General features: G+C 60.0%; 101 protein-coding genes and 1 riboswitch (1 of these 102 only partly in view). Of the genes, 53 read left to right on the forward strand and 48 right to left on the reverse strand.

Going from position 1 to position 115,343, the window contains the following annotated elements; translation table 11 throughout:
- Both ACIQWP_RS16305 and ACIQWP_RS16310 read right to left on the reverse strand, forming a co-directional pair.
- On the reverse strand, window positions 1-1,307 hold the 5' portion of the coding sequence (locus ACIQWP_RS16305) for a GGDEF domain-containing protein (RefSeq protein WP_402788958.1). Its footprint begins 493 nt before the window's first position; only the first 1,307 of its 1,800 coding nucleotides appear in the window; the start codon lies at window positions 1,305-1,307; the stop codon falls past the left edge of the window.
- Window positions 1,308-1,693: 386 nt separating this feature from the next.
- Window positions 1,694-1,999 carry a hypothetical protein gene (locus ACIQWP_RS16310; protein ID WP_402788960.1) on the reverse strand — a complete coding sequence of 102 codons (306 nt, stop codon included), beginning with the start codon at window positions 1,997-1,999 and terminating at the stop codon, window positions 1,694-1,696.
- A 542-nt stretch (window positions 2,000-2,541) separates the two neighbouring features.
- Between ACIQWP_RS16310 and ACIQWP_RS16315 the strand changes: the two genes are divergently transcribed.
- The 3 genes from ACIQWP_RS16315 (at window position 2,542) to ACIQWP_RS16325 (ending at window position 4,865) form a co-directional block, all read left to right on the forward strand.
- Window positions 2,542-3,108 (forward strand): GNAT family N-acetyltransferase, encoded by a 567-nt coding sequence (locus ACIQWP_RS16315; RefSeq protein ID WP_402788962.1) that lies wholly within the window; start codon window positions 2,542-2,544, stop codon window positions 3,106-3,108.
- 72 nt (window positions 3,109-3,180) lie between these two features.
- Window positions 3,181-4,140: an acetylxylan esterase gene (locus ACIQWP_RS16320; RefSeq protein WP_402788964.1), complete on the forward strand. Its 960-nt coding sequence runs from the start codon at window positions 3,181-3,183 to the stop codon at window positions 4,138-4,140.
- Window positions 4,137-4,865, forward strand: a complete 729-nt coding sequence (locus tag ACIQWP_RS16325) for an esterase family protein (protein ID WP_402788966.1) — start codon at window positions 4,137-4,139, stop codon at window positions 4,863-4,865. Before ACIQWP_RS16320 ends, ACIQWP_RS16325 begins: the two co-directional genes overlap by 4 nt.
- A 75-nt stretch (window positions 4,866-4,940) precedes the next feature.
- Here ACIQWP_RS16325 and ACIQWP_RS16330 read toward each other — a convergent pair whose 3' ends face one another.
- Complete coding sequence (locus ACIQWP_RS16330; RefSeq protein WP_402788968.1) at window positions 4,941-5,129, reverse strand: hypothetical protein; 189 nt, start codon at window positions 5,127-5,129, stop codon at window positions 4,941-4,943.
- Window positions 5,130-5,483: 354 nt separating this feature from the next.
- Here ACIQWP_RS16330 and ACIQWP_RS16335 point away from each other — a divergent pair, with 354 nt between their 5' ends.
- Entirely contained in the window at window positions 5,484-7,820 is a 2,337-nt protein-coding gene (locus ACIQWP_RS16335) for a glucose/quinate/shikimate family membrane-bound PQQ-dependent dehydrogenase (protein WP_402788970.1), read from the forward strand.
- 44 nt (window positions 7,821-7,864) lie between these two features.
- Here ACIQWP_RS16335 and ACIQWP_RS16340 read toward each other — a convergent pair whose 3' ends face one another.
- On the reverse strand, window positions 7,865-9,151 hold the full coding sequence (locus ACIQWP_RS16340) for a DUF763 domain-containing protein (RefSeq protein WP_402788972.1): 1,287 nt from the start codon (window positions 9,149-9,151) through the stop codon (window positions 7,865-7,867).
- A gap of 104 nt (window positions 9,152-9,255) precedes the next feature.
- A complete protein-coding gene (locus ACIQWP_RS16345) occupies window positions 9,256-10,392 on the reverse strand; it encodes an aminotransferase class I/II-fold pyridoxal phosphate-dependent enzyme (protein WP_402788974.1) in 1,137 nt (378 codons plus the stop codon).
- A 127-nt stretch (window positions 10,393-10,519) separates the two neighbouring features.
- Here ACIQWP_RS16345 and ACIQWP_RS16350 point away from each other — a divergent pair, with 127 nt between their 5' ends.
- Window positions 10,520-11,215: a transcriptional regulator gene (locus ACIQWP_RS16350; RefSeq protein ID WP_402788976.1), complete on the forward strand. Its 696-nt coding sequence runs from the start codon at window positions 10,520-10,522 to the stop codon at window positions 11,213-11,215.
- Between the two features lie 4 nt (window positions 11,216-11,219).
- Here the strand turns inward: ACIQWP_RS16350 and ACIQWP_RS16355 are convergent, their stop codons facing one another.
- From ACIQWP_RS16355 to ACIQWP_RS16375, 5 genes are all read right to left on the reverse strand, one after another.
- Window positions 11,220-11,963 (reverse strand): aspartate/glutamate racemase family protein, encoded by a 744-nt coding sequence (locus tag ACIQWP_RS16355; RefSeq protein ID WP_402788978.1) that lies wholly within the window; start codon window positions 11,961-11,963, stop codon window positions 11,220-11,222.
- 4 nt (window positions 11,964-11,967) lie between these two features.
- Window positions 11,968-12,789 carry an ABC transporter permease gene (locus tag ACIQWP_RS16360; protein WP_402788980.1) on the reverse strand — a complete coding sequence of 274 codons (822 nt, stop codon included), beginning with the start codon at window positions 12,787-12,789 and terminating at the stop codon, window positions 11,968-11,970.
- Between the two features lies 1 nt (window position 12,790).
- The gene (locus ACIQWP_RS16365; protein ID WP_402788982.1) at window positions 12,791-13,702 is read right to left on the reverse strand and encodes an ABC transporter permease; all 912 of its coding nucleotides are present in this window, start codon (window positions 13,700-13,702) and stop codon (window positions 12,791-12,793) included.
- Window positions 13,703-13,770: 68 nt separating this feature from the next.
- The gene (locus tag ACIQWP_RS16370) at window positions 13,771-15,069 is read right to left on the reverse strand and encodes a PotD/PotF family extracellular solute-binding protein (RefSeq protein WP_402788984.1); all 1,299 of its coding nucleotides are present in this window, start codon (window positions 15,067-15,069) and stop codon (window positions 13,771-13,773) included.
- 31 nt (window positions 15,070-15,100) lie between these two features.
- On the reverse strand, window positions 15,101-16,189 hold the full coding sequence (locus ACIQWP_RS16375) for an ABC transporter ATP-binding protein (RefSeq protein ID WP_402788986.1): 1,089 nt from the start codon (window positions 16,187-16,189) through the stop codon (window positions 15,101-15,103).
- Between the two features lie 267 nt (window positions 16,190-16,456).
- Between ACIQWP_RS16375 and ACIQWP_RS16380 the strand changes: the two genes are divergently transcribed.
- Together ACIQWP_RS16380 and ACIQWP_RS16385 are read left to right on the forward strand one after the other, a co-directional pair.
- Window positions 16,457-17,170 (forward strand): GntR family transcriptional regulator, encoded by a 714-nt coding sequence (locus ACIQWP_RS16380; protein ID WP_402788988.1) that lies wholly within the window; start codon window positions 16,457-16,459, stop codon window positions 17,168-17,170.
- Window positions 17,171-17,228: 58 nt separating this feature from the next.
- Entirely contained in the window at window positions 17,229-18,437 is a 1,209-nt protein-coding gene (locus ACIQWP_RS16385; RefSeq protein ID WP_402788990.1) for an amidohydrolase family protein, read from the forward strand.
- Between the two features lie 95 nt (window positions 18,438-18,532).
- Here ACIQWP_RS16385 and ACIQWP_RS16390 read toward each other — a convergent pair whose 3' ends face one another.
- The 3 genes from ACIQWP_RS16390 to ACIQWP_RS16400 form a co-directional block, all read right to left on the reverse strand.
- A complete protein-coding gene (locus ACIQWP_RS16390; protein WP_402788992.1) occupies window positions 18,533-19,435 on the reverse strand; it encodes a heparin lyase I family protein in 903 nt (300 codons plus the stop codon).
- A gap of 285 nt (window positions 19,436-19,720) precedes the next feature.
- Window positions 19,721-19,861, reverse strand: a complete 141-nt coding sequence (locus tag ACIQWP_RS16395; RefSeq protein ID WP_402788994.1) for a hypothetical protein — start codon at window positions 19,859-19,861, stop codon at window positions 19,721-19,723.
- Between the two features lie 373 nt (window positions 19,862-20,234).
- Window positions 20,235-20,489, reverse strand: coding sequence for a hypothetical protein (locus tag ACIQWP_RS16400; RefSeq protein ID WP_402788996.1), 255 nt, complete (start codon window positions 20,487-20,489; stop codon window positions 20,235-20,237).
- Between the two features lie 193 nt (window positions 20,490-20,682).
- On the opposite strand from ACIQWP_RS16400, the gene ACIQWP_RS16405 reads away from it, so the two are divergent.
- The 6 genes from ACIQWP_RS16405 (at window position 20,683) to ACIQWP_RS16430 (ending at window position 26,765) form a co-directional block, all read left to right on the forward strand.
- Complete coding sequence (locus ACIQWP_RS16405) at window positions 20,683-21,378, forward strand: FadR/GntR family transcriptional regulator (protein WP_402788998.1); 696 nt, start codon at window positions 20,683-20,685, stop codon at window positions 21,376-21,378.
- Window positions 21,375-22,541, forward strand: a complete 1,167-nt coding sequence (locus ACIQWP_RS16410) for a PLP-dependent transferase (protein ID WP_402789000.1) — start codon at window positions 21,375-21,377, stop codon at window positions 22,539-22,541. The genes ACIQWP_RS16405 and ACIQWP_RS16410 overlap by 4 nt, the downstream gene beginning before the upstream one ends.
- Window positions 22,542-22,582: 41 nt before the next feature.
- A complete protein-coding gene (locus ACIQWP_RS16415) occupies window positions 22,583-23,842 on the forward strand; it encodes an ABC transporter substrate-binding protein (protein ID WP_402789002.1) in 1,260 nt (419 codons plus the stop codon).
- A gap of 90 nt (window positions 23,843-23,932) precedes the next feature.
- A complete protein-coding gene (locus ACIQWP_RS16420; protein WP_402789004.1) occupies window positions 23,933-24,868 on the forward strand; it encodes a carbohydrate ABC transporter permease in 936 nt (311 codons plus the stop codon).
- A gap of 3 nt (window positions 24,869-24,871) precedes the next feature.
- Window positions 24,872-25,702, forward strand: a complete 831-nt coding sequence (locus tag ACIQWP_RS16425) for a carbohydrate ABC transporter permease (protein WP_402789006.1) — start codon at window positions 24,872-24,874, stop codon at window positions 25,700-25,702.
- Between the two features lie 4 nt (window positions 25,703-25,706).
- Window positions 25,707-26,765 (forward strand): ABC transporter ATP-binding protein, encoded by a 1,059-nt coding sequence (locus ACIQWP_RS16430; RefSeq protein ID WP_402789008.1) that lies wholly within the window; start codon window positions 25,707-25,709, stop codon window positions 26,763-26,765.
- A 21-nt stretch (window positions 26,766-26,786) separates the two neighbouring features.
- Here ACIQWP_RS16430 and ACIQWP_RS16435 read toward each other — a convergent pair whose 3' ends face one another.
- A complete protein-coding gene (locus tag ACIQWP_RS16435; protein ID WP_402789010.1) occupies window positions 26,787-27,932 on the reverse strand; it encodes a M24 family metallopeptidase in 1,146 nt (381 codons plus the stop codon).
- Window positions 27,933-28,160: 228 nt separating this feature from the next.
- On the opposite strand from ACIQWP_RS16435, the gene ACIQWP_RS16440 reads away from it, so the two are divergent.
- The 5 genes from ACIQWP_RS16440 (at window position 28,161) to ACIQWP_RS16460 (ending at window position 32,171) form a co-directional block, all read left to right on the forward strand.
- On the forward strand, window positions 28,161-28,388 hold the full coding sequence (locus tag ACIQWP_RS16440; protein ID WP_402789012.1) for a DUF1127 domain-containing protein: 228 nt from the start codon (window positions 28,161-28,163) through the stop codon (window positions 28,386-28,388).
- Between the two features lie 69 nt (window positions 28,389-28,457).
- Window positions 28,458-29,309 carry a helix-turn-helix domain-containing protein gene (locus tag ACIQWP_RS16445; RefSeq protein WP_402789014.1) on the forward strand — a complete coding sequence of 284 codons (852 nt, stop codon included), beginning with the start codon at window positions 28,458-28,460 and terminating at the stop codon, window positions 29,307-29,309.
- Window positions 29,310-29,391: 82 nt separating this feature from the next.
- Window positions 29,392-29,553 carry a hypothetical protein gene (locus ACIQWP_RS16450; RefSeq protein ID WP_402789016.1) on the forward strand — a complete coding sequence of 54 codons (162 nt, stop codon included), beginning with the start codon at window positions 29,392-29,394 and terminating at the stop codon, window positions 29,551-29,553.
- Between the two features lie 233 nt (window positions 29,554-29,786).
- Window positions 29,787-30,437, forward strand: coding sequence for a hypothetical protein (locus tag ACIQWP_RS16455; protein ID WP_402789018.1), 651 nt, complete (start codon window positions 29,787-29,789; stop codon window positions 30,435-30,437).
- A gap of 255 nt (window positions 30,438-30,692) precedes the next feature.
- Entirely contained in the window at window positions 30,693-32,171 is a 1,479-nt protein-coding gene (locus ACIQWP_RS16460; protein WP_402789877.1) for an efflux transporter outer membrane subunit, read from the forward strand.
- A 621-nt stretch (window positions 32,172-32,792) separates the two neighbouring features.
- Here the strand turns inward: ACIQWP_RS16460 and ACIQWP_RS16465 are convergent.
- From ACIQWP_RS16465 to ACIQWP_RS16505, 9 genes are all read right to left on the reverse strand, one after another.
- Complete coding sequence (locus ACIQWP_RS16465) at window positions 32,793-34,058, reverse strand: ATP-binding protein (RefSeq protein ID WP_402789020.1); 1,266 nt, start codon at window positions 34,056-34,058, stop codon at window positions 32,793-32,795.
- Window positions 34,055-34,786 (reverse strand): response regulator, encoded by a 732-nt coding sequence (locus tag ACIQWP_RS16470; protein WP_402789880.1) that lies wholly within the window; start codon window positions 34,784-34,786, stop codon window positions 34,055-34,057. Before ACIQWP_RS16470 ends, ACIQWP_RS16465 begins: the two co-directional genes overlap by 4 nt.
- A 240-nt stretch (window positions 34,787-35,026) precedes the next feature.
- The gene (locus ACIQWP_RS16475; RefSeq protein WP_402789022.1) at window positions 35,027-36,082 is read right to left on the reverse strand and encodes a hypothetical protein; all 1,056 of its coding nucleotides are present in this window, start codon (window positions 36,080-36,082) and stop codon (window positions 35,027-35,029) included.
- Between the two features lie 15 nt (window positions 36,083-36,097).
- A complete protein-coding gene (locus ACIQWP_RS16480) occupies window positions 36,098-37,429 on the reverse strand; it encodes a glycosyltransferase family 4 protein (protein ID WP_402789024.1) in 1,332 nt (443 codons plus the stop codon).
- Window positions 37,430-37,463: 34 nt separating this feature from the next.
- The gene (locus tag ACIQWP_RS16485; protein ID WP_402789026.1) at window positions 37,464-38,327 is read right to left on the reverse strand and encodes an FkbM family methyltransferase; all 864 of its coding nucleotides are present in this window, start codon (window positions 38,325-38,327) and stop codon (window positions 37,464-37,466) included.
- Window positions 38,328-38,455: 128 nt separating this feature from the next.
- Window positions 38,456-39,628: a polysaccharide biosynthesis/export family protein gene (locus ACIQWP_RS16490; RefSeq protein ID WP_402789028.1), complete on the reverse strand. Its 1,173-nt coding sequence runs from the start codon at window positions 39,626-39,628 to the stop codon at window positions 38,456-38,458.
- A 57-nt stretch (window positions 39,629-39,685) separates the two neighbouring features.
- Complete coding sequence (locus tag ACIQWP_RS16495) at window positions 39,686-40,693, reverse strand: helix-turn-helix transcriptional regulator (protein WP_402789030.1); 1,008 nt, start codon at window positions 40,691-40,693, stop codon at window positions 39,686-39,688.
- A 661-nt stretch (window positions 40,694-41,354) separates the two neighbouring features.
- Window positions 41,355-42,089: an ABC transporter ATP-binding protein gene (locus ACIQWP_RS16500; protein WP_402789032.1), complete on the reverse strand. Its 735-nt coding sequence runs from the start codon at window positions 42,087-42,089 to the stop codon at window positions 41,355-41,357.
- Window positions 42,086-43,291: a capsule biosynthesis protein gene (locus ACIQWP_RS16505; RefSeq protein ID WP_402789034.1), complete on the reverse strand. Its 1,206-nt coding sequence runs from the start codon at window positions 43,289-43,291 to the stop codon at window positions 42,086-42,088. The genes ACIQWP_RS16500 and ACIQWP_RS16505 overlap by 4 nt, the downstream gene beginning before the upstream one ends.
- A gap of 666 nt (window positions 43,292-43,957) precedes the next feature.
- Here ACIQWP_RS16505 and ACIQWP_RS16510 point away from each other — a divergent pair.
- The 4 genes from ACIQWP_RS16510 (at window position 43,958) to ACIQWP_RS16525 (ending at window position 49,744) form a co-directional block, all read left to right on the forward strand.
- Window positions 43,958-46,078, forward strand: a complete 2,121-nt coding sequence (locus tag ACIQWP_RS16510; protein WP_402789036.1) for a capsular polysaccharide biosynthesis protein — start codon at window positions 43,958-43,960, stop codon at window positions 46,076-46,078.
- Window positions 46,075-47,442, forward strand: coding sequence for a glycosyltransferase (locus tag ACIQWP_RS16515; RefSeq protein ID WP_402789038.1), 1,368 nt, complete (start codon window positions 46,075-46,077; stop codon window positions 47,440-47,442). Before ACIQWP_RS16510 ends, ACIQWP_RS16515 begins: the two co-directional genes overlap by 4 nt.
- A gap of 71 nt (window positions 47,443-47,513) precedes the next feature.
- The gene (locus tag ACIQWP_RS16520; protein ID WP_402789040.1) at window positions 47,514-48,569 is read left to right on the forward strand and encodes an FkbM family methyltransferase; all 1,056 of its coding nucleotides are present in this window, start codon (window positions 47,514-47,516) and stop codon (window positions 48,567-48,569) included.
- Between the two features lie 80 nt (window positions 48,570-48,649).
- Window positions 48,650-49,744 carry a DUF6270 domain-containing protein gene (locus ACIQWP_RS16525; RefSeq protein ID WP_402789042.1) on the forward strand — a complete coding sequence of 365 codons (1,095 nt, stop codon included), beginning with the start codon at window positions 48,650-48,652 and terminating at the stop codon, window positions 49,742-49,744.
- Window positions 49,745-49,760: 16 nt separating this feature from the next.
- On the opposite strand, the gene ACIQWP_RS16530 is transcribed toward ACIQWP_RS16525, so the two are convergent.
- A complete protein-coding gene (locus ACIQWP_RS16530) occupies window positions 49,761-50,570 on the reverse strand; it encodes an ABC transporter permease (RefSeq protein WP_402789044.1) in 810 nt (269 codons plus the stop codon).
- 164 nt (window positions 50,571-50,734) lie between these two features.
- Between ACIQWP_RS16530 and ACIQWP_RS16535 the strand changes: the two genes are divergently transcribed.
- The gene (locus ACIQWP_RS16535) at window positions 50,735-51,946 is read left to right on the forward strand and encodes a capsule biosynthesis protein (protein ID WP_402789046.1); all 1,212 of its coding nucleotides are present in this window, start codon (window positions 50,735-50,737) and stop codon (window positions 51,944-51,946) included.
- 44 nt (window positions 51,947-51,990) lie between these two features.
- On the opposite strand, the gene ACIQWP_RS16540 is transcribed toward ACIQWP_RS16535, so the two are convergent.
- The 9 genes from ACIQWP_RS16540 to ACIQWP_RS16580 all read right to left on the reverse strand — a co-directional run bounded on the left by ACIQWP_RS16540 (window position 51,991) and on the right by ACIQWP_RS16580 (window position 62,938).
- Window positions 51,991-52,833 carry a tetratricopeptide repeat protein gene (locus ACIQWP_RS16540; protein WP_402789048.1) on the reverse strand — a complete coding sequence of 281 codons (843 nt, stop codon included), beginning with the start codon at window positions 52,831-52,833 and terminating at the stop codon, window positions 51,991-51,993.
- Window positions 52,830-53,807, reverse strand: a complete 978-nt coding sequence (locus ACIQWP_RS16545) for a hypothetical protein (protein ID WP_402789050.1) — start codon at window positions 53,805-53,807, stop codon at window positions 52,830-52,832. Before ACIQWP_RS16545 ends, ACIQWP_RS16540 begins: the two co-directional genes overlap by 4 nt.
- The gene (locus ACIQWP_RS16550) at window positions 53,785-56,103 is read right to left on the reverse strand and encodes a glycosyltransferase family 4 protein (RefSeq protein ID WP_402789052.1); all 2,319 of its coding nucleotides are present in this window, start codon (window positions 56,101-56,103) and stop codon (window positions 53,785-53,787) included. The genes ACIQWP_RS16545 and ACIQWP_RS16550 overlap by 23 nt, the downstream gene beginning before the upstream one ends.
- A gap of 159 nt (window positions 56,104-56,262) precedes the next feature.
- Window positions 56,263-57,459 (reverse strand): Hint domain-containing protein, encoded by a 1,197-nt coding sequence (locus tag ACIQWP_RS16555; protein ID WP_402789054.1) that lies wholly within the window; start codon window positions 57,457-57,459, stop codon window positions 56,263-56,265.
- Window positions 57,460-57,513: 54 nt separating this feature from the next.
- Window positions 57,514-58,206, reverse strand: coding sequence for an outer membrane protein (locus tag ACIQWP_RS16560; RefSeq protein WP_402789056.1), 693 nt, complete (start codon window positions 58,204-58,206; stop codon window positions 57,514-57,516).
- Between the two features lie 927 nt (window positions 58,207-59,133).
- The gene (locus ACIQWP_RS16565; RefSeq protein WP_402789058.1) at window positions 59,134-59,688 is read right to left on the reverse strand and encodes a DUF982 domain-containing protein; all 555 of its coding nucleotides are present in this window, start codon (window positions 59,686-59,688) and stop codon (window positions 59,134-59,136) included.
- A 532-nt stretch (window positions 59,689-60,220) separates the two neighbouring features.
- Entirely contained in the window at window positions 60,221-60,466 is a 246-nt protein-coding gene (locus ACIQWP_RS16570; protein ID WP_402789060.1) for a helix-turn-helix domain-containing protein, read from the reverse strand.
- A gap of 313 nt (window positions 60,467-60,779) precedes the next feature.
- Complete coding sequence (locus ACIQWP_RS16575) at window positions 60,780-61,313, reverse strand: NUDIX hydrolase (RefSeq protein ID WP_402789062.1); 534 nt, start codon at window positions 61,311-61,313, stop codon at window positions 60,780-60,782.
- Between the two features lie 296 nt (window positions 61,314-61,609).
- A complete protein-coding gene (locus tag ACIQWP_RS16580; RefSeq protein WP_402789064.1) occupies window positions 61,610-62,938 on the reverse strand; it encodes a dicarboxylate/amino acid:cation symporter in 1,329 nt (442 codons plus the stop codon).
- Window positions 62,939-63,156: 218 nt separating this feature from the next.
- Between ACIQWP_RS16580 and ACIQWP_RS16585 the strand changes: the two genes are divergently transcribed.
- Window positions 63,157-65,034, forward strand: coding sequence for an ATP-binding protein (locus ACIQWP_RS16585; RefSeq protein ID WP_402789066.1), 1,878 nt, complete (start codon window positions 63,157-63,159; stop codon window positions 65,032-65,034).
- Window positions 65,031-66,407 (forward strand): sigma-54-dependent transcriptional regulator, encoded by a 1,377-nt coding sequence (locus ACIQWP_RS16590; RefSeq protein ID WP_402789068.1) that lies wholly within the window; start codon window positions 65,031-65,033, stop codon window positions 66,405-66,407. Before ACIQWP_RS16585 ends, ACIQWP_RS16590 begins: the two co-directional genes overlap by 4 nt.
- 61 nt (window positions 66,408-66,468) lie before the next feature.
- Here ACIQWP_RS16590 and ACIQWP_RS16595 read toward each other — a convergent pair whose 3' ends face one another.
- From ACIQWP_RS16595 to ACIQWP_RS16605, 3 genes are all read right to left on the reverse strand, one after another.
- Window positions 66,469-68,079, reverse strand: a complete 1,611-nt coding sequence (locus tag ACIQWP_RS16595) for a hypothetical protein (RefSeq protein WP_402789070.1) — start codon at window positions 68,077-68,079, stop codon at window positions 66,469-66,471.
- Window positions 68,080-68,290: 211 nt separating this feature from the next.
- Window positions 68,291-69,166, reverse strand: a complete 876-nt coding sequence (yghU, locus tag ACIQWP_RS16600; protein ID WP_402789072.1) for a glutathione-dependent disulfide-bond oxidoreductase — start codon at window positions 69,164-69,166, stop codon at window positions 68,291-68,293.
- Window positions 69,167-69,735: 569 nt separating this feature from the next.
- Window positions 69,736-69,882, reverse strand: coding sequence for a DUF1127 domain-containing protein (locus tag ACIQWP_RS16605; RefSeq protein WP_015342994.1), 147 nt, complete (start codon window positions 69,880-69,882; stop codon window positions 69,736-69,738).
- A gap of 235 nt (window positions 69,883-70,117) precedes the next feature.
- Window positions 70,118-70,214: riboswitch (TPP riboswitch) on the forward strand.
- Between the two features lie 48 nt (window positions 70,215-70,262).
- Between ACIQWP_RS16605 and thiM the strand changes: the two genes are divergently transcribed.
- The 4 genes from thiM to ACIQWP_RS16625 are packed head-to-tail and all read left to right on the forward strand — an operon-like array spanning window position 70,263 to window position 73,277.
- Entirely contained in the window at window positions 70,263-71,066 is an 804-nt protein-coding gene (gene thiM, locus ACIQWP_RS16610; protein ID WP_402789081.1) for a hydroxyethylthiazole kinase, read from the forward strand.
- Window positions 71,063-71,698, forward strand: a complete 636-nt coding sequence (gene thiE / locus ACIQWP_RS16615) for a thiamine phosphate synthase (RefSeq protein ID WP_402789083.1) — start codon at window positions 71,063-71,065, stop codon at window positions 71,696-71,698. Before thiM ends, thiE begins: the two co-directional genes overlap by 4 nt.
- Entirely contained in the window at window positions 71,695-72,516 is an 822-nt protein-coding gene (gene thiD / locus ACIQWP_RS16620; protein ID WP_402789085.1) for a bifunctional hydroxymethylpyrimidine kinase/phosphomethylpyrimidine kinase, read from the forward strand. Before thiE ends, thiD begins: the two co-directional genes overlap by 4 nt.
- Window positions 72,513-73,277, forward strand: a complete 765-nt coding sequence (locus tag ACIQWP_RS16625; RefSeq protein ID WP_402789087.1) for a 3-oxoacyl-ACP reductase — start codon at window positions 72,513-72,515, stop codon at window positions 73,275-73,277. Before thiD ends, ACIQWP_RS16625 begins: the two co-directional genes overlap by 4 nt.
- A gap of 78 nt (window positions 73,278-73,355) precedes the next feature.
- Here ACIQWP_RS16625 and ACIQWP_RS16630 read toward each other — a convergent pair whose 3' ends face one another.
- From ACIQWP_RS16630 to ACIQWP_RS16640, 3 genes are all read right to left on the reverse strand, one after another.
- Window positions 73,356-74,228, reverse strand: coding sequence for an undecaprenyl-diphosphate phosphatase (locus tag ACIQWP_RS16630; protein WP_402789089.1), 873 nt, complete (start codon window positions 74,226-74,228; stop codon window positions 73,356-73,358).
- A gap of 200 nt (window positions 74,229-74,428) precedes the next feature.
- Window positions 74,429-74,641 carry a hypothetical protein gene (locus ACIQWP_RS16635; protein WP_402789091.1) on the reverse strand — a complete coding sequence of 71 codons (213 nt, stop codon included), beginning with the start codon at window positions 74,639-74,641 and terminating at the stop codon, window positions 74,429-74,431.
- Between the two features lie 104 nt (window positions 74,642-74,745).
- Complete coding sequence (locus tag ACIQWP_RS16640; RefSeq protein ID WP_402789093.1) at window positions 74,746-75,450, reverse strand: transcriptional regulator NanR; 705 nt, start codon at window positions 75,448-75,450, stop codon at window positions 74,746-74,748.
- A 186-nt stretch (window positions 75,451-75,636) separates the two neighbouring features.
- Here ACIQWP_RS16640 and oiaX point away from each other — a divergent pair, with 186 nt between their 5' ends.
- The 12 genes from oiaX (at window position 75,637) to ACIQWP_RS16700 (ending at window position 89,840) form a co-directional block, all read left to right on the forward strand.
- Window positions 75,637-76,896, forward strand: coding sequence for a 3-oxo-isoapionate-4-phosphate decarboxylase OiaX (gene oiaX / locus ACIQWP_RS16645; protein WP_402789095.1), 1,260 nt, complete (start codon window positions 75,637-75,639; stop codon window positions 76,894-76,896).
- A 5-nt stretch (window positions 76,897-76,901) separates the two neighbouring features.
- A complete protein-coding gene (locus ACIQWP_RS16650; protein WP_402789096.1) occupies window positions 76,902-78,236 on the forward strand; it encodes a four-carbon acid sugar kinase family protein in 1,335 nt (444 codons plus the stop codon).
- A 92-nt stretch (window positions 78,237-78,328) separates the two neighbouring features.
- Window positions 78,329-79,156, forward strand: coding sequence for a phosphogluconate dehydrogenase C-terminal domain-containing protein (locus tag ACIQWP_RS16655; RefSeq protein WP_402789098.1), 828 nt, complete (start codon window positions 78,329-78,331; stop codon window positions 79,154-79,156).
- A gap of 203 nt (window positions 79,157-79,359) precedes the next feature.
- Window positions 79,360-80,394 carry a Gfo/Idh/MocA family protein gene (locus tag ACIQWP_RS16660; RefSeq protein ID WP_402789100.1) on the forward strand — a complete coding sequence of 345 codons (1,035 nt, stop codon included), beginning with the start codon at window positions 79,360-79,362 and terminating at the stop codon, window positions 80,392-80,394.
- The gene (locus tag ACIQWP_RS16665; RefSeq protein ID WP_402789102.1) at window positions 80,391-82,271 is read left to right on the forward strand and encodes a hypothetical protein; all 1,881 of its coding nucleotides are present in this window, start codon (window positions 80,391-80,393) and stop codon (window positions 82,269-82,271) included. Before ACIQWP_RS16660 ends, ACIQWP_RS16665 begins: the two co-directional genes overlap by 4 nt.
- 58 nt (window positions 82,272-82,329) lie before the next feature.
- Window positions 82,330-83,346 carry a dihydroxyacetone kinase subunit DhaK gene (locus ACIQWP_RS16670; protein WP_402789104.1) on the forward strand — a complete coding sequence of 339 codons (1,017 nt, stop codon included), beginning with the start codon at window positions 82,330-82,332 and terminating at the stop codon, window positions 83,344-83,346.
- Window positions 83,346-83,987 (forward strand): dihydroxyacetone kinase subunit DhaL, encoded by a 642-nt coding sequence (dhaL, locus tag ACIQWP_RS16675; protein ID WP_402789106.1) that lies wholly within the window; start codon window positions 83,346-83,348, stop codon window positions 83,985-83,987. Before ACIQWP_RS16670 ends, dhaL begins: the two co-directional genes overlap by 1 nt.
- A gap of 84 nt (window positions 83,988-84,071) precedes the next feature.
- Entirely contained in the window at window positions 84,072-85,325 is a 1,254-nt protein-coding gene (locus ACIQWP_RS16680; protein ID WP_402789108.1) for an extracellular solute-binding protein, read from the forward strand.
- Between the two features lie 96 nt (window positions 85,326-85,421).
- Window positions 85,422-86,321, forward strand: coding sequence for a carbohydrate ABC transporter permease (locus ACIQWP_RS16685; RefSeq protein ID WP_402789110.1), 900 nt, complete (start codon window positions 85,422-85,424; stop codon window positions 86,319-86,321).
- Complete coding sequence (locus ACIQWP_RS16690; protein ID WP_402789112.1) at window positions 86,318-87,205, forward strand: carbohydrate ABC transporter permease; 888 nt, start codon at window positions 86,318-86,320, stop codon at window positions 87,203-87,205. The genes ACIQWP_RS16685 and ACIQWP_RS16690 overlap by 4 nt, the downstream gene beginning before the upstream one ends.
- A gap of 38 nt (window positions 87,206-87,243) precedes the next feature.
- Window positions 87,244-88,758, forward strand: coding sequence for a DUF5060 domain-containing protein (locus ACIQWP_RS16695; protein ID WP_402789114.1), 1,515 nt, complete (start codon window positions 87,244-87,246; stop codon window positions 88,756-88,758).
- Between the two features lie 17 nt (window positions 88,759-88,775).
- Window positions 88,776-89,840 carry an ABC transporter ATP-binding protein gene (locus ACIQWP_RS16700; RefSeq protein WP_402789117.1) on the forward strand — a complete coding sequence of 355 codons (1,065 nt, stop codon included), beginning with the start codon at window positions 88,776-88,778 and terminating at the stop codon, window positions 89,838-89,840.
- 29 nt (window positions 89,841-89,869) lie between these two features.
- Here ACIQWP_RS16700 and ACIQWP_RS16705 read toward each other — a convergent pair whose 3' ends face one another.
- From ACIQWP_RS16705 to ACIQWP_RS16715, 3 genes are all read right to left on the reverse strand, one after another.
- The gene (locus tag ACIQWP_RS16705) at window positions 89,870-90,232 is read right to left on the reverse strand and encodes a hypothetical protein (protein WP_402789120.1); all 363 of its coding nucleotides are present in this window, start codon (window positions 90,230-90,232) and stop codon (window positions 89,870-89,872) included.
- Window positions 90,233-90,411: 179 nt separating this feature from the next.
- A complete protein-coding gene (locus tag ACIQWP_RS16710) occupies window positions 90,412-92,454 on the reverse strand; it encodes an FAD-dependent oxidoreductase (RefSeq protein ID WP_402789122.1) in 2,043 nt (680 codons plus the stop codon).
- A 67-nt stretch (window positions 92,455-92,521) separates the two neighbouring features.
- Window positions 92,522-93,439, reverse strand: coding sequence for a DMT family transporter (locus ACIQWP_RS16715; protein ID WP_402789124.1), 918 nt, complete (start codon window positions 93,437-93,439; stop codon window positions 92,522-92,524).
- A gap of 113 nt (window positions 93,440-93,552) precedes the next feature.
- On the opposite strand from ACIQWP_RS16715, the gene ACIQWP_RS16720 reads away from it, so the two are divergent.
- The gene (locus ACIQWP_RS16720; protein WP_402789127.1) at window positions 93,553-94,428 is read left to right on the forward strand and encodes a LysR substrate-binding domain-containing protein; all 876 of its coding nucleotides are present in this window, start codon (window positions 93,553-93,555) and stop codon (window positions 94,426-94,428) included.
- Here the strand turns inward: ACIQWP_RS16720 and ACIQWP_RS16725 are convergent.
- On the reverse strand, window positions 94,403-95,395 hold the full coding sequence (locus tag ACIQWP_RS16725; protein WP_402789130.1) for a GlxA family transcriptional regulator: 993 nt from the start codon (window positions 95,393-95,395) through the stop codon (window positions 94,403-94,405). The two genes, ACIQWP_RS16720 and ACIQWP_RS16725, sit on opposite strands and share 26 nt — an antisense overlap.
- Window positions 95,396-95,501: 106 nt before the next feature.
- Between ACIQWP_RS16725 and ACIQWP_RS16730 the strand changes: the two genes are divergently transcribed.
- The 9 genes from ACIQWP_RS16730 to ACIQWP_RS16770 all read left to right on the forward strand — a co-directional run bounded on the left by ACIQWP_RS16730 (window position 95,502) and on the right by ACIQWP_RS16770 (window position 107,197).
- On the forward strand, window positions 95,502-96,404 hold the full coding sequence (locus ACIQWP_RS16730; RefSeq protein ID WP_402789133.1) for a 3-keto-5-aminohexanoate cleavage protein: 903 nt from the start codon (window positions 95,502-95,504) through the stop codon (window positions 96,402-96,404).
- A gap of 7 nt (window positions 96,405-96,411) precedes the next feature.
- Complete coding sequence (locus ACIQWP_RS16735; protein ID WP_402789136.1) at window positions 96,412-97,902, forward strand: carnitine 3-dehydrogenase; 1,491 nt, start codon at window positions 96,412-96,414, stop codon at window positions 97,900-97,902.
- A 12-nt stretch (window positions 97,903-97,914) separates the two neighbouring features.
- Window positions 97,915-99,075, forward strand: a complete 1,161-nt coding sequence (locus ACIQWP_RS16740) for an acyl-CoA dehydrogenase family protein (protein WP_402789139.1) — start codon at window positions 97,915-97,917, stop codon at window positions 99,073-99,075.
- A gap of 4 nt (window positions 99,076-99,079) precedes the next feature.
- Window positions 99,080-101,137 carry an acetate--CoA ligase family protein gene (locus tag ACIQWP_RS16745; RefSeq protein ID WP_402789141.1) on the forward strand — a complete coding sequence of 686 codons (2,058 nt, stop codon included), beginning with the start codon at window positions 99,080-99,082 and terminating at the stop codon, window positions 101,135-101,137.
- 6 nt (window positions 101,138-101,143) lie between these two features.
- Entirely contained in the window at window positions 101,144-101,926 is a 783-nt protein-coding gene (locus ACIQWP_RS16750) for a carnitinyl-CoA dehydratase (protein ID WP_402789143.1), read from the forward strand.
- 128 nt (window positions 101,927-102,054) lie between these two features.
- A complete protein-coding gene (locus ACIQWP_RS16755; protein WP_402789146.1) occupies window positions 102,055-103,644 on the forward strand; it encodes an ABC transporter substrate-binding protein in 1,590 nt (529 codons plus the stop codon).
- Window positions 103,645-103,741: 97 nt separating this feature from the next.
- Entirely contained in the window at window positions 103,742-104,749 is a 1,008-nt protein-coding gene (locus ACIQWP_RS16760) for an ABC transporter permease (RefSeq protein WP_402789149.1), read from the forward strand.
- The gene (locus ACIQWP_RS16765; protein WP_402789152.1) at window positions 104,746-105,573 is read left to right on the forward strand and encodes an ABC transporter permease; all 828 of its coding nucleotides are present in this window, start codon (window positions 104,746-104,748) and stop codon (window positions 105,571-105,573) included. Before ACIQWP_RS16760 ends, ACIQWP_RS16765 begins: the two co-directional genes overlap by 4 nt.
- Window positions 105,566-107,197 (forward strand): ABC transporter ATP-binding protein, encoded by a 1,632-nt coding sequence (locus tag ACIQWP_RS16770; RefSeq protein WP_402789155.1) that lies wholly within the window; start codon window positions 105,566-105,568, stop codon window positions 107,195-107,197. The genes ACIQWP_RS16765 and ACIQWP_RS16770 overlap by 8 nt, the downstream gene beginning before the upstream one ends.
- A 4-nt stretch (window positions 107,198-107,201) precedes the next feature.
- Here the strand turns inward: ACIQWP_RS16770 and ACIQWP_RS16775 are convergent, their stop codons facing one another.
- Both ACIQWP_RS16775 and ACIQWP_RS16780 read right to left on the reverse strand, forming a co-directional pair.
- Window positions 107,202-108,314 (reverse strand): thioesterase domain-containing protein, encoded by a 1,113-nt coding sequence (locus ACIQWP_RS16775; RefSeq protein ID WP_402789158.1) that lies wholly within the window; start codon window positions 108,312-108,314, stop codon window positions 107,202-107,204.
- A gap of 117 nt (window positions 108,315-108,431) precedes the next feature.
- Window positions 108,432-109,217 (reverse strand): helix-turn-helix domain-containing protein, encoded by a 786-nt coding sequence (locus tag ACIQWP_RS16780; protein WP_402789161.1) that lies wholly within the window; start codon window positions 109,215-109,217, stop codon window positions 108,432-108,434.
- A 122-nt stretch (window positions 109,218-109,339) separates the two neighbouring features.
- Here ACIQWP_RS16780 and ACIQWP_RS16785 point away from each other — a divergent pair, with 122 nt between their 5' ends.
- Both ACIQWP_RS16785 and ACIQWP_RS16790 read left to right on the forward strand, forming a co-directional pair.
- Window positions 109,340-110,920, forward strand: a complete 1,581-nt coding sequence (locus tag ACIQWP_RS16785; RefSeq protein ID WP_402789164.1) for an ABC transporter substrate-binding protein — start codon at window positions 109,340-109,342, stop codon at window positions 110,918-110,920.
- A gap of 23 nt (window positions 110,921-110,943) precedes the next feature.
- A complete protein-coding gene (locus ACIQWP_RS16790; RefSeq protein WP_402789167.1) occupies window positions 110,944-112,947 on the forward strand; it encodes a CocE/NonD family hydrolase in 2,004 nt (667 codons plus the stop codon).
- Here ACIQWP_RS16790 and ACIQWP_RS16795 read toward each other — a convergent pair whose 3' ends face one another.
- From ACIQWP_RS16795 to ACIQWP_RS16805, 3 genes are all read right to left on the reverse strand, one after another.
- A complete protein-coding gene (locus ACIQWP_RS16795; protein ID WP_402789170.1) occupies window positions 112,948-113,868 on the reverse strand; it encodes an alpha/beta hydrolase in 921 nt (306 codons plus the stop codon).
- Between the two features lie 306 nt (window positions 113,869-114,174).
- Complete coding sequence (locus ACIQWP_RS16800; RefSeq protein WP_402789883.1) at window positions 114,175-114,912, reverse strand: SDR family oxidoreductase; 738 nt, start codon at window positions 114,910-114,912, stop codon at window positions 114,175-114,177.
- A gap of 11 nt (window positions 114,913-114,923) precedes the next feature.
- Window positions 114,924-115,322 carry a cupin domain-containing protein gene (locus tag ACIQWP_RS16805; RefSeq protein ID WP_402789173.1) on the reverse strand — a complete coding sequence of 133 codons (399 nt, stop codon included), beginning with the start codon at window positions 115,320-115,322 and terminating at the stop codon, window positions 114,924-114,926.
- Between the last annotated feature and the right edge of the window lie 21 nt (window positions 115,323-115,343).

Below are 115,343 nucleotides of genomic sequence, written 5' to 3' on the forward strand. Positions count from 1 at the left end.
GCAAGCAGGCCCTCGACCGCGCCTTCCAGTGCGCGTCGGTTCAAAAGACCGGTCAGAGCATCCGTCTGAGAAAGACGTCGCAACTCTTCCGTCATCGATTTGCGTTCCACTTCCAGCTGTCTTTTGAAACGCTGCTGCTCGCGCAGGAGATCAAGGCGCTGGAACATCTCGCGCATTTCACGGCCGGCGTGAGGTGTCGACGGCGGCGTCGTGAGGTTGCCGACCGCGATCTCGTCAATCTGCCGCATGACGGCAAACATCGGCCGGAAAAGCGATCGCCTGAGCACATAGGCCAATCCGATCATGACCGATATTGCCGTGACCGCAAGCAGCGCGGAGATCAGCATGGCTTGCAGAGACTTCTGCTGCACTTTCTCAAGCGAAATCAAAGCAGTTGTCTCAATAAGTTCACGCAGATTTTCCGTCGATTTCATGCCGGGTACGTATTTCGCCGTGAACTCGCCCGGTGTCGGGGCATGTCCTGCGCTCAGCTCGAAGGCGATGCGCTGGGCGTAAGGCAGCGATCCGGCGAAATAACTTACCGTCACCTGGTCCAGCAGCAGCGCAACGGTCTGGGATTGCAATGTGGCGGGTGCATAGGTCCTAAGCAGCGCATTGACTTCGAACAGCCGGTTCAACTCGCTGTCGAACGCGACCTTATAGTGGGCGCGAGCCTGCCCCTGCGAGGCCAGCATCATGACCACGTAGGAGCCCAGCCTGCCCGCGCGCTCCCTGAGCGTTCCAGCCATCGAGGTCAGCACGACTTCAGCGCCTGTCTCGGGCGCCAGTGCGATGACCGATCGGCCGGCGACGTCCCGGTAATCCTGGGCGCGATCCGCCGCGCGGAACATCGCCTGTATGGCGTCTGCGATCTTTATGCCGCTACGCTCGCCGCGCGGCAAGGCGGCCACCGTATCGACTGCCTGCCTGCCGCTCTCCAGTTGGGCCTTGAGCACCATGAATGCGCTGCGCATTTCCGGCGAACGGTCTATCTCGGTCCGAAAGAGTGCTTCGAGCTTGGCAATATCCTTATCAGTCTCTTCGCGGCTTGCCTTCAGGGCAGCGGCAAATTGCGGCTGTTCTTCTTCCGAAGCGCCCATGAGACTATTTGCGGGTCCGCGCTCCCTTGATATCGTCGCGGCTGCATGCAAGGCAGTATGAAAACGGCTGAACTCCGTAACGCCACGCTTGTAATTGATATAATCCGACAGGCTGAAGGCGATCGTCGAGCCGGCCATCATCAAGCAAACCATGATAACAGCTACAGCGCCGATCCATTGCAGCTGTTGAATTTTAAGCCGCGACAACAAATGCTCTCCAAAACCACTGCCTATTGCAGATTACACCAGATTCGATGGAATATTCACTTAACGAACAAGCTCAAATCTCTAGTTATTCTTCCAGCCCGTATATCGGAACAATCGGCCTGATTTGACAACCTTTCGCGCCTCGAGGGTTCGCCGCTTTCCGGGCCGCTCGACGTCACAGTCTCGGCCATTCCGAGCCGAAAACCCTGCATCGCGATCATTATCGCCATCACGCCACGCGCATGCCATAGAAAAGAACAGTGCCGGAAATGAGTTTTCGGCGCGGATCGCTATATTTCGATAGGGAGATCTGTTCTCTAAAAACCGGCCTATGCCGATAGGTTAAACTCCGGCTTGCTTCATCAAGCGGTCGCTGCCGGGAAAATCTAATTCTGGACGAAAACCGAGGGCATCAGGTTGGCCCGGGCCGAATAATGCGGCTGGCCGACGACATGGGATATCACCAGCGCATAGACCAGGATAGAACCGGCGACGATGACGATCCCGTTGATCGGAAACCCTATTTTCGATTTAACACCAGGCGCGACCTCCGCCGGATTGGCGCGAATGCCCTGTCTGATGGAATGGTCCGCCGTTGCAAAGGGAATCTGCAGCTCCCTTTCCATGCGAGCTTGCGCATCAAGGTGCTTGCCGTATCTCTTTGCGGGCCGAAACTGGATGACTTCGCCCATTTTTCACGCGGTCCCTTTCACCGCTTACGGTTATTGGCCATTTTCCTGGCTATCGTCGGTATTGGCATAATCGACACGGACCACGACCTTTTCCGGCCGCTGCTCGCCATGCGGAACGATCACAGTCACGATACAGCGATTCTCGCGCGGTCTTACGGACAGAAGGGTCCCTTTCGTTTTCGACAGGACCTGATCCACCGCGCTCGAACAATCCTGAACCTTGTAGGCGCTTTGATCGATTTGACTTTGCCCTGCCAATGCGAAGCCTGCAATCGAAATTCCCGCAACTATCGTTAGGACCCTGATCATGCCGCCACTATATCCCAACCAGGTCGAGGAGGCGACAGCAGTTCGCAACAAACCCAGTCTATTTGCGTCATCTTTTCGTGCGTGGGGCAGAAGCCAAAAGAGCGAATGTCAGCCGGCGACGATGGACTTTCAGCGGGAATTCATGGATTGAGATGCGGCGCAGCGTGCCGGGATTGTCGAATCTAGCGTGCCTTTGCGCCACCGAGACCAATTCGTTCATAGCAAGGTGCGCGATGCTTATTCTGGAAACCTCCCGGCTCGTTCTCAGGCCCTGGCGGGATAGTGACCGGGCTCCGTTTGCCGCCATCAACGCGGATGCGGAAGTTCGGCAATATTATTACCCGAGCCTGCTCACGGCAGCAGAAACGGACGAGCTGATCGATGAAGCCAACGAGCAGTTGACCGAGGACGGTTTCGGCTTCCTGGCCGTCGAGCGGAAAGCCGATGGTGCGCTGATCGGCGGCGCGGGCCTTTCGCGCCCCGGACCGGAAGTTCCGGGCGATTTCCCGCTGGAGATCGGCTGGATTTTGGGCCGCGCCTATTGGCGGCAGGGCTACGCGACGGAAATCAGCGGGCGGTGCCTGGACTTCGCCTGGCAACAGCTGAAGGCCGATTGTGTGATCGGCTATACCTCATCGATCAATGATCCCTCCCGCCGGGCAATGGAGAAGATCGGCATGTTTCATGTCGATGGTGGTGATTTCGACGATGTCACCGTGCCGCCAGGTCACATTTTGCGGCCACACGTGCTTTACCGCATCGATCGCCCCATGCAAGAATCCATGGATAGACAAGAGTAATCTGCGACGCGGGCACGCGGGCCAGCAACCTTGGTTCTTGCGCCACTCGTTCTTTCACGCGACAAATTTGCCATGAGCATCCCGACAACCCATCCCTTCGACTTCGATCCCACCTACGGCATGCAGCTTGCGCAGTTGCAGGCCATAGAAACACCAGAAGCCCCGCCCGGTTTCGATGACTTCTGGCAGCAGCGCTACAGGGCGGCCATTGCCGTTGACCCGCAACCGAAGCTTCGTCACAGCAAGCTGCGCCACGACAACTGGCATGTCTTCGATATCAGCTACATGTCGACAGGCTCGTTTCAGATCAATGGCTGGCTGCTTATTCCCCGCAGCGGTCAGGTGCGGCGCGGCCTGGTCGTCGGACATGGATATGGGGGAAGAGACCAGCCGGAGTTCGATTGGCCGGTAGAAGAGACGGCTCTCCTGTTTCCCTGCTGCCGCGGGCTCTCCCTCAGCGCCAGCCCTCAGATCCCGTCGGATGCGTCGGGCCATGTTCTTTCCGGCATCGAAAGTCGCGATACCTACGTCATCGGCGGCTGCGTGGAAGATACCTGGCTTGCCGTCTCGACCTTGGAGACCCTCTACCCCTGGCTTGCCGGCCATATTGGCTATAGCGGCATCAGTTTCGGTGGTGGCATCGGGGCGCTGGCAACGTCCTTCGATGCCAGGATCAGGCGCGGCCATCTCGTAGTCCCGACATTCGGTCATCGGCAGCTATGGTTGACCCTGCCGACAGTCGGTAGCGCGCAATCGGTCCAGGCCTATCAGGAAAAACACGGCAGCGTTCTGGAGATGCTTCGCTTTTTCGATGCCGCGATCGCCGCAAGCCGCATCACCGTGCCGATGCTCGTCGCACCCGCTCTTTTCGATCCTGCCGTTGCGCCGCCCTGCCAGTTCGCTGTCGCAAATGCGCTGCAGAAATTTAACGAAATCTTCATCCTGGATGCCGGCCACTTCGATTATGTTGGCGGCGAACAGCAGAACGCAATTCTGCGAGACAAGGTCGGGCAATTTTTTAAGGTGCTATGAACCGCGAATACCTGCGCTGGTACAGCCCTCGGCTGAATCGAGACATGGAGTTACTGGTGTTCGGCCATGCCGGCGCCAAGGTATTGGTATTTCCCACGCGCGACGGTCGCTTCTGGGAATATGAGCAGATCGGCCTTGTCGCCAGTCTCGCCGACAAGCTGAATGCCGGACAGCTGCAGCTCTACTGCATCGATGGGCTGGCTACGGAGACGTTTTACGGCTCCCATCGCCACCCGGCCGAGCGCATTCGCAGGCACAACGCGTTCGAGGAGTACATTCTCAACGAAGTCCTGCCGCTGATGACGCGGAAGAACGAGCATGAATGCACCATCGTTCACGGCTGCAGTCTCGGCGCTTTCCAAGCAGCAAGCCTGGTCTTCCGCCACCCTCACCTCTTCCGTAAACTGGTCGCCTTTTCCGGCCGTTACGATCTGACGATGAAGGTCGAATCCTTCACCGATCTGTTCGACGGCTATTACGACGAGGAGATATACTTTCACACACCGACGCATTTTCTGCCGGGACTTGCCTGCGAGTGGCGACTGGACAAGCTGCGCCAGATCGATATCGTCATGACGATCGGCGATGCCGATCCCTTCTTCGACAACAATCACCATCTTAGCCGGCTTCTTGCCGACAAACGCATCAATCATCGGCTGCATGTATGGGATGGCCGCGCCCACCGGGCGGGTGCTTGGCGGCGAATGGCGCCGCTCTATATCTGACAGAGAAAATCTGCTCTCACTATGTGGCCAGCATGCTCAGGCGGCGTTCATTCCTGATCTATCAGGCCTGACCTATCAGGCCAGCCCAGCCGGTATTGGCCGAAGCGCCTTGCGCGCTCCATAATCCCGCTCGTGAGATCTGCGATGCTGCAGCTCGGAGCTGGCGGAAAACTCTACCAGGATACGTTCCATCATGCCGTCCGGATAGGTTCCGGTGTCGGCTGTTTCAACTTCCGACTGGGCGGTAACGATCTTCAAACTCATCTCTAGTCCTCCGGCTCTGCGCGGAAACCCTTGATTCCAATGCTTGTTCCATTAGTATCCACGTAATTGTTAAAGAATTAACTACGTCCGTTAATCAAATCGGGCGCCACGGCATCGAACTTGAATGGCTGGCCGGATTGGAACATTCTTGCAATCCTGGCGTTCAATCTCTGATTTGATTGGGGGGCTCTATGTATCGATCCAAATCGCCCTGGGCGCAGCTCGTCTCGTTATCGGCAAAGCAACTGACATCGATTTCGACATAGCTCGGCATTGAGTTCCGACAGGAGCTCGGCCGAGTTTGCATGCCTTCGATCAATCACCGTCCAATCGGCGGATAGACTGGAGCGGATCATGGCCATCGTCATCACATCGATCATCCTCGTACTCATGGGTCTGGCGCTTGGCGGCGGTGGACTTTGGCTTGCGATGCTCGGCGGAAGCCCCTTTTATCTTCTGGCCGGCATCGCCTTCCTCGTGACGGCGGTCCTGCTTTCTCTGCGCAAGGCGGTCGCGCTCTGGTTCTACGCGATTTTCGTCCTTGCAGCGCTTGCCTGGGCAATTTGGGAGATCGGCTTCGACTGGTGGCAGCTCGGTCCGCGCGGCGGGCTGATCATTCTGATCGGTCTCTGGCTACTGACACCCTGGATACGGCGGCCGCTAGGCTTTCGTAGCCTGGATGGCGTTCACTATGGGGCCAATCCCTGGCCGCTTGCCATTCCGCTGATCATCGCCATCCTCGTCGCCGTCTATTCGATGACGACTGATCCTCACGATCTCTCCGGCGATCTTCCGACGACAATGGCGGCAAACGCTCCGATGGGCAGCGATGTGCCTGATGGCGAGTGGCATCACTATGGCCGAACCTCGTTCGGCCAGCGCTATTCACCCCTCGATCAGATCAATGCCGGGAATGTCGCCAACCTCAAGGAAGTCTGGCGTTACCAGACCGGCGACGTGAAACGCCCCGACGACATCGGCGAGACGACCTATCAGGTCACCCCGCTCAAGATCGGCGACACGCTGTTTATTTGTACGCCCCATAGTCTGGCGATCGCCATAGGTGCGACGGACGGCAAGGAAAAATGGCGTTACGACGCCAGTGCCGGCATGAATCCCAATCGCCAGCACCAGACCTGCCGCGGCGTCTCCTATTATCGCGACAAGGCGGTCGCCGCTGGAGCGCCCTGCGCCGATCGCGTCTATCTGCCCACCTCCGACGCTCGCCTGATCGCGCTTGACGCAGCCAATGGCAAAGTGTGCCCCAGCTTTGCCGATCAGGGCGTACTGCATCTGGAAGCCGGCATGAAGTACAATCCGGCCGGCTATTATTATTCCACCTCGCCCCCCGTGATCGTAGCCGACAAGATCATCATTGGCGGCGCGGTCAATGACAATTATTCGACCCAGGAGCAATCCGGTGTCATCCGCGCCTTCGACGCCAGGAGCGGCGCGTTGCTCTGGAATTGGGATTCAGGCAATCCCGACCAGACGGCACCGCTACCCGCCGGCCAGACCTACACAACCAACTCGCCGAACAGCTGGTCGGTTTCCAGCGCCGACGAGACGCTCGGCACGGTTTATATCCCGCTTGGCAACCAGACGCCCGATCAGCTCGGCATGGGCCGCAGCGCCAATGTCGAACGCTTCTCCTCTTCGGTGGTGGCGCTCGACATCAGTACCGGCCAGCTCAAATGGGTGCAGCAATTCGTCCATCACGATCTCTGGGATATGGACGTTCCGGCCCAACCCGTGCTCGTTGATCTGACGAAAGCCGACGGCACCACGGTTCCCGCGCTGGTCGCCTCGACCAAGCAGGGCGATATCTATGTGCTCGATCGCCGCACCGGCGCTGCGATCATTCCCTTCAAGGAGATACCGGCGCCAGGCGGGACCATTCCCGAGGATCATGCTTCGCCGATGCAGCCGATCTCTGATCTCACTTTCTCGCCGCCGCCGCTCCAAGAGAAGGATATGTGGGGCGTCTCGCTGTTCGATCAGCTCGCCTGCCGCATCGCCTTCCATCAGCGCCAATATGAAGGCCGCTACACGCCACCGTCGTTGCGTGGTTCCATCATCTTCCCCGGTAATTTCGGCACCTTCAACTGGGGCAGCGTCGCCGTCGATCCGGAACGGCAGATCATGTTCGGCATGCCGACCTATCTCGCTTTCACTTCGCGACTCGTGCCGCGCGCCGAGATCCCGCCCAAGGGTGCGGGCGACAAGGGCAGCGAACAGGGCCTCAACCGCAACGAGGGCTCCCCTTACGGTGTCTATATGGGGCCGTTCCTCAGCCCGCTCGGCGTTCCCTGCCAGGCGCCGCCCTGGGGCTATGTCGCCGGCGTCGACCTGAAGACCGGCAAGATCGCCTACAAGCACAAGAACGGCACGATCTACGACATGACACCACTGCCGCTGCCGATCAAAGTCGGTGTCCCCGGCATCGGCGGCCCGATCGTCACCAAGGGCGGCGTCGCCTTCCTGGGTGCGGCGGTGGACGATTATCTCAGGGCCTATGACGTGACATCAGGCAAGCAGCTCTGGCAGGCGCGCCTGCCGGCGGGCGGCCAGGCAACGCCGATGACCTATACCGCCAGCGACAATAAGCAATATGTCGTCATGGTGGCGGGCGGACACGGCTCCGTCGGAACGAAACCCGGCGACTATGTGATCGGCTACGCTCTGCCATGAATTGGTGACAGCGCGGTCAGGCGGCCCGTTCCTTCCGTCAAGCCTCAGCTCTTCAAGGAGCGGAGATTGCTCTGTGCGGCGTCGTCCTCGGAATTCGCGGGAGGTTCCCAGCCGAAGACGCTACGACCGCCATAGGAGAAGGATCTGTCGAACTCGCCGGCAACGATTTCCTTGAGGTCGGGGCCAGTGACGTAGCGCTCCAGGATTCTCGACTGGTCATCCAGCCGCTTCAGCGCCGACAACTCTTCATCGCGGCCAAGGCGCCCTTTCCTGACGGCGGATTTCATCACGTTGATCGTCTCGTCATAGACCTTCAACGGCACTGGAAAGGGATGCCGATCCTTGCCGCCATGTGCGAGCGAGAAGCGCGCGGGGTCGGAGAAACGACAGGGTGCGCCGTGGACGACTTCGGCGACCATCGCCAAGGCTTTCACCGTGCGCGCGCCGACGCCGGGCGTCAGAAGCAGGTCCTCGAAATCCACCGGGCCACGATCAGCGGCCGCGGCAAGATTGCCATGCAGGCGCCGCATGTTGATGTCTTCCTGACGCACATCGTGATGGGCCGGCATGACAAGATACGGCAGCATCGGTTGCGCCTCTTGCCTGCTGACGACTGGAACTTCTCTCTCCAGTGCATTGAATTCACGAATGATTTTATCCGGCCCCAGGGAGGAAAGCAAATCCAGCTGGCCGTTGCGGGAGTGATCCGCACGCCGATCGGCAAGATTGATGATCTCGCCCTGTTCACGCCCTTCGATGGCTGCGTGGGGCGAGTCCAGGAAACTCGTCAGGCCTTCCGATAGCCAATGATATCGTCGCGCCTGTCGCCGCTCGCCGTTCATGCCCTGCTGGATGACGACCCATTTGCCATCATCAGCAACGATGAAGCCATGCAGATAGAGGTCGAAGCCATCCTGCAAGGCAGCGCTGTCGACTTTGGCAATCAGCCGGCTCTTGGTGGCAAGCGAGGCGCCGTCGATGCCGACGCGATTGCCGATATCAAGCAGTTCGCCCGGCGTCTTGCGCGATTGCGCGCCGCGGCCGCCGCAGACATGGATGCCGAGTTCGCCGGAGAGCGGTGTCAGGCCGCGCTTCAGGGCGCCAAGCACGCTTGTCGTAATCCCCGAGGAATGCCAGTCCATGCCCATGACGGCGCCGAAGGACTGGAACCAGAAGGGGTTGGCAAGCCGGTGAAACAGTTCGTCGCGCCCATAATGCTGCACGATCGCCTCGGTGATGACGGCGCCGAGGCGCGTCATCCGGTCTCCCAGCCAGCGCGGCACGCGGCCGCCATGCAGGGGAAGGTCAGCTTTGCCAGCTCTCTGTGCCAAATCCGCGACTCTCGTTCTTCAACGGGGGCATTGTAGTCCCGGCGGCCTATGCGCGCCATCCGTTCCAATCTCCCGACCGGAGCCAAGATGCCAACAGGTAACGGTCAGTCACGATTCCGCAACAGATAGGATCGCATCGCCGCGATGCCTTCGTCGATATTGGCTCGGCCGAAGCCAATGCGGAACCGATCGCCCGGTGTTGGATTGAGATCCGAATGGTAGAGACTGGCCGGCAGGAGGAGCACGCCCGCCTGCTCGACGAGATCACGCGCGAACGCCTCGACACCGTCTGCACCTTTGTAGCGCGGATACGAGACGCAGCCTCCGTCCGGCGTATACCACTCAAAGAGGTGGTCGAATTCCGAAAACAGCGCCTTCAACTTCCCCAGATTGGAAGCAATCAGGCTGTTGTTGCGGTCGAGAATCCTGTCGGCATTCAGCAGGGCAATCTTCGCCAGGCTCTCGCTCGGACCGGCGTTGCAGATGGAAAGATAGTGCTTCATCCGCTCCATCTTCGAAAGCAAGGCACGGTCCCGACAGGCGAGCCAGCCGATGCGCAGGCCCGGCAGTCCGTAGGCCTTGGACATGACGCCAAGCGAAAGGCCGCGCTCATAGACATCGGCGGCCGCCGGCAGCAGCGGCTTATTCTCGACGGTCAGCCCACGATAGACTTCGTCGCTGAAGAGCCAGATGCCATGGCTGCGGCAGAGCTCGACGAGCGCGTCGAAACGCTCTCGCTCCAGCACCTTGCCCGTCGGATTGTGGGGGAAGTTGATCGAAATCAGCCTGGTATTCGGCTGGATCGCAGCGGCAACCGTGTCCATATCGAGCGACCAGCCATCCTCGGGGGCGAGGGCCACTGCAGAAACATCGCAAATGCTGAGCGGGATCGTCTCAGCCGACTGATAGTTCGGCGTGACGACGATTGCGTGATCTCCCCTGTCGAGAAGCGCGTGCATCGCGATGTAGATGCCCTCCTCCGCTCCGGCAAAACACAGAATGTCCGCGCCTTGCATTTGCCGATAGATGCCGGCGATGATATCGCGCAGTTCTGGGTTGCCAAAGGTCTCGCTGTAGCCGAGCCAAAGGTTCTCATAGCCCTGCCGCTGCTCCGGCGTCGCCATAGCCAGCAGTTCCGCCATCGTCATGCTTTGCGCGTCGGAGGCGGTCATGTGATAGCGCGCGCTGAACTCCCACTTGGAGAAATAGGTTTCAAGCGCGAAATCCGGCAGAAGCGGCATGGGTTCTCTCCAAGATCTGTAAGAGGCCAGCGCATCGGGCCGATCCCCATAGCTCACGACGTTAGAGATACGTTGACAAATTGTCAAATATGGAGTGATTGTAAATAATCGAACTTGGAAAGCGGCTATGGCGAAAACATCCGGCACAGACGATGCGAAATTGACGGCTCGGGAGGATATTCTGCAATTCGCTCCCGTCGCGGAAGCCGTCGCGACATTGCTGAAGCCGCATGCGGAAGTCGTCATCCACGATCTGCGGACGCAGACCATTGCCCATATCGCCAACAATCTGTCGCGGCGCGAGATCGGCGGCTCCTCGCTTGCCGAATTGAAAGATATCGGCGCCCTTGGCACCGATGTCATCGGCCCCTATCGGAAAACCAATTTCGACGGACGGCAGCTCAAATCCATTACCGCCGTTCTACGGAACCAGGCCGGCGAGCCATTCGGGCTGCTCTGCATCAATTTCGACATCGCGCCGATCGAAGCGGCGCGCGACGCCCTTAGTCTTCTTGCCGCATTTCAAGGGGCGGGCGCGCAGCCATCCGCACTTTTCCGCACCGACTGGCAGGAAACGGTCAACGCGGCCATTGCCGATTTCCTCAGTGAACGCGGGCTCGCCGCCTCCGCACTGGCGAAGGAAGATCATGCCGCGCTCATCGAGGTATTGGAGCAGGAAGGCTACTTCGCCATCCGCAATCTGGTCCCCTATCTCGCCAAGCTGCTCGGCATCTCGCGCGCGACCGTCTACAAGCATCTGCGCGATGCACGAGAGAGCAAGCAGCAACCGGCAAAAGGTGAAGTAATCCATCGAAGTTATTGAAATGCTAGGCAGAAACCGGCATTGGCGCGAAATCCTTCATTGCACCCGAAAATGACTTGGGCAACGGCGAGGCATAGGAACTGCGCTTGCTGGTGGTGAGGCCCAGGGACACAAGGGCCTCGGCCTGCTTCACCGCTGCTGCGACACCATCCACGACCGGGACACCGTAGATCGATTGCAGTTTTCTTGCGAGATCCGTCATGCCGGCGCAGCCAAGCACGATGGCCTCCGCTCCATCTTCGGCGAGCGCCCGCTCGATTTCCGCCCGCAGCTTGCCGATCGCGCCGGAAGACGAGTCCTCGAGCTCGAGGACGGGAATATCGGAGGCACGCACCTTGGCGCGATTGCCCATGCCATAGCGCTGGACGAGATTGTCGATCAGGATGCGCGAGCGCTCCAGCGTCGTCACCACGGAGAAGCGCTGCGCTAGGAAGCCTGCCGTCGCAACGGCCGCTTCGCAGAGGCCGACGACCGGAACATCACAGAACATTCGCGCAGCTTCCAGGCCGGTATCGTCGAAGCAGCAGATGATGGCCGCATCATAGCCGGCCACCCGTCTCTCCTTCAGCTCGTGCAGCATACCGGGCACGGCAATGGCGCCGTCATAATAGCCCTCGATCGAAGCCGGTCCCATCTGCGAGGTGGCGGCTATGATCTCCGTGCCGGGGCTTGCCACGGCACGCGCGGCTATTGCGGCCTTTTCCGTCATGGAAGCGGTCGTATTTGGATTGATGAGCAGCAGGCGCATGATCTCAACTTTTCTTGGCTTGGCGGCGGCCGAGCATGGTCATGACTGCAAGCGCCACGAGGATGATCGTGAAGGAGAAGAGCGTCGTCACGGTTCCGAGCGCGTAGAGAACGGGTGTCGTGACATTCGTCGTCATCCCGTAGATCTCGAGCGGCAGGGTATTGTATGTGCCCGACGTCATCAGGGTACGGGCGAACTCGTCATAAGACAGCGTGAAGCCGAACAGACCGACGCCAATGAGACTCGGCGCGATCATCGGCAGCACGACATGGCGGAAGGTTTGCCATGAGTTGGCGCCGAGATCGCGCGCGGCTTCCTCGTAGGCCGGCGAAAACCGGTTGAAGACTGCGAACATGATCAGCACGCCGAACGGCAAGGTCCAGGTCAGATGCGCGCCGAAGGCCGAGGAATACCAGGCCGGCGCGATGCCACCCTGCTGGAAGACGACGCCGATCCCGAGCGAAATGATGATGGATGGCACGACGAGGCTCGCAACCGTCGCATAAAACAGGAATGTCGAGCCGCGAAAACGGCGGCGAAAGGCAAGGCCCGCCAGCAGCGAGACGACGACAGTCACGATCATGACCATCAGGCCGAGGATCAAGGATCGCTGAAACGACGCGCCGAAATCACCGACCGCCTGCTTCTCGAAGAGATTGGCGAACCAATGCAGCGAGACACCGTTCAACGGGAAGGTCAGGCCGCCGTCAGGCCCCTGGAAGGACAGAATGATGACAGCGGAGAGCGGGCCGTAGAGGAACAGCACGAAAATGGTGAAGAAGATCGCCAGGACATAGAACTCGAAGCTGCGCTTTTCGCGGTTCATCCTAGAGCTCCTTGCGGATGTCGACGATGCGCAGGATGGCGGCGACCATCAGCAGCACGACGATCAGGAGCACGACCGCATTGGCGGCGGCGGCCGGATATTGCAGCAGCGACATCTGGTTTTTCATCATGAGGGCGATGGAGGCGCTCTGCCCGCCGGACATGACTTGCACCGTGGAAAAGTCCGCCATGACCAGCGTGACGACGAAGATGCTGCCGATCGCCATGCCGGGCTTGGCGAGCGGGATCACCACGTTCCACAGCACTTGCCATCCGCTGGCACCGGCATCGCGGGCGGCCTCGAACAGCGAGCGGTCGATGCGCATCAGCGTGTTGAAGATCGGCGTCACCATGAACAGCGTGTAGAGATGCACCATGGCAAGCACGACGGCAAAATCGGAATAGAGCAGCCATTCGATCGGTTGCGGGATCAGGCCCATGTCGATCAAGGCGGAATTGACCAGCCCATTGCGACCGAGCACCGGAATCCAAGAAATCATCCTGATGATGTTAGAGGTCATGAACGGCACGGTGCAGACAAGGAAAAGGATCATCTGCGTCGATGTGCGCCTGATGTGAAAGGCCAGAAAATAGGCGACCCAGAAACCGATGAACAGCGTCAGCATCCAGACGATGGCAGTGAATTTCAGCGTGTTGAGATAGGTCTTCCAGGTCACCCAGGAGCCGAGCGTGTCGGTATAGTTGGTGGTCAGGAAGGCCGGATAGATGTTGGCGAAATCATAATCCCAGAAGCTGACGACGCCGATCATCGCGATCGGCAACAGGAAGAAGAAGCCGAGGATGAGAAACAACGGCGTTGCCTGCAGATAGGCGACAGCCCAGGCGGGCACGCCAAAACCGCGCCGGTTTTCCCGAGTTGCCTCTGCTGTATCCGAGGAAGCGATCGTCGCCATGGTTCGGCTCTCCGTTTTGGGATGCCTCTCCCCACCATGGTGGGGAGAGGCGATAAAGAAATGTCGGATCAGGCGGCGATGAACTCGTTCCAGCGGCGGACCATGTAACGATCCTCGTCCATGACGGAGTTCCAGCAGGCGACGGCGCCCATGCGAGCCTCGAACGAACCACCGTCGCGAACGGCGCCGGCCTTTTCCATGACCTTGCCTTCCGGAGAGAGGATATCGCCCTGTGCCGGCTTGCCTTCGATCCAGTAGCCCCACTCGTCGGCCGACATGAATTGCTTGGCCGTATCCATGCAGGCGGAATAATAGCCCTGCCGGTTGAGGTAGCCGCCGACCCAGCCGGAGGTGTACCAGTTGATGTACTCGTAGGCTGCGTCGAGCTCGGCACCCTTGAGATGCGAGGCGAGGCCGAGACCACCGCCCCAGGCGCGATAGCCTTCCTTGAGCGGCTGGAAGGTGCAGGCGATACCCTTCGAGCGGACGGCAGCAACGGCCGGCGACCACATGGACTGGATGACGACTTCGCCCGATGCCATCAGGTTGACGCTTTCGTCGAAGGACTTCCAGAAGGCGCGGAACTGGCCCTCGCCCTTGGTCTTGATCAAGAAGTCGATCGTCTTGTCGATTTCCGCCTTCGTCATGTTGCCCTTGTCGGCATATTTGATCTTGCCGGCGGCTTCCATAATCATCGCGGCATCCATGATGCCGATCGACGGGATGTTGAGGATCGCGGTCTTGCCCTTGAAGGCCGGATCGAGAATATCGGCCCAGCTGGTGATCGGACGGCCGGTGAGATCGGGGCGAATGCCGAGCGTGTCGGCGTTGTAGATGGTCGGAACCATCGTCATCCACTGCGTCGGCTCCTTGGCGAATTTCTTCGAGCCCTGCGCTTCGACGAACCCGACCGTATGCGGCGCGGTGCCCTGGGCGATGACACTGTCGGGCTTCAGCTTGCCGTTGATGAAAAGCGGCACGATCTTGTCGTAGTATTTCAGCTTCTTGACGTCCATCGGCTGCATGACGCCGGCCGGGAAGACCTTCTTGGCGATCCAGTATTCAATGTCGGCGATGTCGTAGCTGTTCGGCTGCGTGACCGCGCGCTGGGCGGCGGCATCGGAATCCATGGCCGTCATCTCGAGCGTGATGCCGAGGTCGGCCTTGCACTTTTCGGCGATGGCGTTGATGTTCGAAACGCCGGTGCCGAACTGGCGCAGCGTGATGTTGGATTTGGCCCATATGGTCGGAAAGCCGGTAATGACCCCGGAGCCGGCCATGGCGCCGAGAGCGGCGGCGCCGGTCTTCAGCAGCGAGCGGCGGGAAATGCCTTTCGTCGTCTTGGTAGTCTTCGTTTCAGTCGTCATGTCAGTTCCCTTTTTTTGATGCTTCGGATTTTCATGCGGACATACGGCCAAGAAGGACTGCATCCTCCCGGGCCCAACTCAGTGAAACGGCATCGCCGACCGCCATAAATCTGGCTGAAACATCGTCGTTGCTTGCGATCACGGTGAAATCGTCACTTCCGGCGCCGACTACGGTGATCTTCAGCGTCGCGCCGCGGTACTCGATGTTGGAGACGACGCCGTTGAAGCCGAGGCCCTTGTCGGCGGATGGCGCAAGGCGCACGCGGTCCGTACGTATGCCTATATCGACGGGCTCGCCGACTTGACGGCCCGTCCCCTGTACCGAGAAACCCTGCCCTTCCGGCGCGGTCATGGTGATGACGCCGTCCTCGCTCGCGGTCACCCGACCCGACAGGACGTTGTGATCGCCCATGAAGCGCGCCACGAAGGCTGTCGCGGGGCGCTCGAAGACCTCCCGCGGCGAGCCGGCCTGCTCGATCCGGCCGTCATTCATGATGACCATGATGTCGGCGAGCGCCATCGCCTCTTCCTGGCTGTGCGTGACGTGGACGAAGATGATGCCCAGCGTCTTCTGCAGCTTCTTCAACTCGGCGCGCATGCGGATCTTCAAGAACGGATCGAGTGCCGATAGCGGCTCATCCAGCAGCAGCGCTTCCGGATCTGTAATCAGGGCACGTGCGAGTGCGACGCGCTGCTGCTGGCCGCCCGAAAGCTGGGCCGGGCGGCGCGGCGCGTAGGCCTCCATCTGCATGAGCTTGAGCATTTCGAGTGCCTTTGCTCGACGCTCCTCCTTGGCGACCCCCTTCATCTTCAAGCTGAAGGCGACGTTGTCGATAAGGTCAAGATGCGGAAACAGCGCATAGGACTGGAACATCATCGCCGTGCCGCGCCTGGCGGGTGGGAAGTCCGTGACGACAGTGTTTCCAAGCCTGATGTCGCCGGAGGAAATGCCCTCATGGCCCGCGATCATGCGCAGCGTCGAGGTCTTGCCGCAGCCCGAGGGACCGAGGAAGCAACAATAGGAGCCCGCGGGTATCTTCAGGCTGATCGCATGGACCGCCGTGGTCGCGCCGTAGACCTTCGAAACGGACACTATATCGATCTCTGCCGCTTTCGACATCATCTTCCCCTGTTGTTTGGGAAAGACATTGCATCAATCGTGCCAGTTTTGCTGCGGCGCACTAAACGGCTGGGATTTCTATATTTTTCTGAAGCGACGCGAATTTGCCCTATTGAGTGCAACTCAGTATCTGCACATCAAATAGGCTATCGTGCGCGATTTATGCAAATTATTGTATACACTTTAGCACAATCTTTGCGTCAGATTTCGTTTAACTTCACTCCGAAACCGGGCTATCATCGTCGCCAACCACCCAGGTAAGCGATTATGAATTCTTCAACAGATGCGCTTCTGACGCTCGGCGATTCCACGGAAAACGGCGCACAGCAGATCCGTGACGCCATTCGCGACGCGATCGTCGAGCGCCGGCTTGCGCCGGGCACGAAACTGTCCGAAAGCGATGTCGGCGGCCTGTTCAACGTCAGCCGAACGCTGGCCCGCGCCGCCTTGCAGGCTCTTTCCTATGAAGGCCTAGTCAGCGTCGAAAAGAACCGAGGCGCCTTCGTCGCCTATCCCTCGCCCGAGGAAGCCCGGCAGATATTCGCCGCGCGTCGCCTGGTCGAACCAGGCATATTGAAGTCGGCAGCCGAGCGGATCACCCCGGTTCAGCTCAAGCAACTGAGGCAGCTTCTCGTCGAAGAGGGCCGCTTGATGGGCGAGCGCGGTCAATCCGCCCGCCGGGCCGAGATCAAGGCCTCTGGCGATTTCCATCTGATGCTGGCGTCGATATCTGGCAATCTCATCATGCAGCGCTTCATGGAAGAACTGGTCGCCCGCTCGTCGCTGGTGATCGCGCTTTACGGGCAATCGAGCGCCTCCAGCTGCGGTCACTCGGAACACGGCGACATCATCACCGCCCTGGAGCGCAAGGACGTCGACACGGCCTGTCACCTGATGCTTCATCATATCGCGCATATCGAGGCCGATCTCGACCTGCGTGAACGCAAGAGCTTCGGCCTCAGAGAAGCGTTCGAGCAGTGAGATGACCGCCATTGGCGGCTTCCGCGCGGATCACCGGCCATGGTTCAAGGAGAAAAAATTGAGCACGATCGAAACCCTCTTTACCCGGGCCAAGCTCGCCGACGGCTCAATCAAGGATATCGGCGTTACGGACGGCCGCATCGTGTCGATCGAAGACGCCGGGCTGCCAGTCTCGGCCTCTCGGATTATCGACCTTGAAGAGGCTCTTGTCGTTCCAGGCTTCGTCGAGGGGCATATCCACCTCGACACCAGCTTCTATGGTGACGCCTGGATACCGCACAAGCCATGCACCAACGGCTTCAATGTTCACGAGCGCGTTGCCTTTCAGGCGCAAAACATGGCGCAGGCCGCGCCGATGGACGAAAGAGCCAGAAGCCAGCTGGAACTCTGTATCGCCAATGGCAGCACGCAGATGCGCAGCCATGTCATGGTGGACGGCTCCGTCGGCCTGAAATCGCTCGAGACCATTCTTGCCGTCCGCGACGAATATCGCGGATTGATCGACATTCAGCTCGTCGCCTTCCCGCAGAGCGGCATTCTGAAGAGCCCCGGCACGCCGAAGCTCCTGGACGAGGCAATCGCCATGGGCGCCGATCTCATCGGAGGTCTCGATCCGGCAAGCTTCGACCGGGACATTGAAAAACATCTCGATGTTGTTTTCGGTGTTGCCGAGAAGCATGGCGTCGATGTCGACATTCATCTTCACGAAGGCGGGACGCTCGGGCTTTTCACCATCGAGCAGATCTGCGCCCGCACGCGAGGGCTTTCCATGGGCGGACACGTCGCGATCAGCCACGCCTACGGACTTGGCGATCTCTCGATCGAAGCGGTGAAGCGCGCCGCAACACTGATTGCCGAGAGCGGTGTTTCCATCATGACGAACGCACCGGGCGCCCACCCCTTCCCGCCGGTCGCGCTACTCCGTGCTGCTGGTGTCACTGTCTTCAGCGGCAGTGACAATATTCGCGATTCCTGGTGGCCCTATGGCGATGGCGACATGCTGGGACGCGCCATGATGATCGGCTATCGATCCGGCTTCTATACGGACGATGAATTGAAGGTCGCCTTCGATGTGGTGACGGAAAGCGGCGCCAAGGCCCTGCGCCTCGAAGGCTATGGCGTGCATATCGGCGCGAAGGCCGATTTCGTCACCTTGAAGGCGGAGCATGTTCCAGAAGCGGTCGTGGCGGTGCCGAAAGGCCGCTCCGTCTACAAGGCAGGCAAGCTTGTCGCCAGGGACGGAGTGGTGTTGCGAGATCGGGCCTAGACGACGAAGCGATGGGGCTTCGGTTGCCGGAGTCCCATCCTCAAATATTTGACCCAACCAAGCTAGTTCCGGCCGCACGAAGCGGCATGAGGCGATCAATTGGCCGATATTGCTGATTTCGACCAGCTGGAATCACCGGAAGGATCTGTCGACCAGAACTTGATGTCCGCAAAGTCGATTGATTGCACGATACCGGGCAGACTGTCCCTGTAGATCCCGAAGCGCGGTTGCGTGTCGATGAAGGGGTGACCGTCCTGATCCCGCATGCCATGATCGAGATAACCAAGGCGCCCGGTGTAGGAGATGTCGCAGGCGCGGCCGTTGAGGGAGACCTGCAAGGAGCTTTCCCCCTCCTGCAGGCTCGGTTTCAGCATCACATTCACATTATTCCACTCGCCCACGTTCAGATGCCAGGGACCGCAGATGATCCTGGACTGACCGGCATTGCAGTCGTCGGCTCCCCTCACCTTGGCAACGAAATCAGCGCCTGTTTCCGTCGGTATGGCCTCAATTTTGAAAAGCGGGTTGGCTGATTGGCACATTCCAAGAGGCTTCACCTCTTCTGTCGGAATGTTCTGCTTTACCTGATGGATGACGGTACGGTTGCCGAGTCCCTGCCAGGGCGCTTGAAGCCGGAAGGCAAAGTGATACCACGTCGGCCTGTCGAATTTGATGACCTCCTTCTTGATCTGGATTTCGACCCGCTCAATCGGCGCATCGCCCACACTCTGATCGGGAGCATCACCGGGATGCACGGTGATATGCAATATCGGCCTCGACGGAGACGAGAGATCGCAAACGATGCGCGATCTCCACAAGGCAGGATCTAGTCTGCTGCTAATCCTCCAGAGCTTGGGCGGATGCTTGCTGTCAGCGGAACACAGATCGGTGAAACTGCCCGATAGTACAGGCGCGACCTCCTGTGCCGCAGCGTATGACCCATCCAAAGCAACCACGCATAGTGAAACAAGGACAAGCTGTAGAATTCTCGGGATCATCGCCGTCAGCCTTTTATCGAAGGGAACTCAGGGTCGAGAATGGTCGCTCCAGCCAGCTTTCCCGGCCAACAGCATAGTCGTAAAGCCTGAGACCCGGCTCTATCGGTCAAACGCGCACGTAAGGGATGTTTCGATTGCGAGGTTATCGCGAGCAATGCATGAGTGAATCAATCGACATGATGCGATCAACCGATCCGTAACTCGCGGATAGCGGAATGCCAAGGACAAAAAATACTGCAGGATCGCAATTGGCACAGAGAAGCCTTGATGGGCTTCCCTCACCTCTTATCGCTTCAACTCTCGCTCGAATTTTTCGATCTGCTGCAGCACCCATGGATCGTCGGCGGAGTGCTGAGCCGTTTCCTGCTCCAGTCGCCGTTGGCAGCCGCGGCGAATCCAGTCGATGAAGGCACGAAGCAGCCGCATGTGGGTATCCAAGGTTTTCAGTATCTGCGAGGCCCGACAACAAGGCTCGAAAGCCAATGGAAGCCGGGCCTCGACGACCGCAAGGCGTTGCGGTGATTGCCTTTTTGCCCGCGCGAAAATGAACGCCAGCTGAACGTTTTGCACGGCACGATGGTTTCACACTATCTTCGCAGCCGGTGAGAGCATGTCAACAAGTAGGCCTCGTTTCACGAATGAAGAGCTTTTTTACTTGAGCGTACCGCTATCGGCAAAACTGACCTAGTCGAGAGGGAGAGCGGCCGTTAGAGAATGCCGCGTCGCTTCCGATTTCCCCGGAGCGGCACAAGCTTAGCCTCGCCTGTGCGGGGCTTTTTTCTTTTTTGCGGGTACTTGTTCAGCGACGAGGCTCGCCGCCGGGCGCATAAGCAGTGTCCTGCTCGAAGGGGAAGACCGAGCCGCAACGGCAGCGGATCATGTGCTTGCGCGGATCGGTCGATGGTCGCTCCGTGGAAAAGCCGCGCGGCATCTCGTCTATCTTGAAATCACGACTGGCCGTACGGCGGTCGTCTGTTTCAGAGACTTCGGCAAAGCCATTGTGATCGCATTTGGCGCATTCCAGTTTCCGTGAATATCGATCTCGTGCAGCCATTCTCTTCCGGTCCGGGACTCATATCACGCCCCTTCTATCAGCGCCGCCGACACTCTTGAAGGCCACAAACAACCTTCGCCCCGGTTCGCTTTGTTCCCCTTGAAAATTTAAGGGCAGAAAAATGCTGACTTGAATAAAAATAGATTGACCTGATGGCAGATGTCAGACCAATTTATCGCCCATGAGGAAACCCATGCTTACACCCCTTCCTTCCATCGATCGGACGCAGCAAGTCATCGACGCACTGACGACCTTCATCGAGTCGTCGAAGCTGCAGGCCGGCGAGAGATTGCCGACGGAACGAGAGCTGATGGCAGCGCTTTCGGTCGGACGCTCGACCATCCGGGAGGTGATTACCTATTTCCAGGCGCTCGGCGTCATGGAGACGCGCAAGGGCAGCGGCACCTATCTGCTCAAGCCGGTTTCCAAAGCGACCATCCACATGCCGCTGTCGCTGGACCCGTCGCATCTGCGCGATGCGCTGTTGCAGACGCTGGAGGTTCGTCGCGGTATCGAATGCGAGGCCGGCATGGTGGCGGCAAGAAAGCGGACCGACGAAGACATCGTCATCATCGAGCAGAAGCTCAACGAGATGGAACGCGTTCATATCGCGAAGGGCACGTCGGGGCCGGAAGACCTTGCCTTCCATCTCGCCGTCTATGACGCCACGCACAATCCGCTGTTCCGCCAGCTTCTCGAACAGATGCGCGAAACTTTCGAGCGCTTCTGGGAGCACCCCTTTGACCGGCAGGATTTCGCCCGGCGGTCCTTCCCCTATCACCGCACGCTGTTCAACGCGATCGTTGATCGAGACCCTGAGGCAGCGCGCGCCGAAACACTAAAAATTCTCGACGTCGTCGAGGAAGACATCAAGGAAATGTCCCAATGACTGACGGGCTAGAGCCGTTCGAACTCGCATCCCTTATTACAGCCCATGATGACGGCAATTTCGCCGACGCCGTGGTGCCGCCGATCTTCCAGACCTCGCTGTTCACTTTCTCCAGCTACGACGAGATGATCGCCTCCTATCGCGGCGAAAAGGTACGACCGACCTATACGCGCGGCCTCAATCCGACGGTACGCCTGTTCGAGGAGATGCTGGCAAAGCTCGAAGGCGCCGAGGATGCGCTCGGTTTTGCCAGCGGCATGGCTGCAATCTCATCGGCCGTATTGAGCTTCGTCGAGCCGGGTGACCGGATCGTCGCGGTCAAGCATGTCTATCCCGATGCCTTCCGTCTCTTCGGCACCATTCTGAAGCGCATGAAGGTCGAGGTGACCTATGTCGACGGGCGTGACGAAGAGGCTGTTGCCAAGGCGCTGCCGGGTGCGAAGGTTTTCTATATGGAAAGCCCAACAAGCTGGGTCATGGAAGCGCATGACGTCGGTGCGCTCGCGGCCCTCGCCAAGCAGCATGGCGTCGTCTCGATGATCGATAACAGCTGGGCCACTCCCTATTTCCAGCAGCCGCTGAAGCTCGGCGTTGATCTCGTCATCCACTCCGCCTCCAAATATCTCGGCGGCCATAGCGACGTGGTCGCGGGCGTCGTCGCTGGCTCGAAGCAGATGATTGCGCGCGTGAAGGCCGAAGCCTATCCGTATCTCGGCGGCAAGCTTTCACCCTTCGATGCGTGGCTACTGATCCGCGGCCTCCGCACTTTGCCGATCCGGATGAAGGCGCACGAGGCGGCTGCCATGACGATCGCCAAGCGACTGCAGGAGCTCGATGTCGTCGAGCAAGTCTGCCATCCGGGCCTCGCCAACCGGCTGCCGGCCGGCCTCAATGGTACTTCAGGCCTGTTTTCCTTCATCTTCAAGGAAGGCGTGGACGTTCGCGCCTTCGCCGACCGCCTGACGCTCTTCAAACTGGGCGTAAGCTGGGGCGGCCATGAGAGCCTGATCGTGCCGGGCGAAGTCGTGCTGCAGCAGAAGGCACAGCCGAATTCGGCGCATACCTTCGGCATCCATCCGCGCTCTGTACGTCTCCATGTCGGCCTCGAAGGAACCGAGGCCCTGTGGAACGAACTCGAGGAGGCGATCGCCGCCGCCTCGTGACATCATCAATCTGAGAGGAAAACCTAAAAAGGGGAACCAACATGAAAAGACTGATAACAGCAGCACTCTTTACCGCCCTCATGGGCGGAACCGCCTTGGCCGACACGACACTGAAGCTCGTGGAGGTCATCACCAGCCCCGAGCGCACCGAGACGCTGAAGTCGATCGTCGCCAAGTTCGAGGCAGCCAATCCAGGCACCAAGGTCGACATCATCTCGCTCCCCTGGAACGAAGCCTTCCAGAAATTCGCCACCATGGTTTCGGCCGGCGACACGCCTGACGTTATGGAAATGCCCGACACCTGGGTATCGCTCTACGGCAACAACGGCATGCTCGAAAGCCTGGAGCCTTACCTGGCCAAATGGGAGCACACCAAGGAACTGACGCCACGCGCGCTCGAACTCGGCCGCTATGTCAAGAACACCGCCTATATGCTGCCTTACGGCTTCTATCTGCGCGCCATGTTCTACAACAAGAAGATCCTGAAGGACGCCGGCATAGCCGAGCCGCCGAAGACGATGGACGAATTCGTCAAGGCATCCGAAGCCATCTCCAAGCTACCCGGCAAGTATGGCTACTGCATGCGCGGCGGACCGGGCGGCCTCAACGGCTGGATGATCTTTGCCGCCTCCATGGCCGGCGACAACAAGTACTTCACGGACGACGGCACCTCCACGATGAACAGCGCCGGCTGGGCGAAGGGCATCGAATGGATGGTCGATCTCTACAAGAAGGGCTATGCACCGAAGGACAGCGTCAACTGGGGCTTCAACGAAGTCGTTGCCGGCTTCTATTCCGGCACCTGCGCCTTCCTCGATCAGGACCCGGATGCCTTGATCGCCGTCGCCGAGCGCATGAACAAGGACGATTTCGGCGTCGCGCCGCTGCCGAAGGGTCCGGATGGCAAATCCTTCCCGACCATCGGCTATGGCGGCTGGTCGATGTTCTCGACGAGCCAGAACAAGGATCTCTCCTGGAAGCTGATCGAAACGCTTGAGGGACCGGAAGGCAACCTCATCTGGAACAAGAAGATCGGCGCTCTGCCGGCCTACACGGCCGCGGAAAAGGACCCCTTCTATGCCGGCGATCAGTTCAAGGGCTGGTTCCAGGAACTGGCCGACAAGGACACCGTGCCCACGGTCATGCCGACCTATCTCGAGGAATTCGCCTTCTTCAAGGATTCGCTCGCCATCAAGACGTCGCAGCAGGCGATGCTCGGCGATATCTCGGCGAAGGACCTTGCCGACCAGTGGGCAGATTATCTGACCAAGGCGCAGCAGAAATTCCTGGCCAAAAAGTAAGTCTTGCATGCGGCGGCGGAGCGATCCGCCGCTGCTCTTACCGATTTGAAACAGACGGCGTTCGAACGCCGCGAACGGGAACTCTTGCAGATGACTTCGATCACCGACACGCTCGACAGGCGTCACGACCGCAGGCCGTGGCTGAAGCGCCTCGCCGACGCCTCGGAACCCTATCTCTACAGCGCCCCTGCCCTCATCCTCATCATTGCCGTGATGCTGGTGCCGCTGGCGATCGGCATTTCCTACGCGTTTCGCGATATCCAGTTGCTCAATCCGTTTTCCGGCGGCTTCATCGGCCTTGAGCATTTTCGCGAGCTCTCGCAAGACAAGGCCTTCTACTGGGCGCTGAAGAATACGCTCTGGTGGACGGGTGCTTCCGTGGCGCTGCAGTTCATCTTCGGGCTGATACTGGCGCTGCTGCTCGACAAGCCCTTTTTCGGCAGGTCGATCGTGCAGGCGCTGGTGTTCCTGCCCTGGGCCGTTCCTTCCTTCCTCGCAGGCCTCAACTGGTCCTGGCTCTTCAACCCGGTGATCGGCCCGATCCCGCACTGGCTCTACGCGCTCGGCCTGATGAGCGAGCCGAACAATATTCTCTCCGACCCGAACTATGCGATGTGGGGACCGATCGTCGCCAATGTCTGGTGGGGCATCCCCTTCTTCGCGATCACGCTTCTGGCTGCCCTTCAAGCGATCCCGCGCGATCTGTATGAGGCAGCGTCGATCGACGGCGCCGGCTGGTTCGAACGCTTCCGCTCGATCACGCTCCCCTTCCTCGCCCCGACCATCGCAATTACAGTGCTGCTGCGCACCGTCTGGGTGTCCAACTTCGCCGATCTGATCGTGGTCATGACCGGCGGTGGCCCCGCGGACCGCACGCAGATCGTCGCCAGCTACATCTTCACGCAGGCGTTCAAGCGGCTGGATTTCGGCTATGCCTCGGCCATCGCGCTGGTGCTGCTGGTACTGCTGCTTGCCTATTCCATGCTGATCATCCTGCTGCGGCAGACCCTGCTGAACAAGGATTGAGCCATGAGACGATCCATCCTGCCCACTATCGCGCATCGCCTGGCAATCCTCTGCTATGTCGTCTTTGCGCTCTTCCCGCTCTTCTGGCTGCTGAAGGTCTCGGTGACGCCGAACGACCTGCTCTATACGGAAGGCGTGCGCATGTGGCCTTCACGCACCACATGGGAGCACTATGCCTTCGTGCTGCAGCACAGTGACTTTCCGACATTCTTCAAGAATAGCCTGATCGTCGCGGGTTCGACCGCGATCGCCGTCACCATCTGCTCGTCACTGTCAGGCTACGCGCTCTCGCGCTTCACCTTCCGCGCCAAATACTGGATCGTGGCACTGATGCTGCTGACCCAGATGTTTCCGCTGGTCATGCTCGTCGCACCGATCTTCAAGATTCTGACGCCGCTGCACCTGACCAACAGTCTGACCGGCCTTGTCATCGTCTACACGGCCTTCAACGTGCCCTTCGCCACCTTCCTGATGCAGTCCTTCTTCGACGGCATTCCGAAGGATCTGGAAGAGGCAGCCATGATCGACGGCGCGACGCAGTTCACGGCCTTCCGGCAGATCATCCTGCCGCTGACGCTGCCCGGCATCGCGGCAACCCTCGGCTTCGTCTTCACGGCGGCATGGAGCGAACTGCTTTTCGCGCTGATGCTCATCAACGGCAATCAGGCTGCGACCTTCCCGGTCGGCCTCCTCACCTTCGTCTCCAAATTCTCGGTGGATTTCGGACAGATGATGGCGGCGGGCGTCATGGCGCTCATTCCGGCCGCGCTCTTCTTCCTGCTCATCCAACGCTATCTCGTGCAGGGCCTGACGGCCGGCGCGGTTAAGGGTTAGTCAAATGGCATCGATCGATATTCAGAACGTCAAGAAGGCCTACGGCCACGTGCAGGTGCTGCACGACATCGACCTTCGGATCAAGGACGGCGAGTTCGTCGTGCTCGTCGGCCCCTCCGGATGCGGCAAGTCCACGCTGCTGAGGATGATCGCCGGCCTCGAAGACATCAGCGGCGGCGAAATCCGTATAGCGGACAACCGCGTCAACGAGCTGCATCCGAAAGACCGCGATATCGCCATGGTCTTCCAATCCTACGCGCTCTACCCGCATATGAATGTCGCCGGCAACATGAGCTACAGCCTGCGGCTGCGGAAGATGGCGAAGGAGAGCATCTCCAAAGCCGTCGCCAACGCCGCGGCCAAGCTTGGTCTCGACCCGCTGCTCGAACGTCGGCCGAAGGCGCTTTCCGGCGGTCAGCGCCAGCGCGTCGCCATGGGCCGCGCCATCGTGCGCCAGCCGAAGGCCTTCCTTTTCGACGAGCCTTTGTCGAACCTCGACGCTCGCCTTCGCGAGCAGATGCGGGCCGAAATCAAGAAATTGCATGGCGACCTGAAGGCGACCTCGATCTACGTCACCCACGACCAGATCGAGGCGATGACGCTGGCGGACCGGATCGTCGCCATGCATGGCGGGGTGGTTCAGCAGGTCGGCAGCCCGCTCGAACTCTACGACCGCCCCGCCAATCTCTTCGTCGCCGGCTTCATCGGGTCGCCGGGCATGAATTTTCTCGATGCGACCTGTGAGGCGAATGGCGTCAAGCTCAAGGATGGCACGCTCGTTTCGCTTCCTGAGTCGCCGAAACTGGCGCCGGGTACGAAGGTTACCCTCGGCATCCGCCCGGAGCATGTCGTGTTGTCCTCCAATCCGTCAGACATGGCCGCCAATGTCGAACTCATCGAGCCCACGGGCTTCGGCATTATCTTGCATCTCTCGCTGCACGGCCTGCCGTTCAAGGTGTTCACATTGGATCGCAGCGCTCTCAGCGCCGGCACGCAGGTGAACGTCGCCTTCCCGGCGCAGCACCTGCACGTCTTTGACGAAGACGGAAAAAGGGCGGCCTGACGGCCGCCCCTTCAAAAGCTCTCAGCTGGCAAACGGCTCCGTCGGCCCGCTGGAAGGTTGCGTGAACCAGCGCGGCCCATCTGCCGCCATATAGATATGGTCTTCGAGACGGATACCGAACTTTTGCGGAAAGACGATCATGGGCTCATTCGAAAAGCACATGCCGGCCGAAAGTACCGTCGCATTGCCACGCACGATGTAGGGTTCTTCGTGAATTTCCAGGCCAAGGCCATGACCGGCGCGGTGCGGCAATCCCGGCAGCTTGTAGTCGGGACCCAGCGAATATCTCGCCAGCACGGCGCGCGCTGCGTTATCTAGGCTGGAGCAGGTAGCACCCAGCTTTGCGGCGTCGAAGACCGCCTGCTGCGCCTCCCGCTCGATTGCCCAGGCATCTTCGAAAGCGCTGTCGCCGCTCTTCAGCTTGTATGTCCGCGTCAGGTCGGAATGATAACCGTCGATGCGAGTACCCGTGTCCACCAGAATGACATCGTCTTCGCCGAGCGTCTGGTCGCCATTGGCGCCATGCGGCAGCGATGTCGCCTCTCCGAAGGACACGATGCAGAAGCTCGATCCGCCATGGGCACCAACCTCGCGATGGCGCCTGTCGATGAACTCCACCACTTCCGACGCGCGAATTCCCGGCTTGAGCAAGGCGCGAGCCTGCCTATGCACATCAAGCGTCAGGTTCATGGCATATTGAATGAGCGCGATTTCGGCCGGAGACTTGATTCGGCGCAAACCGTTGATGATCGGTCCGCCATTGGCGAGCCTTTCAGCTCCAAGCTCTGCCGCCAACGCATTGTAGAAGTAAAGCGGCATATTGTCGTCAAGCGCCAGGGTGCCTGTGTTTCCGAGCACGCGGGCGATCAATGCCGCGCTGCTCTCCTCTTCCTGCCATTCGAGGATTTCGGCCGGCAGATGCGGCAGCGTTTCCACCCGGCTGCGCTCGAACCCCGGCACGATGTAATGGAGCCCCGTCGGCGTGACCAGTGCGCCCAGAAAACGCTCGCTCGCGTGCCAGACGAGCCCGGTGAAATAACGCAGGCTTTCGGTCGGCCCGAGCAACATGCCGGCAAGCCCCTGCGCATCGAGCAGCTGGCGAAGCCGCGAAAGACGTTGCAGTCTTTCCTCCTCGGTGATCCGAGGTACCGTATGTTGCCACGACATTGCTACTCTCCTCTATAAACTTCGCCTTGCGAGCATTCATCCCCGCACCGGACGGAACGGCGCCGACACTATCGCTCCTGTCTGGCGTATGTCGACAAAGAAAATACAGATAGGCCGCAACCACCTCGCAAATGACTGCCACCATGTTCGATCGCTAAATTATCTGACAGCGCGAATGCTGTCCCGGTGGTTCACTGCCTCCATCAAAACAAACGATGGAGTATCGTCATGCAAGCCGCAAACACCTTAATGTCTTCCGAACGAGCCCGCGTCCGCCACAAAACCCGGCGCTCGCGTCTTTCGGCGATGATGAACATTGCACGTCTGTTTAGGCGCAAGATGGCCGAACGCAGGAACCGCAACGCTCTTATGGAACTGTCGGACGATCAGTTGAAGGATATCGGGCTCTCCCGCGGCCAGAATGGAAGCGACGTCCATGTTTACAGCCGCTACTAAAAACACGGCACGGGACGTGCTAAGCTTGCCTGGCGCGATGGGCTTCGGCGCTGGGATGGGGATTTCGGCATGTCACAGATTTCGACAGCCTTGCTGCTGAAAACGAAAACAGTCCTCATCCGCGATGTCGTCTGCAATGGCGAATGCCGGCATAAGAGCGACGAGGAATGTGCCCATAGGACAAGCCTCGTCTATCCCTATCACGGTGTCTTCAAGCGCCATGTCGGCCAGAACGACGTCGTTGCGGAAGCCAATCAGATGCTGTTCTTCAATCACGGACAGGAATACCGGATCAGCCATCCCGTCGATGGCGGCGATTCCTGCCTCGATCTCATGATCGACGAGACAGTCCTTCGCGAACTTGCACCGAAGGAGCAGCTCCAATCCGGCGAAAGCGTCATCTTTCACCGCCAGCGTCGACGCATAGACCCGCGTGCCCAGGCGCTCGTCGCAATGCTTCGGCATGGGCTCAGCCGCAATATAGCCGAAAGCCTGGAAGCTGAAACGCTGGCCCTGACCCTGGTCCGCCGCTCCCTCGGCGAGCGCACGTCGCATGAAGCCGGCGCGAGTTTCGGCCGGCAGAGGCTTGTCGACCGGGCAAAACTCGTCCTGTCCTCGGATCTTGCCCGACGTTGGACGCTTGCGGAAATTGCCAAGGAGGTCGGCGTCTCGCCGGTCTATCTGACGCAGGTCTTCCAACAGGTCGAAGCCGTGCCGCTTTATCGATATCAGTTGCGGCTGCGGCTCGCGCGCGCACTCGATCTACTCGGCTCCTATGACGACCTGACCATGCTCGGGCTCGATCTCGGCTTTTCCAGCCACAGCCATTTCAGCGCCGTCTTCAGACAGACCTACGGGCTGACGCCGGGGGAATTCCAGCGTTCTGCGCAATTGAAGCCGAAGCATTACGCGACTCGCTAAAGATTCTGACAGCGCCTATGCGGCGATCGATGCTTTCATGATCCTACCCCGGCAAGGGGACCAATCGGGAAAGGATCATGAAATGAAGAGAACCACATGTGCCGCCTGCGACTGCGAGCTGGGCGCCGAGACAATCAAGGTCAATCTCGGCGGCAAATCGGTGGAAGTCTGCTGCGAGGAATGCGCGGCCGCCTTGAAAGAGGCGGATCAATCGACTTCAGCGGCCTCCGGCGGCAAGGAATAGCGAAAGGAGCGGAGGGACCTGCAGCCAAACAACAGTTCCCTCCGTTTGCAACGTGCCATCGGCGACCTCCTGTCGTTGTTGCGCCACAAGAGCAACCCCGCAAATGTACAATAAAGGAAATTGTAATGAAGTATTGCCACCAGGCAATCAGCAAACTTCGTTCGCAATATTCCCTTTCCAGGAAACGTTCGGAAATATAGCGACGTATTGTATTCATACGAACGCCCTAGCCTTTGCAGCAGTTATTCGTAGCGAAGGCATTGATTATGAGACAACGACTTTTTGTCGCAACTTTATTGATAACGGCAATTGGCGGCGCGGCCGCTTCGGCTTACGCAGCAGGTCCCGACGTCGCGTCTGACCCGCAGATGCCAGCAGATGCCGAGATCGCGCAGCCGGATTCGGCCCACACCCCATCACCCAGCTGGTATCCCCAAGGCGGCCGTCTCTCCGAGCGATCGATGATGGCCTTTGGTGGCGGCATGCCCATGCCGCCCGGCTTCCCGCACGGACCGAATCCGGCGCTGATGATTGCGGGCAAACTGTCGGCGCTCGAAACGATGATCGGCATCCGCAGCAACCAGCTCGACGCCTGGAGGGACTACACCAGCGCGCTGATGGACTTCCTGCCGCCTGTAAAACACGAGCAGCCCGGCCCGGCGGATGCAAATGAGGCCGCCGCCCCTCAGACCGATCATGATGGCGGCTCACCAACCCAACTCTTCGGAGAACGGATGGCTGATCGCGTACTCGATCGCGCCGCCAAGGCCAAGGTTCTCAAGGACAAGGCACTGGCTCTGCGCAACGTGCTGACTGCCGACCAGCTCGCAAAGCTGGAAGATGCGGAGCAATCGCTCATCCCTCCCCCCCACCCGTTCCGCTGATCGACGAGCGAGGCCGTTGCCGGGGAAACCCGGCCGCCTCGTCATGACAGACCATTTCCTCTCCGCCTCCTGCCAATTGAGATCCCCCCGGACGCCGCAATTGGTTGGAAGGAGCGGCCCATCAAAGGGCCGAACAGTCCGGGAACGCCCCGCCCGGCGCTCCCGGACTAGTTGCGTTTGAGCGTCGCCTTTCGGCTCCCGGTCAGGGCCAGCGCACAAGATCAACAAGCCAGGATAAAAATCTTGCCGGTATGTTTGCATTCGAACACGGGATTGTCGAATATTGCCATTGCAGTGTTATTCGCAGGGACATTGACAGGTTGCGTCGTCGGACCGGACTATCACACACCTGACCTAGCCATGCCGGCCCATTGGGGCAGCAAGGACGAAAGCAAGTCCCCGCATCCTCCGCAACTGTCGCAATGGTGGAAGCAGCTCAAAGATCCGACGCTTGATGCGCTGATCGAAGAAGCGATTGCCAGCAATCTCGATGTCGCGACAGCCAAGGCAAAGATCCGCGAGGCGCGTGCCACCTATCGGGAGCAGAGGGGCGCATTGCTGCCGACGGTGTCGGGAACCGCATCAGGGACACGCACACTCACATCTGCTGCGGCAGGCGGCACGACCGATTCGACCTTCTCCACATTGTACACGGGTGGTTTCGATGCCAGCTGGGAACTTGATCTCTTCGGCGGCAACAAACGCGCGGCAGAGGCAGCAAAATATGGCGTCGATGCTGCAGACGAGCAGTTGCGCGACACCATGCTGACCCTGATCGGCGATGTCGCATCCTACTACGTCCAGGCGCGCGAATATCAGGCGCTGCGCGATCTGGCCGAACGCACGGCCGTATCGCAGCGCAAGAGTGCGGCCCTCACCCATGAGGAATATCAGGCAGGCAGCGCGACCGGCGTCGACACCGCCAAGGCCGATGCGCTTGCCAGCAGCACGGAGGCGGATATCCCGACCTACCAGATCTCCTATTCGGAAGCTGTCCATCGCCTGGGCGTCCTGCTGGGCAAGCCACCGTCCGCGCTGGAGGATCGGCTCAAGGCGGGCAACCCAATTCCAAGCCCCAAGATGGATGTCTCGATCGGCATTCCCGCCGATGTTCTCGTCTCGCGGCCGGATGTCCGTCTGGCCGAACGGCAGCTTGCGCAATATACCGCCAAGATCGGCCAGGCCGAAGCCAGCCGCTATCCTTCGATCTCCCTCACGGGCGATATTTCGTCGTCGGCCGCCAATATCGGCGATCTGGCAAAGAAATCCTCGATCGGCTGGACATTCGGCCCGACGTTGACCGTGCCAATTTTCCAGGGCGGCCAGCTCAAGGCGGCTGTCGACGTCGCCAAGGCTCAGCGCGACGAATATTTCATCGCCTATCAGGCCGCCGTGCTGTCCGCTATGGAAGATGTCGAAAATGCTGTTGTGTCGCTGACCCAAGAGCGATTGAAGTACGCCAAGCTGGTCTCCTCAAGCAGTTCCTATCGCCGGGCCTCGGACCTCTCGCGCACGCTGAACAAAGCCGGCATCGAGGATTTTCTCGATGTGCTGGACGCCGAACGTTCGCTTTATAGCGCCGAGGAAAGTGTGATTCAAAGCAGAGCTTCGATCGCTACCGACTACATTGCGCTCAACAAGGCATTGGGTGGTGGTTGGGCTGGGCAGGTCGACGCGTCTACCCCCGCGGTTGTAGACACAGACACAGGCCCGCACTTGGCCAAAGCCAAATAATTGCGCCGCCGCCACATTGTGGCCACCGTCAATCCGAGCGGCCTCAATATACGCTCCGACCAGTCCCGGGACGATTGATCGATCAATCGCGGCTGCTCGGATCGAGAGATTTGAATTCCGAACATGTTTGACGCGCAGATATTGCTGCACCATTGGCGGAGAGAAACACCATTAGCCGGCGCACTATAGCCGCGTCCATAGCACGATATCGCCGCTAAAAGATTATGATTGTTTGGGAAAATGCCAATCAGGCTGAATGAAGCAATCCGGCTTCGCCATTCGTGTTGGGGGCGTCATGGCGAAGCCGGGTATGCGGGGCGATCAAAGCCTGCTCGAGCCAAGCTGCTGATCGACCACAACTTTACATCAGTTACCGGCGTCAACATTTCCGAATATTGCTGAAACAAGGCATTTTTGCGAAATTTAATGTCTCGGCTTTTCCGCCGCTGTCACTTTATTTAGAAAAATCTACAATATTACTATCTATATTGTCTTGCGTAGAATTTTCGAGAATTCTATGCAAGTAAAGCCTGCTTTATCACGCAAATGTGCGGTGAGTTGACCTCGGCATTCCGGCACAGCCAGGCTGCGATGCGGCGATGATTTGGTTTGTGCCGCGCGTTAGCCTGCGACCTTGGCCTCGGCATTTTTAAACGACACAACCTGCTCCAGCCCGCGCGGCTGGCGGTTCCGCACCGTGATCTCCCCCTCGAATCGGGTGATGATCTCACGCGCAATGGCCATGCCAAGGCCGGCGCCCGGAAACGATCTCTGTCTTGCGATGTCTATTCGGAAGAAGGGCTCGAACACCTGATTGAGCCGATCCTCGGGAATGCCGGGACCTGTGTCGACAATGCGCACCACTGCCCTGCTGCCAAGGTGCGTCACCGTCACCGTCGCCGACTGACCATGCGTTGCCGCATTGATGAGCAGATTTCGCAAGGCTCTGGTGACCGCGAGCGGGCCTGCGCAGATCGTCGCCTGCTCCAGCTCGCCGCTCGCGACATTCATATCGATCGCCTTCAGCTCCATGACGATATCGTCGACGATCCGGTCGAGCCTGACCTGCTCCAGACTGTCCTTGGAAATTTCCTCCCGAACCAGCCCTATGGCGCTGTCGGCGATCCGATCGAGTTCCTCGAGGTCGGCAAGCCATTTGCGCCGCTCTTCGTCGTCACGGATGAATTCCGCCCGCAGGCGCATCCGCGTCATCGGCGTTCGCAGGTCGTGTCCGGCGGCAGCAACGAGCCGCATGCGGCTTTCAGTGGCAGCTTTCACCCGCGCGGACAGGCCGTTGAGCGCCTGCGCGGTCGCACGAATTTCACCCGGGCCACTTTCGGCTACATGTGGCAGGGTGCCGTCAGGATTGACTGCGGCAACCGCCTCTTCCAGCAGACGCAGGGGTTTCATGATTTTCGAAGCGGCAAAGATGGAAACCAGCACGCTACCAATGATGATGAGACCAAGCCATCCGACGAGGATCTTCCATCCTCCCGGCGGCGGACCGTGTTGCGGCATCGGCATAATCAACCAATTGCCGTCGGACAACTTAAGCGATGCGATCATTTCGCCCGTCGATTGCCGCGCTATGATTGCCTGTCGCATGCCGGAAATCCGAAGCAGCGCTTCCATCAGAAAGCGGGACAGCTCTTCGTCGCCTTCGCCTTCCGCCGGCATCGGAGCGACGACCAATCCCGCCGCAGCCGCCGTCGCCCTATCCTTTTCCGCGAAGGTTGCAAGAATGGAAAGCTGTCGGGCCATGCGCTCGACGGTCATATCCGGTCGCGGTCCGCGCATGACAAGGCTTGCCACGAAGGATGAGGAAATGACGACCAGGACGATGGCTGTCATCAGAAGCAGCGCCAGACGCGCGCCAAGCGATCTCATGAGTCGCCTTTAACAGCTATGACTGGGACAACCAGCTGATAGCCGCCGTTGCGGATCGTCCGGAAGATCGGCTCTTCGGCGGTTTCACCGAGCTTGCGGCGCAGGCGGCTCATCAGAACGTCGATGGAGCGGTCGGCGGGGTCGCGATCTCGCCCCTGTGTCAGGTCGAGCAGTTGATCGCGCGACAACAACCGGCCTGCACGCTCCAGGAAGGCCTTGAGAAGGTCGAATTCGGCGCCCGTCAGCGAAATCACCTCGCCGCTGTCTCTGCTGACCCGACGAAGTTGCGGATCGAGCGTCATGTCCGCGAACTGATAACGTCTCTGCTCGGGCTCCGGCGACGAATCCTCGTTCGTACGGCGCAGGACGGCGCGGATGCGTGCGGCGAGTTCACGCGGGTTGAACGGCTTGCCGAGATAGTCGTCGGCGCCGATCTCAAGACCGAGAATGCGATCGATGTCTTCCTTCAAGGCGGTCAGCAGAATAACCGGCACCCGAGGCCGACGGTTCCGCAGATCGCGGCAAAGATCGAGGCCCGACCCATCGGGAAGCATGACATCCAGAACGAGGAGATCGGGCTGACGTCGGTTGAGCGCATCGTTACAACCACGGAGGTCACTTGCCGTCGATACGCGAAAACCCTGCTCCTCGAGGTATCGGCTCAGGAGCGAACGTATTTCGTGATCGTCGTCGACTATCAGAATATCGGGTGTGGCGCTCGCGTTCATAGGTTTCATTCCGTTTTCTCAACACTTATACAAACTATGGTTTCTCTGAAAAGAAGGGTTTTGCGGCGCCAATACGGAAATTTAGAGCCGAGAAACACTGGTTTACAAATTTCCCGGCATTGGAAATGTTGGGTAACAAAATAATGCGGGGAACACCAAGTCCGCAGGGAGCGATGTATCGGCGAGACGAAAAACTCCGCTCAAACTGGTCGTTGTCGAAGAGATCCGCGCTTCCAGATATCAGGCGGCGCGCAGCCACTCGACGCTCCAGGCGGAGAGCCGCCCTTCGATGGCGCCGCTGTCCATCATCAATCGAATTTCGATCGGCGCACGCGGATCAACGACATCGACCGGTACGGCCGCCTGGAAAGAGCCGGTACCTTCCGGGCATACGCGTAGCCTGCCAAGCAATTCGGCAGCATGAATTTCCACGGTGAAGATCTGCCCGTGACAGTCCTCGTCGACTTCGAAAATGAATTTCGCATTCCAACGACCCGTCGGAAGGTGAAGATAGGGACCGTAGATGAGGCAGCGCGCACCGCCGGTCAGGTCGACAAGCTCATCCAGGGCCTGCCCCAAACTGTCGCCCGACAGAAATGTCTCCTGCGGCCAGAAGATGGTCGCGCCCGAGGTTTCCGAGTGGCCGAACTCCAGGGGGCGAAGAACCTTCCTTGCGGTCTCGCGCAACGCTTCGCTCACCTCCGGCACCGCCTCCTGCGGCGTCAGATATCCTGCGATCACCGCCGCCGCAGCCTCCTCCAGTTTCGGCGCTTCTGCAGGCAACGGCTGACCGGAAGGCATCATGCCGACATGCAGCAGAGCATTTGCTATCTGCTCCAGTTTGAGATCCGTGCTGAAATGCCGGTCTATAGTTTTCAGAAGCAGATCTATGCTGCCGCTTTGATCGATGTCATTGCGGCGCAAGATCAACGCCCCCGAGGCGTTCGCCAGCGGCTCAAGGCAGGCAAGGCTCGCGGAAACGACCCGGACCAAACCGATATCCCGCTGCTCGGTCGCACGAGCGAGGTAGGACACCGCGTCGACGGGGTCCTCCAGAAACAACAGAAACGGCACGTTGACCCGGAGGATGAGTTCCGAAAGCTTGGGTTCGGGAAACTGCGAAACGAGAACTGCGTGCATACCCGACTGCGCCACGACGTGCTGCCTGAGATCCTCGACGGTATCGGTTGTGATGATCGTATAGTCGCCAAAGGCCTCGCGGGCCAGAGCGTGAACCGCGGCAACGCCCCAGGAGGACATGACCCCTGGCATGCCGAACGCAAAGAGGATGGTCATGGCCAGCTCCTCCAGCTATCCGTTGAGGAGGGTGTCATAAAGCGTGCCCACCTTCTGTTGATATCGATCCGGTGAGAAGCGCGCGGCCTGCCTGGGGCCGGACTTGGCGAAGGAGGCGCATAGCCCGTCGTCCTGATCCAGACTGACGATCGCCTTGCGCATCTCCTCGGTGTCATAGGGATCGACCAGCAGCGCCGCATTCCCGGCTATCTCGGGGATCGATCCTTCCGTGGAACTCAGAACCGGCGTTCCGAGCTGCATGGATTCAAGCACCGGCAGGCCGAAGCCTTCATAGAGCGATGGGAACAGCACCGCGCGCGCTCCCCTGACCAGGCTGATTAGCAAAGGATAAGACACGAAGTCGAAGCGCTGGATCTGCCGTTGCGGCACGATGCGGTCCTCAGCGCGAAGATAGAAACGAAAGCGGTCGTCATCGATCAGCTGTTGCGTTTCCGCACCCTTCCATCCCGGAGCGCCGACGATGATGAGCGGCTTGGCTGTCTTCGCGGCGAGATAGGCCTCGATCAGTCGCGAGATGTTCTTCTTCGGTTCGAAGGCGCCGAAAAAGAGGAAATAGCCCTTCCAATCGAGATGGAAGATGCCGGCGATCTCATCGGCGACCACGTCGGCCGGCTTGTCGCGAAGCCGCTCGGGCACATGGACGGCCTGATAGGTGTTGCTGACGCGCGCCTCATCGACACCGAGAACCTTGATGATATCGGCGCGCGAGGTTTCGGATACGGTCACGATATGATCGGCGCGCCGCACCAGTGAACGCAGCATCTTGTAGTGATAGCGCTTGTCGTCCTCGGTCAGATAGGGCAGCCGCAAGGGCACCAGATCGTGGATCGTGTAGACGTTCAGCGCCCTCTTCGCCACGATCGGCATCGGATAGGTGCAATGGAGAAGATCCGGCTGGGTCTCGAACTTCATCGTGAGACTGTTACCGTAGCGTTTGAAGTGATAGCGCGCGAGCTGGAACAGATCATTGGCTGCATAGACCGCGTCAGAGGTACCGAATTGCGATTGGAGCGATTTCAGAATGACAGTGCCGCTCAACGGAATCGGAACCGGCCTGACGCCGAACGGGGCGGCGATGCGCCGCCGCAGCCAGCGCCTTGCAATCGCGACTGCACCGGGAACGCGGGCGCTGGCGTCGTCGAACAGCAGCACCTCCCGCAACACAGGGTCCTTCGGGACGTTTCCCGGTATTCCATGAACCACCCCCGTCTGATAGCCCAGCGACTGTGCCGTCGACATCAGGCCGCGGGTGTAGGTCGCAACACCGGTGCCCTTCTTCAGGGAAAGATTGAGACCGTCGTAAAGGATCGTCTGGCTCACTCTCATCTCTCCTTCAGCATCTGGAAACCGCAGGCTGCTCTCAAGCCGGCCTGTCACGCGAAAGGACGAGCAGCGAGTCGTCGGCCCCGTATTTCGAGAGCAGGTCCTCGCCGGTGATGGGAACGGCTTCACCGCTGAAATCGAGGCGCCGCAGCGACCCGTAAATGCCGGCAAGCCGCTCGATGAAGCCGCGCGCGTCGGCATAGCGGGCGGGATTGAATTCGACCACGAGCATCGGCTTGTGACGGGCAATGGTCTCGCTCATTCCTTCGAGAATGACCTCCTCCGCCCCCTCCGCGTCGATCTTTATGAAATCGACGCGCGCGCAGGAAGAGCTCAATCGATCGAGGGTCGTCACGGGAACCTTGACGACCGCGCCATCCTCGGCGCGGGGCTGAAACGTCTCGGCGACGATCAGCGCGTTCTTCGGCTCGCTATGGGGAACGTAAAGAGACGCCTCGCCCGATATCGCGGAACCGAGCGCCAATTTTTCAATTCGTGTGCGCCCGAGCAGTCCATTGAGCTCGACGCTGCGGTGCAAGAAGTCAGCTGCATGCGGGTTGGGCTCGACCGCAATCAACTCGCCCTTGACCCCCACGAGCTCGGAAAGCAGAAGCGAATAATAGCCGAAATTCGCACCGACATCGATCGCGGTCATGCCGCGCTTGACGTTGCGCGCGCAAAACAAGGTCAGCCAGATCTCCCAAAAACCGTCCAGCAGGACATGAGACCCGAACCCCCTGTCGCGTGTGTCCACATAGAGCTTGTAGCGGCCGAGCACACGGACCAGGGCCGTATGGTTTCCGAGGTAGGCACTGCTTACCCGCTGCAAGATGGCGGTCTCGGCCTGATGTCGGTCGAAGGCCATTAGCTCGTGAAGATGTAGCAGTGCCGAAGAACTCATTTTACCTCTCTCGGTCCAGCATGCCTGCAATGCAGTCCGCAAGCCGGGCAACATCATGAAATTCCCTCTCGATCCGCAGCACGATCGTCCGCCTCCTGCCCCGCTTTCGATCTCTCCGTGCAATGCCCTTAGTTTGCCGTAGCCGCCGTTATGCCGACCGATGCCGCCGATAGAGCTGTCCCGGTGACGCCCTGGAAGAGGCCCATGAATTTCTGGAAATCGATCGAGGACGCATTGGAGATGTAGATGATATCGCGCGGCTGGACTTCGAAGTTCTGCATGGCGAGCAGCGTGGCGCCGTTTTTCAGATTGAACCGATAGACGATCGGAACGGGGCCGCCCCTGCGAAGCAGCGGATTGTTCGGAGCAACGATGCGGCGAGCAACGTCAGGCCGCTCGTAGCGGAGAAGAAAGACGCCTGAGACATCGGCCCTACTGTCCTGCAATCCTCCGGCACGCGCCACGGCGTTCGCCATGGTCAAATGCTGGGCACTGAAGGGCACCTCGCCATTCTGGCCCGATGCGCCGAGGATCGTGTAGGTGACGGGTTCACGGACGACGGTGACCACGTCCTCGGGCCGCAATCTGATATTTTCCCGCGGATTTTGAACAATCGCGGTAAAGGGCAGGTTCATCGTGCGGCGTCCTCGCGTCAGATAGACAACGCTGTCGTTGACACCGGCGCGCAATCCACCGGCTGCGGCGATGGCATCAAGCACGCGATCGCCGGCCGGCGACAGCGGGACACGGGCGCCGCCGGCGACCTCCCCCGTGACGGTCACGGTATTCGAGGCGCTCTGCTGCACCGTCACCAGCGCCTGCGGCTGCACCGCCTTGCCAGTAAGACCCGAGATGACAGCCCGTTCGACGGTAGCGGGCGTCCGACCGACCGCATTGATGCGCCCCACATAAGGGATACTGATCGTCCCGTCGCTGTTGATGGTTTGCGGTGGGATCATAACCGAGCTACCCGTCGCCTGCTGCTGACCGGAAGCATTGGACGCCGTCCCGAACAGACTTCCAGGTGGCGCCTCCCATAGGCTGACGGAGACGACATCGCCAACGGCGATCCTCAGGCCGGGATCGCGCGCACCCTCGCCGAAATAGGCCGCGAAGCTGGCCTCCGGCCTGGCGACGCTCCTGACCATAGCCGTCGACGTTACGTCGACCAGCGCGAATGGCGGCATGGTGCGCGCCGCCGCCTCTTCCAATATGCGGGAGGCCTTGGGTCCGGCCTCCGGTAATGCACAGCCCGTAAGAACGCAGGCGAGAACGCACAATAATCCGAACTTCAACGGCATCGACGATCCTGAATGGCATGGAGGCAGTTTTGATGCGGCACCATCGTGCCAAGCAGGCTAGGCCGTTCCGGCATCGTCGCTACGCTCCCGGCTAAAACGAAGGATCGACGAAGGGCTGGAGCCGTAGGCATGTTTGTAGAGAACCGAAAAACGCCCGGGATTGGAGAATTGCAGGCTCATGGCAAGATCGGTGATGCTTTCGGCCTGCCCACCCTTGATGGCGCCATGTGCGGCGGCCAGCCTATAGTTGCAGAGTATTCCCATCGGCGTATCGCCCCGATAGGTCTTGAACATGCGCTGCAATGCACGCGGGCTGCAGTTTGCGGCACTCGCAAGATCTTCCAGCATGATGGCGTTGTGCAGATTGTCGCGCATGAATGCCTCGGCTCTGAGGAGCTGCCGCGGCGCGCTTTCCAGCGTGCCGCGATTGAACGCGTCGGACAGATTATGCGGCAGCTTGGCGAACAGCTTGACCAACAGGAGCTCGCTATAGGCCTTGGCGAGCATCATGCGCTCGGTCTGGCGCGCGGTCGTCAGGTCCTTTTCGGCTTGACGCAGCGTTTGATAGAGCCCTTGCGCTCCGCCTTGGCGGAAGCTCACCGGTGCCAGTGCGAACTCCTGCACGTAGGGCTTGCCGGTCAATTCCTCGAAATGCTGCCGGATTACCGCTTCCGGTACCTGAAACAACAGCCAGGAGCTGCGCGGCTTGATCTCCAGCCGTTTACCTGCGCGGTCGCTGATGCTGGCGACATTGTTGGCGGGAATGCGCAAGGATCTGTGCATCCGCCGGTGGTTGATTTCTATTTCTCCGGCCAGAACGAATACGATGCTGACACGCGGCAAATCCTGTTTTGCGATCCCTTCCAGGCCAGCCGAATGCTCGGCGCTTATGATCGAGGCAGATTGGAGAGGTTGCTTGCTGAATTTGAAGGAATAGTCGCCGGTGGTTTCCGAGGGAACCGTCCATTTCCAGTTTGGCTCAAGCACGTCGAGATTGCGAACAATTGCATCGCGGGTATAGACCTCGAAAGTACCAACGCATTGCTCGACAACTCTTTCAAACATCGCCATCCGCTAATCCTACTCAAAATCCCAGGTTGCATATTAGCCATCGCTAACACGTGATTTCCATCTAGGCCACATCTTTCTAGCGTTCGTTACGACGACTCCATTGTCTTGTGCCGGCGGCACCCCCAAACGTGCGGGGTTGCTCAGCGTAAGTTGCATTATTAATTATTAAATTAGCACGATGAATTTTAGTGCGACAGTACATATAGTGACGATGTTATACAGAATCCTACTTCTTTGTGGCGTGATCGCGCGGCGAATTTCCCGAACGACGGTATTGGACAAAATACATCGGTGCCGGCAACTATATCTGACACGTTTACTGGCATTGGTTGCAGAAGTAGTTACTAATTTATGCGGCACGACTTGCCGGGCACCGGTTGCAACCATAGGGCTCATAGGCAAGGCGACGAATCGATAGGGCCGACCGGACCTAACCATGAGGAGGCAATTGAACGGTCGGATTTGTCTCAATTTCTCCAACACATCACGAGGCTTAGCCGGGAACATGCGCAGGAGCCTGCGATGCCGACGTCACCATGTCGGCCAGGCCGCGCCCGGCATCGAGGCCTAGCCCTTTGCAATTCGATATTGTGTCAATTCTGCAAAAATGGCGCACAGTACTGTTGCCGATGCACACAACCGCATACCGTTGAATCTACAATGTGGAGTAGATGCGAAACGCCGCCTCTATGTCGTCAAAGACACGACCGCGGCCATTTTTCAACACAAGCGCCGACTTGCACAAGTCACCGATCACATTGAGATTATGTCCCACAATGATCATCGAGCGATCCTTGCGCTTGACGAAGAGCTCTTCGAAAGAACGCAACTGGAAGCGTTTATCGCCAACGGCCAGCACCTCATCAATGAGGTAACAATCAAAATCAATGGCAAGTGACATGCCAAAGGCCAGTCGTGCCCGCATGCCTGAAGAATAGGTCCTGAGCGGCATGCGCAGATAGCGGCCGAGCTCACTGAAATCCTCAACCGAATCGCGAATTTCGTCGAATGGCTTGGCATAGATGCGCGACAGGAACCGCATGCAGTCGAAGCCGGTCATCGAGCCGCCGAAGCCGCCGCTCAAGGCAATGGGCCACGACATCGACATGTTGCGCACGACCTTGCCTGAAGTCGGCTCCTCTATTCCGGCGATCATGCGGACCAGCGTCGATTTGCCCGCTCCGTTGTGACCGAGGACAGCGATCTTCTCGCCGCGGCCTATCTTGAATGTCACGCCGTCGAGCACGCGGCGCATCCGCCCATTCACTTCGTACTCCTTGACCAGATTGAACACGCCGACAATGCCATCCTCTTGCCAGGGAGCCTGAGCGTTCGATACCTCAGTCCCTGAGAGTGCGATTGGCGCAAGACTGGAGGGAATATTGGTCATTGCTGGGCTGCGTGCTCATGCACCTGGATCATGAAGAAGCGCACGATCCAGAAAGTGGCGAAGCAAATCGCAAGCAGCATCAGAAACGAGCCAAGACGTTTCGGATAGAGCGCATGGTCGGGCAAATTCGGATCTGCGATTCGCTCCAGATACAATTGTTGCCGCTGCGCATCGATCCTGGCGTTTTCCAGGGAAACAGTTGCCGATGTCAGCATCTTGGCTGCCATTTCCCTCTCCAGCAGCAGCTGTTCATATTGCGCGATGCGTGGCGCCATCGAGCCGTCGCTGCCGACGATGCGCGCCCGCTCGTCGCTGATCTGATGCTCTATCGCCGCCACGCGCGCTCTAAGCCCCTCGCCCTGCGGGCTTTGCGGTGCCTGCTCCTCCAGCGCTGCGAGACGCGCTTTGTTGTCGGCCAGGTCGTCCGACAGCCGCGCGATCATGTCGAGAGCAGCGGACGATTGCTTGTTGGGGTCGACGAGCGCTTCGCGGTTGCGAAAGTCCGTCAGGCTCTTCTGCATATCGGACAGCCTGGCTTGACTGTCGTTCACCTCGATCTGTGCATAATGGATAGCATCCTCGCGGGCGCGGTCGTTAAGGCGATTGACGAGCTCCTCAGCGTGCTGAACCAGGGCATTGGCCAAGCGATAGGCATCTTCGGCCCGAAAAGCGCGCACCTCCAGCGTCGTCACGCCACTACCGCTATCGGTGCGGACAGTGATAAAACGCAGGTAATGCTGATACAGCTCCTCGTTGTTGGCTTCAGCCCAAGGCAGCGGATAACGACTGAGAATGTCTCCTTCCGGACGGGAAAGGATTTCCTTGAGATCGTCCCGCTTCACCAAGGCATCGACGGCGGCGCGCGACTTGATGAACTCCGTGACGATATAGCTATCGTCCTGTGCGCGAACGAACCCTGTACTTTGAAGAAAGCCGCTGAGCAGCCCCGCGGCACTCCTGTTGGGGCTGCGCACGACGAACTGCGTTTCGGAAACATACTGGTCGGCGCATATGAAGCCGTAATAGACCGCCCCGAGCAGGCCGGGAACGACGACAATCAACAACAGCAACGCTTGCGATCGTGCCCATCGCGCAATGGAATAGGGCCAGGAGACTGGCCGACCGATGACGACGCCGGACGAGCGCGCATCCACCAGCCGAATGAAATCAGTAAATTCCTTGTTGTTCTCGATGCGACTCATCTGGGACCATCAAATCTCTCTCGGAATGGCCGAAACCATTCCACAACAGCCTTTCAGAAGCTCCGACCAGCCTCCTGCCTCCCGCCGCCTTCCATCATTTGGGATCGCCGGCCAGGCAATGCGTACGACGGTTTCGATAGCAATTTACTTCGCAAGAGATTCCCATATATCCTTTGAAAGTCAAATATAATTCCGGGCCATGGAAATTTTTACATACAGAAACAAGAATAATTTGGCTTCTGTCGTAATTAATACTTCGGCGACGCGATCCGTATGGCGAGCGCGAATTGTGGCGGCAATAACTGCCATTCGATTAGCCGTTTCTCCCTCATTGCTGGTCCAAGGAATTCGGAATGAGAACGCTCGGAGGCACCTCGAAGCATGTCGGCAGGAATTCTGCGCAGGACGGTCATGGCAACCTGCCGCCATTCGGCCGGCTTTGCCGATATTCCTTGAATTTCCTCTCAGGCAGGCTCGGCGCCGCTGTTGCATGGCGCAGCCTCGGCAAACTCGTATCGGCAATATTTAAGGACATCATCCGGTTGCAACCGCTTTTCGCGCCCCCGAAAGCGGTTCCGCTCATGCAACCGGTTGCGATCGGACGACGCAGGCCGCCGCATTCAAGCACCGGTCATCGCTCCTAGCGGGCATCTTTAGGGGGACCTTATGCGCATAGATTCGACGATCTTTCCCCAGGAAATGACGTTTTCTGCCGCAAGGGCAAGTGAGCGTCCGTCCTGGTTGCCCCCGACCAATGCGCGACTGCTCGCTTTCCTTTCGACACGCCAGCACTTCCCCCTCATCGGTCCGGCCTTTTCCGCGTCTCTGAAGCCGATCGAATTGGCGATAGGCGCCGCCGATGGCGTCGTCGGCTGGGGAGATGGCCCGCTTGCCCGTTTGGCCCGCCTCTATGCGCGAATGCTCCGCCTGCCCTTCTGGACGGTTGAAGGTGGCTTCCTCCAATCGGCTGCTCCCGGCGCAACGTCGCCGATCTCCATCGTCGCCGACGATCTCGGAATTCATTTTTCCGCTCACCAACCGTCACGGTTGGAGGCTCTGCTTCAAAATGCGCGCTCCGACGCAGAAATCCAACGCGCGGGCGACCTGCGGCGATGGATCGTCCGCGAGCGGCTCTCCCAAGACAATCATCTGCAAGAAGAGGCCATTCCGCTTCGCCGAAGCCGGCGCAAGCGCATCCTGCTTGTCGACGAAATGGTGGGAGATCGGGCTGTCGAGCGCGCGGGCGCCCACGCTGGGACCTTTGCGAGCATGTGGGCGGCGGCTCTTGCCGAGCGAAATGCCGACATCATCGTCAGATGCCAACCCGAGGTCGTTGCTGGCCGGGCCCAGGGCCTTCTTCAACCGTACGCCGGGACAAGGGGCGTGCAGTTTTTAGACCGCCCGGTCTCGACGCATTCCCTTTTGGATCTGGTTGACGAAGTCTGGACCGTATCAAGCCAATTCGGCCTGGAGGCGCTTCTGCGGGAAATACCCGTCGTCACCTTCGGCATGCCCGCTTATGCGGGTTGGGGACTGACTGCGGACCGTGCGGAAGGCACGGTGGCAACAGCGGCGCGGTCCCGTCGCGGACGCCATGTCAGCATAGACGAATTTGCCGACGCAGCACTCCTTCAGTATTCCCGCTACGTCGATCCCGTCTCCCGCAGCCCAATCACGGCGGAGCAGGCTGTCGAGCGGCTCCTCGAATGGCGCAGCCGCGCGCTGTCGCTCTCCGGCCGTTACTTGTGCATCAATTTCTCGCTTCACAAACGCACGGTCATGCGCCGCTATCTGAGCAGCCCCCGATCGCAAGTCCAATTCGCCACCAATCCGACCGCCTTACAGATCCAGAACGCCGACACGATCGTCCTGTGGGGGAATGCAGCCCCTCCCGAGGAGGGCATCTTGTCGAAGCAGGGCAAGAGAGTGCCGATCATCCGGGTCGAAGACGGCTTCATCCGCTCCTCCGGGCTGGGCAGTTCGCTTGTACCCCCATCCTCGCTTTGCTTCGATGAGCAAGGCATCTATTTCGATGCTTCCGCCCCAAGCAAGCTTGAAACGATCCTGAACAGGACGAATTTCGACGAGGCGCTTCTCGAGCGGGCGCAGCGCCTGCGGCAAGCCATCGTCTCCATGGGCATTACCAAATACAATCTGCCACCGCAGCCGGCGCCGGACTATCGCGCCCTGGCCGACGGCCGCACCATTGTTCTGGTGGCGGGGCAGGTTCCGAACGACGCCTCCCTGCGCTTCGGCATGGCAAGTTATCCCTCCGATGACGAACTGCTGAAAGCCATCCGGCGCTCGAGACCGAAGGCATTCATCATCTACAAGCAGCATCCGGATCTTCTGGCAAAGGCAGCAGGTCACCATCCGCCCTTAACCCTGTCGACGGAGGCTGCCGATCTCGTTATCGGCAATGTCGAATTGGACAATCTCCTTGGCGTCGTCGACGAAGTTCACGTCGCCACGTCGCAGATCGGGTTCGAGGCGCTGCTGCGTGAAAAGCCGGTATGGTGTCATGGCCTCCCCTTCTACGCCGGCTGGGGACTCACACACGACGCAGTCGTCTCGTTGCGGCGAAAGCGCACCCTGACACTCGATGCGCTCGTTGCCGGCGCACTTATCCTCTATCCGCGATACTGGTCGAATATCACCGATCTTCCATGCGAGGCGGAAGACGTCGTCGCCGAGCTCTATCGCGCCCGTCAGGGTATGGCTCTCAATCCGTCGCGGCGGCGCTGGCTGGCGCAGGCCATCCACATGCTCGAGGCGCGAAAATCATGACGAAACCCGTCGTTATGGATATTTCGCGGCTGATGGAACGAGCACATTGCCCGACGCCGACGGGTATCGATCGCTATGAGCTTCACTATGCGAATTGGCTGAACGAGCGCCGCAAACAGGCGAACCCGGTCAATCTCGATGGGTTTCCGCAACCGTCCTGGTTCGTCGAAACCGGCCATAATAGTGCCGTCAGCATACCGTCCGAACGGGCTGACAGGCTGGTCTCAATCCTCAACAACCGCTGGACGGCGACGGAAATATCGCCCGCGCAGAACGCTCTTCTCGATCGGATCTTTGCGGCCATCGATGGCAAGATCCGGTGGCAGGCGGCGGCTGAGGTGAGAGCGGGCGAAGCCCATACGCAAAAACTGCGCAAGATCGCCCATGCCGTCGCCAATCACTTCACCCATGGCCTGATGCTGCCGGACAGAGCATCCTTCGTCCACGTATCGCACAGCCGGCTGGAACGGACATCGGCTTTCTCCTGGCTCGGAGAAACCGGTCGCAACGGCGTCTTCTACGTCCATGACCTCATTCCGCTATCGCATCCCGAATTCGTCAGGCCGGAGGAGCCGGAACGGCACCGCCGCAGGATGGAGACGGTACTCAAACACGCATCGCTCGTGCTTTGCAATTCGCAGGTGACTGCGCGGGCCTTGCGCACCTTTGCCCAGGAGAGCGACAGAAAGCTGCCCTCGATCGCGGTGCTGCCGCCAGGCGTCGAACAGTGCTTCCTGTCTCCGCCAACCGATGTGGCGCGCCCTCATATGCCGTACTTCGTGACACTCGGGACGATTGAGCCGCGCAAGAACCACATTCTGTTGCTGCACCTGTGGCAATATCTGGCCGAACGCGACGGGCCGATGGCCCCGCGGCTGGTGATCGTCGGCAAGAGGGGATGGGAGAACAGTCATATTCTGGCAATGCTGGAGCGATGCCCGGCCCTGCCGGGGCTAGTCATTGAAGTACCGGGGCTTGAGGACGCCGCCCTGGCACGGTTGGTCGCCGGAGCCGCGGCCCTGCTCGCCCCCTCCTTCACCGAAGGGTACGGGATGCCTGTCGCCGAGGCGATCGCGCTCGGCACGCCGGTCGTCGCCTCCAACATCAGCGCCCATCGCGAAGCCGCAGCAGGCCAGGCCGCGATTTTCCTCGACCCCCTGGACGGGCTGAGCTGGCGAGCCGCGCTCGACATGATCGCCGCCGCGCCGCAACGCCGGACCAAGCCGAGCGGGCCGAGCGGATGGGATATGCACTTCGACGATTTGGAGACGCTGATCGAAGCGGATCTCTCCGCTCGCCGCCACGCCGCCCAACGAGCCTCGCGGCGCATAGAGAAAATATCGCCGTTGGCAACCTTGCAGTGAGAGACAGCAATGCAGGCAGAAGACAGCAACAAGACAAATCCGGTTGGTCAGCAAGACGTGGGAGCAGCGAAGTGACAAGCTTTTACGACATCGAGAATTGCTACAAATTCATTCTCGGCCGTCCGATCAACGAGGATGAGCGCAGTGTCATCGGCCATCATCTCCTGCAAATCACCGACCTTTCGCTGGATGACCACCGCAGACGCTTCCTGACTTCCTACGAATTTCACCAGCGCCATAGCGAATTGCTGTTTCACAATTTCGTTCCAAAGTCGATTTTCGTTCTGTTTGAAACCGCATACAATTTCAAATTGTATCTGGATCTTCGCCAGTACCATATCTCCTTCGGCATCATGAGCGGCGAGTACGAGAAATTCGACATCGAACTCGTCAAAGCCATCGTGTCCGATAGTGGGCAATTTATCGATGTTGGTGGCAATGTCGGCTATTATTCGCTCTCTGTCGCAGCCCATCATTCCCCGTTTAGAGGAAAGGTTCTCGCCTTCGAGCCTTTGCCGAAGCTCTGGGACCTGTTCAATCGGTCGATCGCGGAGAACGGTCTCGAAGACCGAGTGAGCGTTCGTCAGCTTGCTCTTGCCGACGCCCCAGGAGAATTACCACTCATCGACGCCGGAGAAACGGTCAATGCCGGCGCAACGCGACTGGTTACGAACGCGGCCGAAGCCAAGGTCGGACGTATGACCAAGGTCGAGACGCTTGATCGCGTCATCGGCAATCTGCGACCCGATGTCATGAAGGTCGATATCCAGGGTGCGGAAGGCCTGTTTCTGAAAGGTGCGCAAAGAACCATTGCGACATACAAGCCTTCCCTGTTGATGGAGATCAATCACGACATGCTCTCCGTCGTCTCCAAAACGACCCCAGGCGCAATCCACCGTCAGCTCGCCGATCTCGGTTACAACATTTGGACCAGTTCCCAGCGCCGGCTGACGCGAATCGCAACATCCGAGGAATTCGACCTGAATTTCGCGGCCGGCACGGTGGCCAACATATTTGCGGTTCACGAAGATCGCGCGGAAGACGTCAACCGGCGACTTCAGCGCCTTGAGTTGGCGCCGATTTTAACCAAGCGCAAAAGGCAGCGTCAGAAGGAAACCGCGGCCTAGCGCGCCGCACTCGATTTGCGGCGTCCGATCTAAACCGGGACTGAAAATGAGGACATTGTTGAGCAAAAGAGGGCAATCACATGAGTGGCGTCGCCTATTACGGCTCGTGCCCTAGCGAGGAGTTCGTTCGGTACGCATTTGCGGACAGCAGGATCGTTTTCTTCTGCTATGGCATCAACGTCGCCAGCTTCATGAATGACAGGCGGGTCAACATCACCGCCATCGAGGAGTGGCCCGAACCCATCCGGAAGAAGCTGCAGTTCGAAGCCAGCAAAGGCTTCTGCGATCGTTTGAGGAAGTCCGCACCAACGACACTTGTGGTCGATTTCAGCCGGGCCACACGCGCCTCGCTGATGGACTACGAGAACACCTTGCTTACCGTTCCCTACGAACTGCTGGAAGCCGGGCCCGATTTGCAGCGCCAGGCCTTCGACATCTTCAAGGTCATCCCGTTCGGCAGCCGCGATTTCTGGACGCTGGTCATCGCGGCAACGCAGAGGTTCTGTGACTTCGTGAATGCAAACCTGCCGGATACAAAGATCATACTGCTCGACACGCCGCCCACCGCCGACTACCGCGGCACGCTTATCGACGGCAACACCTACATGATCGACTTCTGCCGTTGGCAGATGCGCTATCCGATGTCCCGTATTCTCATCGATTTCTGCCGGGAGCGCATCGAAAACAGTCGGATACTGACGCCTCAGTCAGGCCTCTATTCCGACGACACCGCACTCTATGGACCTGCGCCGATGCACTATTCCGTGGAAATCTGGAAGGAGATAGCGGCGCGCTTTCATGCGAATGGCGGCTTCGAGGGATTGCCGCGTTCGAGCGACACGGTTTCCACTCTCACCAATTATTCCGGTCTCATGGATGCCTTCACCAAGACGGCATTGTCGAGCCCGAACCTCCACCGGTTCAGCCTCGATATTCTGCACGGCGCGCTGCCCTACCTCTTCGCAAAAATCAGCAGTCCGGCCCACAACCATTTTGGCGATCCCATCGATTCGCACGATGTCGTTGCAGCCTTTCGCTGGATTCTCGGGCGTGAGCCGGAATCCGCCGAGACGTTTCTCAGTCACTATGCGCTGCCCAATCGAAAGGAGTTGCGCGAAACGCTGCTACGCTCCCACGAATTCCAGAACCAGGTGCCGGATTATGCCGAACATTAGCGTGGCAGTCGCGGCCTCATTCGAACTTGATGTGATTGCGTACCTTGTCGATCAGGAAGAGACCGACCGCTGTAGTGAACAGGCAGCACTTCACGAGGTAGTCGACGTCATAGAAGGTTTGCACCGTATCGCCGAAGACGCCGGCGCGAAAAAGCTCGTAGCAATGAACGGTGGGGACATAGAGCGCCAGCTTCTGGGGGCCGCTGGGCAGCCAGGCCACCATGAAGAACATGCCGCCGATCGGCAATGTGAGATAGTGAAATGGCGGAACCAGCTTCTCGACGAACTCGAACCGTTCCGAACCGGCGGCAAAGATAAGCCCTACCGCAAAAGAGAACCACGCCATGAACAGCCAGCCCGCCAGCAGCAGGCCGAGATTCTGATAGGCCGGTATGACGCCCGCCAGACGTGCGGCTGTGTAGACGACGACGAGAGCAGCAGTCGTGCCGGCGGTCTCCAGAAGCGCGCGCGCGATCAACGCATCGGCAAGCCGGATCTGTCGATGGTACATCAAGGGCAGATTCTGGCGCAGGCACGAGACGGCGTGCCCGCTTATATGGCGCCAGAGCGTCAAAGGCATGTAGCCGCTCAGAACGAAGGCCGCGACCGTCAATCCGTGCGCTTCATGACCCAGCAACACCCACATGACCATCACACCCGCGGTCAGAATCATCGGTTCCAGCGCAAGCCAGAGAAAGCCGATGTTTTCTCGACCGTAGCGGATGAGCATTTCGCGCATGATCAGCGCACCGAGGACGCGTCCCTGGATCTTCAATCCGGTAATGAACTGCAAGCCCCCGCGCGTGGTTGCCGATACCTGATGCACCCGATGTCCTCCTGGTCGCTGCCCCATCTCCATCAGACGGTAGGTCAACGATACTGGCGAAGGTCAGCCGCTCAATCTTCATTGCGCCGGATTTGGACAATTACCGTCCGTGACGTCCGCACGCAGATCTGTAACGACAGGCGATCATCCGAAAAGGTACGGTCATGGCTCTGATAAACTCCGAGACTCAAAACAAGAAACTCGATGCCGAGCAGCGCCCGCGGCCCTTGCGCCAGATGATAGCAAGATCGATTGCCGGACCTGCGAAGGCCCGAAAGCGCCGCAAGCGTTCCAGCCGTCTAGGCGTTTACCTGCTGGCAGTTGTTGCGCCTACCCTTGCCGTCAGCGCCTATTACGGCCTGATCGCTGCCCCGATCTATGTGTCGGAATCGTCCTTCGTCGTGCGCATGGCCGCCCCGCCATCCTCCAACGTCTTCGGCTCTCTGCTGCAGAATAGCGGAATAACGCGCTCACAGGACGACACATTCTCCGTACAGGAATACATCCGCTCGAGACAGGCATTGAAGGAGCTTGGCGGCAAACTTCCCGTACGCGCGATTTTCGGCAGCCCACAGGCGGACCGGCTTATGCGCTTTCCGCGCTTCTGGGAAAACAACAGCGAGGAAGAACTCTACAATTATTATTCCGATCGCGTCTCCGTCATCCACAACGACACGACGGGCATCACCGTGCTGCGGACGACTGCTTTTCACGCACAGGACGCCGCGGATCTGAATACCTCCTTGCTGGCCCTCGGCGGCGATCTTCTCGACCGGCTCAACAACCGTGCCCGTGGCGATGCGGTTCGCTTTGCCGATAACGAAGTGCAGGAGGCGCAGCAGCGGGTCATCGACGCGCAGAGAAACATAACAAACTTCAGAAACAAGGAACTGATGATCGATCCGAATACCAGTTCCATGTCGATGATCGACCTCATCAGCAATCTGACGGCCTCTCTCGCCACCACGCGGGCGCGCCTCGCCGAGACGCGCAAGACCGCGCCGGACAGCAACTCCATCCCGTTTCTGACGAGCCAGATCGCAGCGCTGGAGCAACAGATCGAGAGTGAACGGACCAAGATGGTCGGGTCCGACACATCGGTCGCACCCAGGATTGCGGATTACGAGAGCCTCGTTCTCATGCGGGAGTTTGCCAACAAGGCGCTCGTCGCAGCCCTCGATGCACTGGAGGCCGCCAGGGCCGACGCTCGACGTCAGCAGCTCTATCTCGAATTGGTCGTTCCGCCGCAGATGCCCGACGAGGCGGCGATGCCCTATGCACTGAAGAATATTCTGGTCGTCTTCCTGTCCTTGAGCCTTGCCTATCTACTGGGCTGGCTGATGCTCACCGCCATCAGAGATCATGAGGACGGCTGACGTCGTAGCTGCCATTTACGACGCTCAGGATGACGATCTCGACATCATTCGGGATGCCAGAAGCAGGTATAGATCTCCGCCATGCAGGCGCGGATTTCCCGGCCGGCAGTCGAATCCGGAGTCACATGACCATAGAGGCTGAACTCCGCGTCGCGCGCACGAATGTAATATCTTAAGGCCGCCTCGATATCCCGCATGGCCTTGTACAGATGCGCCGTCTGGATCTCGACGTCGATGACCGACGCCGCATCGAGGTTCTGCGCATGTCTGCGATAGACATCATAGAGCTGCAATGCTTCATCGAAATCGCCGGCTTCCTTCGTCACATTCGCATAGACGGCAATCAGGTCGATTTCGCCATCCGTGTCCACCAGATCGCGCAGTAAGGCGCGCGCCTGAGGCCAGCGCCTCGATTGGACCAATTCCATGGCGCTTTGACGCTTGCGTTCTACATCCACGCGCGAAAACCGAAGGCGCGCCGACTCCAGATGGCCGGCTATATCGACATCACCAGGCGCAAGCGCGTGAGCGCGCTCGTACCATTGAAGCGCGGCTTCCGGCTCATTCATCCTGTTGTAGAGGTGGCCGAGCTGCAGGTGAATGTCGATATCGTCGGGTTCTTCCTCGAGGAAGTGCCGATAAGCCTCCAGCGCGGCCTCGAAATCACCGTTCTCCTTGCAAGCATGGCCGAGCTGCACGAGCAAGGATATTCGTGCGGGATATTGTTCCACCGCCTGCCGATAATGGAAGGCGGCCGTTGCCCAGTCACGCCGATCACGCGCGGCATCCGCCTCCGCCAGCACGTTGACCGGCGCCCGAGCCTCGCCTGCCCCGTTCGCGTGGCCGACGCGCAGAAGCGTCGATGCAAATCGCAGCTCGCGTCTCATGGCACGCGCCGCATGGAAATGTTTCGCGGGCGCAGCCAGCAATCTTCGAGCGCGCGCTCGTGAATGCGAACGCGCAATTCGATGAAGCGATGCTCCCGCTTGACGGCGACGCATACAGTTCCCGAGAACGAACCGGCCAGGGTTATGGCCTGCAGAAAATCGAGACCGGAATTGGCGACGATCTCGATATCGAGCTTTGCCGTCTGTGGCTGGATGAGGTCGATGTCCAACAGCCAGTCGCCGTCCGCGAAAGTACGCTTCGGGCCTGTGAGCAGCCAGCCCGACTGCACGCTCCAATTGCCGTCGTTGATCTGCAACGGCTGGCGTAACAGTTCGGGACCGATCATCCAGCCGACGCCCTCTACCTCGCGCACGAAAACAACCACCGCCTCGCCGTCAGAATTGACCAGCAACCCGGACGGCGTAATGTTTGCATTGGAGAGATCGGCAGCTTCCCGCCCTTCGCCGTCATTTTCGGGCAACAGCGTATCCCAATAGGCGGTCTGTCCATCCCGGCGTGCGATGGCGACGATCCGCTTCACGACGGCGGTTCGCGTAAGAACGCCGCGCCTGAGATCGAACTCGAGCCCCAAACGCTCGGCCGATGTCGGATCGCGTCCGCAAATCCGCGAGAAGGCATAACGCAGGAACGCTGCATCATCCTCCCGTGCGAAACGGACGAAATTCTCCACCATGGCGAATTGGTCCGGTTCCCGGCGCAGCGCATGCACACCGGAAAGGCCGCTCAGCGACGACGGGACGGGACGACGGGCCTTCAGCGCATCAACCACGCGCAGGCGATTGGTGCCGCCGCGAATGGCATTCGCAAGCGAAAGACGATCGTCCGCGGTCAGATCGACTTCCGTCAGATCCAATGCCTTCGCCCAGGCATCGACGAAGGATTCCGCCGGCAGGGAGAACACGTCTTTCGGCAGGACGCTCAAGGGTTGTCTATGCAACTCGGCGATGGTCAATATTGCCCCCCAACATCTTTTCGATGGCTGTGACATGCCGCGCGGCAGTGCGCGGATAGGAATACCAATGTGCCGCCTGGCTGCGATCCCGATCGAACATCGACAGCAAAGGGGGGGTTTGCGCAAGGCTGAGGAGCGCCTCCGCGATGCACTCGATCTCGGTGCTCTTGACGACATGGCTGATCGGCCAGAGATCGCGCAGGACCGGCGAGCGAGAGCACAGCAGCGGACGGTTCACGCTCATTGCGATGCGCGCCGCGCCGGTCGCCGTTTCGGTCGAATGGCCATAGAGGAACGACAGCAGATCGCAGGTCATCAATTCGCGACGCAACTCTCCTTCGGAAATGAAATCGAAACGCGCCGTAACCTTGTCGGAGATACCCAGATATTCGATCAGATTTTCGATCGTGGCGCGCGTTGCCCGCGATTCATCGTTCGGGACCATGCAGTTGAACAGCTTGAGGCGAAGTCCCGGCTCGTAGTTCAATGCTTCCGCGAAGGCCAATACGAGGCGGTCGATATTCTTGTGAGGCATCAGGAACCCAAAGGAGCCGATGGTAAAATGCGAGGGGTCGGGAGCCGGAGCATCTTCCGGCGTGGAGAGAACACCATGCGGCATGACGATCGGGTTCGGATGCCCGGCCGCCGAAAGTGCCGCGGCGTCCTCTGCCGAATGGACGAAGACCATGTCGAACGCTCGGGTCCAGTCCAGTGTCCCGCCGCGCAGCGCCTCTTTCACGCTATGCATGGTCAGCACGCGCAACCGGTGACCGGTAGCGGCAATGGGCTGGACCAGCAGCTCCATGTCCGGTGTTGAAAAATGCCCCGGATGGTGTTGCATCCACAGAACGTCGCCACGTCCCTGCTCAAGCCGCCCGGCCAGGCGCTTGAGCGAAGCGAGATCATAGCCCCACAGCCGCGACATGCTGCGTGGTATGGTCTCGATCGCGTCTGAAGGCGCTTCCGGCAATGCGTCGTCCATGATCCGCCGTGCAAAGATGTGATCGACCCTGCCTTCGAATGCGGGCGTGCCATAAAGATGCTGCGAATAGGTGGCGATGCCGCATTGTTGCTGCCAGGAGGAAATGAGATCGATCGTCCAATCCCGCCGCGTTTCGGCGGCTGCGGGAACAGACTTGGCAAGGGCTGAGAGCGTGCGGATGGCAACGGACCGCCAGCTGAAATGCGCTTTCAGCAATGATTTGGCCTTCTCTGTTCGGCTGCGGGCCTCTTCGGGGCGATCGAGCACCGCGCGCATCTGCATTCCCAGGTGCTCCACCGAGGGCTCCGCCCACAGGCTATGGGAACCCGCCACATGCGCCTGTGATGCCGACATGTGGCAATCGACCAGCCAGGCCGTGCTGGGGCGGCAGAAATCGAGCTGACCGCTGTAGTTGGTGGTGACGACCGGAACGTCGAGCAGCATCGCTTCCGCCAACGGCAAGCCGAAACCTTCGCCCCTGCTTGGCGCCACCAGCATCGCCGCCGAACGATAGAGCGCCCGGAGCCTGCCTGGATCATAGTGCTGGTCGATGACGGTGATGGGGGGTGCATCGGTGAGCCTGCCGCGCCTTTCGGCAAGAACCGACGCCAGGATGTTGTTCGGATTCGGGAAAGTCTTGATGACCAGTTCGACCTGATCATCCGCGCGGAAGCTGCGCAGGAATGCATCGATCAGGACATCGACACCCTTGCGCGGAAAACAGGACGACACATGCAGAATGCGCCGGCGTCCGCTCTCGGGCAGCGGGTTCGGCACATCATCAGCGATAGCCGCGAGATGATCGCAGCCGTTTCCGGTGACTTCGACCGGTATCGCAATCCCGGAACGCTCGAAACTGTCATGGACGAAGTTGGAAATCACCGTGACAAGGTCAAGATCGCAATTGAAACGATCCACCAGATATTGCGGGAATTCGAGCTCCTCCCAGGCAAACGCCACATAGGCGTTCTGGCGGCCGACCATATCGTGGGTCACCGGCGGCCAGGTGTTCCGCAGATGGACGTCGAATGTCTCGTTGAATGGATAGTCATCGCGCATGTGGCGCATGATATTCGTGGCTGCCGCGAGGTTTGCATCGCCTTGCCAGTCGTCCTCGGCCGTATGACAGGTGAGATTGATGCCCAGATCGATCAGCGCCTGCGCAAGGTGGCGATTGACGATCGCCAGGCTGTAGTCGCCTTTGAACACGCCGTCGAAGAAAACTGACTTGCCGGCAAACTTCTCGATCAGGGATCGCTCGTCGACGCGACCCGCATCGAGTGCGTAAGGCGAAGCAGCATCGTCATGGCGCATTCATGGCTCCCAGGCACCGGGGACAGACAAATGGGCGTTAGCGAAGCGCGCGAACTCGCAGCCGTATCATCAATCGGATAACAAAAACGCAGTCTCGCACTAACGTCGGTTTCAGTACGGGCGGCCGTCGCCGCCCGTACTGGATGCTTGGCACCTATGTCAGGATGCCTCGGCTTCCCGCACGAAATAGCCCATTTCCTCCGCGCGCCTTTCAAGCGATGCACGGGCCTGTTCGAGCACCTTGCCCGCATAGACCGGCGGATAGCACCAGTCGTTCCAGGTGCGTGTTGCCGCGTTTGCGAAAGAACCGAACCGCAGGACACCTGGTTCAAGGAAAGACATGCGCCCGCCGAGGTCGAGATAGGTCTCGGTCTGCGACCCCTCGGCCAGGATGATGGAATGCTGTTCCAGCTCGATGTGATAATATTCGAATGGCACCAGCGTCGCTTCCTGGGTAATTGTCGTTCCGTTGATGAGGAACTTGGCCGGAATCAGCGACTCCTCCAGGAACATGCAGTGGTCGGGAGAGACATAGAGATCGCGGGAAGGAACATTCTCGGCAATTGCGCCCGCCTGAATTCGGACCGGCAGCGTGTCACGCGGCCTGTCGATCGACTTCGGATCGATCCGGCGCCGACCGACCCATTTGATGTCCGCCACGCCGTTATGGGTGACCACGAGATCGCCGACCCGCAAATCCTCGACCGGGATATCGCCTTCCGGTGTCCGGATGAGTGTGCCGCGCAGGAAGCAGCTCGTGAATGTGAGCGTGTTCGTGGCTGCATCGAAGCTGTAGGTCACGCCTGCCGGAATGGTGTAGGAACCCAAGGTGGTTGGCAGTCCCAGCAGTCCGGGACCGGTAAAGGTTACGGTGTTACCTACCTGGCTCACGCTGGTCGAGCCAGCCACTTCGATTCTGTCGCCGCTCTGGACATTGAGAACATTCGGCGGCGTCGACAGGTTCAAGTTGATGCCACCGGGATTGTAGACAAACAGGCCGGTTCCGTTGGCACTGGCGAAATCGACGGTGACGCCGTTCAACAGGCCGATGTTGAGCGTGCTAGCATCGACCGTGATGCTCGACCCCGCGCCGATCCCATAGGTATAGGTCGAACCAGCTGCGATATTTGCAAGGCTGGCGTTGATCGTGACGTTCGCGCCGTTGACGGCGTCGATCGTCGTGCTTGAGATTGCACCTGTGCCAACCAGATTGCTGATATTGACGTTCACGCCATCGACAATAACCGTACCGTTGGAAACCAGATTGAGCTGGATCGTATCTGCCGATGTGCCAGCGTTGCTGCTATTGATCGTGGTCGTGCCGTTATTAACGAGATTGATGCCAATCAAAGCCATGTTATTATCCTCTCCATTAGATTAACACGTTGTTTTTCAAGGCAAACGTTGTTGTCAGAACTTGTAGTTCAGACCCACCCGAATGGCATGGAAGTCGAGGCTGGCTTTGGAGTTCAGCGTGTCCCCACCCACGGTGCTGCTGCCGAAATCGACATACTGATATTCGAGTTTCGCCGTCACATGATCGCTGAAGGCGTGTTCGATACCAGCGCCTACTGTCCAGCCGGCCTTGGTCTTGTCGTCGTCGAAACCGGCGGCGCCGAATCCGCCTTCGTACTTGACGTGGCCATAAGCGAAACCGCCGGTGCCATAGAACAAGGTATTGTCATAGGCATAACCGATGCGGGGACGGACGGTGCCGTACCAGTCGATCTTCGAAGAGGCGCTCGCTATGCCGTTTGTAAAGGAGTCGCTGATGTCAGCACCTTGGAAATCAGCTTCGAGGCCGACCACCCAGTTGGGGTCGAACTGATAGTTGTAGCCGACCTGGGCACCTCCGAGAAAGCCGGACCCCTCAAGCTTCCCGAATCTCCCCAGATAGTCCCCGCGGGAATGGAAGCCGACTTCATCGTTGCCACCGAAGCCGTAGCCTGCGTTCACACCGACGTAAAAACCTGTCCACGAAAACACCGGTGCCGTTTCCACCGGAGCTTGCGGCGGAGTCGAGACTGACAGGTCTGCCGCATACCCCACGCTTGCCGCCACCACTGCCGTCAGGAAAACGCTAGATCCCAAAAACTTGCGCATTCGAAAGCTCTCCTCGAAGAAATTCACGAGATTCAACATGTAACTTGTGAAAGTTCACGTTGGAGCCATAATATAGACGCGATTAAGGCTGTAAATACGCAATCTCTAATAAATATTTCGAGAATATAAGCTTTATTTGTATAATCCTGTCGCAATATGTATTGAGAACATACTGATTCTATACTTTGAAAACCTTGGAAAGCGCGTAACTCACGTCTATAGAAAATTCACACTGGAATGGAACGACGCGAGATCGCCGCGTGCCTGGGATGTGGAATATATGCGAAGCGGCCATCGCACTGTCCCGGCGTCATAGAAGGCCGCCAGCCGCAAGATCTTCCGAGTGACGCAATCAGATACGCCATGTCGCTTTCGATATAGACAGGCAAACCGCCGTTCTGCAGGCTTCTGCCGCTACTGCAGGTATCTATCTGCTGCGCTGGGAGGCTTGACGGGGCGGACCCTCGAAGGACCGTCAGGTCTCCCAACTACGCTAAACCTTCCACCAATTGCATAGGAGAAAAGAGCCGACGGCGAAGCGGGGCATGCCTGCTTGCTTCAAGTTGTGGCAATCTCCGCGATAGGATTCAAAAGACGAGAACAAAGATCGTCTGACCGCTGTAGCATTAAGAAACAACCGACGTGCCGGCGTTAGGCATTAGCTTACTTTGAAACCGGCTTTCCATCGCCGGGCGCAATCGGACCTCTTCCGTCGCTTTCCGTATGGACGATGTGGCAGTGGCAGGCCACATCTTTGGAACTATCGCAACCGCCAATTTGCGATGGTCGGGAGGCCCGATCGCCTTGCTTCAAGTACCGGTCGGGCCTCCTCGCTTACGCCAAGCATGCTCCATCATCCCGCTGCCTCTTCGGTAGCGGATCAATGGACCCGCGGGCAAGCTGCGCAAGCCGCATATTTCGATCGTCTCAGGGGATTACGCGCAGACCGGCCGCTACGGCTGCATTGACGAAGGCCGATCGAACCTGTTCGGGTGAGGCCCTGCCCTTGACGCCGTCAATGCAGGCCTGCAACGCCTCCTCGAAGGCATCTCCGTAGCGTATCGGCCATTTCGTCGTCAGATATTCGACGGCCTGCGCGACAGAACCGACGATCTGAACCTCGTCTTCATCCTGCAGCGCGATCCCAACAGCCGCGAACACAAGCCCTCCGGCGTCGTTCGACGGGTCGGCAGGCAATCCTTGATCTTGACCATTGGCTGTTTCAGATTTCGCGCGTCGTCGCCATGTCACCAGCTTGGCCAGCAATCCCATATCGCGCGCGATCTCATCGGGTGCTAGGACCGTCCCCGCCTCGGTGGCCGAACAGCCTGGGTCGCTTTCGCTCGCCTCTGGTGACTCAGGCGGCAATGCCATGCGGCGATCCGCGTTCGTCGAGGGATTAGGAACCTCAAGGGGAATCGAACCAAGAAGCTGTACACCGCTATCCGGGTCGGCTCCAAAACTCTTATCATTTTGCCCCATGCCAAAATATCCCAATAAGCGTCTTGAAACCCGCCCCACCACAGGTCTGCAAAGTCGCAACATGCCGCATCGAAAAAGTACTATTAATCAAAAAAGGCAATTGACGTAGCGAGATTAAAACTTTGAAACAAGTTTGACCAGTATCGCGACAACAGAAAGCGAAAATACTTCAAAAGCCACATCGAGTTTGGCTTATTTTTATTGTATAATTACGCCAGTTTTCGCTTAAAAGGCCGACAGAGGACATGATCGTCGAAGTTGTACTCTATCGACGCGGCGGTAAAATCTGATTGTCGAGAGTTGCAAGCCGCGCTTTGAAATCCGCTGAGCTAACTAGAATTGCCTTCAGTCGCAATCTTGAACACCCAGAGCCAGTGCAGTGGGGCTGCAACGACGGCTGGTCCAAACAAATTTAGGGCAGACAAATACGCAAAGCGACATGACGCGCGCTTCGATTGCAATGAACAATATGCAAATCCCGTGTGGCGACCGGGACCAAGATTAAAGGGGCGCACCGAAGTGCGCCGCTTGTTCAGACGATGAAGAAAGTCGAGGGCGGAACCTGCAGCGCGGTGGCAATGCGGCGAAGCTTCGCCGGATCGGCCTCTGCACCGGCCTCGATTTCAACGATCTCCTCGCTGGTGAGGCCACAGGTCTCGGAGAGATCGTCAACGGTGTAACCGATGGCTTCACGCGCCTGCCGTACGGCAGCAGCGATCTCGCCATGGGGAACTGTGGAAACCTTTGAACTATCGATATTGTTCGGAGTAATGGACATGAAATTTCTCCTTCCAACGTCCGCCGGCCAATTCGTTGCCGGGTGAAGGCAGCTATTGCAGCCATGAGGCATATCGGCCTAAACAGACGCGGCCGAACGCTGGGTCAATATAGGCATCAATGCGGCAAGGGCAAGCGCGGAAGCGCATAGCTGCCAATCGCCTGGCTCTCGGCTTGTGTCGCTTTTTAATATTGGGTGATGCAAGCGCACGTCACGGTTACAAAAATGCCAAGCGTTGCTGCGATTCCGTTTTCGCGATCCTTCATCTCAGCGAAACCCTGAAATGCCGAGGAAGCCTAGATACCGACGGAGGCTACTTCTTGCCCCTCGCCTTGCGCACCTTCCGCTCGGCCGCAAGCAGAAGACCTTTGAGTTCCGGCTCGCGCACACGATTGGCTGCCTCGATGAAGGAAACCCATTCGATGCGGCGCTGGCCTCGTTCCGGAAAATCCTGGAACATCTGGTCGACCTCCAGGAGATGCAGTTCGACGATACAGGGAACACGGCTGCCGTCGGCAAGCTGCTTCAGATAGGTAAAGTAGCCGAAGGGCTTTTTCTTCACCTTGCCACGCACGCCGGCCTCTTCATAGGCTTCTATGGCAGCGACCTCATGCGGCTTCTTGCCCTTGATCGGCCAGCCTTTGGGCACGACCCATCGGCCGCTTTCCCGGCTCGTGACGACAAGCATCTCGGCATCGTCGCATTCGCGCGTCTTCCTGTAGCAGATAGCGGCATATTGTTCGTGGACGCGGCCATGAAGCAAGTCATCGGTATAAGATGCGAGCTCGGACAGAAAACTCTCCGAGCGCCTCAAGGCCTTTTGCTGCGCTGACAGTGAAGAACCCATGCGCAGCTACTCGCAACACGGTTGATCGACGCCAATGGACCCTGGAGCAGACCGGCCTGCGCTCACAAAAATCGTCTGTGACACGCTGCCTCCTATTCCGCCCACGGCTCCGCCGAACTTCACAACTGTCAGTATGATGCTGTGAGCCGTTGCGGTGACAGTTTTATGAAGGTGGCTGTTGATGAGGGTGGATGGGCGGGCGGCGGCGGGCCGCTCAAAACTATGATTGCATGGCGCTGAAACCGAAAACGGCCCCCAGAGGAGGCCGTTTCACGCTCTGGAGGATGAGAGGAAATTTACTCGGCCGCCTGCAACGCAGGCACCTCGATTTCTTCGCTCAATTGCCCCGCCATGGCGGCGGCAAATTTGGTCTGATCGAGCTCGTTTTCCCAGCGGGCAACCACAATGGTGGCGACCGCGTTGCCGACAAAGTTCGTCAGCGCGCGGCACTCCGACATGAAGCGGTCGATGCCGAGGATCAGCGCCATGCCGGCGATCGGAACAGAGGGCACGACGGCAAGGGTCGCGGCAAGCGTGATGAAGCCTGCACCGGTAATGCCGGCCGCACCCTTGGAGCTCAGCATGGCCACGAGCAGCAGCAGGATCTGGTCACCAAGCGCCAGCGGCGTGTCGGTCGCCTGCGCAATGAAGAGGGCCGCCAGCGTCATGTAGATGTTGGTGCCGTCGAGGTTGAAGGAATAGCCGGTGGGGATGACGAGACCGACGACGGAACGCTTGCAGCCTGCGCGTTCCATCTTGTTCATCAGGCCTGGCAGTGCGGCTTCCGAGGAAGATGTGCCGAGCACCAGCAACAATTCTTCCTTGATGTAGCGGATCAGTGCCAGGATCGAGAAGCCGTTGTAGCGGGCAACAGCGCCGAGCACGACGAGCACGAAAAAGATGGAGGTCAGATAGAAAGTACCGATCAGGAACGCCAGGTTGGCGATCGTGCCGATGCCGTATTTGCCGATCGTGAAGGCCATGGCGCCGAAGGCGCCGATGGGAGCGAACTTCATCAGCAGCGCAACCATGCGGAAGATCGGCGTGGTCAGTGCCTGCAGGAAGTCCGTAACCGGACGGCCGCGTTCGCCGGCGGCGCCAAGCGCGATGCCGAAGACCACCGAGAAGAACAGCACCTGGAGAATATCGCCCTTGGCGAAGGCGCCGACGATCGTATCCGGAATGATATTCATCAGGAAGCCGATGACGGAGGCGTCATGAGCCTGAGCCGCGTAATTGGTGACGGCCTTCGTGTCCAGCGTCGCCGGATTGATGTGCATGCCAGCGCCCGGCTGCACGACGTTGGCGACGATCAGGCCGACGATCAGCGCCAGCGTCGAGAAGGTCAGGAAGTAGATGAACGCCTTGCCGACGACGCGGCCGAATTTCTTCAGGTCCGACATGCCGGCGATGCCGGTCGCAACCGTGAGGAAGATCACCGGCGCAATGACCATGCGCACCAGCTTGATGAAGGCATCGCCGAGCGGCTGCAACGATGTGCCGAGCTGCGGATAATAGTGGCCAAGCAGGATGCCGGCGGCGATGGCGGTGAGAACCTGCACGTAGAGGTGCCGGTAGAAGGGAAGTTTGGCGCGCGTTTCCGCAGCGACGATGGGAGCAATCATGATGTCCTCCGTTAAGCCCAACCGATCTCTCGGCCCTCCGGGCGACGACTAGAATTCAACAGCCTCCGACTGTTCCGTTTTTCTTAGCAATGGCCGTGCCAGATGGATGCCTTGATTTTAACACATTGCTTTTGTTGGATTTTAATTTGCGGTCCCGATCAAGAAACATCCGCATGTGCGATAATCCGCACAGATCGAATTGCGGCGCGCGCGAAATCATGCACAATACAACAATGCTGCAGCGCCCGGCCAACGAACGACTTCCAACGCCCGAGCAACTGGGCCGGCGCTCCCGCCGGGTCTGGTTCGTTTTCGCGTTTCTAAGCGCAGCGATCATTGCCGCCGGCCTCTATGGCGCGAATTTCTATGGCCGCCTCTCGGCCATTGAGACGCTGCAACGGCAAGGGCACACGGATGCAAATCTCAAGGTTGCGCTCCTGCGGGCCGTCCTCGAGCGCCCCCGCGCCTTGCCTCTCCTGCTGGCCGACGACCAACAGGTGCGGGATGCCCTCGCCGACCAGCGCAACGACGATATCGTCGCGCTGGACCGCAAGCTCGAAAGCCTTGTTTCCGGCACCAGTGCATCCGTGCTCTACGTCACCGGCAAGGATGGCGTTGCCATGGCCTCCAGCAACTGGCGGGAGCCCTTAAGCTTCGTCGGCAACGACTACTCCTTCCGCGATTACTTCCGCAAAGCCATGGAAACGGGAACCGCCGAGCATTATGCGCTCGGCACGGTCAGCAATCGCCCCGGCCTCTACATTTCGCGCCGCGTCGGCGATGCCGGTTCTGCCCTTGGTGTCGTCGTGGTGAAGATGGAGTTCGATCAGCTGGAGGCCGACTGGAGCGAGACCGGCCGCCCCGCTTATGTGATCGATGAACGCGGCGTCGTGCTCATCACCAGCCTGCCCTCTTGGCGTTTCATGACGACGTCGCCCCTCTCGCAGGAGGAGGCGGCCACCATTCGCAAAAGCTTGCAGTTCGGTGCGGCCCCCCTCTCACCGCTACCGATCGGCCGCCCCGAGAAGGTGGGCCCAGATGCGACCATCGTGCGCGCCGTGCTGCCCGGAAGCAGTGCCGCCGAATACTTGCGGCTGACGACCGCAATTCCCTCGACGCCCTGGCAGCTTGGCTATCTGATCCCGACCGACCAGGCGATCGCCTCCTCCGTGCGTGAGACGCGCTTCCTCACCTTGACCGTGCTGCTGCCGATCCTTGCCTTTGCCGCCTTCCTGCTACGCCGCCGCGATGTCTCCGCCATGCAGATCGCCGTCAGCAGGATCGCGCGCGAAGAGCTGGAACGCCGCGTTCTTGAGCGCACCGAGGATCTGAGCCAGGCCCGCGACCGGTTGGAGGCAGAAATTGCCGATCACCGGGAGACCGAGGCCAAGCTGCAGGGCGTGCAACAGGATCTCGTGCAGGCCAATCGCCTTGCCATTCTTGGCCAGGTCGCCGCCGGCGTCGCCCATGAGATCAATCAGCCGGTCGCCACAATCCGTGCCTATGCGGAAAATGCGCATGTCTTTCTCGACAGGCAGCAAACGGAGCCGGTCAAGGAGAACCTGTCGGCGATCGCGGCGCTGACGGAGCGCATCGGCACGATCACGGAAGAATTGAAGGCCTTTGCCCGCAAGGGAAGGACGGCACCGGAGCCGGTTGACCTCAGAAGCGTGATCGAGGGAGCCGTCATCTTGCTCCGGAGCCGCTTTGCCGGCCGCCTGGATGCGCTGAGGATCGAGTTGCCGCCAACGGGGCTCAGCGTGGTCGGCACCCGCATCCGATTGGAACAGGTGCTCATCAACCTCTTTCAAAATGCCTTGGAGGCGCTGGAAAGCTACGACCAGGCAAGAGTCGAGGTGTCGGTGCGCGAGACTTCGGATGAAGTCGAGATCGTGGTTTCGGACAATGGGCCCGGCATTCCGGCAGCGATTCTCGACTCGCTGTTTACCCCCTTCAACACATCCAAGGAAAAGGGCCTCGGTCTCGGGCTCGTCATTTCCAAAGATATCGTCGTCGATTATGGCGGCCGGATCGATGTTGAGAGCAACGGCAGCGGCACACGCTTCACCGTCCATTTGCGCAAGGCCACACCATGAATGAGAGCTCCCCCGTCTTCCTCATCGATGATGACAAGGATCTGTTGAGGGCGACGAAACAAACGCTTGAACTGGCGGGCTTTGCCGTCTCCGCTTTTTCTGCCGCAGGCGAAGCGCTCCAGGTTCTGGACGCGGATTTTGCCGGTGTCATCGTCTCCGATATCCGCATGCCGCAGATGGATGGGCAACAGCTCTTTGCCCGCATCAAGGCGCTCGATGCCGACCTGCCGGTCATTCTGGTGACGGGCCATGGCGATATTCCGATGGCGGTGCAGGCAATTCAGGACGGGGCCTATGATTTCATCGCCAAGCCCTTCGCCACGGACCGGCTGGTACAGAGCGTGCGACGCGCGGCCGAGAAGCGATGGCTTGTGCTGGAAAACCGGGCGCTGCGACGGGCCGCCGAACAGGCGCAGGGCGACCTGCCATTGATTGGCCAGACCCCGGCGATCGAGCGCCTGCGCCATACGCTGCGGCAGATCGCCGATACGGATGTCGACGTGCTGGTGACGGGCGAGACCGGCAGCGGCAAGGAAGTGGTAGCCAGCCTGCTGCATCGCTGGAGCCGACGCGCAAAAGGCAACTTCGTCGCTCTGAACTGTGGCGCCCTGCCCGAAACCGTGATCGAAAGCGAGCTGTTCGGCCATGAGCCGGGCGCATTCACCGGCGCGCAGAAGAAGCGCATCGGACGCATCGAGCATTCAAGCGCCGGCACGCTGTTTCTCGACGAGATCGAAAGCATGCCGCCCGCCATTCAGGTGCAGATGCTGCGCGTGCTGGAAATGCGCGAGGTGACGCCACTCGGCACCAATGAGGTCCGCCCTGTCGACCTTCGCGTCGTCGCGGCGGCGAAGGTCGATCTCGGCGATCCCCGCCAGCGCGGCGACTTTCGCGAAGATCTCTATTATCGGCTCAACGTGGTGACGCTTTCCATTCCCCCGCTGCGCGAGCGGCGCGATGACATTCCTCTGCTCTTCAGCCATTTCGCCGACCGCGCCGCCGGACGCTTTAAGCGCGACGTGCCAGCCATACCGACGACGGTGCGCCTTCATCTGCAACAGCACGATTGGCCGGGAAACGTTCGCGAGCTCTCGCATTTCGCGGAGCGATTCGTGCTCGGTCTTGAATCGGCGGCCGTGCCGAGACCCGACGAAAAGCTCACAGTGGATGAGGGCTTGCCGTTGCCCGCCAGGGTCGAGCGTTACGAAGCCGAACTCATCCGCGAAACCCTGTCGCAGAACAATGGCGACGTGCGCCGCACCATCGAAGCGCTGGGCATTCCCAGAAAGACCTTTTACGACAAGCTCCAGCGACACGGCATCGTCAGAGGCGATTTTGCGGGCTTCGACGGGGACGAACGCCGGGGTTCATGACCCGCTACCATGAGGAAAGCCATGTCGCATGAAAGCGTGCAGCGGTTTTGCGCGGCTCGCTTCAGGCGCTGCGGCGTATCTCTTCGGCATTGGAGGCGCCCCTTTGCCGGCCTGCGGCTTCGGCAGTGCGATCCAGAACCGTCATCGCCTGTGCGATCAGCACCGCAAGCGCCTCTTCGCTCTTGCAAGCCCTAACGACCAGCGGCGCACTCAGGCAAATTCTAAGGGCGCTGGCGGGCACATCGCCAAAATCGGCGCAGCGAACGGGCTGTCCAAGGCGCACCGACGCGGCCTCGGCACCCTCAACCGCCAAATCCTTGTAGGCGGCCGCCATCTCAGTTGCCGTCAGCATGGCGCCATCGCCGAGATTGCGCAGGTAGAACGAAAATATGGAGGGAATCTCATCCCAGCGAGAGACCGATGACGCACCCGATAGCTCGCGCCGGTCCAATGGCCGGCTCTGCAATGGTTCGAAGACCGGATCGCTGGCAAAGCGATGAGAGACTGCTTCCGCAAAGGCAGACAAAACAGCTATCACGCGGTCTTCGGGAATGCCGACAAAGCGTTCGAGCTCGAACAAGGCAGCTTTCCAGCGCAGCAGCAGGCCGAGATTGGCGCGTTCCGACAAAATGTCGCGAGCGGCCCAGCCTTCGGGCCATTCGGCCTTCCCGCAATAGTCAGCCAAGGCAGCAGGCAGGGCGCGTCGCTTGAAGCGCTCCGACATTTGCAGCGGGCACAGAAGAGCACCGCTGAAAATCGGCCCGGCCAGGAATTTCGAACCCGTGACCGCGACCATAAAACCATGCGCGAGGTAGGCGCGGATCGTCGCCGCAGACAGACGAAACTGGCAGGCATCGATCATGATATCCAGTACGGTGCCGAATCGCTCTTTCAGACGCATGACGGTCCCAAGGCTCGGCGCCAGCAAGCTGGTCTTCGAGACATCCGTTACCACGAGCAGGCATCTGAGGCCGGCTGCGCGGGCAAGCTCGATGAGGCCACGCAACTCCTCTTCCACCTCACTGTCGGCGCGAAGCGAACCATCCTTGTTGCGCACAGCAATGGTGGTATTGCGCGTCGCGTCCCCCGGCCGCAATTCCTCGCCCTTGGCGACGGTCTGCTCGCTGCTGACGCGGCTCATGAAATGCCGGCCGGCCGACGCCGTCATGACACCGCTGCCCGTCTCGTTCCCCATCAGCGTGATGGTCATCAGGGACCGCTCGTCCTCACCCGCCAACAGTGCTGCCGAAAAGAGATGGATGTCGGTGCCCGATGTGGCGAGGATCGCATCCACCCGTGGCTGCGATGTCTGGTTCAGGCCGAGCAGGCGCAACAGATCATCGCGCACGCGAGCGATCTCGCGGTCATAGACAGCCGTGGCAGGGCCAGCTTCCATATCCCGCACCAGGCCGGCGTAATAGGATTCAACGGCGGCGAAGGCGCCGGCGGAGATGGTGGAGGCCGTCGACGAGCCGAAAGCGAGATCTCCGGGCCGGGGCACAGGGCCATAGCCATACATGTTCAATCCGCTCATGGGATCGCAATCCAGCCGTTCGTCGCCACCCGAAACCAGATGTTTCAGGAGCGCCTCCCTCGCCTCGCTCTGTTGCTGCGACAACGCGCCCGCGGTCACGTTCTCATCCAGGGCTCGGTCGTCAGCAATCTGCTGCATGGAGAAGCATTCCTCTTTCCCCAAAATCGAAACGCTTCGCAGGATCGCGCCGCGTTCTACGCCGAGTGGGGGACCCTCGGCAGCCGAACATTACGCTTCGCAAGGTGGAGCGAGGCTGACTTGCCGAGACCCGCCGGCATCGATACCGAACATAAAAAACTCGCGGTCCGGAGGGCCGCGAGTTCGTTTGGCGCAAAAGAGAATTCTAAGATCAGCCGGCGGCTTCGACTTTGTCCTGCGTCTTCGTATCGAAATCGCTGGCGTCATGGCGCTCGCGCAGCTGCTCGGACGGATCGCCCGACATGCGGTTGACCATGCGGCCGCGCTTGACGGTTGGCCGGGAGTAGATCTGCTCGGCCCAACGCTGGACGTTCTTATAGTCCTGCACCTGCAGGAATTCAGCCGCGCCATACTGCCAGCCTTTGGCGAGACCGCCGTACCAGGGCCAGATTGCGATGTCGGCGATCGTATAGTCGCTGCCGGCAATATATTCGCTCTCGGCCAGACGACGGTCGAGCACGTCGAGCTCGCGCTTCACTTCCATGGCGAAGCGATCGATCGCATATTCGATCTTCGTCGGGGCGTAGGCGTAGAAATGACCGAAGCCGCCGCCGAGATAGGGCGCGCTGCCCATCTGCCAGAACAGCCATGACAGGCATTCGGCGCGGGCGGGCTGTTCGGTCGGCAGGAAGGCGCCGAATTTTTCGGCGAGATACATCAGGATCGAGGCCGATTCGAAGACGCGCACCGGCTTCGGGCCGCTGCGGTCGAGCAGTGCCGGGATCTTCGAATTCGGATTGACGTCGACGAAACCGCTGCCGAACTGATCGCCATCGCCGATCTTGATCAGCCAGGCATCATATTCCGCGCCGCCATGGCCAAGCGCCAGCAGCTCTTCGAGCATGATGGTGACCTTGACGCCATTCGGCGTTCCCAGCGAATAGAGCTGGAGGGGATGGCGTCCCACAGGCAGTTCCTTGTCGTGGGTTGGACCGGCGATCGGACGGTTGATATTGGCGAACTGGCCGCCATTGGCCTTGTTCCAGGTCCAGATTTTCGGCGGCGTGTATTCGGCAGAACCGGTCATGGGCATCCTCCTTTTCGGGAATCAAGTTTGGGGGCGATTTTCGATGTAGCGCGCTACATAGGTCGCACATAGTGGCCGCAGTTCATTTTTGCGAGAGGAGATTGCGCACTCTTTAACGCGCTGGCGCCGTTTGGCGCTCGTGCCGCTTGCCTGAGCTGCGGTCACTACGCCAAATTAGGCCATTTGGAAGCGCTTGGAAGTTCGCTGAAACGAAAAAGCCTGCCGCGGGAGGAGGTGCGGCAGGCTTTCTACAAGAACCGAACAGCGGATGGGAGGAGGAGTTCCGCTGTTCCTGCAGTCGTCCATGGGAGGAGGAGAGGACGTCTGCCAAGCGAAGGGATGCGGGAGGAGATGCATCGCTTCGGTGGGTAGAAGATACCAGTCCTTTGCTCAGTTCATAGGCATTTGTTTGCAAGGCAGTTATGCGCCATGCGAAAAGCGGAGGGCTGATCCGATGCCATCCAAAGCGAGAGATACAAAAGCCGATAGCGATTGGCATAAAACGAAAGCGCCTGCTCGGGAGGAACAGGCGCTGGCAGAATGCGGCTGATAGGTGGTCGTCTTGGCCGTTAGCGAGCGATGGCTGCGCGGGCAACATTGCGGATTTCGCCGCGATCGATACCCAGGTCGTGCAGTTCGCGCGTGGACATACGGCCCAGCTCGGCGACCGTCTGACGATACTTGCGCCAGTTATTGAAAGAGCGTGCTACGTTCATGATGATCCCCTTTCCTTGGGCTTTCGAAGCCGGTCTGCCGTGATTGGCGCCCGTCCGCTTCGATGAGAAAGATATAGTCGAAACCCGCTGCCTTTTGCAGATCCGAGACTTCACTGCACCCATGCGTTCGCTGCATATGTCGCTCGAAATGCAGGCAGGCACCGATCCCTGAGCGCTACGACGGCTTTTGTGATTTGCTGATGACAGCGCCGCCTTTGTCTGCGAAAAGAAGAGGAATGAGAGACAGGGGCGTCCGCCATCCGGCGGGCTGAGAGGTACCCTTCGAACCTGAACCAGATCATGCTGGCGGAGGGAGTCGCTCGGGACCTCGTAAGCACCGCACGTCGTCCCTGCGCGTCCCGCCCGCCTGAAAGGGCGATATGCAAGACCAAACTACAGCAGGCAACCTGCTTCGCAGCATGCGGGCAAACCCGCCTCTGGTGCAATGCATCACCAATTTCGTCGCCATGAATATCGCGGCCAATGTGATGCTTGCCGCCGGCGCATCGCCGGCGATGGTGCATGCCGAAGAGGAAGCCGGCGAATTTGCCGCCATATCGGGCGCACTGACGATCAATATCGGCACGCTCTCGGCTGGCTGGCTTGTCGGCATGCTGAAGGCCGCGCAGTCGGCAAACGACGCCGGCAAGCCCTGGGTCCTCGATCCGGTCGCCCATTACGCAACCGCGTTTCGTCGCAAGGCAATCGCGCAATTGCTGGAGCTGCAGCCGGCGATTATCCGCGGCAACGCGTCGGAGATCATCGCGCTTGCCGGCCGCGCCAGCCGCGGCCAGGGCGTCGACAGTCGCGACGCCGTCGAGCAGGCGGAAGAGTCCGCTCGGCAACTGGCCCAAAAGCACCAGTGCGTCGTCGCTGTCACCGGCGTTACAGATTTCGTGACCGATGGGCAAAAGGCACGGCGCATTGCCGGCGGCTCGCCCTTCATGCCGCAAGTGACCGCACTCGGCTGCTCGCTGACTTGCCTTGTCGGCGCCTTTGCGGCGACAACTCCTGACGATCCATTCGATGCGACGGTCACGGCGCTTACCGTCTTTGCCGTCGCCGGCGAACAGGCCGGCGCAGTCGCGGATGGGCCCGGCTCTTTCTCGTGGCGCTTCCTCGATGCCCTCGCCGGCCTTACCCCGGAAACGCTGGATCGCGCAGCAAGGATATCAGCGGCATGAAAGACTTCGATCTCTCGCTTTATCTCGTGCTCGATCCTCTGCTGTGCGCCGACCTCGGCATGGTCGAGACGACCCGTGCCGCAGTCGCCGGCGGCGCAACCATCGTCCAGCTGCGCGACAAGCATGCGCCGACCAAAACCATGATCGAGACGGGCCGTGTCCTCAAGCAGATCCTGCATGGAACCAATGCCCGGCTGATCGTCAACGACAATGTCGAGGCCGCCATCGCCATCGGCGCCGATGGCCTCCATATCGGCCAGGAGGACATGAATGCCGCCGATGCCCGCCGCCTGATCGGCCCGGACATGATCCTCGGCCTCTCGGTGGAAACGGAGGCTCTAGCCTCCGCCATAGACGCCGGCATCGTCGACTATGCCGGGATCGGCCCGGTCTTTGCCACGCCGACCAAGCCCGACCACAAGCAGCCGATCGGGTTCGACGGGCTTGCCCGCATCGTCAGGCTCTGCTCAGTTCCGACAGTCGCGATTGGCGGCTTGAAGGCGGAACATACCGCCGACGTTCTCTCCGCCGGCGCCGATGGTCTCGCGGTCGTCTCGGCCATATGTGGCCAGCCAAACCCACAAGCGGCCGCAGCCCTCATCGCAAAAGCCATCAAGGAGGCCCGCCAGTGATCCGCAACGTCTTGTCCATCGCGGGCTCCGATCCCTCCGGCGGCGCCGGCATCCAGGCCGATCTGAAAGCTTTCTCCGCCCGCGGCGTTTACGGAATGGCGGCTCTAACGGCGCTGACGGCCCAAAACACCCAGGGCGTCTCCGGCGTGCATCCGGTGCCGCCTCAATTCGTGGCGGACCAGATCCGGGCGATCTTTGCCGATATCCGCGTTGATGCCGTCAAGATCGGCATGATCGCAAACGCCGCCATCGCCGAGGCGGTTGCGGAGGTTCTGGAGCAGCATCGCAACGTGCCAGTCGTGCTCGACCCTGTCATGATCGCCAAGGGTGGCGCCGCTCTCCTTGCCGCAGACGCCGTCGACGTCCTGACCACACGGCTCTTGCCCCTGGCGACCGTCATCACGCCGAACCTGCCTGAGGCGGCGGCGCTGCTGCATGAAGCGGAGGCAACAAGCCGCGAGGACATGGCGCGGCAGGCGCTTGCGCTGGCGGCACTCGGGCCTTCAGCCGTCCTGGTCAAGGGCGGTCATCTCGAAGGCAAAGAAAGTCCGGATGTGTTGGCAAGCGCCGGTCGGCTGACCTGGTTCGAAGCCGAACGGCTGCCGACGAAGAATACCCATGGAACGGGATGCACGCTCTCCAGCGCCATCGCCGCGGAGATCGCCAAGGGCTTGCCACTTGCTGAAGCCGTTGCATCCGCCAAAGCCTATCTCGCAGCCGCGGTAGCGGCGGCTGGTCAACTTTCAGTCGGGAGCGGCCACGGCCCGGTGCAGCATTTCCATGCACTTTGGGCAAACAAACAAGGATTAGAGACATGAGCCTGTCACTCAAGGACCAGATCGTCATCGTTTCCGGCGCCGGACGCGGTCTCGGCGCTGCCATCGCGACGGCCTTTGCCCGGGAAGGCGCGAGGGTGGCGATCAACTATCGCGCAAGCCGCGAGCGGGCGGAGGCGCTTGCAGCTGGACTTGGCGATCATACGAAAGCCTTCCAGGCCGATATTCGCGACCTCGAAGATACGAAGCGGCTCGTCGCCGAGGTGACGAGACATTTCGGCGCGCCGACAACGGTCGTCCACAACGCGCTGGCAGATTTCAGTTTCAACGGCGACGCCCGCTCGAAATTGGATGCCCTGAGCTGGGCCGAAATGGCGAGCCAGCTGGAAACCGCGCTGCAGGGCGCCCTGAACCTGATACAGGCTACGCGGCCGGGAATGGCGCACACGGGCTTTGGCCGGATCGTCACGGTCGGCACGAACCTCTTCCAGAACCCGGTAGTGCCCTATCACGATTATACCGCGGCCAAGGCGGCATTGCTGTCGCTGACCCGCACGGCCGCCGCGGAACTCGGTCCGCTCGGGGTCACCGTCAACATGGTCTCCGGCGGCCTTCTGCGCACGACGGATGCCAGCAGCGCCACGCCGGAAGCCGTTTTCGACATCATCGCCGCGAACACGCCCCTGCGCCGTGTCACCACCCCCGAGGAGGCGGCCGATGCCGTTCTCTTCTTCGCAAGCCCTTGGGCACGCGCCGTCACCGGACAGAACCTCATCGTCGATGGCGGCCTAGTGTTCGGTTAAGGACCTGAACATAGAAAAGCGCCGTCCTGACAGACGGCGCCTTCCTTTTCTAGTCGGAGTCGAATGGGCGCGGGCTGCTCAAGCCCAGCCCATGGTCAGCACGCCGAAGAGGATGACGACGCCGAGCACGACACGGTAGATAACGAAGGGCCAGGTCGAAAAGCGCTCGAGAAAGCGCATCAGCCCCCAGATGGTGATGAAGGACGATATGCTGCCGACGATCAGACCGACGAGCAGGATCGACCAGGCTTCCATCGGAATATGCGCCTTATGGAGCTCATAAAGCTCCTTCAAGCCGGCAAGCGCAATGGCCGGCAGGCCGAGCAGGAACGAGAACCGCGCGGCCTCCTCTCGCTTCAGGCCAAGGAAGAGCGCGCCGGTCAGCGTCGAGCCCGAGCGCGAGACGCCGGGAATGAGCGCGCCGACCTGCGTGATGCCGACGAACAGGGCATCCATCAGCGTCATCTGCTCGATGTCCTTCCGATGGCGGCTGTAGAGTTCCGCGACCGCCAGCAGCAGGCCCATGACCAGGCAGGCGATGCCGATCACCCAGAGGCTGCGAAACGACGTGCCGCAGGCATTCAGGGAGGATGAGAGCAGCAGTCCGGCAATCACGATCGGCACCGTCGCGATCACGATGGCGATCGCAAGCCGAATGGCGGGCGATCGCCAGTTTCGTTGTCTGATCGCATCGAGCGAGCCGAAGGTAACGTAGCGGACGTCGCTCCAGAAATAGGAGACGATCGCGGCAAGTGCTGCAAGCTGCATCGTCGCCGAGAAGGCGGAACCTGGGTCCTGCCAGCCGAGCATGGCCGGCACCAGCCGCATATGGGCGGTCGACGAGACCGGCAACAACTCGGTCAATCCCTGTACCACGCCCAGGATTGCGATCTTGGCATAGCCCAGGGCGACAAAGCCCGTATCTACGCCTTGCGTACAAACATCAGCCACGTTTTGATATCCTCAGTTGTTCATGGGGCTTTGCACCGAAACGGTGCGACGAACTAGCTGTGAAACTGCTTCCCGAAATGAAATTGACAACACCTGTCGAAGGTGTCGCCGGTTTCACGTCGGGACAGGGCGAGGATATAGCGGCGAAGCCTGAACTCTATCTGAAATTGTCGGCTCGAATTTCGGAGCTTGGCGTATTTCTAGCCTTCATCATCCGGTAACGACTGCATGTAGCGGATGATCGTATAAAAGGCGGCGAGGAGGATCAATGCGCCTGCGGCATGATGCAGATCGTGCAGCATCGCATGATGATGCCTGAGCAGAAGGCAGCTGAGATTATAGAGAGTTATGGCGACCGCCGTCATGATGGGGGCCAGGAAAAGCGCCATGTTTCGATGAAAGAAATGGATCATCACGCACACCTCATTTGTATGCCGCCAGATTCCATAAGGATTGGGGAGGAATTACGACAAAGGCGCTTGCCTGCTATTTCGTCGCAGCGCGGAGCCCGGCGGGCTCATTTCGTATAAAGCGCACGCGATCTTTCCAGGTGCTTGAGCATCACCAGTTCAGCCCCATCGGCATCGTTTTCAGCCAGACGCGAGAGAATTTCCTCGTGTTCGACGAGTGTGAACTTCTCCTTGCCGGTCCAGATCAGCATATCCGTATGATAGGCCTTCAGCCACGCCAGCATGGCTTCGCTGACCGCGGCAAAAATCGGATTGCCCGATATCTGGGCGATGCGCGTATGGAACTGCATATCGGCCGAAATGAACTCCTCGGCATTCCCCAGGGACGAGCGCTGCCGCTCGATGATGTCGTGAAGCTCGGCAATATCCTTCTCGGTCGCGCGCTGTGCCGCTTCGCGGGCCATGCCGCGCTCGAAGAAGATGCGCGCACTCTTCAACTGTTCGAGCGAGTCGGATGATTGTGACAGCATGATTTTTGCGGTCAGGTCGACTTGCCGGAAGATCGACTTTGCCGTGAGCTGAAGCACCTTGGCCCGCTCGCCATGGGAAATACTGACCAGTCCCATATTGGCGAGCGCCTGCATGGCTTCGCGGATCGCCGGACGCCCGACGCCGAAGCGCTCCATGAGTACACGTTCGGACGGCATCTCGTCGCCGGGCTTGAGTTCTCCCGATGTAATCAACCGTTCCAACCGGCCGAATACCTCGTCAGACAGTTTTCGACGCACAATTTGTTCGACTGGCTGGCCCATGGAATCCCGCTTTCCCAAAGCTTTTCCTCCCTTATGCATTTTTGGTCGCTGCGGCGGAAGCCCATACGAAACGTGTTATCGGCTACCGGGCAAAAAAATCATTGCGGAAATTGGAATACTCATTATACCAGATTACCAGTTTGCGCCACGCGAAAAATCGTCGGCGAGAGGAGCATTCAGTCGCTTATGTCAATCACCATCACCTACCGTATCGAGACATCAGGCAGTATCGAGGCGATGGCCCGCAAGATCGCCAGCGATCAATCGACAGGCACCTTCGTCACGGTGCCGGGCGAAACGGAAGAGCTGAAGGCGCGCGTTGCAGCCCGCGTCGTCGCGATCCGCCCTCTTGCCGATACCGAACGCCCGACCTGGCCGGAAGTGGCCGATGGCAATCACCCGATCCATCGCGCCGATGTCGATATCGCCTTTCCGCTCGACGCGATCGGCACCGATCTTTCGGCGTTGATGACCATCGCGATCGGCGGCGTCTTCTCGATCAAGGGTATGACCGGCATCCGCATCGTCGATATGAAGCTGCCGGAGGCCTTTCGCGATGCGCATCTCGGCCCGCAATTCGGCGTTGCCGGCAGCTTGCGGCTGACCGGCGTCAGCGACCGTCCGATCATCGGCACCATCGTCAAACCGGCGCTCGGTCTGCGGCCGAATGAAACGGCTGCTCTCGTCGATGAATTGATCGCCTCCGGCGTCGACTTCATCAAGGACGACGAAAAGCTGATGAGCCCGGCCTACTCGCCGCTAAAGGAGCGGGTCGAGGCGATCATGCCCCTGATCCTCGATCATGAGCAGAAGACCGGCAAGAAGGTGATGTACGCCTTCGGCATTTCGCATGCCGATCCCGACGAGATGATGCGCAATCATGATCTGGTGCTGAAGGCCGGCGGCAACTGCGCCGTCGTCAATATCAATTCCATCGGCTTCGGCGGCATGAGTTTCCTGCGCAAGCGTTCCGGACTGGTGCTCCACGCCCATCGCAACGGCTGGGATGTGCTCACCCGCCATCCAGGCGCCGGCATGGATTTTAGGGTTTACCAGCAGTTCTGGCGCCTGCTCGGTGTCGACCAGTTCCAGATCAACGGCATCAGGGTCAAATATTGGGAGCCGGACGACAGCTTCGTTGAATCCTTCAAGGCGATCAGCACGCCGCTCTTCGATCCCACGGACTGCCCGCTTCCCGTTGCCGGTTCCGGTCAGTGGGGCGGTCAGGCGCCCGAAACCTACCTGCGTACCGGCCGCACCACGGATCTTCTCTATCTTTGCGGCGGCGGCATCGTCAGCCATCCGTTCGGTCCGGCCGCCGGTGTTCGCGCGGTCCGGCAGGCCTGGCAGGCGGCGGTTTCAGACATTCCGCTTGCCGACTATGCGAAGGATCATCCGGAGCTCGCGGCCTCGATCGCAAAATTCAGTGACGGCAGGGACGCCTGACAACAATGTCCAATCTTCTGCTGAGCTATTACGGCGACGACTTTACCGGCTCGACCGATGTCATGGAGGCCCTCGCCTCCAACGGCGTCTCAACGGCCCTCTTCCTCGGTATTCCGAGCGAGGCCATGCTGGAGCGGTTCGAGGATTGCCGCGCCATCGGCATTGCCGGAACCAGCCGCAGCGAAACGCCGCAATGGATGGATGAACATCTGACGCCAGCATTCCAATGGTTGAAAAATCTCGATGCCGCGATCTGCCACTACAAGGTTTGCTCGACCTTCGATTCCAGCCCAAAGGTCGGCAATATCGGCAAGGCGATCGAAATCGGCAAGGCGTTCTTTCGGCAATCCATCGTGCCGGTCGTGGTCGGGGCACCGCAGCTGAGGCGCTACACCGCCTTCGGCCATCTCTTTGCGGCCTATCAGGGCCAGGTTTTCCGGATCGACCGACATCCGGTCATGAGCCGGCATCCGGTCACGCCGATGGATGAGGCCGATCTGGCCGTGCATCTGAGCAAGCAGACGTCCCTCCCCATCAGCCTCGCCGACCTCGTGGCGATCCGGGCAATCGACGCCGACGAGCGAATCGATGCGCTGACGGGGGGCGATGAAGGTATCCTGCTGCTTGACGTCGACGGCGGGGAAACGCAGGCCGCCGCAGGAAACCAGCTATGGCGTCTTGCAAACAAGGGTAACGCCTTCGTCGCGGGCTCATCCGGTGTCGAATATGCCCTTCTCAGCGCCTGGCGCGACGAAGGTCTGATCGGAGAGAAGCCGGATTTCGCACCTCCGGGCAAGGTCGATCGCCTGGCGGTCGTCTCCGGCAGCGTTTCGCCGACGACCGAACGGCAAATTCGCCGCGCAACAGCTGAAGGCTTTGACGGTATCGATCTCGATCCCTTGGCGCTTGTCGGTGAAAATGCCGGGGATGCGCTCGAGACAGCTGTTGGCGCCGGCATAGCCAGCCTGAAGGCTGGCCGTAGCGTCATTCTTCATACCGCGCTCGGCCCTTCCGCCGACCGCGGCCGCGATATCGACCGCATTCCCGGCGCACGCCATCGCCTCGGGCAAGCCCTCGGCACCATCCTGAGACGCTTGATCGAACAGGAAAATCTCGGCCGCGCCGTCATTGCTGGCGGTGACACGTCGAGCCACGCGCTGAAGGAGCTGCGCGTCGAGGCACTGACAACACTGCTGCCCCTGCCGCAGACGCCAGGCTCGCCGCTCTGCACGGCGCACGGCAGCTACAGTCCGACCAATGGTTTGCAGATCGCGCTCAAAGGCGGACAGGTCGGGACTGACGATTATTTCGCGGAGATCCGCAGCGGCAGAAGCTCGTAATCGAAAGTCATTTTCCACCTAGCCAATGGCATACTCATTGACTCATCATACCACTTACGGTACCACGGTTTGAAAACGAACGAGGAACTATCATGACTGCAATTGCTCTTTTCGGCGCCGGCGGCAAAATGGGCTACCGGCTCGCCAAGAACCTGAAAGGCTCGCGTTTCGACGTGCGCCATGTCGAGGTCGGCGACGCCGGCAAAGCACGCCTGAAGAATGACCTCGCCATCGATTGCGTGCCGGCAGATGCGGCACTCGACGGCGCCGACGTGGTCATTCTTGCAGTTCCCGACACGGCGATCGGCAAGGTCGCCGGCGGCATCGTCGACAAGCTCAAGCCCGGCACTATGGTTGTCGCTCTCGACGCCGCCGCCCCCTTCGCGGGCCATCTGCCGCAACGTGACGACCTCACCTATTTCGTCACCCATCCCTGCCATCCGCCGATCTTCAACGACGAAACCGACATGCAGGCGAAGAAGGATCATTTCGGCGGCCTGTTTGCCAAGCAGCACATCGTCTCGGCCCTGATGCAGGGTCCGGAAAGCGCCTATGCTCTCGGCGAGGAGATCGCCAAGGTCATCTGGGCGCCCGTCATGCGCTCGCATCGCGTCACCGTCGAGCAGATGGCGATGCTGGAGCCTGGTCTCTCCGAAACCGTTTGCGCCTCGCTGCTCGTCATCATGCGTCAGGCGATGGACGAATGCGTCGCCCGCGGTGTTCCGGCAGAAGCTGCCCGCGACTTTCTGCTGGGCCACATGAACGTGCTCGGCGCCGTTATCTTCAAGGAAGTCGACGGCGTCTTCTCCGATGCCTGCAACAAGGCAATCGAATTCGGCATCCCTGCCCTGATGCGCGACGACTGGAAGAATGTGTTCGAGCCGCAGGAGATTGCAGAAAGCATCCGCCGCATCACCTGATTGACATGTCGGGGAGGGTTCTGCCCTCCCCGTCTATTGTCCCGTCGGGCGCGGGCCGATCTTAGGTTGGGAGGAGATCGTGATGCTGAAATGCAAACTGATATTGCTGCCTTTGGCGTGCCTGCCACGGCATGGCAATGGCGCTCGCGGCAAAGCTGGCCGTCATGACCGGCCTCTCATGCAAATGAAAAGGGCAGGCTGAAATGATGGAACTCAAGGGGGCATTGATCGGCTGCGGCTTCTTCGCGATCAATCAGATGCACGCGTGGCGGGATGTCAGAGGAGCGCATATCGTCGCGATCTGTGACCGTGACCCGGAGCGGCTGAAGCTTGTCGGCGACCAGTTCGGCATCGAACGCCGCTACGCGGATGCCGCCGCGATGTTTGCCGATGGCGGTTTCGATTTCGTCGACATCGCAACGACAGTCGCAAGCCATCGCGCCTTGGTGGAAATGGCGGCCTCCCACAAGATCCCGGCGATCTGCCAGAAGCCTTTCGCAAAGACGTTGAGCGATGCCAAGGTCATGGTTGCGGCCTGCGCACAAGCCGGCGTGCCGCTGATGGTGCATGAAAACTTCCGCTGGCAGACACCCATACAGGTCGTGAAGAATGTCCTCCAGTCCGGCGCGATCGGCGAGCCCTTCTGGGGCCGTTTTTCCTTCCGCTCCGGTTTTGACGTCTTCTCAGGCCAGCCGTACCTGGCCGAAGGCGAGCGCTTCATCATCGAAGATCTCGGCATCCATACGCTTGATATCGCCCGCTTCATCCTTGGCGACGTCGCTTCGCTGACGGCCCGCACTAGGCGGGTCAATCCGAACATAAAGGGCGAGGATGTCGCCACCATCCTGCTCGACCACGAGAACGGCGCAACCTCGATCGTCGACGTCAGCTATGCCTCCAAGCTTTCCAAGGAGCCCTTCCCGGAAACGCTGATCGAGCTCGACGGCACGAAGGGCACCATCCGACTGTCGCAGGGCTATCGGCTCGAGGTTAATGGCGCCGATGGCGTAACGGTCTCCGATGCCTCGCCGCAGCTTCTGTCATGGGCCTCGCGCCCCTGGCACAATATCCAGGAGAGCGTTTTGGCGATCCAGCAGCATTGGACCGACCGCCTTGCCGATGGCGGCGAAACCTCCACGTCCGGCGCCGACAATCTCAAAACCCTGGCGCTTGTCGAGGCCGCCTATGAGAGTGCCGCCAGCGGGTGCTCGGTCGATGTCGAAGCCATGTTGCGATGACGACCAGGACCGATCCGTTTCAGCTCTACGGCACGCTCGATACCGAAACGCCGCCAGTGCAGTTAACCGCCGGAAAGCTCACCGCCGATTTCAAGGGCGGCAATCTGCGCGCGATCCGCTATGACGGCGTAGAAGTCTTGCGGGCCGTTTCTTATCTGGTCCGCGATCGCGATTGGGGCACGTATGCGCCTGTGATCGAGGAGCTGTGGATCGATCAGCGCGACGATGCCTTTTTCGTCAGCTACGTCGCACGGTGCGCCGGACCTGACAACACCGACCTCGAGATCGATGTGCGGATCATGGCTGCGGCGAACGAAGCTCTGATCTTCGAAGCGGAAGTGCTGTCGATGACCGGCTTCGAAACCAATCGCTGCGGCTTCTGCATCCTGCATCCGATCGTTGGCGTCGCAGGCATGCCGGTGTCGGTCGAGCATGTTGACGGCAGCGCCGAGAACACGCATTTCCCCGACCTCATCGAACCCTGGCAGCCCTTCAAGGACATGCGGACGATTACGCATAGCGTGACGCCGAACGTTACGGCCGAATGCCGGATGGAAGGTGATACATTCGAAATGGAAGACCAGCGCAACTGGTCCGATGCCTCCTACAAGACCTATGTTCGCCCGCTCGCTCTGCCTTGGCCCTATCAGATTCCAGCCGGCAAGCCGGTGCGTCAACGGATCGTCCTTTCCATAGGCGACATGCGGCGTTCGACGATCACCTCGGCGACCATTGCGGATACACGCGCGATTACGCTGAGCCCGGGTGAAAAGTCTGGCCTCATGCCCGCAATCGGGCTCGTCATCACGCCCGAAGAAGCCGAGGCAACCCTTGCCGCCCGCGACAGGCTGGGCGAAATTGCCCCGCAAGAGCTGCTCTTCCACTTCGATCCCGATGCCGGCCACGGCGTTGACGCCGTCAAGTCCTTTGCAGTCATCGCGGCGCTTCATGCCGGGCGATCGACCTTGGAAATCGCATTGCCGTGCCGGAAATCTCCGCTTGTCGAGACACAGCAGATCGCACGCTGGATGCAAGATGCCGGCTTCAAGCCCGACGCCATCGTGATCTCGCCTTCGGTCGATCGGCAATCGACGCCACCGGGCAGCCAGTGGCCCGAATGTCCGCCTCTAGAAGAGGTCTATGCAGCGGCGCACGCCGCCTTCCCGGGTGTGCGCCTTGGCGGCGGCATGCTCAGCTATTTTACCGAGCTTAACCGCAAGCGGGTTCCAGCCGATACGCTAAGCTTCATCACCCATTGCACCAATCCGATCGTGCATGCGGCGGACGATCTCAGCGTCATGCAGACACTGGAGGCGCTGCCCTTCATCACCCGCTCCGTCCGTGCCATCTACGGCGACAAGCCGTATCGCATCGGCCCTTCGACCATCCCGATGCGCCAAAACCCCTATGGCAGCCGGACGATGGACAACCCCCACAGCGGACGCATCGCCATGGCCAATACCGATTCGCGGCACAATGCCCGTTTTGGCGAGGCCTTTGCACTCGGCTACGCCGCCCGTGTCCTCGATGCCGGATTGGAATGCCTGACGCTTTCGGCGATGACCGGATCGTTCGGACTGATTGCAGCAGAGAAGGAACCGTCGGCTGCGGGAGCCAATCGGCCGCTATTCAACACGGTCGCTACCCTGTCTCGCCTCGCCGGCCATAAGTGGCGAGAATGCCTGTCGTCCGATCCCACCGCCGTTCTCGGCTTCATCACCGTGCAGCCCGAAATGCCGCGCGAGCTCCATCTGGTCAACATCTCACCCATCCCGCAGCGGATCGAGTTGGGGAAACTTCGTCCATCTGAGCAGCGCGGAAAAAGGCAGCTGACACTTGATGCCTATAGGACGGTTTCGCTCGCTTTGATGGATTGACCTTCATTTTCAGACGCGCATGTTATTCCCAACATTCGTAATGATTTGGGAGAATTGCGTGAAGACGAAGAAGCTGATCAACGATGGCGCGGCGGCGGTAGATGAAATGCTGGCCGGGATATTGGCGGCCCATCCGCGCCACCTCCACGCCGTCGACGGATCGCCGCGCTCGATCGTGGCGAACCATGGCCCGCGGACCGGCAAGGTCGGCCTGGTTATCGGCGGCGGTTCGGGGCACGAGCCGACATTTCTAGGCTTTGTCGGCAGGGGACTGGCGGATGCCGCCGCGATCGGCAACGTCTTCGCCTCACCGCCGCCCGACCCGATCATCGAATGCGCCAAGGCAGTCGATGGCGGCGCCGGCGTGCTGTTCATGTACGGCAACTATGCAGGCGACGTCATGAATTTCGACATGGCGGCGGAAATGCTTACCATGGACGACATCGAGGTCCGCACCGTGCTGACCACGGACGACATCGCCTCGGCGCCAATAGAACAGAAGGAACGCCGCCGCGGTGTTGCCGGCAACGTCTTCATTTTCAAGGCCGCCGGTGCCGCGTGTGATCTGATGTACGGCTTCGACGACGTCGAGCGTGTCGCCCGCTTCGCCAATGAACGCACCTATACGATGGGCGTCGCGCTCTCGCCCTGCTCGCTACCGCAGACACGCAGGCCGAATTTCGAGATCGGCGCCGACGAGATGGAGATCGGCATGGGTATCCATGGCGAGCCCGGCATCGCCCGCGGCCCGATGCGGTCCGCTGATGAGGTGACGAGCGAGCTCGTCGGCAAGATCCTGAAGGAGATGAAACCGGCGCACGGCGACCGGGTTGCCGTCCTTGTCAACTCGCTCGGCTCGACGCCGCTGATGGAACTCTACATCATGATGCGCAAGCTCAAGGCGATGCTCGATGATGCAGGCCTCGTCATCCATCTCTCGCTCGTGGGCAATTACTGCACATCGCTGGAAATGGCCGGCGCCTCGATCACGCTCATGCATCTGGACGATGAGCTGCAGCGGCTGATCGATCATCCCTGCGACTGCGCCATGTTCCGCTCCGGCGAGGCCCTCTAATGACACTGATTACGACGGACGACCTGAAGGCGCTTTTTGCGCGGATCGCGGAGGCGATGGTTCGCGAAAAGGACCACCTCTGCGAACTGGACGGGGTGATCGGCGATGCCGATCACGGCATTGCGATGGAGCTTGGTTTTTCCGCAGCCGCCAAGGCGGTTTCGGAGCTGGATTCGACGACATCCGATCCGACGCTGGTCTTCAATACGGCAGCGAGATCCTTCCTCAATGCCGTGGGTGCCTCGTCGGGACCGCTCTATGCGACGGCCTTCATGCGGGCGGGTGCGGCCGCCAAGGGAAAAAGCTCGCTGAACGACGATGATATCGTCGAGGTATTCGCAGCCTTTGCCAAGGGCATTCAGGACCGGGGCAAGGCAGAGGTCGGCGAAAAGACGATGGTCGACGCCTGGGCGCCGGCCGCGGCCGCCTGCCGAGCCGCCCGGGATCAGGGCTTGCCGCTTGCCGAATGTCTGGCCGCCGCTCTCAGGGCTGGGGAAGCCGGAGCGGATGCGACGAAGGATATGATCGCGGCAAAGGGGCGCTCGTCGCGGCTCGGCGAGCGCGCCTTGGGACACATGGACCCCGGCGCGGCATCGGCTGTCGCGGTGATCGGCTGTTTCCGGGAGCACTTCACGCCATAGTGCTGATAACCTCATCATACCAGTTGACATGTTGATGACTATTTGTCAAAACCGCCCACAGCTAAGCTCAGAGGAGGACGGGAGATGGCTGTCAGCTATAAATATGCACGGTGGTTCGGCGCGGCTGCGATTGTGGCCGCCGGCCTGGCGGCGACCGACGCTGCCGCGGAAGACTTGACGCTTTGGACGTTGAACTTCGACAATGGCGGCGCCAATTCCGCCCTCAAGAAGGTGGCAAGCGACTTTGAAGCCGCCAATCCTGGCACCCATATCCAGATCGTCCAGCGTGGGGTCGATGAACACAAGACCGCGCTTCGCGTGGCCGCCGGCTCCAGCAAGGGTCCTGACATCTATTTCAGCTGGGCAGGGCTTGGCCTCGGCGGCGAATATGTGAAGGCAGGTCTGTCGCTGCCGCTCGACAAGTACTACACCCAGTACAAGTGGAACGACGAGCTGCTTCCTTCCGCCGCCGCCTTTGCCGATCTCTATCCGGGCGGCAAACACGGCGTTCCCTTCACCTTCAAGGGCGAAGCGATCTACTACAACAAGAAGCTCTTCGAGAAGGCCGGCATCACTCAGGAACCGAAAACCTATGAGGATTTGCTGGCTGCAGCCGAAAAGCTGAAAGCCGCAAAAATCCCGGCCTTCACCTTCGGCGGCTCGGTCAACTGGCACGTCATGCGCCTGATGGACGTGCTGCTCGAAACCAAATGCGGCGCCGACAAGCACGACGCGCTGATGGCCATGAAGACCGACTGGACCAAGGAGCCCTGCGCCACCGATGCCTTTGCCGAATTCGCCAAGTGGACCAAGGACTACACGCTGAAGCCCTTCATGGGCATCAGCAACCAGCAGTCCTACACTTTGTTCGTCGCCGGCCGTGCCGCGATGATGCTGGAAGGCGATTGGCTGGTCAGCCAGTTGAGCGGCAGCAAGGTCAACCTCGACGACTATGGCGTCGTGCCCTTCCCGACGAATACCAACCGCCTCTATGGCTTTGCCGAGTACAACTACATCAGCACCAAGAGCAAGAATCCGGATCTCGCCGCCAAATTCCTCGACTATTTCCTGTCGACCAAGGTGCAGCAGGATCTCGTCGGTCAGATCAGCTCGATCTCGGTCAACAAGAATGTTCAGTACACCGACCAGAAGCCGCTCGAGGCGAAATGGCTTGAAATCTTCAAGACCTACGGCAAGGTCTACATGAATGGCGACCAGGCATTCCCGCTCGACGTGACCACCGAATACTTCCGGGTGATCAACGATGTCGCCGCCGGCAACATCCAGCCGGCCGATGCTGCCAAGCAGCTGCAGACCTTCATTTCGGGTCGCACCTGATCGCTCGAGGGAGGCCGCCGCTTCGATTGTCGATCGCGGCGGACGGCTTCCCTCGCCTTCATGCGCAAGCGTCAGCTGTCGCCGGGAACAACCAGAATGTCATTCCGCAATCGAACCCATGATCCACGCGTCCAGGCAGCAATCCTGCTTGCGCCGGCCATGCTGATCTACGCGATCTTCGCGCTTTATCCGATGCTGAACGTGGTGGTGCTGAGCTTCCAGAAGTGGAATGGCCTCGATCCGCAGCGTCCCTTCGTTGGTCTCGCGAACTACCAATATATCTTCACGCAAGACCCCGTCTTCTGGGTCGCTTTCCGCAACACCGTGATCTGGACGATCATGTGCGTGATCTTTCCGCCCATGGTCGGGCTGCTGCTGGCGCTTGGCCTCAATCAAAAGCTCTTTGCCCGCAATACCTTCCGCGCCATCTTTTATCTGCCTGTCATCATCGCCCCGATTGCGGTCGCGACCATGTGGAAGTGGATGTATGATCCCTTCTTCGGTCTCTTCACCGAAATCCTGACATCCATGGGCTTGCAGGACTGGATTCAGGACTGGCTCGGCGACAAGGATATCGCGCTCTATTCCGTCTTCTTCGCCTTTCTGTGGCAATCCGTTGGCTTCTCGATGGTGCTGTTTCTTGCGGGCCTGCAGAACGTCTCGCAGACGCTGGTCGAAGCCGCCCGCATCGATGGCGCCGGGCGCTGGAATATCTTCCGCTATGTCACTCTCCCCGCATTGCGCACGACGCTGACCATCGTGCTGGTGCTGTCGGTCATCTCCTCGCTGAAGGCCTTCGACATCGTCTATGGCCTGACGGGCGGCGGGCCGGCGCAATCCACGCAGATGCTGGCGCTCTGGGCCTTTACCCAGGCGATGCAGATCTTCGATTTCGGCCGTGGCGCTGCAATCTCGGTTGTGCTGCTGCTGATCACCATCATCGTCGTCATCCCCTACCTGCGCTGGACGCAAAAGCATGAGGAGGCCGAACAATGACGGCAGCATCGGCCACATCTCTGTCCGACGGCTTCGAGACCATTGCTCCGGCAAAACGCAAGCGGGACCCCGTCCTAATCGGCCTATGGATCGCGTTGTTCGTCGTTGCCGCGATCTGGCTCGCGCCGTTCGTCTTCATCGTCTTTACGTCGCTGAAGACCGCAGCCGATGTGACATCAACCGGTGCCTTCATGCCGCCGCTCGATCCGGCCTTCGAGAACTATTCGAGCGCCTGGGGCCGTGGCAACTTTGCCAATGCGTTCCTCAACAGCGCCATCATCACCGTGATCAAGGTGCCGCTCGGGCTCATTCTCTCGGCAATGGCGGCCTATGCGCTCGCCAAGATCCGCCTGCGGTTCGGCAAGCTGCTGCTGCTCCTCGTCGTCTTCGGCACCATGATCCCCTTTCAGGTCATGCTGGCGCCGCTGTTCACGCTGGTTAATTCGCTCGGGCTGATCGACACCTATCCGGGCGTGATCCTGCCTTACATCGCCTTCGGCGTGCCCTATCAGGTCTTCATTCTGCACGGCTTCTTCAGGGGTATTCCGAAGGAATTGTCGGAAGCGGCGCTGATCGACGGGGCAAGCCACTTCACCATCTTCCGCCGGATTTTCTTGCCGGTCTGCCTGCCTGTGCTTGCGGCACTGCTGATCCTGGATTTCGTCTCGACCTGGAACGAGTTCGCCATGGCGCTCGTGCTGCTGCAGGACCAGCACATGTGGACGCTGCCGCTCGGGCTCATGTCCTTCCAGGGCCAGTTTTCCAATGATTACGGCCAGCTGAATGCGGCGATCGTCATGACCGTGCTGCCGGCCACCATCGTTTATCTGATCTTCCAGCGCTACTTCGTCTCCGGCCTCACCTCCGGCGCGGTCAAGGGCTGAGCGGTCGAACCATCCATACATCTTCCGAGGAGAACATCATGTCCAACGCGTCCGTCGAAAAATGGGGAGTCTTCGAAGCGGCCTTCAACGGCCCTTCCGGCGGCAATCCCTATCTCGATGTGGAGTTCGATGCCGTCTTCAGCCAGAACAGCCGCGAGGTCCGCGTGCCGGGCTTCTATGACGGCGACGGCGTCTATCGCGTTCGCTTCATGCCGGACACCGAAGGCGACTGGTCGTTCCGCACGCGCTCGAAGACATCCGAACTGAACGGCAAGACCGGCTCTTTCGTCGCGACCAAGCCATCCGAAGGCAATCATGGCCCGGTGCATGTCCGCAACAAGTTCCATTTCGCCTATGCCGACGGCAAGCCTTTCCTGTCGTTCGGCACGACATGCTATGCCTGGACGCATCAGCCGCTCGACATGCAGGCCCAGACGCTCGAGACGCTGAAGACGTCGCGCTTCAACAAGATCCGCATGGGCGTGTTCCCGAAGGACTATCCCTACAACGTCAATGAGCCGCTCTACGCCTGCTTCGAAAAGGGCGGCGACGGCAAGGAGGACTTCGATCGGCCGAACCCCGTCCTCTTCCGCCATTTCGAGAGCCAGGTCGCAGCGCTCTGCGATCTCGGCATCGAGGCCGACATCATCATGTTCCACCCCTACGATCGCTGGGGCTATGCCGACATGTCGGCCGAGCAGGATTTCCGCTACGTCGCCTATCTCGCGGCGCGTCTTGCCGCCTATCGCAACGTCTGGTGGGCGCTTGCCAACGAGTATGACTTCCTGCTCGACACCAAGCCGCTGCAGCAGTGGGACCGCTATTTCCACATTCTCGAAGAAAACGATCCCTACGGCCACCTGAAGTCGATCCATAACGGCGAGCCGACGATGAATTTCGATCATCGCAAGCCCTGGGTGACGCATACCTGCATTCAGAACTGGGACGTGAAGCGCACACAGGAATGGCGCGAGGCCTATGGCAAGCCTGTCGTCAACGACGAGCCGGAATATGAAGGCAACATCATCCAGTCCTGGGGCAACCTGACGGCCGAGGAGCTGGTGCATCGCTTCTGGATCACGGTGACGCGCGGCGGCTATGCCGGCCACGGCGAGACCTATTCGCATCCAGAGGATCTGATCTGGTGGGCGAAGGGCGGCGAGCTTCGCGGCGAAGCCTGGAAACGCATCGGCTTCCTGCGCGATCTCTTGGAGCAGGATGTCATCAACGGCCTCGAGCCGATGGCCTCATTCGGCGAATGGCCCTGGACCCGTGTTTCCGGCGCACGCGACGGCGATGTCAGTTACATCTATCTCGGCGAGCATCAGCCCGTCATCTGGTCCACCGGCCTGCCGAAGGATGGAACGGATTATGACGTCGACATCATCAACACCTGGGAGATGACGATCACCCCAGCCAGGAAAGTGGAAGCGCCGATCCCGCATCCGACGCGCCACGGCGCGATCGTGCGCGGCGGCAAAGCGGACGCAGCCTTCGGCGTGGAACTGCCGGGCAAGCCATACCAGGCGCTCCGCATCCGCAAGAAGCACTGATCCAAGGAAGGAATGTCATGTCCGGATTGACCATCAAGAACGTCAGGAAGTCCTACGGCGCGGTAAACATCATCCATGGCGTCGATGTCGAAATCTCGGACGGCGAATTCGTCATTCTCGTCGGCCCTTCGGGCTGCGGCAAGTCAACGCTGCTGCGCATGATCGCGGGGCTGGAGGATATCACCGGCGGGGAAATCTCGATCGGCGGCCGGGTCGTCAACGACCTGCCGCCGAAGGATCGCGACATCGCCATGGTGTTCCAGAACTATGCGCTCTATCCGCAGATGACGGTGGCGCAGAATATGGGCTTTGCGCTGCAGCTCGCCGGCGCCAAGCGCGCCGAAATCGACCTGAAGGTCGGCGAGGCCGCCAAGATACTCGGTTTGCAGCCGTTGCTGCACCGCAAGCCTGCCCAGCTTTCCGGCGGCCAGCGCCAGCGCGTTGCCATGGGCCGTGCCATCGTGCGCGACCCCAAGGTCTTCCTCTTCGATGAGCCGCTGTCCAACCTCGATGCCAAGCTGCGCGTGAAGATGCGCGCGGAAATAAAGGCGCTGCATCAACGCCTGAAGACGACGATCGTCTACGTGACCCACGATCAGATCGAGGCCATGACCATGGCTGACAAGATCGTCGTTCTACAGGGTGGTAAGGTTGAGCAGGTGGGCTCCCCACTCGAGCTGTACGACCGCCCGAAAAATGTCTTCGTCGCCGGCTTCCTCGGCTCGCCTGCGATGAACTTCCTCGAAGGCAAGATCACTGGCGGGGCTTCTTCTGCACTCGCGCTGCCAACCGGCACCCGCATCGACATCGCCAACGCCCCCGCTCAGTCGGATGGCCGCGACATCGTTCTGGGCATACGCCCGGAAGATATTTCCTTCGCATCGGAGGGCGGCGTTGCCGCAACCGTCACGGTCGTCGAACCCACGGGCTCGGAAACGCATGTCGCGTTAGACCTGGAAGGCAAGGAGTTGACTTGGGTAATGCGGGAACGGGCCGAACTGACGCCCGGCCAGAAGGTGCAGCTCTCCCTGAAGAGCCCTAACCTGCATTTCTTCGATAAAGCCAGTCAGCAACGGCTGTAAAGGACGCCTGAAACGTCGGCTGACGCAGATCAGCCGGCCACCCGTTTTTGAGTGCCGCTCATAACGGAAAATACCCGCTTGATGAACGCCTCGCCATCGAACTGCCGCGCCGCACCCTCGGCCACATGTTCAGGGCGATCGAAGATGAATGCTTCGAGATTGACGATCGGCAGGTTCAGCCGCGTACGCACATCGCCGATCATCGCCGTATGCGTGACGACCAGCTTGCAGCCGTTTGGCTCGAACCACTCCTGAATGCCCGTCGCCGATATGGCGGCCACCGACAACCCCTGCTCCGTCAGGACAGAGCCGATGCGGGACGCAACCTGCTGATTATCGAGACAGATCAGCACATCGGCCTGTGAAGGGGACGGTACATGGTTAGCCAGCATCAAGCGACCTCTCGTTCGAACACGAGCGGAATATACCGATTCGGACGTAACCGGGTGTTATTAGTTGTTACATTTTGTTTCAGAACGATGACAGCGCCGACGACTATGCCGGGGTACGGAATCCTCACTATTTACTCTAGATTTTTAATATATCTATTTGATAACAATCAGTTTACCATTCATAGAAGCGAGCAATAGCGTAGCGCATCGTAGATGGCTGCGTGGATATTGCGGCTTGCGATCGCATCGCCGATGCGGATGAGATCAAAGGAACCTGCCTCGTTCTTTACCGGCAGCGGCGCGCGGCGGGCGATCAGCGCCGGATAATCAACGGCGCCAAGATTACGCGATATCGGCTTCAGTTCGAGGTAAAGCTCGTCGTTAGCCACCGTCCCGTGTTCGACGACGACCTGCGACACGCGGCGCTCCCACTGCGACTGCTCGGAAAAATCGGAGCCCAGAACCGCGACCAGGGAATTTCCGTCGCGCCGCACCGATTTCAGCCGCGTATTGATGGTAACGCGCACATTCTTCTCGGCGAAGGTCTTCGCATAGGGCACATGGTTCATGCCGCCCATCTCCGGCGCGAAGAAACGCTCCGGCGACACAAGCTCCAGTTCGGCGCCGCTATGGGCGATGACCTCGGCCGCCGACATGCCTGGATGACCGCCATTGTCGTCGTAGAGCAGAACCTGGCCCTCGGGTTTCACCGCGCCGGCAAGAATGTCCCATGAGGAGGTGACGAGAGCGTCGCCACCCTCTAGTTCCGGGTTTTGCGCGATACCGCCCGTTGCCACGACCACGAGATCGGGCGCAAACGCCGAGACCTCATCCGCTCCGGCATAGACATCATAATGGATCGTGACACCGAGGCGCTCCAATTCCGTGAGCCGCCAGTCGATGATGCCGATCATCTCCTTGCGACGCGGATTGCGGGTGAGCAGGTTCACCTGCCCGCCGGCCTTGCCGCTTGCCTCCAGCACATCAACCTTGTGGCCGCGCTCGGCAAGCACGCGTGCCGCCTCAAGCCCGGCTGGGCCTGCGCCGATGACGACAGCCTTTCGGGACACTGCCGCGGGCTCGATCTGGTGCGGCATCTCGGCCTCGCGGCTCGTCGCCGCATTGTGAATACAGAGCGCCTCGCCGCCCTCGTAGATCCGATCGAGACAGTAAGTGGCGCCGACGCACGGGCGGATATGCGCTTCCTGCCCTGACATGATCTTGTTGACGATATGCGGGTCGGCAATGTGAGCGCGCGTCATGCCGACCATGTCGAGCTTGCCTTCCGCGATCGCGTGGCGAGCGGTGGCGACATCGCCGATACGCGCGGCGTGAAAAACGGGGAACTTCGTTGCCGCCCTCACCTCGCCGGCAAAGTCGAGATGCGGCGCCGACGCCATGCCTTGAATCGGAATGACATTGTTGAGCGCCGCGTCGTTGTCGATGTGACCGCGGATGATGTTGAGGAAGTCGATATTGCCGGACGCGACCAATCGCCTGGCGATCTCGACGCCCTCCTCGCGCGAAAGCCCCTTTTCCCAGTCCTCATCGGCCACCATGCGCATGCCGACGATGAAATCCGGGCCGACAGCCTTGCGGATCGCCTCGGTCATCATCATCGAAAAGCGCATGCGGTTTTCGAGTGAGCCGCCGAACTCGTCCTCGCGCCTGTTGGTTGCCGGCGACCAGAATCCATCGGTCAGATGGCCGTAGGCCTCGATCTCGATGCCATCGAGACCGGCATCCTGCATACGCTGGGCCGCGGCGGCGAAGTCCGCGATGATGCGCTCGATATCCCAATCTTCAGCCGTCTTCGGAAAGGCGCGATGTGCCGGCTCGCGGATCGGCGACGGCGCCAGCACCGGCAGCCAGTCGCCCTTGTTCCAGCCGGTGCGGCGGCCGAGATGGGTCAGCTGGATCATCACGGCGGCACCGTACTCATGACAGTCGTCGGCAAGCTTCTTCAGCCAGGGGACGATCTCGTCGCGATAGGCATGGAGATTGCCGAAGGCCGGAGGTGAATCCGCAGAAACGATCGCCGACCCCGCCGTCATCGTCAGTGCGATGCCACCCTTTGCCTTCTCGCGATGATAAAGCCGGTACCGGTCCGTCGGCATGCCGTTTTCCGAATAGGCCGGCTCATGTGCCGTCGACATGATGCGGTTCTTCAGCGTGAGGTGCTTGAGCTGATAGGGCTGGAGCAAGGGATCGTTGGAGGTCATGTCGCTTTCATCGCTTCTGTGAAATCGAGGCTCAAGCCGCTATCTTTGCCGAGACGGGAGTTGATGGCTATAGCCTTTTGACCGGCACACGACGACGACGGCTATGCCTGAGGTCGATGGCCGTGTGCCAGACGATGGTCGCAAAGATGATCGCCCCGCCAACGAAGGTCGCAACCGACGGCACTTCCGAGAAGAACAGCCAGACCCAGAACGGCGTCAATACGATCTCCATCGAGCTGATGAGCGCCGCATCGGCGGCAGGCATCTTTCTCGATCCGAAAAGAAAGAGGACGAAAGCGAGCGCGAAATTCGTCGCTCCGAAAGCGGCAAGCAGAAGCCAGTTTTGCACATCCACCGAGCTTGTCGAGGCAAAGGGCACGAAGATCACAAACGTCAGAAGCCCGCTGATAACACTCGACGGCAAGATCGGGATGCTCGGGTCCATGCGCGGGATGACGATGATGAGGGCGAAGGTGACCGTCATGCCGAGCGCCAGCAGATCGCCGACACCCGTACCGCCGCCGATCGAGGACGCGACGATAACGGCGACGCCGATGAGACAGACGCCGCCTGCAATCAAAGTCCGTTTCGCAACGCGTTCCTTCAGCATGGTCCAGCTGAGAAAAGCGGCGATGAACGGCGCGGTCGCATAGATCATGGTCACGTTTGCGACCGTGGTCGTATAGAGCGCGCCGATGAAGCACGCCTGGCTGATCATCTGACAGGCCAGCATGGCAAGCCCGGCAGGATGAAAGATCGATGCCCATTGCCGCCTGGAAAACCCGCCTTCGAGGAAAAAGCTGGGGATCAGCAGGAACAGACCGCCGAACAGCGATCGCCAGGCGATCGCCGTCCATATGTCCGTGGTCAGAAGGCGTGCGTAGATGCCACTGCAGCTCCACGCAAGCATTGCTGTCGCCACGAGTAGAACGCCCCTCTCATAATCGCTGGCAAAAGCGGAGCGGGCCGGAAACTGGAATGTCATTTATGAGGACTCAAGGACGGAAGCAGAAGGAACGCCTCCTGTGTGCGCCGATATTTGACATCACGCAAACGAATAGTAGAGATAGTAGCTATCAGAAATATTTGTGACCTCCCATGCGCGACCCCATCGAAAGCGACCTGCTGCGGACCTTTCTCGTCATCACCGAGACATCCAATTTTTCAACAGCTGCCCAGAGGATCGGCCGCACCCAATCGGCCGTCAGTGCGCAGATCAAGCGGCTGGAAGATACGATCGGCGAAACGCTCTTCGAAAGAAGCGCGCGAGGAGCTGTTCTCACCCGTGCCGGCATCCAGTTGCTTCCCTACGCCCAGCGCGTGATCGAACTTTTGAACGAAGCGGCGGCGAACATTCGCACCAAGCCGCTGGACGGGCCGGTCCGGATCGGCATTCCGGAGGAATACAGCCAGACCATTCTTCCTGCGGCCTTGGCCGCCTTCGCAGTTCGGCATCCGGCCGTCGAAGTGACCGTCTCCTGCGATTACACGGCACATAACCTCGCCGCATTGGAAAAGGATGAGCTGGACCTGGCCGTCGTTTTCGACTGGAGCAACCAGAGCAAGGGTGAAGTCCTCTGCATCGACCCCACGGTCTGGGTGACATCGCTGGTCCATCGCGTGCATGAGGCGATGCCTTTGCCCATCGCGGTCTATCGCGACTCGACATGGTGTCGCGATTTCGCTCTGAAATCGCTGGAGCAAACCGGGCGGCGTTACCGCATCGCCTTCATTGCCGACACCAGTTCCGGCTTGAAGAACGCCGTTTCCGCCGGACTTGCTGTGACGACGCTTTCGCGCAGCAACATTCCGCATGGCTGCCGAGAACTGACGAGCGACGATGGTTTTCCGCCGGTCGATTCCTCGCGCGTCGTGCTTCGCCGCAACCCCTATCATTCGAGTGAAGCGATCCGCGAGCTGGCGGAAATGGTGCGCGAGGCCTTCCAGCCTATGTCAGCTCTGCTACAGGCATAGCGCGGCGGCGCAACCTGCGGCGCGTGCCGGAGGGACTTTCGGAAAAGCTGGCGCGATAGCTGCGGGAAAAGGCGGATGCCGAATTGAAACCGGTCGCGTCAGCAATCTCGGCAAAGGAGGCCTTCGTTTCGATGACCTTACGCCGTGCCGCATTCAGCCTCAGCGCCAGATAATGCACATGCGGCGGTGCGCCGATGCTCTCCTGGAACAGCGCCTGAAGATGGCGCGCGCTGACGCCGATGCGACGGGCGAGACGCGTAAGCACCAGCGGCTGCTCAATATGATCCTCCATCAGGCGGATGGCTTGCGCGACCCTCGGATCACGCATGCGCAGGCCGGCCGTTGATGGTGAAAGCTCCGCGGCACTCTGGGTGGATGCCGGCTCGTAAATGAATAGGCGGCTGACCTCTAACGCCAGCGAATAGCCCTGCCGCCGCCGGATGATCTCGAGCATCAGATCGACGGTCGGCAGGGAACCGGCGGTGGTGATCCGCTTGCCATCGATCACGTAGCGATCCCTGACGGCACGCACCTGCGGATAGGCGAGCGCAAAATCGTCGTAATCCTCCCAATGGACGGCAGCAGAGACATTGTCGAGCAGGCTCGCCTCGGCAAGCAGCCACGTCCCAGACTCAATGCCTGCGACCATCGAGCGATGGCGCGCGGTCTGCGACAATTGCATTTTTAATGCCGGCGTTGCGCTTCGTCGCCAATTGTAGCTCGCAAGCACGAAAAGCGGCGTCGTATTCGATGTCGGCCGAAAGCTGGAGGAAGCCGGCACCGGGATGAGGCTCGTTGTCTCCGCCGGAGAACCATCCGGCGTGAAGAGACGCCAGCGATAGAGCTCAGCGCCGGAAATGCGATTGGCCCCGCGCAACGGCTCAATCACCGAAGCGATCAAAATCAGGTTCGTCTCCGGAAGGATCAGGAGGTCGATGTCGAGCGTCTCGTTGGCCGATGTCAGCATTCAGCAATCCTTCGATCGTTCCGAAACTGTATCAAACGTTTCCGATAATGCAAAGCACGACAGCGTTTCATGGCTCGTAATGTCTTCAATACGAGGGAGAACAAAAATGCCTCTTGCGATGAATCGCGATGTCTTCATCACCTGTGCCGTGACCGGCGCCGGCGACACGGTTTCGAAATCCAGCCATGTTCCGATCACTCCCAAGCAGATCGCAGACTCCGCGATCGACGCCGCCAAGGCTGGGGCGGCAGTGGTTCACTGCCATGTCCGCGATCCCGAAACAGGCGCCGCCAGCCGCCGCAACGACCTCTACAGGGAGGTCACCGACCGCATCCGCTCGGCCGACGTCGATGTCGTCTTGAACCTGACCGCCGGCATGGGCGGGGACCTCATTTTCGGCGATGTCGAAAGCCCGCTGCCACTGAATGCCAGAGGCACCGACATGGCAGGCGCTTCCGAGCGCGTCAGCCACGTTGCCGAATGCCTGCCAGAAATCTGCACGCTCGATTGCGGCACGATGAACTTCAGTCTCGGCGACTATGTGATGACCAACACGCCCTCGATGCTGAGGGCGATGGCGAAGAAGATGACCGAACTCGGCGTGCGTCCGGAAATCGAGGCCTTCGACACCGGTCATCTCTGGTTCGCCAAGCAGCTTGCCGAGGAGGGTCTCATTGAGGACCCGGTTCTCATCCAGCTCTGCATGGGCATCCCCTGGGGGGCGCCCGATGACCTCAACACCTTCATGGCGATGGTCAATAACGTTCCCAACAGCTGGACCTTCTCGGCCTTTTCCATCGGCCGCAACGCCATGGCCTATCCGGCAGCTGCGATCCTTGCCGGCGGCAATGTCCGCGTCGGTCTGGAAGACAATCTCTATGCCGGAAAGGGCATGCTCGCGACCAACGCCCAGCTTGTCGAAAAGGCGGTGCAGGTGGTCGAAGGCATGGGCGCGCGCATCATCGGGCCTGAAGACGTCCGCAAGAAACTGAAACTGACGAAGCGCTGAGGCATCGATGACGAAGATCAACAAGGCAGCCTGCATCGGCGGCGGCGTCATCGGCGGCGGATGGATCGCCCGTTTCCTGCTGGCGGGCATCGATGTCGATGTCTACGATCCGCATCCGGAGGCGAAGCGCATCGTCGGCGAAGTTCTTGATAACGCCGAAAAAGCCTATGCGATGCTGACAGGCGCACCGCTTCCGCCGCGCGGCAGGCTCACATTCAAGGACACGCTGCAGGAGGCTGTCGGCAATGCCGACTGGATTCAGGAAAGCGTGCCCGAACGGCTGGACCTCAAGCGCAATGTGCTGACGCAGATCGACGCCGCAACCCGGCCGGATGCCCTGATCGGCTCATCCACTTCTGGGCTTCTGCCCACCGACCTGCAGCGCGACATGCGCCATCCCGAACGCCTCTTCGTCGCTCATCCCTATAATCCGGTTTATCTCTTGCCGCTGGTCGAGATCGTCGGCGGCGAAAAGACCAGCCCTGCCACAATCCAGGCGGCAATGGAACGACTGCCGCCGATCGGCATGAAGGGCGTGCATATCGCCAAGGAGATCGAGGCCTTCGTCGGCGACCGCCTGCTGGAGGCCCTCTGGCGCGAGGCGCTATGGCTTATCAAGGACGATATCTGCACCGTCGAGACGCTTGACGATGTCATCCGCTATTCCTTCGGCCTGCGCTGGGCGCAGATGGGCCTGTTCCAGACCTATCGCATCGCCGGCGGCGAAGCGGGCATGCGGCACTTCCTGGCGCAATTCGGTCCGGCCTTGCAGTGGAACTGGACGAAGCTGATGGACGTCGTCGATCTCGACGATGCCCTCGTCGAAAAGATCGGCCAGCAGTCGGACGACCAGGCGGATGGCCTGTCGATCCGCGAACTCGAGCGCATCCGCGACGAAAATCTCGTCGGCATCCTGCAGAGCCTGAAGGGAAGCCATGGTGGCAAAGGCTGGGGCGCCGGCAAGTTACTCAAGGATTTCGAACAAAGTCTCTGGGCGGCAGGCGGCGGCGAAAAGCAGCCGCAGGACGTCACAAGGCCGCTGCGCCTCATCGACACAAAGGTCAGCCCGGCATGGGTCGACTATAACGGCCATATGACCGAGCATCGTTATCTGCAGGTGTTCGGCGACACGTCGGATGCTCTACTGCGCCTGATCAGTGTCGATCTCGACTATGTCGAGCGCGGCCATAGCTACTATACGGTCGAGACCCATATCCGCCACCTCGGCGAAGCCAAACTCGGACAGGCCATCCATTCGACCTGCCAGATCCTTGGATCTGACGAAAAACGGCTGCATGTCTTCCATGCGCTGCACGAGAGCGCGAGCGGCGACGTGATCGCCACGGCGGAACAGATGCTGCTGCATGTCGATGCGAAAGCAGGCAGAGCCGTTGCAGCACCGGAGGAGGTGCTGGCAAAGCTGAGGCCTATTTCTGCCGCGCACGCGGCCTTCACCATGCCGGAGGGAGCCGGCCGTCATGTGGGACAAAAACGCTAGGGGGAAGCAATCGTGAATTTCGGACTCAGCGAAGAACAGGAGATGATCGTCAGGACGGTCAGGGACTTCGTCGAGACGGAGATTTATCCGCACGAGAACGAGGTCGAGCGCACTGGCATCGTGCCGGCGGAACTTGGGCAGGATATCAAGCGCAAATGCATCGAGCTCGGCTTCTATGCCTGCGGCTTTCCCGAGGAGATCGGCGGCGCCGGTCTCGATCATCTCACCTTCACGCTCGTCGAACGCGAGCTAGGCCGTGGCTCGATGGGCCTCACCGTGTTCTTCGGCCGCCCCTCGGGTATTCTGATGGCCTGCGAGGGCGAGCAGCGCGAACGTTATCTCCTCCCAGCCGTGCGCGGCGAACGTGTCGATGCACTTGCCATCACCGAACCGGACGCAGGTTCCGACATGCGCGGCATGAAATGCGCGGCGCGGCAGGACGGTGATGACTTTGTGCTCAATGGCACCAAGCACTTCATCTCGCACGCCGATGTCGCCGATTTCGTCATCGTCTTTGCCGCTACCGGCGAAGAGGAGACTGCAAAAGGCATCAAGAAGAAGATCACTGCCTTCCTCGTCGACCGCGGGACACCCGGCTTCGAGATTCTCAAGGGCTATGACTCGATCTCGCACCGCGGTTACCACAACTGCATCCTGAACTTCACCGATTGTCGCCTGCCGAAATCGCAGGTGCTCAGCGAGGTGCATCGCGGCTTCGATCTCGCCAATGATTGGCTGTACGGAACGCGCCTGACGGTCGCTGCGACCTGCGTCGGGCGCGCTCGCCGCGTCTTCGACCTGGCGCTGCCTTATGCCGCCGAGCGCAAGCAGTTCGGCAAGCCGATCGGCGCCAATCAGGGCGTGTCCTTCAAGCTTGCCGACATGATCACCGAGATCGACGCGGCCGACCTCCTGACGCTGTCCGCCGCCTGGAAACTCGATGCCGGCATTCCAGCCAATCGTGAGATCGCTTCGGCCAAGCTCTACGCCTCGGAAATGCTCGCACGCGTCACCGACGAGGCGATCCAGATCTTCGGCGGCATGGGGCTGATGGACGACCTGCCGCTGGCACGCTTCTGGCGTGATGCCCGCGTCGAGCGCATCTGGGACGGTACTTCGGAAATCCAGCGGCATATCATCAGCCGCGACCTGCTTCGGCCGTTCGGAGCATGACGACATGACGCAACGCCCGCTCGATCGCCTCATCAGACCCAGAACGATCGCCGTCTTTGGCGGTCGCGAGGCGCGGCGGGTCATCGAGCAATGCGATCTCATGGGATTTGCCGGCGAGATCTGGCCGGTACATCCGACATTGGAAAGCGCGCTTGGCCGCCGCTGCTATCGGTCGGTTGCCGAACTGCCTGACGCGCCGGATGCCGCCTTCGTCGGCGTCAACCGGACGCTGACTATCGAAATCATCAGCAATCTCGCAGCCAGAGGAGCCGGCGGCGCCGTCTGCTATGCCTCGGGTTTCAGCGAAGCGGTAGCGGAACTGGCGGACGGGGCCGAATTGCAGCAAGCGCTTGTCGCAGTTGCCGGCGTCATGCCGATCGTCGGTCCCAACTGCTACGGCATGATCAACGGCCTCGACGGCGCCCTGCTGTGGCCGGACCAACATGGGATTATCCGCACCGAGCGTGGCGTTGCGATCCTCACCCAATCCTCCAATATCGCCATCAATCTCAGCATGCAGAGGCGCGGTCTGCCAATCAGCTACCTGATGACGGCCGGCAATCAGGCACAGACCAGTCTGTCGGATCTTGCCTATGCCGTTCTCGACGATCCTCGTGTCACGGCAGTCGGTCTGCACATCGAAGGTTTCGGTGATATCAGGGCGCTGGAAGCGCTCGCCATACGCGCCCGAGAACTGAAGAAGCCCGTCGTCGCACTGAAGGTCGGAAAGTCCGAGCAGGCCCAACGCGCCACCGTCTCGCATACGGCATCCCTTGCCGGCAGTGACGCGGTTGCCGACGCCGTTCTCGATCGCCTCGGCATCGGGCGGGTGACGACATTGCCGGAGCTGATCGAGGCATTGAAGCTGCTGCATGTCGCAGGCCCGCTCGAAAGCAACGCGATCTCCTCGATGAGCTGCTCAGGCGGCGAAGCCTCGCTGATGGCCGATGCAGCCGTCGGACGAAATGTCGAATTTCGCGCCCTGAAGGAAGACCAGCTGCCTGCCCTCCGCGCAAGCCTCGGCCAGATGGTGACGCTTTCGAATCCGCTCGATTACCACACCTTCGTCTGGGGCGATCTGGCACGGCAGACGGAAGCTTTCAGTGCGATGTTCTCAGGCGGTTATGCCCTCAATCTGCTTGTGCTCGATTTCCCGCGCGATGATCGCTGCGACGGCGCCGACTGGATGGTCACCGTTTCAGCCGTGGCCGCGGCCGCCAAGCAAACCGGTGCCCGCGCCGGCATTCTGGCGACGCTGCCCGAAAACATGCCGGAGACCATCGCGCAGCAACTGATCGAAGCCGGCATCGTGCCGCTCTGTGGTATCAGCGAGGCGCTGGTAGCGGCTGATATTGCCTGCAGCATCTCCCGCGCATGGAAAAGACCGTCACCATTGCCGCTCCTCAGCGCGCCGGCCCAGGCGGGTGAAATGGAAACCCTGAGCGAGGCTGCAGCCAAAGCGGAGCTTGCAGCCTCGGGCCTCGCAGTGCCGCGCGGCAAGACCGCTGCTACCGCAAGCGAGGCGGCCGACTGCGCAGAACAACTCGGTTTCCCTGTCGCGCTCAAGGCACTTGGCGTCGAGCACAAATCCGATGTCGGTGCGGTCAAGCTCAACCTATGGGATAGAAACGCCGTCAGAGATGCCGCCGAAGGCATGGGCCATGTTGCGCATGGATTTCTTGTCGAACGCATGATCGATCGTCCACTTGTGGAGCTGATCGTCGGAGCGGTTCGCGATCCCGTCGTCGGCCTGACCCTCACAATCGGCGCCGGCGGAATCCTCGTGGAATTGCTTGATGATTCCGTCATTTTGCCGCTTCCCGTAACGAAAGCCGAGGTCGTGGACCGGATTTCGCGGCTGAAGGTCCGCAAATTGATCGAAGGCTATCGTGGCAATCCAGGCAGCAGCCTCGAAATCGTTGCCGATGCCGTCGTATCAGCGGCAGAATATGTCGTAATGAACGCCGCGCGGCTTGAAGAACTGGACATTAATCCATTGATGGTCCTACCAGAATCTCGCGGTGTCATTGCTGCGGATGCTCTCATTCGGCGAAGGAGGTAGCAGAAGTTGCAAGACCCCATTCGAACCCGATGCATAGACGGCATCCTCGAGGTCGTTATCGACCGGCCGAAGGCGAATTCCATCGATCTGGCAACCAGCCGCAAGATGGGGCTGATCTTCCGCGACTTCCGCGACAATCCGGATCTACGTGTCGCCATCGTCACCGGCACAGGCGAGAAATTCTTTTCCGCCGGCTGGGATTTGAAGGCTGCGGCTGATGGTGACGCCGTCGACGGCGATTATGGTGTCGGCGGCTTCGGCGGCCTGCAGGAGCTGCGCGATCTCAACAAGCCGGTTATCTGCGCCGTCAACGGCATCTGTTGCGGCGGCGGGTTGGAAATAGCCCTTTCCGCCGATCTCATCATCGCCGCCGCCCACGCAACCTTTGCTCTGCCTGAGATCCGTTCGGGCACCGTTGCTGATGCGGCATCGATCAAATTGCCGAAGCGCATCCCCTATCACATCGCCATGGACATGCTGCTGACCGGCCGCTGGCTGAATGTAGAGGAAGCGCATCGCTGGGGTTTCGTCAACGAGATCGTCCTGGCCGACAGGCTGATGGACAGAGCATGGGAACTTGCCCGGCTTCTCGCAAGCGGGCCGTCGCTCGTCTATGCGGCGATCAAGGAAATCGTTCGAGAGGCTGAGGGCACGACGTTTCAGACTGCCATGAACAAGATCACCAAACGGCAGTTTGCGACCGTCGATGTCCTTTATTCGAGCGAGGATCAATTGGAAGGCGCACGGGCTTTCGCGGAGAAGCGAGCCCCAATCTGGAAAGGAAAGTGAAGGGCGGCGGCAACCGCTGGATTTTCCCACATGATCGCGAGCAACAGGCTTCAGGCGGAAGAGGAACCGGGACTTGAAGTGGCTTGCTCGGGAGTTTTGTCAACACGGCAAGAAGAAGGAACAGGGGAATGAACGACTATACGAAATATCTGACAAGCCGCGTTACTGCGGGCGGGCTTAACCGCCGCGAATTCATGGGACGCGCAATGGCAGCCGGCGTCACTTTGGCGCTCGCCGACAAACTCTTTACCGAAAGTGCAATGGCGGCCGAGCCGAAGCGCGGTGGTCATCTGAAGCTTGGCCTGGAAGGTGGCGCTGCGACCGATTCCAAGGACCCGGCGAAATTCCTGTCTCAGGTCATGTTCTGCATCGGCCGCTGCTGGGGCGACATGCTGGTGGAATCCCACCCGCTGACGGGTGCCGCCGTTCCGTCGCTTGCCGAATCCTGGGAACCGTCGAAGGACGCCGCCACCTGGACCTTCAAGATCCGCAAGGGCGTGAAGTTCCACAACGGCAAGGATCTGACGATCGACGACGTAGTCGCCACGCTCAAGCGCCATACGGACGCAAAATCGGAATCCGGCGCGCTCGGCGTCGTGAAGTCGATCAAGGAGATCAAGGCCGACGGCGACAACCTCGTCCTGACGCTGACCGAAGGCAACGCCGACATGCCGTTGCTCCTGACCGACTACCACCTCGTCATCCAGCCGAATGGCGGCTATGACGATCCGCTCGCTTCGATCGGCACCGGCCCCTACAAGCAGGTCAGCTTCGAGCCGGGCGTACGCGCGACCTTCGAGCGCAACAAGGACGACTGGCGCACGGATCGCGGCTTTGTCGACAGCGTCGAGATCATCACTATGAACGATGCGACGGCGCGTATTGCGGCGCTATCGTCCGGTCAGGTCCACTACATCAACCGCGTCGACCCGAAGACCGTGGATCTTCTGAAGCGCGCACCGACTGTCGATATCCTGTCTACCGCCGGTCGCGGTCACTACGTCTTCATCATGCATTGCAACACAGCGCCGTTCGACAACAACGACCTGCGCATGGCGTTGAAATACGCCATGGACCGCGAAACCATGGTCAAGAAGATCCTCGGCGGCTACGGCAAGGTCGGCAACGATTTCCCGATCAACAGCACCTATGCCCTCTTCCCCGAAGGCATCGAGCAGCGTGCCTATGATCCGGACAAGGCAGCCTTCCATTACAAAAAGTCCGGCCACAGCGGCTCGGTACTGTTGCGCACGTCCGAAGTCGCCTTCCCCGGCGCCGTCGATGCGGCCGTCCTCTACCAGGAAAGCTGCAAGAAGGCCGGGATCAACATCGAGGTCAAGCGCGAGCCGGGTGATGGCTACTGGACCAACGTCTGGAACGTCCAGCCCTTCTCCACCTCCTACTGGGGGGGACGGCCGACGCAGGACCAGATGTATTCCACCGCCTATCTGTCGACGGCGGACTGGAACGACACGCGCTTCAAGCGTCCGGACTTCGACAAGCTTCTGCTTCAGGCCCGCTCCGAGCTGGACGAGACCAAGCGCAAGGAGCTCTATCGCGCCATGGCAATGATGGTGCGCGACGAAGGCGGCGTCATCCTGCCGATGTTCAACGATTTCGTGAACGCCTCCACCAAGAAGGTGAAGGGCTACGTCCACGATATCGGCAACGACATGTCGAACGGCTACGTCGCGACCCGCGTCTGGCTCGACGCTTAATGCCGGAAGCCGGGCGATAACGCCCTCATCCCTGACGAAGCCGGGACCGCGGAAGCCTTTCGCGGTCCTCCCGACGTTTAAGCGCGAGGCATCGGCCATGTCCAATTCACCCCCCGGAACCGTTCTGCCCGGGCTGAGGTTCAAGCAGCGTTTTCCGCTGCTGTCCCTCATTATCGAGCGTTGTGTGCTCAGCATCATCCTGCTGTTTGCAGTCTCCATCCTGATCTTCGGCGGGCTTGAAGCCCTGCCTGGCGACTTTGCCACCACCTATCTCGGCCAGTCGGCAACGCCGCAGGCCGTCGCCAACATCCGCGAGGAACTCGGCCTCAACCGGCCGGTCGTCACCCGCTATGTCGAATGGCTCGGCAATGCCGTTAAGGGCGACTTCGGCACCTCCTGGGCCAGCAAGAACTCCGTCAGCGAGCAGATTGGCAAGCGGCTCGGCAATTCCCTGTTTCTGGCCGGTTTTGCCGCGTTGATCTCGGTGCCGCTCGCCGTCTCCCTGGGCATGCTGGCCGTCCATTACAGGAACCGCTTGCCCGACAAGATCATCAATGTCATTTCGCTGGCGGCAATCTCGCTGCCGGAATTCTTCATCGGCTATCTCCTCATCATGTTCTTTTCCGTCAAATTCGGCGTCGCGACCTTTCCGGCGACAGTCTATGACGGCATGGGTTTCATCGATCGGCTGCAGGCGATCGCCTTGCCCACGGCAACGCTGGTTCTGGTCGTGCTTGCGCATATGATGCGCATGACGCGAGCAGCCATCCTTTCCGTGATGTCGTCGGCCTATATGGAAACGGCCGAGCTGAAGGGGTTGTCCGCCTTCCGTGCCATCGTCAAGCACGCCGCTCCCAATGCGCTGGCGCCGATCATCAACGTCATCGCGCTCAACCTCGCCTACCTCATCGTCGGCGTCGTCGTCGTCGAAGTGGTCTTCGTCTATCCCGGCATGGGCCAGTATATGGTCGACGCTGTGACTGTGCGCGACATGCCTGTCGTCCAGGCGTGCGGGCTGATCTTCGCCGCCGTCTACATCTTCCTCAACATGACAGCCGATATTCTGGCGATCGTCGCCAACCCGCGCCTGAGGCATCCGCGATGAGATTGAGAGATATCCCCATCACCGCCTGGATCGGCATCATCGGCATTCTGCTTGCCTTCATCTGCGCGATCTTCGCTCCCTGGATCGCCCCTTATGGCGAAACCGAAGTCGTCGGCAACGTCTGGCAGCCAGCCGATGCCCAATATTTCTTCGGCCTCGACAATCTCGGCCGCGATATCCTGTCGCGTCTGATCTATGGCACCCGCACGACGCTATTCGTCGCGCTCGCTGCAACGATCATCTCCTTCTCGCTCGGCATCATCCTGAGCTTCACCGCCGCCGTCTCGCGCGGATTGATCGACACGGTCTTTTCGCGCTTCAATGACCTGATGATGTCGATCCCGACGCTGATCTTCGCGCTGGTGGTGTTGGCGGTGCTGCCGCAGAACCTGATCGTGCTGATCCTCGTCATGGCCATCCTCGATTCCACTCGCGTCTATCGTCTCGGCCGTGCCGTCGCGCTCGACGTCGCGGTCATGGAGTTCGTGGAAGCGGCCAAGCTGCGCGGCGAAGGCAAGATCTGGATCATCTTCCGCGAGATCCTGCCGAATACGCTGTCGCCGCTGCTGGCGGAATTCGGGCTGCGCTTTGCCTTCTCGATCCTGTTCCTCTCGACCCTCTCCTTCCTCGGCCTCGGCATTCAGCCACCGGCGGCCGACTGGGGCGGCATGGTCAAGGACAACAAGGACGGGATCATCTTCGGCATCTCCGCCGCGCTCGTGCCGGGCTCCGCCATCGCGGCGCTCGCAATCTGTGTCAATCTGGTGGTCGACTGGCTCTTGCGGCGCACCTCCAGCCTCAAGGGAGGGCGTGGCGATGCCTGAGCTTCTTTCCGTTCGCGACCTCAAGATCGAGGCAACCAGCTATCCGCCGGGCGAACTGCCAAAACGCGTCACCATCGTCGATGGCGTCTCCTTCGATCTCCAGAAGGGCAAGGTGCTCGGGCTGATCGGCGAGTCGGGCGCCGGCAAGTCCACCATCGGTCTTTCCGCCCTCGCCTACGGTCGTGGCGGCGCCGAGATCACCGGCGGCCAGGTGCTGCTCGACAGTGTCGACATCCTGCCGCTTGGCAAATCCGGCATCCGCAGAATTCGCGGAGCGCGGGTCTGCTACGTCGCGCAATCGGCGGCCGCCGCCTTCAATCCGGCGCATCGGCTGGGCGATCAAGTGATCGAAGCGACCGTGAAACACGGTCTGATGACGAAGGAGCAAGCCAGAAAGCGGGCGCTTTATCTCTTTCAGGTGCTTGGCCTACCCAACCCGGAAACATTCGGCGAGCGCTATCCGCATCAGGTCTCGGGCGGCCAGCTGCAGCGCGCCATGACCGCCATGGCGCTCTGCTCCAATCCGGAACTGATCGTCTTCGACGAGCCGACAACCGCGCTCGATGTCACCACGCAGATCGATGTGCTGGCGGCGATCAAGCACGCCATCGAGGAGACCCACACGGCCGCGCTCTACATCACCCATGACCTCGCCGTCGTCGCCCAGATTTCCGACGACATCATGGTGCTGCGATACGGCAAAACGGTGGAATATGGCAGCGTCCAGCAGATCATCGAGGAACCGCGGCAGGATTATACCCGCGCCCTCGTCAACGTGCGCCAGGAGGCTCGAGCCGAAGCCGTCGATCAGGCGAGCGCGCTCCTCAAAGTAGAGAACATCAGCGCGCAATACTCGAATGGTTTCAAAGTATTGCACGATGTTTCTCTACATGTTCCCAAAGGGCAGACGCTGGCGGTCGTCGGCGAATCCGGCTCCGGCAAATCGACGCTTGCCCGCGTCATCACCGGCCTGCTGCCGCCAAGCGACGGGCAGATCTCCTTCGACGGCAAGCCGCTGACGCCGGCCCTGAAAAACCGCTCGCGGGAGGAACTGCGTCGCATCCAGCTGATCTACCAGATGGCCGACACCGCCATGAACCCGCGCCAGACCGTGCGCGATATCATCGGCCGACCGCTAACCTTCTATGACGGCCTGCATGGCGCGGCGAAGACGGCGCGGGTGAAGGAACTGCTGGATCAGATCGAAATGGGCAACGGCTTCATCGATCGCTACCCGGCCGAGCTTTCCGGCGGCCAGAAGCAGCGCGTCGCTATCGCCCGTGCGCTCGCGGCCAAGCCGGAACTCATCCTCTGCGACGAGCCGACATCGGCGCTCGATCCGCTGGTGGCCGAAGGCATCCTGAAATTGCTCTTGAAGCTGCAGGAGGAGGCGCATCTCTCCTATGTCTTCATCACCCACGATATCGCCATCGTGCGGGCCATCGCCGATAGCGTCGCGGTGATGCATCGCGGCAAGCTCGTTCGCTTCGGTCCGAAATCAGAGGCGCTGTCGCCACCCTTCGACGATTACACCGACCTGCTTCTGAAATCCGTGCCTGAAATGGAGATCGGCTGGCTGGAGCGCGTGCTGACGACGCGGAAGATGGAGAGTGCCGGAAATTGAAGGCTCAGCGGATAAGGCGTTTGCCGAGTTCGCGAGCCAATGCGCTGGCATTGCGCCCAACGATCATGCTCTGGTGATTACCGGAAACGTCGACCCAATCGGCATGAACAAGAAGTTTCCCCCAGATGGACTTCGGATCGCAATCGACCGGAGAGCCTTGAAGGCTACGATAGAACGTTAGCTCCCCCTCGTAGCGACTTGGCTTGTAAAGACCTTTCATGCGCAGGAGTTGTCTGGCCGCCGCATCATATTGCGGGGGATATTCCCCCATCCATTGCGGCGCCAGCTCCGGATAATAGGATGCGTGTGGGTCAGCATAGCGGAAAGAGAGAGGCTTCAACTTTCTCGCAAGGTATTCTCGCCGCTCGATAACCGGCCGTCGGTTAGGCTTTGCCCGCTCCCGGCCGCGTGCGGGATGACTGGTTCTCGTCAGGTTCCTTTTTCTGCTCCGGGCTCTCCTCCAGCGTTGCCACATGAATTCCCCCCAGATTTTCAGTGGCCACTCCTGCTCGCCTAACGGCGTATCGAGCATCCCGAGGAACGCAACCTCTTGCTCCTGCGCCCTCAGGGCACGAGCCAGCTCCAAAGCAAAAACACCGCCGAAAGAATAGCCCAGCAATCGATAAGGCGCTCCTATCCCCGCGGCTTGCAACGCGCTCAGTGTGCTTTCAACCTCATCCTGTACCGTTGCCGGATATTGACGATCACGGTTGAAGTCCGTCAACGCAACGCCGAGGATCGGTCCTGGAAAGCTGATTTCCTTGATGAGTTGCTGCATTTCCAGGAAGCAGCTTGCTCCGCCGGCAAATAGCAGCAACGGCGCGGCACCCTCTCCACCTCGGAGCTCTATGATTTTCGGCGAGACTGAGAGGTCTTCATGATTGGAAATTGCAAGGCCGAGGGCATCAAGGGTGCGATGACGATAGAATACATTGACATCCAGCTCCTCCCCGGTTTCGTTCCACAAGCGCTTGATGAAATTCAAGACCCGGTTGACTGAAACAGCATCGGGGATGTCTGCGTCGCGTCCCAAGTCAATCTTTGCTTCTTGGCGAAGCAGATCGCTGACGTAGGTACACAGGCTGGAATCTGCATCCGTTCTCGCAGAGAAAAGCATTTAAGCGCCCTCGAATGTCAAAGCATGCGTCACCAACGTGATGATGGGCCGTATTCTTATAAAGTGACCCTTAATATATTCTGTAAAGGCACAACTTTTTCTTGTATTTGAGAGTTCTCAATACTCCGCCGGCACCGCATAGACCTCTGCGGATGGATCGGCGAGAAACGAGCGCACCGTCGGCGGCAGCTGGCGGGACGACAGCGGCAGAGGGCCGCAGCGCGAGAGGAGCTCACGCAGGTCGGGCTCGGCGCCGACATGCCGCCAGATCATCCGCGACGCATAGGGAAGGTTTTCCCTTCGCCAGGAGACCCCCATGGTCGTTCCGCGCAAATAGACGCGCTGGTGCTCGTCGAACGGCAGCAGGATCGTCTGCGACAACATGGAATTCGGGCCGATGACACGCTCCGTAATGAAGATCCGGTTCCTGTAAAACGCCGCTAAGCCCACATATTTTGAAAATTGCTGGATGCCGTTTCCAGGGTCCCGCAGGCGCTCCATCGATTTGACATGCACCAGCCCATCCTGCTCGACGAGCCGACTGCAGGAACAGACGATCATCCCTGGCCAGGACGGCGAGCGATGGTAGGTCTGGAAATACCCGATATGGCGCCTCAGAGCGGTCAGATTTCCGGGAAAGGCCTTCAGGAGTTCGGAACTTTCATTGAGGCCGAGAGCCGGTTTGCGAAGGCGCTCACGAAAGAGCTTGGGTGCGAGGAGAAAGTCGGCCGAGTCGAGATCGAAATACTTGGCGATGCGCGCCAGATTATGGGCGGACGGCCGCGTCTGGCCGTTGATGTATCGGTTAAATTGCTGCCGGTTGATATCAATTGCACGGCACAGATGCGAAATGGAACGCTGGGTGGCGCAGGCAATCTTTAGGTTCTCGACCAGGTGAGGCATCGGTAGCTCCGTCTTGGAAGGACTAGCGTAAACTCGCTTAAAATCGCGTCAAGTCGCGAAATTGCGTGAGCTGTCCCGGCCTCTACGTTCCCACCTACAAAATGGAAAACGAGGGAACTGTCATGACGCATGAAAAGGATCAATCTTCGCAGCTGAAAATCGGCCGCCGCCATTTCCTCGGCGGGGCTGCCGCACTTGGCGCTTTGCCGGCCCTCGCCTCCGGCCTCCTGACGCCGCGCGATGCCCGCGCACAGGAAGCAAAGCGCGGTGGTCATCTGAAGCTCGGCCTCAAGGGCGGCGCCACCAGCGATGCGCTCGACCCGGCGACCTATAGCGCCTCCGTGTTGTTCGTCATCGGCCGCCTCTGGGGGGACACCCTAGTCGAATCCGATCCCAAGACCGGCGCTCCCTTGCCGTCGCTGGCATCCTCCTGGACGCCGTCGGCGGACGCTTCCGTCTGGACCTTCAAGATCCGAAGCGATGTGCAGTTTCACGACGGCAGCAAGATGACCGTCGCCGATATCATCGCGACATTGAAACGGCACGCGGACAAAAATTCGCAGTCGGGCGCTCTTGGGCTCATGGCCTCGATTACAGGCATCGAGGAAAAGGCGGGCGATCTTGTCCTGACGCTCTCGGAGGGCAATGCGGATCTGCCTCTGCTTCTGACCGACTACCATCTGATCATCCAGCCCAAGGGCGGCGTCGAAAAGCCGGCGGCGGCCATCGGCACCGGTCCTTACATTCTGAAAAGCTTTGAACCCGGCGTTCGCGCCACCTTTGAGAAGAACCCGAAGGATTGGCGCTCAGACCGCGGCTTTGTCGACAGCGTCGAAATACTCGTCATCAACGACAACACCGCCCGCATTGCGGCGCTCGCATCCGGTCAGGTGCATTTCGTCAACAATGTCGACCCGAAGACGGTCCCGATGCTGCAGCGGGCACCGACCGTCGATATCGTCCGGAATGCCGGCAAGGGCTTCTACTGCTTTCTGATGCATTGCGATACGGCACCTTTCGACAATGCCGATCTTCGGCTCGCGCTGAAATATGCCATCGATCGCCAGTCGATCCTGGACAAGGTTCTGGGCGGCTATGGAGCGATCGGCAACGACTATCCGGTCAACTCCAACTACGCTCTCGCCCCGACCGATATCGAGCAGCGGCCTTACGATCCGGACAAGGCCGCCTTCCACTTCAAGAAATCGGGCCTTGATCGTCCGGTTCAGTTGCTTACATCCGATGCAGCCTTTCCGGGCGCCGTGGATGCGGCGATCCTGTTCCAGCAAAGCGCAAGCAAGGCAGGGATCACGATCGACGTGAAGCGCGAACCGGAAGACGGCTACTGGACCAATGTCTGGAACAAGCAGCCCTTCTGCGCCTCCTTCTGGGGTGGCCGCCCGACGCAGGATTCCCGCTACTCCACATCCTATCTGTCGACTGCCGAGTGGAACGACACACGCTTCAAGCGCCCTGACTTCGACAAGCTGGTACTGCAGGCTAGGTCGGAACTCGATGACGCCAAGCGCAAGGTGCTTTATCGACAGCTGGCGCTGATGGTGCGAGACGATGGCGGTCTGATCCTGCCCGTCTTCAACGACTACATCATGGCGTCTTCGAAAACGCTGAAGGGATATGTCGACGACATCGGCAACGATTTGTCCAACGGCTACATCGGTAGCCGCGTGTGGTTTAATGCCTAAGCCTCTTCGGGATATATATGATCATGACTGAGCGCAGCTTCACCACCATCGAAAACCAGTGGATCACCCTGAAGGACGGAACGCGGCTTGCCGCGCGCATCTGGATGCCTGACGGCGCGGAGAGCGATCCCGTGCCGGCGGTCTTCGAGTTCCTGCCCTACCGCAAGCGCGATGGCACCAGTCCCCGCGATGAATCCACCTATCCGGTCTTTGCCGCGGCCGGTATCGCCGGCGTGCGCGTGGATATCAGAGGCTCCGGAGAATCCAGCGGCATCATCGACGGGGAATATACCGAGCTGGAGCTTGCCAATGCCTGCGAGCTGATCGCCTGGATTGCGGCGCAACCCTGGTCGAACGGCTCGGTCGGTATGATGGGGATTTCCTGGGGCGGCTTCAACTGCCTGCAGGTCGCGGCCCTGAAGCCTCCGGCACTGAAGGCGGTGATATCGATCGCCTCCACGGTCGACCGCTATAATGACGACATCCACTACAAGAACGGCTGCCATCTCTCCGCCCAGCTCTCCTGGGCGGCGACCATGCTCGGCTATCAATCGCGCTCGCCCGATCCGGCCATCGTCGGCGACGATTGGCGGGATATGTGGCTGGAGCGCCTAGAGCAGGAACCCTTCTTCATGGAGGAATGGCTTCAGCATCAGCGCCGTGACGATTTCTGGCGGCATGGTTCGATCTGCGAGGATTTCGCCGGCTTCGATATCCCGGCCATCGTCATCGCCGGCTGGGCGGACGGCTATCGCAACACGCCGCTGCTGGCGGTCGAAGGGCTCGGGGATAAGGCGAAGGCGTTGATCGGCCCGTGGGTTCACAAATACCCGCATTTCGCCTGGCCGAAGCCGCGCGCCGATTTCCACGGAGAGGCCATCAGCTGGTGGAACCACTGGCTGCGCGGCGAGAAAAACGGCGCGGAATCCTTGCCGTCCGTGCGCGCTTATATTCTCGATGCAGCCAAACCCGCAAAGCGCCGCGATTTCGATCCCGGTTTCTGGATCGCCAAACATGAATGGCAGCAGCCGGACATGCAGTGCTTCTATGTCGAACAGTTCGGCACATTGATGGAAGGCATGCCGATCCCGCATGCGCCGGAACATCCGGTCTATCTGCGCTCGCCGCTCGACACGGGCACCGCCTCGGGCGAATGGTTCACCCTGAAGCCGGATGCGGAAATGGCGATTGATCAGCGTATCGACGACGCCGGGTCGCTGACCTTCCAGACCGCGCCACTGGTCGAGGACCACGATTATCTCGGCCGTCCAGTCGTCACACTGACGCTTCGATGCGATGCCGAAACAGCCAATCTCTGCGCCAGGCTCGTCGACATCCATCCGGACGGCACGGCGACGCGCGTCTCCTTCGGCGTGCTCAATCTCGCCCATCGCAATGGCAATGCCGAGCCGGAACCGATGAGCAAGGGCGAGCTGACGACCGTCACCCTGACGCTCGACGCCTGCGGCTATCGCTTCCGCAAGGGGCATCGCATCCGTCTGTCGCTCTCGACGGCCTACTGGCCGATGGTCCTGCCGCCGCCGGAAGATCCGGGGCTGACGATCGATATCGCGTCGATCGGATTTGCTCTGCCGCAGCTCGGCGCCCATGAACGCATCGACATCAAACAGCCCGATAATCCCGATCCGCTGCCGAAATATATCGAACATGCGCCGGGCGCGACGAAGCGGCAGGTGGTGCGCGATCTCTCGGCCGGCGTCACCCGCTATGAAATCCATGAGGATACCGGCCTTTCCGAACATCCAGGCACCGGCCTTTCCACTCGGCAGCTGCGCGAGGAAACCTGGTCGATCGCGCCGAACGATCCGCTGTCGATGAGCGGTATCTCGACATGGACCTGCGACATGCGGCGCCCCGGCTGGTTCGTGCGCACGGTCGCCACATCGCGCATTTCCTGCACGGCAAAGGACTGGGTCATCAGCGCCTCGGTCACTGCCTATGAGGGCGAAACGCAGATCTTCGAGAAGACATTCGAAGAGAAGCACGTCGCACGCGACCTGATGTAGTCAGCGGGCATCAGCAAATCGGCTTGCCGCCGCGCATATGGCGGCAAAGCCGGCACGCGCACCTTCGCTCATATGCCGTGCCCGAAGCCAGGCATGTACCATTTGCGGTTCCTCGCGAAACCAGACTTCGACGCCCGCCTGTGCAAGACGCGCCGCATAGTTGCGGCCGTCGTCGCGCAGCGGATCGTAATGCGCCACAGTGATGAAAGTTGGCGGAAAACCCTGAACCGAAGACAGCGCAAGCGGTCCCGAGACCGGATCACCTTCCGGCGCCTGCAAAATCCTGCGGTAATAGGCAACGTCCGCCGTTGTCAGGCCCGGCGCATCGGCCATCTCCTGATACGAACCGGAGACGAGATCGCCACCAAGTGCGGGGTAGATCAGAATCTGGCCGACAATTCCCGAAAGATTCTCTGCCTTTGCGCGCACCACTAGCCCAGCCGCCAGATTGCCGCCGGCACTGTCGCCGACCACCACCACCGACTTCTTCTCGGCGAGCAATTGCTTGAGGACGCCGAAACAGTCATCCGTCTGTACCGGCCAGCGATACTCCGGCGCAAGCCGGTAGTCGACGGAGATCAACTCCGCACCGGCATGATCGGCAATCTCGGCGCAGATGGCATGATGGCTGTCGAGCGAGCCGACGACGAAACCGCCGCCGTGGAGATAGAGCAGCATCGTTGCCGTGCGGATATTGGCAGGCCTGTAACGCCGGATCGGGATCGTTCCGGCGACGAACCCGTCGCTCGTTTCCATACCTTCGGGCAAGGGCCGATCGAAGCGGGCGCACAACGCGTCATACCATTGACGCTGTTGCGTGATGGAGGCCGTCACCGCATCCGGCGGGTAAAAGGAATCGCAGATGTCCATGAACTGCAAGATGCCTGCCTCGCTCGGCATGGGACGCTCAGCGGAAACCATCGGATATCCTCGATTCGCATAGATCGTCCGAGAATAACAAGTAATTGCAATCGAATGCTTATCTGCCTACGGCCGCCGCCGCCGCGATGGCGACATCCGACAGATCGCGGCCGGCTCAGTCCGCGGCAAATACGCTGCTCGACGGCAAGGAAAAGCCCGTCGGCATCTGCATGCAATGGGCATTGGACCAAGTAAGCGCCGCAAGCGCGAGTGCCGCGCCAATCACAAGCCGAATCATGAGCTCTTTTCCGTCCCCGTTTGACACGGCCCGCGAGGTCAAAATGCCTCGCCGGCCGAGCGTTTCGTTTAGTAGACCTGTGCCGTCGGGCGAAACAGGATCTCGTTGATATCGACGTCTTGCGGCTGACTTATGGCGAAAGCCACGGTGCTGGCAAATGCCTCGGGCGATATGGCCCGTTCATAGACCTCGCCCATACGCGCCGCGACATCCGGATCGGTAATCGTATCGGGCAGCTCGGTTGCGACCGCGCCAGGTGAGATGATCGTCGTACGGATGTTGTGAGGCTTTACCTCCTGACGCAGACCCTCGGACAGTGCCCGCACGGCATGTTTCGTCGCAGAGTAGACGGCGCCACCCGGCCCGACCTTATGTCCGGCCACCGAGGCGACATTGATGATATGTCCGCTCTTCTGCTCCTTCATGTAAGGAAGAACAGCGGCAATGCCGTAGAGCACACCCTTGATATTGACGTCGATCATCCGCTCCCATTCCTCGACGTGAAGGCGTTCCAGCATCGAGCTCGGCATGAGTCCGGCATTGTTGATCAATACATCAATGCGGCCATTCTGCCTGACAGCGTGGTCCACCAGCGCCTTGACCTGTGCGCGATCCGTAACATCCGTCTGGACGACGGCGTCCTCGCTCAGCGAAAGCTCCTTCGCGAGCGCCCGTAGTCGATTGATGCGCCGCGCGCCTAAAACGAGCTTGGCGCCATCCTTGACAAGACGGCGGGCGGCCGCTTCGCCGAGGCCGCTGCTCGCGCCGGTGATGACAATGACCTTATCCTTGATACCTTCCACCATCGTCTTTGCCCTCATTTTCCCTGATATTGCTCGTCCGTCACATGCTCCATCCAATCCACCAACTTGCCGTTGAGGTGTTCATGGATGGCGATATGGGTCATGGCTGTCGTCGGCGAGGCGCCGTGCCAGTGCTTCTCGCCCGGCTCGAACCAGACGACGTCTCCGGGGCGGATCTCCTCAATCGGGCCGCCTTCGCGCTGAACCAGACCGAAGCCAGCGGTGACGATCAAAGTCTGGCCGAGCGGATGGGTGTGCCACGCAGTCCTCGCGCCGGGTTCAAATGTGACACTGCCGGCGGCGGCGCGGCGCGCGTCATTGGCGGCAAAGACCGGATCGATGCGTACGGTGCCGGTGAACCAGTCCGAAGAACCTTTGCCCGAAGGCTGCGTCCCGTTCCTCTTGATATCCATGATAACATTCCTTCTTGCGAT

Origin of the sequence: Rhizobium sp. NPDC090279, assembly GCF_044769665.1 — a bacterium.
GTDB lineage: Bacteria > Pseudomonadota > Alphaproteobacteria > Rhizobiales > Rhizobiaceae > Rhizobium.

Bases quoted from the DNA above. Each gene is read 5' to 3' on its own strand.
- ACIQWP_RS16310 (WP_402788960.1), bottom strand. From the start codon at position 1,999: ATGGGCGAAGTCATCCAGTTTCGGCCCGCAAAGAGATACGGCAAGCAC.
- ACIQWP_RS16315 (WP_402788962.1), top strand. From the start codon at position 2,542: ATGCTTATTCTGGAAACCTCCCGGCTCGTTCTCAGGCCCTGGCGGGAT.
- ACIQWP_RS16320 (WP_402788964.1), top strand. From the start codon at position 3,181: ATGAGCATCCCGACAACCCATCCCTTCGACTTCGATCCCACCTACGGC.
- ACIQWP_RS16325 (WP_402788966.1), top strand. From the start codon at position 4,137: ATGAACCGCGAATACCTGCGCTGGTACAGCCCTCGGCTGAATCGAGAC.
- ACIQWP_RS16330 (WP_402788968.1), bottom strand. From the start codon at position 5,129: ATGAGTTTGAAGATCGTTACCGCCCAGTCGGAAGTTGAAACAGCCGAC.
- ACIQWP_RS16335 (WP_402788970.1), top strand. From the start codon at position 5,484: ATGGCCATCGTCATCACATCGATCATCCTCGTACTCATGGGTCTGGCG.
- ACIQWP_RS16345 (WP_402788974.1), bottom strand. From the start codon at position 10,392: ATGCCGCTTCTGCCGGATTTCGCGCTTGAAACCTATTTCTCCAAGTGG.
- ACIQWP_RS16350 (WP_402788976.1), top strand. From the start codon at position 10,520: ATGGCGAAAACATCCGGCACAGACGATGCGAAATTGACGGCTCGGGAG.
- ACIQWP_RS16355 (WP_402788978.1), bottom strand. From the start codon at position 11,963: ATGCGCCTGCTGCTCATCAATCCAAATACGACCGCTTCCATGACGGAA.
- ACIQWP_RS16360 (WP_402788980.1), bottom strand. From the start codon at position 12,789: ATGAACCGCGAAAAGCGCAGCTTCGAGTTCTATGTCCTGGCGATCTTC.
- ACIQWP_RS16365 (WP_402788982.1), bottom strand. From the start codon at position 13,702: ATGGCGACGATCGCTTCCTCGGATACAGCAGAGGCAACTCGGGAAAAC.
- ACIQWP_RS16370 (WP_402788984.1), bottom strand. From the start codon at position 15,069: ATGACGACTGAAACGAAGACTACCAAGACGACGAAAGGCATTTCCCGC.
- ACIQWP_RS16375 (WP_402788986.1), bottom strand. From the start codon at position 16,189: ATGTCGAAAGCGGCAGAGATCGATATAGTGTCCGTTTCGAAGGTCTAC.
- ACIQWP_RS16380 (WP_402788988.1), top strand. From the start codon at position 16,457: ATGAATTCTTCAACAGATGCGCTTCTGACGCTCGGCGATTCCACGGAA.
- ACIQWP_RS16390 (WP_402788992.1), bottom strand. From the start codon at position 19,435: ATGATCCCGAGAATTCTACAGCTTGTCCTTGTTTCACTATGCGTGGTT.
- ACIQWP_RS16395 (WP_402788994.1), bottom strand. From the start codon at position 19,861: ATGCGGCTGCTTCGTGCCTTCATCGACTGGATTCGCCGCGGCTGCCAA.
- ACIQWP_RS16400 (WP_402788996.1), bottom strand. From the start codon at position 20,489: ATGGCTGCACGAGATCGATATTCACGGAAACTGGAATGCGCCAAATGC.
- ACIQWP_RS16405 (WP_402788998.1), top strand. From the start codon at position 20,683: ATGCTTACACCCCTTCCTTCCATCGATCGGACGCAGCAAGTCATCGAC.
- ACIQWP_RS16410 (WP_402789000.1), top strand. From the start codon at position 21,375: ATGACTGACGGGCTAGAGCCGTTCGAACTCGCATCCCTTATTACAGCC.
- ACIQWP_RS16415 (WP_402789002.1), top strand. From the start codon at position 22,583: ATGAAAAGACTGATAACAGCAGCACTCTTTACCGCCCTCATGGGCGGA.
- ACIQWP_RS16420 (WP_402789004.1), top strand. From the start codon at position 23,933: ATGACTTCGATCACCGACACGCTCGACAGGCGTCACGACCGCAGGCCG.
- ACIQWP_RS16425 (WP_402789006.1), top strand. From the start codon at position 24,872: ATGAGACGATCCATCCTGCCCACTATCGCGCATCGCCTGGCAATCCTC.
- ACIQWP_RS16430 (WP_402789008.1), top strand. From the start codon at position 25,707: ATGGCATCGATCGATATTCAGAACGTCAAGAAGGCCTACGGCCACGTG.
- ACIQWP_RS16435 (WP_402789010.1), bottom strand. From the start codon at position 27,932: ATGTCGTGGCAACATACGGTACCTCGGATCACCGAGGAGGAAAGACTG.
- ACIQWP_RS16440 (WP_402789012.1), top strand. From the start codon at position 28,161: ATGCAAGCCGCAAACACCTTAATGTCTTCCGAACGAGCCCGCGTCCGC.
- ACIQWP_RS16445 (WP_402789014.1), top strand. From the start codon at position 28,458: ATGTCACAGATTTCGACAGCCTTGCTGCTGAAAACGAAAACAGTCCTC.
- ACIQWP_RS16450 (WP_402789016.1), top strand. From the start codon at position 29,392: ATGAAGAGAACCACATGTGCCGCCTGCGACTGCGAGCTGGGCGCCGAG.
- ACIQWP_RS16465 (WP_402789020.1), bottom strand. From the start codon at position 34,058: ATGAGATCGCTTGGCGCGCGTCTGGCGCTGCTTCTGATGACAGCCATC.
- ACIQWP_RS16470 (WP_402789880.1), bottom strand. From the start codon at position 34,786: ATGAACGCGAGCGCCACACCCGATATTCTGATAGTCGACGACGATCAC.
- ACIQWP_RS16475 (WP_402789022.1), bottom strand. From the start codon at position 36,082: ATGACCATCCTCTTTGCGTTCGGCATGCCAGGGGTCATGTCCTCCTGG.
- ACIQWP_RS16480 (WP_402789024.1), bottom strand. From the start codon at position 37,429: ATGAGAGTGAGCCAGACGATCCTTTACGACGGTCTCAATCTTTCCCTG.
- ACIQWP_RS16485 (WP_402789026.1), bottom strand. From the start codon at position 38,327: ATGAGTTCTTCGGCACTGCTACATCTTCACGAGCTAATGGCCTTCGAC.
- ACIQWP_RS16490 (WP_402789028.1), bottom strand. From the start codon at position 39,628: ATGCCGTTGAAGTTCGGATTATTGTGCGTTCTCGCCTGCGTTCTTACG.
- ACIQWP_RS16495 (WP_402789030.1), bottom strand. From the start codon at position 40,693: ATGTTTGAAAGAGTTGTCGAGCAATGCGTTGGTACTTTCGAGGTCTAT.
- ACIQWP_RS16500 (WP_402789032.1), bottom strand. From the start codon at position 42,089: ATGACCAATATTCCCTCCAGTCTTGCGCCAATCGCACTCTCAGGGACT.
- ACIQWP_RS16505 (WP_402789034.1), bottom strand. From the start codon at position 43,291: ATGAGTCGCATCGAGAACAACAAGGAATTTACTGATTTCATTCGGCTG.
- ACIQWP_RS16510 (WP_402789036.1), top strand. From the start codon at position 43,958: ATGCGCATAGATTCGACGATCTTTCCCCAGGAAATGACGTTTTCTGCC.
- ACIQWP_RS16515 (WP_402789038.1), top strand. From the start codon at position 46,075: ATGACGAAACCCGTCGTTATGGATATTTCGCGGCTGATGGAACGAGCA.
- ACIQWP_RS16525 (WP_402789042.1), top strand. From the start codon at position 48,650: ATGAGTGGCGTCGCCTATTACGGCTCGTGCCCTAGCGAGGAGTTCGTT.
- ACIQWP_RS16535 (WP_402789046.1), top strand. From the start codon at position 50,735: ATGGCTCTGATAAACTCCGAGACTCAAAACAAGAAACTCGATGCCGAG.
- ACIQWP_RS16540 (WP_402789048.1), bottom strand. From the start codon at position 52,833: ATGAGACGCGAGCTGCGATTTGCATCGACGCTTCTGCGCGTCGGCCAC.
- ACIQWP_RS16550 (WP_402789052.1), bottom strand. From the start codon at position 56,103: ATGCGCCATGACGATGCTGCTTCGCCTTACGCACTCGATGCGGGTCGC.
- ACIQWP_RS16555 (WP_402789054.1), bottom strand. From the start codon at position 57,459: ATGGCTTTGATTGGCATCAATCTCGTTAATAACGGCACGACCACGATC.
- ACIQWP_RS16560 (WP_402789056.1), bottom strand. From the start codon at position 58,206: ATGCGCAAGTTTTTGGGATCTAGCGTTTTCCTGACGGCAGTGGTGGCG.
- ACIQWP_RS16565 (WP_402789058.1), bottom strand. From the start codon at position 59,688: ATGGGGCAAAATGATAAGAGTTTTGGAGCCGACCCGGATAGCGGTGTA.
- ACIQWP_RS16570 (WP_402789060.1), bottom strand. From the start codon at position 60,466: ATGTCCATTACTCCGAACAATATCGATAGTTCAAAGGTTTCCACAGTT.
- ACIQWP_RS16575 (WP_402789062.1), bottom strand. From the start codon at position 61,313: ATGGGTTCTTCACTGTCAGCGCAGCAAAAGGCCTTGAGGCGCTCGGAG.
- ACIQWP_RS16580 (WP_402789064.1), bottom strand. From the start codon at position 62,938: ATGATTGCTCCCATCGTCGCTGCGGAAACGCGCGCCAAACTTCCCTTC.
- ACIQWP_RS16585 (WP_402789066.1), top strand. From the start codon at position 63,157: ATGCACAATACAACAATGCTGCAGCGCCCGGCCAACGAACGACTTCCA.
- ACIQWP_RS16590 (WP_402789068.1), top strand. From the start codon at position 65,031: ATGAATGAGAGCTCCCCCGTCTTCCTCATCGATGATGACAAGGATCTG.
- ACIQWP_RS16595 (WP_402789070.1), bottom strand. From the start codon at position 68,079: ATGCAGCAGATTGCTGACGACCGAGCCCTGGATGAGAACGTGACCGCG.
- yghU (WP_402789072.1), bottom strand. From the start codon at position 69,166: ATGACCGGTTCTGCCGAATACACGCCGCCGAAAATCTGGACCTGGAAC.
- ACIQWP_RS16605 (WP_015342994.1), bottom strand. From the start codon at position 69,882: ATGAACGTAGCACGCTCTTTCAATAACTGGCGCAAGTATCGTCAGACG.
- thiM (WP_402789081.1), top strand. From the start codon at position 70,263: ATGCAAGACCAAACTACAGCAGGCAACCTGCTTCGCAGCATGCGGGCA.
- thiE (WP_402789083.1), top strand. From the start codon at position 71,063: ATGAAAGACTTCGATCTCTCGCTTTATCTCGTGCTCGATCCTCTGCTG.
- ACIQWP_RS16625 (WP_402789087.1), top strand. From the start codon at position 72,513: ATGAGCCTGTCACTCAAGGACCAGATCGTCATCGTTTCCGGCGCCGGA.
- ACIQWP_RS16635 (WP_402789091.1), bottom strand. From the start codon at position 74,641: ATGATCCATTTCTTTCATCGAAACATGGCGCTTTTCCTGGCCCCCATC.
- ACIQWP_RS16640 (WP_402789093.1), bottom strand. From the start codon at position 75,450: ATGGGCCAGCCAGTCGAACAAATTGTGCGTCGAAAACTGTCTGACGAG.
- oiaX (WP_402789095.1), top strand. From the start codon at position 75,637: ATGTCAATCACCATCACCTACCGTATCGAGACATCAGGCAGTATCGAG.
- ACIQWP_RS16650 (WP_402789096.1), top strand. From the start codon at position 76,902: ATGTCCAATCTTCTGCTGAGCTATTACGGCGACGACTTTACCGGCTCG.
- ACIQWP_RS16655 (WP_402789098.1), top strand. From the start codon at position 78,329: ATGACTGCAATTGCTCTTTTCGGCGCCGGCGGCAAAATGGGCTACCGG.
- ACIQWP_RS16660 (WP_402789100.1), top strand. From the start codon at position 79,360: ATGATGGAACTCAAGGGGGCATTGATCGGCTGCGGCTTCTTCGCGATC.
- ACIQWP_RS16665 (WP_402789102.1), top strand. From the start codon at position 80,391: ATGACGACCAGGACCGATCCGTTTCAGCTCTACGGCACGCTCGATACC.
- dhaL (WP_402789106.1), top strand. From the start codon at position 83,346: ATGACACTGATTACGACGGACGACCTGAAGGCGCTTTTTGCGCGGATC.
- ACIQWP_RS16680 (WP_402789108.1), top strand. From the start codon at position 84,072: ATGGCTGTCAGCTATAAATATGCACGGTGGTTCGGCGCGGCTGCGATT.
- ACIQWP_RS16685 (WP_402789110.1), top strand. From the start codon at position 85,422: ATGTCATTCCGCAATCGAACCCATGATCCACGCGTCCAGGCAGCAATC.
- ACIQWP_RS16690 (WP_402789112.1), top strand. From the start codon at position 86,318: ATGACGGCAGCATCGGCCACATCTCTGTCCGACGGCTTCGAGACCATT.
- ACIQWP_RS16695 (WP_402789114.1), top strand. From the start codon at position 87,244: ATGTCCAACGCGTCCGTCGAAAAATGGGGAGTCTTCGAAGCGGCCTTC.
- ACIQWP_RS16700 (WP_402789117.1), top strand. From the start codon at position 88,776: ATGTCCGGATTGACCATCAAGAACGTCAGGAAGTCCTACGGCGCGGTA.
- ACIQWP_RS16705 (WP_402789120.1), bottom strand. From the start codon at position 90,232: ATGCTGGCTAACCATGTACCGTCCCCTTCACAGGCCGATGTGCTGATC.
- ACIQWP_RS16710 (WP_402789122.1), bottom strand. From the start codon at position 92,454: ATGACCTCCAACGATCCCTTGCTCCAGCCCTATCAGCTCAAGCACCTC.
- ACIQWP_RS16715 (WP_402789124.1), bottom strand. From the start codon at position 93,439: ATGACATTCCAGTTTCCGGCCCGCTCCGCTTTTGCCAGCGATTATGAG.
- ACIQWP_RS16720 (WP_402789127.1), top strand. From the start codon at position 93,553: ATGCGCGACCCCATCGAAAGCGACCTGCTGCGGACCTTTCTCGTCATC.
- ACIQWP_RS16725 (WP_402789130.1), bottom strand. From the start codon at position 95,395: ATGCTGACATCGGCCAACGAGACGCTCGACATCGACCTCCTGATCCTT.
- ACIQWP_RS16730 (WP_402789133.1), top strand. From the start codon at position 95,502: ATGCCTCTTGCGATGAATCGCGATGTCTTCATCACCTGTGCCGTGACC.
- ACIQWP_RS16735 (WP_402789136.1), top strand. From the start codon at position 96,412: ATGACGAAGATCAACAAGGCAGCCTGCATCGGCGGCGGCGTCATCGGC.
- ACIQWP_RS16745 (WP_402789141.1), top strand. From the start codon at position 99,080: ATGACGCAACGCCCGCTCGATCGCCTCATCAGACCCAGAACGATCGCC.
- ACIQWP_RS16755 (WP_402789146.1), top strand. From the start codon at position 102,055: ATGAACGACTATACGAAATATCTGACAAGCCGCGTTACTGCGGGCGGG.
- ACIQWP_RS16760 (WP_402789149.1), top strand. From the start codon at position 103,742: ATGTCCAATTCACCCCCCGGAACCGTTCTGCCCGGGCTGAGGTTCAAG.
- ACIQWP_RS16765 (WP_402789152.1), top strand. From the start codon at position 104,746: ATGAGATTGAGAGATATCCCCATCACCGCCTGGATCGGCATCATCGGC.
- ACIQWP_RS16770 (WP_402789155.1), top strand. From the start codon at position 105,566: ATGCCTGAGCTTCTTTCCGTTCGCGACCTCAAGATCGAGGCAACCAGC.
- ACIQWP_RS16775 (WP_402789158.1), bottom strand. From the start codon at position 108,314: ATGCTTTTCTCTGCGAGAACGGATGCAGATTCCAGCCTGTGTACCTAC.
- ACIQWP_RS16780 (WP_402789161.1), bottom strand. From the start codon at position 109,217: ATGCCTCACCTGGTCGAGAACCTAAAGATTGCCTGCGCCACCCAGCGT.
- ACIQWP_RS16785 (WP_402789164.1), top strand. From the start codon at position 109,340: ATGACGCATGAAAAGGATCAATCTTCGCAGCTGAAAATCGGCCGCCGC.
- ACIQWP_RS16790 (WP_402789167.1), top strand. From the start codon at position 110,944: ATGACTGAGCGCAGCTTCACCACCATCGAAAACCAGTGGATCACCCTG.
- ACIQWP_RS16795 (WP_402789170.1), bottom strand. From the start codon at position 113,868: ATGGTTTCCGCTGAGCGTCCCATGCCGAGCGAGGCAGGCATCTTGCAG.
- ACIQWP_RS16800 (WP_402789883.1), bottom strand. From the start codon at position 114,912: ATGGTGGAAGGTATCAAGGATAAGGTCATTGTCATCACCGGCGCGAGC.
- ACIQWP_RS16805 (WP_402789173.1), bottom strand. From the start codon at position 115,322: ATGGATATCAAGAGGAACGGGACGCAGCCTTCGGGCAAAGGTTCTTCG.